General features: G+C 52.0%; 91 protein-coding genes and 9 pseudogenes (1 of these 100 running past the window's edge). 47 read left to right on the top strand and 53 right to left on the bottom strand.

Going from position 1 to position 115,343, the window contains the following annotated elements:
* From IPN95_05155 to IPN95_05175, 5 genes and pseudogenes are all read right to left on the bottom strand, one after another.
* A partial coding sequence (locus IPN95_05155; protein MBK9448797.1) for an SAM-dependent DNA methyltransferase occupies positions 1–1,051 on the bottom strand: 1,051 nt, incomplete at its 3' end.
* A gap of 91 nt (positions 1,052–1,142) precedes the next feature.
* A complete protein-coding gene (locus tag IPN95_05160) occupies positions 1,143–1,856 on the bottom strand; it encodes a hypothetical protein (protein ID MBK9448798.1) in 714 nt (237 codons plus the stop codon).
* 35 nt (positions 1,857–1,891) lie between these two features.
* Entirely contained in the window at positions 1,892–2,908 is a 1,017-nt protein-coding gene (locus IPN95_05165) for a hypothetical protein (protein MBK9448799.1), read from the bottom strand.
* A gap of 270 nt (positions 2,909–3,178) precedes the next feature.
* Positions 3,179–3,346: pseudogene (locus IPN95_05170) on the bottom strand (type I restriction-modification system subunit M N-terminal domain-containing protein).
* Positions 3,347–3,734: 388 nt separating this feature from the next.
* Complete coding sequence (locus IPN95_05175) at positions 3,735–4,541, bottom strand: T9SS type A sorting domain-containing protein (GenBank protein MBK9448800.1); 807 nt, start codon at positions 4,539–4,541, stop codon at positions 3,735–3,737.
* Between the two features lie 1,215 nt (positions 4,542–5,756).
* On the opposite strand from IPN95_05175, the gene IPN95_05180 reads away from it, so the two are divergent.
* Entirely contained in the window at positions 5,757–6,827 is a 1,071-nt protein-coding gene (locus IPN95_05180) for a hypothetical protein (GenBank protein MBK9448801.1), read from the top strand.
* A gap of 10 nt (positions 6,828–6,837) precedes the next feature.
* Here the strand turns inward: IPN95_05180 and IPN95_05185 are convergent, their stop codons facing one another.
* Positions 6,838–6,993 (bottom strand): hypothetical protein, encoded by a 156-nt coding sequence (locus tag IPN95_05185; GenBank protein ID MBK9448802.1) that lies wholly within the window; start codon positions 6,991–6,993, stop codon positions 6,838–6,840.
* A gap of 178 nt (positions 6,994–7,171) precedes the next feature.
* Here IPN95_05185 and IPN95_05190 point away from each other — a divergent pair, with 178 nt between their 5' ends.
* From IPN95_05190 to IPN95_05220, 7 genes are all read left to right on the top strand, one after another.
* Positions 7,172–8,233, top strand: a complete 1,062-nt coding sequence (locus IPN95_05190) for an endonuclease/exonuclease/phosphatase family protein (protein ID MBK9448803.1) — start codon at positions 7,172–7,174, stop codon at positions 8,231–8,233.
* An 81-nt stretch (positions 8,234–8,314) separates the two neighbouring features.
* Positions 8,315–9,196 carry a cation transporter gene (locus IPN95_05195; GenBank protein ID MBK9448804.1) on the top strand — a complete coding sequence of 294 codons (882 nt, stop codon included), beginning with the start codon at positions 8,315–8,317 and terminating at the stop codon, positions 9,194–9,196.
* A gap of 647 nt (positions 9,197–9,843) precedes the next feature.
* On the top strand, positions 9,844–10,533 hold the full coding sequence (locus tag IPN95_05200; GenBank protein ID MBK9448805.1) for a hypothetical protein: 690 nt from the start codon (positions 9,844–9,846) through the stop codon (positions 10,531–10,533).
* On the top strand, positions 10,530–11,603 hold the full coding sequence (locus IPN95_05205) for a cytochrome-c peroxidase (protein MBK9448806.1): 1,074 nt from the start codon (positions 10,530–10,532) through the stop codon (positions 11,601–11,603). Before IPN95_05200 ends, IPN95_05205 begins: the two co-directional genes overlap by 4 nt.
* Before the next feature lie 426 nt (positions 11,604–12,029).
* Entirely contained in the window at positions 12,030–13,409 is a 1,380-nt protein-coding gene (locus IPN95_05210) for a YHYH protein (protein ID MBK9448807.1), read from the top strand.
* 483 nt (positions 13,410–13,892) lie between these two features.
* Positions 13,893–14,309, top strand: a complete 417-nt coding sequence (locus IPN95_05215; protein MBK9448808.1) for a DUF3788 family protein — start codon at positions 13,893–13,895, stop codon at positions 14,307–14,309.
* A 142-nt stretch (positions 14,310–14,451) separates the two neighbouring features.
* On the top strand, positions 14,452–14,982 hold the full coding sequence (locus IPN95_05220; GenBank protein MBK9448809.1) for a YceI family protein: 531 nt from the start codon (positions 14,452–14,454) through the stop codon (positions 14,980–14,982).
* 58 nt (positions 14,983–15,040) lie between these two features.
* Here IPN95_05220 and IPN95_05225 read toward each other — a convergent pair whose 3' ends face one another.
* Positions 15,041–16,099: a fatty acid desaturase gene (locus IPN95_05225; GenBank protein ID MBK9448810.1), complete on the bottom strand. Its 1,059-nt coding sequence runs from the start codon at positions 16,097–16,099 to the stop codon at positions 15,041–15,043.
* Between the two features lie 383 nt (positions 16,100–16,482).
* Here IPN95_05225 and IPN95_05230 point away from each other — a divergent pair, with 383 nt between their 5' ends.
* Together IPN95_05230 and IPN95_05235 are read left to right on the top strand one after the other, a co-directional pair.
* The gene (locus IPN95_05230; GenBank protein ID MBK9448811.1) at positions 16,483–17,181 is read left to right on the top strand and encodes a hypothetical protein; all 699 of its coding nucleotides are present in this window, start codon (positions 16,483–16,485) and stop codon (positions 17,179–17,181) included.
* A gap of 248 nt (positions 17,182–17,429) precedes the next feature.
* Complete coding sequence (locus tag IPN95_05235; protein ID MBK9448812.1) at positions 17,430–19,421, top strand: hypothetical protein; 1,992 nt, start codon at positions 17,430–17,432, stop codon at positions 19,419–19,421.
* Positions 19,422–19,574: 153 nt separating this feature from the next.
* Here IPN95_05235 and IPN95_05240 read toward each other — a convergent pair whose 3' ends face one another.
* From IPN95_05240 to IPN95_05260, 5 genes are all read right to left on the bottom strand, one after another.
* Positions 19,575–21,986 (bottom strand): PKD domain-containing protein, encoded by a 2,412-nt coding sequence (locus tag IPN95_05240; GenBank protein ID MBK9448813.1) that lies wholly within the window; start codon positions 21,984–21,986, stop codon positions 19,575–19,577.
* Between the two features lie 445 nt (positions 21,987–22,431).
* Positions 22,432–23,499 (bottom strand): AI-2E family transporter, encoded by a 1,068-nt coding sequence (locus IPN95_05245; GenBank protein MBK9448814.1) that lies wholly within the window; start codon positions 23,497–23,499, stop codon positions 22,432–22,434.
* A 7-nt stretch (positions 23,500–23,506) separates the two neighbouring features.
* Positions 23,507–23,920, bottom strand: coding sequence for a hypothetical protein (locus IPN95_05250; protein MBK9448815.1), 414 nt, complete (start codon positions 23,918–23,920; stop codon positions 23,507–23,509).
* A 6-nt stretch (positions 23,921–23,926) separates the two neighbouring features.
* Complete coding sequence (locus IPN95_05255; protein MBK9448816.1) at positions 23,927–24,304, bottom strand: hypothetical protein; 378 nt, start codon at positions 24,302–24,304, stop codon at positions 23,927–23,929.
* A gap of 98 nt (positions 24,305–24,402) precedes the next feature.
* Positions 24,403–24,684: a YtxH domain-containing protein gene (locus IPN95_05260; protein MBK9448817.1), complete on the bottom strand. Its 282-nt coding sequence runs from the start codon at positions 24,682–24,684 to the stop codon at positions 24,403–24,405.
* Positions 24,685–24,910: 226 nt separating this feature from the next.
* On the opposite strand from IPN95_05260, the gene IPN95_05265 reads away from it, so the two are divergent.
* Positions 24,911–26,062 (top strand): serine hydrolase, encoded by a 1,152-nt coding sequence (locus IPN95_05265; protein ID MBK9448818.1) that lies wholly within the window; start codon positions 24,911–24,913, stop codon positions 26,060–26,062.
* 9 nt (positions 26,063–26,071) lie between these two features.
* On the opposite strand, the gene IPN95_05270 is transcribed toward IPN95_05265, so the two are convergent.
* Positions 26,072–26,731, bottom strand: coding sequence for a hypothetical protein (locus tag IPN95_05270; GenBank protein MBK9448819.1), 660 nt, complete (start codon positions 26,729–26,731; stop codon positions 26,072–26,074).
* 18 nt (positions 26,732–26,749) lie between these two features.
* Positions 26,750–27,325 carry a Uma2 family endonuclease gene (locus IPN95_05275; GenBank protein MBK9448820.1) on the bottom strand — a complete coding sequence of 192 codons (576 nt, stop codon included), beginning with the start codon at positions 27,323–27,325 and terminating at the stop codon, positions 26,750–26,752.
* 454 nt (positions 27,326–27,779) lie between these two features.
* Between IPN95_05275 and mraZ the strand changes: the two genes are divergently transcribed.
* The 20 genes and pseudogenes from mraZ to IPN95_05375 all read left to right on the top strand — a co-directional run bounded on the left by mraZ (position 27,780) and on the right by IPN95_05375 (position 51,764).
* Positions 27,780–28,247 (top strand): division/cell wall cluster transcriptional repressor MraZ, encoded by a 468-nt coding sequence (gene mraZ, locus IPN95_05280; protein ID MBK9448821.1) that lies wholly within the window; start codon positions 27,780–27,782, stop codon positions 28,245–28,247.
* The gene (gene rsmH / locus IPN95_05285; protein ID MBK9448822.1) at positions 28,237–29,148 is read left to right on the top strand and encodes a 16S rRNA (cytosine(1402)-N(4))-methyltransferase RsmH; all 912 of its coding nucleotides are present in this window, start codon (positions 28,237–28,239) and stop codon (positions 29,146–29,148) included. Before mraZ ends, rsmH begins: the two co-directional genes overlap by 11 nt.
* 57 nt (positions 29,149–29,205) lie before the next feature.
* Positions 29,206–29,559 (top strand): hypothetical protein, encoded by a 354-nt coding sequence (locus IPN95_05290; protein MBK9448823.1) that lies wholly within the window; start codon positions 29,206–29,208, stop codon positions 29,557–29,559.
* Positions 29,556–31,655 carry a transpeptidase family protein gene (locus tag IPN95_05295; GenBank protein MBK9448824.1) on the top strand — a complete coding sequence of 700 codons (2,100 nt, stop codon included), beginning with the start codon at positions 29,556–29,558 and terminating at the stop codon, positions 31,653–31,655. The genes IPN95_05290 and IPN95_05295 overlap by 4 nt, the downstream gene beginning before the upstream one ends.
* Before the next feature lie 3 nt (positions 31,656–31,658).
* Positions 31,659–33,122, top strand: coding sequence for a UDP-N-acetylmuramoyl-L-alanyl-D-glutamate--2,6-diaminopimelate ligase (locus IPN95_05300; GenBank protein ID MBK9448825.1), 1,464 nt, complete (start codon positions 31,659–31,661; stop codon positions 33,120–33,122).
* On the top strand, positions 33,122–34,549 hold the full coding sequence (locus IPN95_05305) for a phospho-N-acetylmuramoyl-pentapeptide-transferase (GenBank protein MBK9448826.1): 1,428 nt from the start codon (positions 33,122–33,124) through the stop codon (positions 34,547–34,549). Before IPN95_05300 ends, IPN95_05305 begins: the two co-directional genes overlap by 1 nt.
* Positions 34,550–34,556: 7 nt before the next feature.
* Positions 34,557–35,888 carry a UDP-N-acetylmuramoyl-L-alanine--D-glutamate ligase gene (gene murD, locus IPN95_05310; GenBank protein MBK9448827.1) on the top strand — a complete coding sequence of 444 codons (1,332 nt, stop codon included), beginning with the start codon at positions 34,557–34,559 and terminating at the stop codon, positions 35,886–35,888.
* A gap of 113 nt (positions 35,889–36,001) precedes the next feature.
* Positions 36,002–37,159 (top strand): FtsW/RodA/SpoVE family cell cycle protein, encoded by a 1,158-nt coding sequence (locus IPN95_05315; GenBank protein ID MBK9448828.1) that lies wholly within the window; start codon positions 36,002–36,004, stop codon positions 37,157–37,159.
* Entirely contained in the window at positions 37,156–38,271 is a 1,116-nt protein-coding gene (gene murG / locus IPN95_05320; protein ID MBK9448829.1) for an undecaprenyldiphospho-muramoylpentapeptide beta-N-acetylglucosaminyltransferase, read from the top strand. Before IPN95_05315 ends, murG begins: the two co-directional genes overlap by 4 nt.
* Position 38,272: 1 nt before the next feature.
* Entirely contained in the window at positions 38,273–39,628 is a 1,356-nt protein-coding gene (locus tag IPN95_05325; protein ID MBK9448830.1) for a UDP-N-acetylmuramate--L-alanine ligase, read from the top strand.
* A 1-nt stretch (position 39,629) separates the two neighbouring features.
* Complete coding sequence (locus IPN95_05330; protein MBK9448831.1) at positions 39,630–40,391, top strand: hypothetical protein; 762 nt, start codon at positions 39,630–39,632, stop codon at positions 40,389–40,391.
* A 164-nt stretch (positions 40,392–40,555) separates the two neighbouring features.
* Positions 40,556–41,896, top strand: coding sequence for a cell division protein FtsA (gene ftsA / locus IPN95_05335; GenBank protein MBK9448832.1), 1,341 nt, complete (start codon positions 40,556–40,558; stop codon positions 41,894–41,896).
* A 101-nt stretch (positions 41,897–41,997) separates the two neighbouring features.
* On the top strand, positions 41,998–43,470 hold the full coding sequence (gene ftsZ / locus IPN95_05340; protein MBK9448833.1) for a cell division protein FtsZ: 1,473 nt from the start codon (positions 41,998–42,000) through the stop codon (positions 43,468–43,470).
* Between the two features lie 486 nt (positions 43,471–43,956).
* The gene (locus tag IPN95_05345; GenBank protein ID MBK9448834.1) at positions 43,957–44,937 is read left to right on the top strand and encodes a DNA cytosine methyltransferase; all 981 of its coding nucleotides are present in this window, start codon (positions 43,957–43,959) and stop codon (positions 44,935–44,937) included.
* A pseudogene (locus IPN95_05350) lies at positions 44,891–45,522 on the top strand (HNH endonuclease). Before IPN95_05345 ends, IPN95_05350 begins: the two are co-directional and overlap by 47 nt.
* A gap of 85 nt (positions 45,523–45,607) precedes the next feature.
* Positions 45,608–46,156, top strand: coding sequence for a Crp/Fnr family transcriptional regulator (locus tag IPN95_05355; GenBank protein ID MBK9448835.1), 549 nt, complete (start codon positions 45,608–45,610; stop codon positions 46,154–46,156).
* 128 nt (positions 46,157–46,284) lie between these two features.
* Positions 46,285–46,740 carry an SRPBCC family protein gene (locus tag IPN95_05360; GenBank protein MBK9448836.1) on the top strand — a complete coding sequence of 152 codons (456 nt, stop codon included), beginning with the start codon at positions 46,285–46,287 and terminating at the stop codon, positions 46,738–46,740.
* 1,568 nt (positions 46,741–48,308) lie between these two features.
* Positions 48,309–49,826, top strand: a pseudogene (locus IPN95_05365) (HYR domain-containing protein).
* A gap of 144 nt (positions 49,827–49,970) precedes the next feature.
* Positions 49,971–50,318: pseudogene (locus tag IPN95_05370) on the top strand (HYR domain-containing protein).
* A 126-nt stretch (positions 50,319–50,444) separates the two neighbouring features.
* Entirely contained in the window at positions 50,445–51,764 is a 1,320-nt protein-coding gene (locus tag IPN95_05375) for a T9SS type A sorting domain-containing protein (GenBank protein ID MBK9448837.1), read from the top strand.
* A 907-nt stretch (positions 51,765–52,671) separates the two neighbouring features.
* Here the strand turns inward: IPN95_05375 and IPN95_05380 are convergent.
* A pseudogene (locus IPN95_05380) lies at positions 52,672–52,863 on the bottom strand (hypothetical protein).
* 61 nt (positions 52,864–52,924) lie between these two features.
* Here IPN95_05380 and IPN95_05385 point away from each other — a divergent pair.
* From IPN95_05385 to IPN95_05400, 4 genes and pseudogenes are all read left to right on the top strand, one after another.
* Positions 52,925–53,833: pseudogene (locus IPN95_05385) on the top strand (hypothetical protein).
* A 1,494-nt stretch (positions 53,834–55,327) separates the two neighbouring features.
* Positions 55,328–55,690, top strand: a pseudogene (locus IPN95_05390) (HYR domain-containing protein).
* Positions 55,691–55,819: 129 nt separating this feature from the next.
* Positions 55,820–56,182: pseudogene (locus IPN95_05395) on the top strand (HYR domain-containing protein).
* Between the two features lie 930 nt (positions 56,183–57,112).
* Positions 57,113–57,382 carry a T9SS type A sorting domain-containing protein gene (locus IPN95_05400; protein MBK9448838.1) on the top strand — a complete coding sequence of 90 codons (270 nt, stop codon included), beginning with the start codon at positions 57,113–57,115 and terminating at the stop codon, positions 57,380–57,382.
* A gap of 148 nt (positions 57,383–57,530) precedes the next feature.
* Here the strand turns inward: IPN95_05400 and trxA are convergent, their stop codons facing one another.
* From trxA to IPN95_05455, 11 genes and pseudogenes are all read right to left on the bottom strand, one after another.
* Positions 57,531–57,833 carry a thioredoxin gene (gene trxA / locus IPN95_05405; GenBank protein MBK9448839.1) on the bottom strand — a complete coding sequence of 101 codons (303 nt, stop codon included), beginning with the start codon at positions 57,831–57,833 and terminating at the stop codon, positions 57,531–57,533.
* 1 nt (position 57,834) lies between these two features.
* Entirely contained in the window at positions 57,835–58,098 is a 264-nt protein-coding gene (locus IPN95_05410; protein MBK9448840.1) for a hypothetical protein, read from the bottom strand.
* A 23-nt stretch (positions 58,099–58,121) separates the two neighbouring features.
* Positions 58,122–58,391: a rhodanese-like domain-containing protein gene (locus tag IPN95_05415; GenBank protein MBK9448841.1), complete on the bottom strand. Its 270-nt coding sequence runs from the start codon at positions 58,389–58,391 to the stop codon at positions 58,122–58,124.
* 23 nt (positions 58,392–58,414) lie between these two features.
* Positions 58,415–58,600 (bottom strand): hypothetical protein, encoded by a 186-nt coding sequence (locus IPN95_05420; GenBank protein ID MBK9448842.1) that lies wholly within the window; start codon positions 58,598–58,600, stop codon positions 58,415–58,417.
* Positions 58,601–58,866: 266 nt separating this feature from the next.
* Positions 58,867–60,780, bottom strand: coding sequence for an OmpA family protein (locus IPN95_05425; GenBank protein ID MBK9448843.1), 1,914 nt, complete (start codon positions 60,778–60,780; stop codon positions 58,867–58,869).
* Between the two features lie 46 nt (positions 60,781–60,826).
* The gene (locus IPN95_05430) at positions 60,827–61,759 is read right to left on the bottom strand and encodes a type IX secretion system membrane protein PorP/SprF (GenBank protein MBK9448844.1); all 933 of its coding nucleotides are present in this window, start codon (positions 61,757–61,759) and stop codon (positions 60,827–60,829) included.
* A gap of 23 nt (positions 61,760–61,782) precedes the next feature.
* Positions 61,783–65,634 carry a gliding motility-associated C-terminal domain-containing protein gene (locus tag IPN95_05435; protein ID MBK9448845.1) on the bottom strand — a complete coding sequence of 1,284 codons (3,852 nt, stop codon included), beginning with the start codon at positions 65,632–65,634 and terminating at the stop codon, positions 61,783–61,785.
* A gap of 142 nt (positions 65,635–65,776) precedes the next feature.
* Positions 65,777–74,161, bottom strand: coding sequence for a SprB repeat-containing protein (locus IPN95_05440; protein ID MBK9448846.1), 8,385 nt, complete (start codon positions 74,159–74,161; stop codon positions 65,777–65,779).
* Between the two features lie 441 nt (positions 74,162–74,602).
* Positions 74,603–75,016 carry an OsmC family protein gene (locus tag IPN95_05445; protein ID MBK9448847.1) on the bottom strand — a complete coding sequence of 138 codons (414 nt, stop codon included), beginning with the start codon at positions 75,014–75,016 and terminating at the stop codon, positions 74,603–74,605.
* A complete protein-coding gene (locus IPN95_05450) occupies positions 75,013–75,357 on the bottom strand; it encodes a DUF952 domain-containing protein (GenBank protein MBK9448848.1) in 345 nt (114 codons plus the stop codon). The genes IPN95_05445 and IPN95_05450 overlap by 4 nt, the downstream gene beginning before the upstream one ends.
* Before the next feature lie 28 nt (positions 75,358–75,385).
* Positions 75,386–76,358, bottom strand: a pseudogene (locus IPN95_05455) (nitronate monooxygenase).
* A 117-nt stretch (positions 76,359–76,475) separates the two neighbouring features.
* On the opposite strand from IPN95_05455, the gene IPN95_05460 reads away from it, so the two are divergent.
* Positions 76,476–79,388: a CHAT domain-containing protein gene (locus IPN95_05460; protein ID MBK9448849.1), complete on the top strand. Its 2,913-nt coding sequence runs from the start codon at positions 76,476–76,478 to the stop codon at positions 79,386–79,388.
* Positions 79,385–79,990, top strand: coding sequence for a hypothetical protein (locus IPN95_05465; GenBank protein MBK9448850.1), 606 nt, complete (start codon positions 79,385–79,387; stop codon positions 79,988–79,990). The genes IPN95_05460 and IPN95_05465 overlap by 4 nt, the downstream gene beginning before the upstream one ends.
* A gap of 40 nt (positions 79,991–80,030) precedes the next feature.
* On the opposite strand, the gene IPN95_05470 is transcribed toward IPN95_05465, so the two are convergent.
* The 8 genes from IPN95_05470 to IPN95_05505 all read right to left on the bottom strand — a co-directional run bounded on the left by IPN95_05470 (position 80,031) and on the right by IPN95_05505 (position 88,173).
* Positions 80,031–81,029: an NTP transferase domain-containing protein gene (locus IPN95_05470; GenBank protein MBK9448851.1), complete on the bottom strand. Its 999-nt coding sequence runs from the start codon at positions 81,027–81,029 to the stop codon at positions 80,031–80,033.
* Between the two features lie 133 nt (positions 81,030–81,162).
* Positions 81,163–81,504: a hypothetical protein gene (locus IPN95_05475; protein ID MBK9448852.1), complete on the bottom strand. Its 342-nt coding sequence runs from the start codon at positions 81,502–81,504 to the stop codon at positions 81,163–81,165.
* 100 nt (positions 81,505–81,604) lie between these two features.
* Entirely contained in the window at positions 81,605–82,924 is a 1,320-nt protein-coding gene (locus IPN95_05480; protein ID MBK9448853.1) for an AarF/ABC1/UbiB kinase family protein, read from the bottom strand.
* A gap of 180 nt (positions 82,925–83,104) precedes the next feature.
* A complete protein-coding gene (locus IPN95_05485; protein ID MBK9448854.1) occupies positions 83,105–84,250 on the bottom strand; it encodes a hypothetical protein in 1,146 nt (381 codons plus the stop codon).
* Positions 84,251–84,423: 173 nt separating this feature from the next.
* Positions 84,424–85,053: a TetR/AcrR family transcriptional regulator gene (locus IPN95_05490; protein ID MBK9448855.1), complete on the bottom strand. Its 630-nt coding sequence runs from the start codon at positions 85,051–85,053 to the stop codon at positions 84,424–84,426.
* A 207-nt stretch (positions 85,054–85,260) separates the two neighbouring features.
* Positions 85,261–86,550, bottom strand: coding sequence for an HlyC/CorC family transporter (locus IPN95_05495; GenBank protein MBK9448856.1), 1,290 nt, complete (start codon positions 86,548–86,550; stop codon positions 85,261–85,263).
* 159 nt (positions 86,551–86,709) lie between these two features.
* Positions 86,710–87,336 carry a hypothetical protein gene (locus tag IPN95_05500; GenBank protein MBK9448857.1) on the bottom strand — a complete coding sequence of 209 codons (627 nt, stop codon included), beginning with the start codon at positions 87,334–87,336 and terminating at the stop codon, positions 86,710–86,712.
* 444 nt (positions 87,337–87,780) lie between these two features.
* Positions 87,781–88,173: a group III truncated hemoglobin gene (locus IPN95_05505; GenBank protein ID MBK9448858.1), complete on the bottom strand. Its 393-nt coding sequence runs from the start codon at positions 88,171–88,173 to the stop codon at positions 87,781–87,783.
* 118 nt (positions 88,174–88,291) lie between these two features.
* Between IPN95_05505 and IPN95_05510 the strand changes: the two genes are divergently transcribed.
* Positions 88,292–88,543 carry a hypothetical protein gene (locus IPN95_05510; GenBank protein MBK9448859.1) on the top strand — a complete coding sequence of 84 codons (252 nt, stop codon included), beginning with the start codon at positions 88,292–88,294 and terminating at the stop codon, positions 88,541–88,543.
* Positions 88,533–89,375, top strand: coding sequence for a hypothetical protein (locus tag IPN95_05515; protein ID MBK9448860.1), 843 nt, complete (start codon positions 88,533–88,535; stop codon positions 89,373–89,375). The genes IPN95_05510 and IPN95_05515 overlap by 11 nt, the downstream gene beginning before the upstream one ends.
* Here the strand turns inward: IPN95_05515 and IPN95_05520 are convergent.
* The 9 genes from IPN95_05520 to IPN95_05560 all read right to left on the bottom strand — a co-directional run bounded on the left by IPN95_05520 (position 89,308) and on the right by IPN95_05560 (position 99,080).
* Positions 89,308–90,096 carry a sulfite exporter TauE/SafE family protein gene (locus tag IPN95_05520; protein ID MBK9448861.1) on the bottom strand — a complete coding sequence of 263 codons (789 nt, stop codon included), beginning with the start codon at positions 90,094–90,096 and terminating at the stop codon, positions 89,308–89,310. The two genes, IPN95_05515 and IPN95_05520, sit on opposite strands and share 68 nt — an antisense overlap.
* Before the next feature lies 1 nt (position 90,097).
* A complete protein-coding gene (locus IPN95_05525; GenBank protein MBK9448862.1) occupies positions 90,098–90,553 on the bottom strand; it encodes a FixH family protein in 456 nt (151 codons plus the stop codon).
* A gap of 4 nt (positions 90,554–90,557) precedes the next feature.
* Entirely contained in the window at positions 90,558–91,946 is a 1,389-nt protein-coding gene (gene ccoG, locus IPN95_05530) for a cytochrome c oxidase accessory protein CcoG (GenBank protein MBK9448863.1), read from the bottom strand.
* A 101-nt stretch (positions 91,947–92,047) separates the two neighbouring features.
* Complete coding sequence (locus IPN95_05535; protein MBK9448864.1) at positions 92,048–92,911, bottom strand: c-type cytochrome; 864 nt, start codon at positions 92,909–92,911, stop codon at positions 92,048–92,050.
* Between the two features lie 10 nt (positions 92,912–92,921).
* Positions 92,922–93,122 carry a CcoQ/FixQ family Cbb3-type cytochrome c oxidase assembly chaperone gene (locus IPN95_05540; GenBank protein ID MBK9448865.1) on the bottom strand — a complete coding sequence of 67 codons (201 nt, stop codon included), beginning with the start codon at positions 93,120–93,122 and terminating at the stop codon, positions 92,922–92,924.
* A 10-nt stretch (positions 93,123–93,132) separates the two neighbouring features.
* Positions 93,133–95,331: a cytochrome-c oxidase, cbb3-type subunit I gene (ccoN, locus tag IPN95_05545; protein ID MBK9448866.1), complete on the bottom strand. Its 2,199-nt coding sequence runs from the start codon at positions 95,329–95,331 to the stop codon at positions 93,133–93,135.
* A 62-nt stretch (positions 95,332–95,393) separates the two neighbouring features.
* Positions 95,394–95,615, bottom strand: coding sequence for a cbb3-type cytochrome oxidase assembly protein CcoS (gene ccoS / locus IPN95_05550; GenBank protein MBK9448867.1), 222 nt, complete (start codon positions 95,613–95,615; stop codon positions 95,394–95,396).
* Positions 95,616–95,704: 89 nt separating this feature from the next.
* On the bottom strand, positions 95,705–98,134 hold the full coding sequence (locus IPN95_05555; protein MBK9448868.1) for a heavy metal translocating P-type ATPase metal-binding domain-containing protein: 2,430 nt from the start codon (positions 98,132–98,134) through the stop codon (positions 95,705–95,707).
* A gap of 67 nt (positions 98,135–98,201) precedes the next feature.
* Positions 98,202–99,080 (bottom strand): universal stress protein, encoded by an 879-nt coding sequence (locus IPN95_05560; GenBank protein ID MBK9448869.1) that lies wholly within the window; start codon positions 99,078–99,080, stop codon positions 98,202–98,204.
* Positions 99,081–99,247: 167 nt separating this feature from the next.
* Here IPN95_05560 and IPN95_05565 point away from each other — a divergent pair, with 167 nt between their 5' ends.
* Positions 99,248–99,436: a hypothetical protein gene (locus tag IPN95_05565; protein MBK9448870.1), complete on the top strand. Its 189-nt coding sequence runs from the start codon at positions 99,248–99,250 to the stop codon at positions 99,434–99,436.
* Positions 99,437–99,462: 26 nt separating this feature from the next.
* Here IPN95_05565 and IPN95_05570 read toward each other — a convergent pair whose 3' ends face one another.
* The 3 genes from IPN95_05570 to mutY form a co-directional block, all read right to left on the bottom strand.
* Positions 99,463–100,065, bottom strand: a complete 603-nt coding sequence (locus IPN95_05570; protein ID MBK9448871.1) for a hypothetical protein — start codon at positions 100,063–100,065, stop codon at positions 99,463–99,465.
* Positions 100,062–101,423, bottom strand: a complete 1,362-nt coding sequence (gldE, locus tag IPN95_05575) for a gliding motility-associated protein GldE (protein MBK9448872.1) — start codon at positions 101,421–101,423, stop codon at positions 100,062–100,064. Before gldE ends, IPN95_05570 begins: the two co-directional genes overlap by 4 nt.
* A 194-nt stretch (positions 101,424–101,617) precedes the next feature.
* The gene (gene mutY, locus IPN95_05580; protein MBK9448873.1) at positions 101,618–102,688 is read right to left on the bottom strand and encodes an A/G-specific adenine glycosylase; all 1,071 of its coding nucleotides are present in this window, start codon (positions 102,686–102,688) and stop codon (positions 101,618–101,620) included.
* A 297-nt stretch (positions 102,689–102,985) separates the two neighbouring features.
* On the opposite strand from mutY, the gene IPN95_05585 reads away from it, so the two are divergent.
* The 4 genes from IPN95_05585 (at position 102,986) to IPN95_05600 (ending at position 107,488) form a co-directional block, all read left to right on the top strand.
* Positions 102,986–103,288 carry an integration host factor subunit beta gene (locus IPN95_05585; protein MBK9448874.1) on the top strand — a complete coding sequence of 101 codons (303 nt, stop codon included), beginning with the start codon at positions 102,986–102,988 and terminating at the stop codon, positions 103,286–103,288.
* An 81-nt stretch (positions 103,289–103,369) separates the two neighbouring features.
* Positions 103,370–104,200: a hypothetical protein gene (locus tag IPN95_05590; protein ID MBK9448875.1), complete on the top strand. Its 831-nt coding sequence runs from the start codon at positions 103,370–103,372 to the stop codon at positions 104,198–104,200.
* A 185-nt stretch (positions 104,201–104,385) separates the two neighbouring features.
* Positions 104,386–105,930 (top strand): Rne/Rng family ribonuclease, encoded by a 1,545-nt coding sequence (locus IPN95_05595; protein MBK9448876.1) that lies wholly within the window; start codon positions 104,386–104,388, stop codon positions 105,928–105,930.
* A 361-nt stretch (positions 105,931–106,291) separates the two neighbouring features.
* Positions 106,292–107,488 (top strand): T9SS type A sorting domain-containing protein, encoded by a 1,197-nt coding sequence (locus tag IPN95_05600; protein ID MBK9448877.1) that lies wholly within the window; start codon positions 106,292–106,294, stop codon positions 107,486–107,488.
* A gap of 208 nt (positions 107,489–107,696) precedes the next feature.
* Here the strand turns inward: IPN95_05600 and IPN95_05605 are convergent, their stop codons facing one another.
* The 4 genes from IPN95_05605 to IPN95_05620 all read right to left on the bottom strand — a co-directional run bounded on the left by IPN95_05605 (position 107,697) and on the right by IPN95_05620 (position 109,952).
* Positions 107,697–108,113, bottom strand: a complete 417-nt coding sequence (locus IPN95_05605) for a phage holin family protein (protein ID MBK9448878.1) — start codon at positions 108,111–108,113, stop codon at positions 107,697–107,699.
* A 70-nt stretch (positions 108,114–108,183) separates the two neighbouring features.
* The gene (locus IPN95_05610; protein ID MBK9448879.1) at positions 108,184–108,573 is read right to left on the bottom strand and encodes a hypothetical protein; all 390 of its coding nucleotides are present in this window, start codon (positions 108,571–108,573) and stop codon (positions 108,184–108,186) included.
* A gap of 63 nt (positions 108,574–108,636) precedes the next feature.
* The gene (locus tag IPN95_05615) at positions 108,637–109,029 is read right to left on the bottom strand and encodes a hypothetical protein (GenBank protein ID MBK9448880.1); all 393 of its coding nucleotides are present in this window, start codon (positions 109,027–109,029) and stop codon (positions 108,637–108,639) included.
* A 116-nt stretch (positions 109,030–109,145) separates the two neighbouring features.
* A complete protein-coding gene (locus IPN95_05620) occupies positions 109,146–109,952 on the bottom strand; it encodes a hypothetical protein (GenBank protein MBK9448881.1) in 807 nt (268 codons plus the stop codon).
* 280 nt (positions 109,953–110,232) lie between these two features.
* Here IPN95_05620 and IPN95_05625 point away from each other — a divergent pair, with 280 nt between their 5' ends.
* Positions 110,233–111,114, top strand: a complete 882-nt coding sequence (locus IPN95_05625) for a WG repeat-containing protein (protein MBK9448882.1) — start codon at positions 110,233–110,235, stop codon at positions 111,112–111,114.
* A 14-nt stretch (positions 111,115–111,128) separates the two neighbouring features.
* Here the strand turns inward: IPN95_05625 and IPN95_05630 are convergent, their stop codons facing one another.
* Entirely contained in the window at positions 111,129–111,755 is a 627-nt protein-coding gene (locus tag IPN95_05630; GenBank protein ID MBK9448883.1) for a hypothetical protein, read from the bottom strand.
* 58 nt (positions 111,756–111,813) lie between these two features.
* Between IPN95_05630 and IPN95_05635 the strand changes: the two genes are divergently transcribed.
* Positions 111,814–112,431, top strand: a complete 618-nt coding sequence (locus IPN95_05635; protein ID MBK9448884.1) for a hypothetical protein — start codon at positions 111,814–111,816, stop codon at positions 112,429–112,431.
* Positions 112,432–112,479: 48 nt separating this feature from the next.
* On the opposite strand, the gene IPN95_05640 is transcribed toward IPN95_05635, so the two are convergent.
* Both IPN95_05640 and IPN95_05645 read right to left on the bottom strand, forming a co-directional pair.
* The gene (locus IPN95_05640; protein MBK9448885.1) at positions 112,480–112,770 is read right to left on the bottom strand and encodes a hypothetical protein; all 291 of its coding nucleotides are present in this window, start codon (positions 112,768–112,770) and stop codon (positions 112,480–112,482) included.
* Positions 112,763–112,930: a hypothetical protein gene (locus IPN95_05645; GenBank protein ID MBK9448886.1), complete on the bottom strand. Its 168-nt coding sequence runs from the start codon at positions 112,928–112,930 to the stop codon at positions 112,763–112,765. The genes IPN95_05640 and IPN95_05645 overlap by 8 nt, the downstream gene beginning before the upstream one ends.
* 304 nt (positions 112,931–113,234) lie before the next feature.
* Here IPN95_05645 and IPN95_05650 point away from each other — a divergent pair, with 304 nt between their 5' ends.
* Positions 113,235–115,343, top strand: partial view of a T9SS type A sorting domain-containing protein gene (locus IPN95_05650; protein ID MBK9448887.1) — the 5' portion only. Its footprint extends 153 nt past the window's final position; 2,109 of the gene's 2,262 nt are visible here — the first part of the coding sequence; its start codon is at positions 113,235–113,237; its stop codon lies beyond the right edge, outside the window.

Here is a 115,343-nt window from a genome sequence, read left to right on the forward strand (position 1 = left end):
TTTCCACGAATTGTTTGCGCAATTCGCCCTCGCCGCTGCTCTGCGAAGACATCGACCCATTTGCCAAGACAAAACCTGCCGTGCCGTTTTCGCTGAGGTGGGCGAGCATGTGCATGATCCACGCATAGTTGGCGTTGGCGGTCGGCGGCACATTGTAGCCGCGCCATCTCGGATCGTCCACGAGTTCGTTTTCGGCCCGCCACTGCTTTTGGTTAAACGGCGGATTGGCCATGATGAAGTCGGCCTTCAGGTCGGGATGCTGATCCTTGAAGAAGGTATCGGCCGCGACATCGCCCAAATTGGCACTGATGCCCCGGATGGCGAGGTTCATCTTGGCAAGTTTGTAGGTCGTGCCCGTGTATTCCTGCCCATAAATCGAAATGTCCTTGGTATTGCCGTGGTGGCTTTCGACGAATTTGATGGACTGCACAAACATGCCGCCCGAACCGCAGCAGGGATCGTAAATCTTGCCCTTGAAGGGTTCGATCATCTCGGCGATCAGGTTCACGATGCATTTGGGGGTGTAGAATTCGCCGCCGCCCTTGCCCTCCGCCGCCGCGAAGCGTCCGAGGAAATATTCATAGATGCGCCCGACGATGTCTTGCTTCTTGTCGGCGACGGTGTCGATGTTGTTGACGGTATCGAGCAGGGCCGCGAGTTTGCTTTCGTCCAACCCCAACCGCGAAAAGTAATTGTCGGGCAAGGCACCGCGCAGGGCCGGATTGTTTTTCTCGATCGTATGCAGGGCGGTGTCGATCTTCAGGGCCACCCCGCCCTCCTTGCTGCGCCCGATGATGAGGTCCCAACGCGATTCCTCGGCGAGGTAAAAGACGTTCTTCATGTTGTAGAACTCCTTCATCTCCAAGTACTTTTCCTTTCCCTCAACGATCAGTTCCTTGCGGCGTTCCTCAAATTTGTCGCTCACAAACTTGAGGAAGATGAGCCCAAGGACAACGTGTTTGTATTCGGAGGATTCGACGGTCCCGCGGAGCTTGTTGGCGGAGTCCCAAAGGGTCTCCTCGATGGATTTGGTGGATTTTTCTTTGGCCATTATAAATAGGGATATCAATCTTGGCGACAAGGTTAGTGATTTCAACGGAGATTCCTTGGAATCGCCCCACTTCTTGCGATTTTGGGACAGCCTATCCTTCCTTTTGCCCTCGTTGGTAACCCAAATAGGCTCCAACGACCAAACCAAGGACTGCCATGAGATACCCCCCCCAACGTCTGGAGATAATGCGACCAGCGAGAAATCCCGCTAAGGCAAATGACAATCCGTAAGTAACTGACAGCTCTAGGGATTTCGCGTTGCGACGAGCATTTCGTTCACTATCAAACTCAGATTGGCGATTTCGATCTGCAATATCGATTCTCCCAATTGTTTCATTGATCTGCGATTGGATATTCGGAAGCTCTATCGCATATTGCTTTTCACGTCTTAGGAAATCCAGCAAAACAGCACGGACTTCATGAGGTCTTGCCTGATTTACCAATTCAAACGGCCGGCTCAAGTCGGTCACCTCAGGGAATTGCCATTGGGTTCTCTTGGACAACTCTTGAAATAGCTGTTTCACCTCGGGCAAGGCAGATTGTGGGGTCTTGAGGGAAAGGACACAGTCAGCAAACTGCTTTGGGAAGCCATCGAGACCGTGTTGCGGAGCGAAAATGCCTTTCCCAGACTTCCCAGAGATTTCCGAAAATGAACGTACTTTTGGCAATCTCATGAGATCCAACGCACGTTTGTTGTGAATGTACTTTTCTTTTGACACCAAAGCCTCAATTCGTTGAATTTCGTTGATCGCAACAGTGTCGGATAACATCGCAGATTTGCAATCATTAAGCATTTGCTTTGCCATTTCCGTGGACTTCAAGCGATATTCCTCCAGCAATCCTAACACTTCTCTTTCGGTCCCAGATCAAGGTCCGTGGCAGCCTTGATGGCATAGTCCCGATCACAATTGATTACGCGACTCAATGCAATCACCGCTTCTCTAATGCGGTTGTCAGCAGCAAGTGCCTTGGCCTCCATGAAACCCGCTTCTACTAGACTTGGCACCAATGCAAATCCTTTACCAGCAAGTTCCGCCGATTCAGAGAATTTGCCTTGTATATAACAACATCTACCCGCAAACAGAAATGCCTCAGCAGCCTGCAAACGAATGAAATCCGCGCCTGGCAGCTGAGTGAGAAGGTCTTTGTTCAGATCTCCTGACAGGATCTTAGGATTTCCTGTTGCATTCAGCCTTGCTTCTGCATGGGCAAATTTTGCAGCGTTTCGAAAATAAGTTTCAGCCTTGGGAATATCCAGGTGTTGGGGCGAAAACAAGTAGACGAGCCCAACCCGGTGCAGAACAAAGAAATCCTCTCGTTCTATTTTTTCCGCTTCCAGAAAATAGTCAACCGCATTTTGATAGAGGTCATGGTCAAACAACGCCTTGGTCATAAACCGCAGACCTTTTTCGATATACTCTTGTCGCACTTTCTGACTGTCCGAAATTCGTAGAAGTAGACCGATATTGTTCAGCAAGATGTTTGTTGTCTTTTGTTGTTCGATCAAAAGTGATAGATTCCAATCCAGCATCGCGCCCATATCATTCAGCTCCGACTTCACCTCTCCGATTCCATAGGAAATTTCTGACAGGCCCTCCGCCATTTGGGCAAATCCTTGGTTCAGCGTCCCACAAATTGCATCGGTGGACTGCTGTATAGCCCTTACTTGCTCAGCGGTGCCAGCCTGAATGCTGTGTTCGATATCCGATGTTTGTCGTTGGATCGCCCTGCTGACGTCTCTTCCATTTTGCCGAATGTCCTGAGAAATCTCTTGTACATAAGACTGATTCTGGAGGTTTTTTCTCCACTGTGATTCCCAGCTTTCGCCACTGTGACGATTGTAATAGAAGGTAGCCATATCTCTTTTTTAGATGGTGTTCTACTTGATTCAAAATCTGCACTAGTTTTGGGCAACCTTAGAAATTGGTTTGCATGAACTCGCAAATGTCTCCAAAAACACGCCCAAAAGTTCAGTAAGGTGGCAAGAGGCCAATTGAAAGGAAGCAATATGGAAATTTTTCTTCGATCTTGCAACGGATAAAGCGGTAGCATGCAGCGCAGTGTCGATTTTGAGGACCACGCCTGCCTCCTGGGTGCACCCGATATTGAGGTCCCACCGCGACTCCTATGCGATCAGTTCCTTGCGGCGTTCCTCAAATTTGTCGCTCACAAACTTGAGGAAGATGAGCCCAAGGACGACGTGTTTGTATTCGGAGGATTCCACGGTGCCGCGGAGCTTGTTGGCGGAGTCCCAAAGGGTTTCCTCGATGGATTTGGTGGATTTTTCTTTGGCCATGGGTCAAGCGGATAAGGTGAGTACGACGTCTTTCATTGCGGGTAAAGATAAGTGTATCCGTTTGTGGATTGCCATCGGGATGGAAATTTATCGGAGTTAATTGGCCGCTTGGGCCGCTAGCGCGGCGTATGAGGGCAGCGCCGATAGCTATCGGCTGCGCGTGTGCGTTTCAGTGTAGATGAGTTTGTGCGTGGGCGTGAGGGCGAGATGTGCGTGGGCGTTTAAAGCCGAAAACTACTTTACAACGAAGGGGCAATCACCTATCCATGCAGACGGGCGAGCGTTTTCAGAACGGTAGCATCGCACCATAGGCAAGGCAAGGCGCTTGAATTCCATAATAGATGAATCGCCGTTTGCGGACGCACTTACCTCCCGCTGGTTCAAGACCTCAATCCCTGGTCAGTACAAACTTTTTCGTGACGCTTGGCTGCCCGGTATTTCTGGAGGACGTGAGGCGCAGCAAGTAAATGCCTTCGGACAAGGAACCCGTTGCGAGGTTGCACAATGCACCCTGAAAGTCATGGTTCATCAATACCCTTCCCTGTAGATCGCAAACCTCAACAGTTGCGGCCACTGGGCGTTCGAAGTCCAGACGCATCATGTCTTGGAATTGGGCCATGGAAAATGAAGGAATCGTTGGCGCAGGCGTCGCGACGATCGACGTTTCGGAATTGGCCAGGATGCCGAGGCCGGGGGTGGTTTCATAGCCGATGCGGAAGATGTTGTAGGAAATGAATCCCATACTTTGCGGATCGTCTGTCAAATAACCATTGATATAGCCATAGTGATAGTTTGCGCCGACAGAATAGCGGAATGCCATATTGGAGTATGTCAATGACGGATAGGGATAAGGACTTCCATCATAACGTTTGACCCAAGCACTGTCGGCCCAAAGGTTGGATGGCACTTGGCCCGAAATCAAAACTCCGTAATTAAGACCGCTTACTTTGCCAGTCCCATCCGTAAGGATCTTGGTACCGGCAGTCAGGCTTTTGATCTTGAACCAACTCGTATCCCAGCCTGTTTTGGGCTCGGCGGTCATCAAAAAATCATTGAAACCATCATTGTTCGCATCGATGTACAAATAGCCCCCCTGCCAATCAAATTGGTAATTGCTGGGGATAAAGGTAATGACGGTCGCTTTGGAAAGCCCAAAGAACAGCAAGAGAAAGCAGAAAAGTAAAGTGTTCTTCATAACAATGGCAGTAAAATGAGGCAATTCTTGGACAGCAGCCATCTCATGATCGCTTGCAGGCTCAAAAGTAATCAATTTTGTGAAGTGATTGTTTGGCAACGCAGAATTTGTGATCCTTTACGAAAATGGCAATCCTTGGAGCAGAGGCAATTAACACCTGACTTGTCAATGGGGCAAGATTACGCTTCATTGAGGGGAATGCTATGACGGCTTCAATGTCGTTATGGAAAGCCATTATGGACGCCGTGGCGGGGTGAACGATGATAGAAGGATCACGATTTCGCGAGATTTTTGCCGTCCGGCGGCTCGCCTTGGGCCGCAAGCGCGGCGTGTGAGGGCGGAGTGTGCGTGTGCGTGAATGCAGACCTCGGCTTGGAAAATTCGGTTTTGGAGGAATGTTTTCATCCTGTCTCTAGGTTCACATCCGACGCGAACACAAAACCCAACCAGAAGGCAAAGCCGACCGAATTCCCCTCTCCAAAAGCGCAGCGATGGGGAGGGGCCAGGGGAGAGGCCAACGAAATGGCGGCAAGCCGCCACCAAAATTCCCCCACGCAGCAAAGCCGCCCGAATTCCCCTCCCCAAAAGCGCAGCGATGGGGAGGGGCCAGGGGAGAGGCCAACGAAATGGCGGCAAGCCGCCAACAAAATTCCCCCACGCAGCAAAGCCGCCCGAATTCCCCTCCCCAAAAGCGCAGCGATGGGGAGGGGCCAGGGGAGAGGCCAACGAAATGGCGGCAAGCCGCCAACAAAATTCCCCCACGCAGCAAAGCCGCAAACCCCCGCTTTGCCGCCGACCGCAAGCGGTCGCCGCCAAAGCGAATAATGGTAGGGCCCACCCAACCTCGGGCGCTACCGCTTCGCGGCACACAGCCGCCCGAGGCTACCCACAGACGGCACCTTCGGCGCGAATAACAACGCATACAACCAACAATGACTCAATTTCAGAACCAACCCGATCACAAAACGGCTAATGGATCAATTTCCGGTTGCCTTCAGCTGCCGGCACCCCAAAGGCAAAGCCAACCCCTCGTCCCCAAAACCACAAATCCCCAATTCAGAAAATTAGCTTCGCTGATCTAAAGATTCTGCAAACCCTGCCAATCCTGATCCCGAAAAAAGTCGTATATTCAACAATCAAATTCAACAATCAGAATCCACCAACAATTCTGAAATTCCGTAAATTCTGCATTCTGCAAAAGCACACGGCCCCATCTTGCTCTCCGGTAAACTCCAAAACCTCATTTTCCGCGTCCGCGACAACAAAAACATTGTCCACCTCGCACCCGACAAAATCCAGGTCAAAAACGCCACCCAGCGTTACCACGACAACCGGATGGAATTCGGAGGCGCAGCCAAAATGGCCGGACAAATCTACGCCGGCCTCCAAGCCAGCGGCCCCGATGACCCGCTAGGCCCCATTTTTCGGGCCTATCCCCAAAACCTGCTCACCAGCCGCATTCGCCGCGCACCCAACAGAAACAAAGTCCACATCGTCGGCGAACAGCTGCCCTACGTCGACAAATTCCAATTCTGCGACGTCGCCCCGGCCCTCAAAGGCCTCGACCTCAGCGGACCAGAAGCCCCATCCGCCAAAGTCCACATGACCCCGATGGGCCCGCAGCACAACCCAACGGCCATAAAAATCACCGGCCTCACCGCCGCCGCCAATGCCATCCCCGTCCACGGAAACGCAAGACTCGAATTCCGCCTGCACATCCGCCAGACCGAGATCAAAGACATCTTTTACAACGCCATCCTCAAACAATGGCAACGCCAAGACGTCAAAACAAGAAACAGCAGCAGCATCCAAACCAAATGGTCCGACCCCAGCGATTGGATCCCCATCGAATTTTTCCCAAAAGAAGGCATCACCCTCCCCATTCCAGCAGTCGATGAAACCCGCAACCACCTAACCGCCATCCTGATCGAATGGCGCGAAATCCGCAAAGTAGGCCGCCGCACCATCCAACACCACCAACACGGCATCGTCAGAATCGCAGCGCTTCATGCCCCATGCGAAGCCTATCGTCATTCAGAGCGCAGCCACGTTTGTCATTCAGAGCGCAGCGAAGAATCTACCACCAACCCCAAATCAGAGCGAAGCGGAAATCCCTGCCCAAACTGTCACTCGAACTCAAACTTCAACACAGTCCATCACGCTGTCCCCAATCCCAAAACCCTGTCCGACAGCAGAATGCGTCACCAAGACCCAAAGCAGTTCCTCCAAGCCGCCCTAGCCAAGCTATTCCCCAAAAAGGAATCCCCACCCCTCCGCAAGCAATAAGCCCAAAACCTCAATTTTCACCAAAGGCCTGAACGGCCGAAATCTCACAGCCAGGTCCACCGCCCTCGGCCATGATACCCATTTCCCAACGCCAACCGAACACCCATCCCCTGTCATCCGCCGCAGGCAGACCTTTAGGCAACCAACCGATCAAGCCATCCCACATTGCAATCCTAGTGCTTGGAAACGCCAACCACTCCGCTACCAGAGTGCTCCAACACACGCCTCCCATCCGCCAATCACCCGCTAAATATGCGCTCTTACGATAAACTCAAACTTCCCCCCTTCTCGAGATTGTTCCTAACTTGCGGGCCAATTTTCGTATCGCCCCCAATATGCAAAGCATGTCTCCGCTACGTCGTACATTTCAGTCCTTGCTGCCAACGCTGTTCCTGAGCTGCGTTTTTTTGCTGCCGGTCTTGGGGAGCGCATTGCTTGCAAAAGCACCCCGCCCCTATACCGTCGCCTTTTACAACGTCGAGAACCTCTTTGACACCATTGACGATCCAGCAATCAACGATGCCGATTTCTTGCCCAACGGCAAATACAAGTGGAATTCGGAGCGGCTCACCATCAAGCTGCAAAACATGGCGAAGGTCATCTCCCGATTGGGTGACGCCGACGGCCCCGAAATCCTGGGTTTGTCCGAAGTCGAAAATCGGAGCGTGCTGGAAATGCTTGCTGCGCATCCTTTGATCCGCTCCGGCAAATATGCCATGGCCCATATCGATTCGCCCGACGAGCGCGGCATTGACGTGGCGCTCTTCTTCAAAAAAAAGGCCTTTACGTTGACCGCGATGAAAGCCTACCCTGTGAAACTCGAAGGCCAAGACCATACCCGCGACATTTTGCTCGTCAAGGGGAATGTGATGGGCAAGTACCCGCTCCATCTGATGGTCAACCATTGGCCGTCGCGCAGAGGTGGTGCCGCCAAATCGGAACCTGCAAGGTTTGCAGCGGCGCGGGTGGTGAGAGCGGTTACGGATTCGATTCGCAAGGCAGACCCCACCGCCGCCATCGTGATCATGGGCGACCTCAACGACGATCCCGATTCGCCGAGTTTGCTCAAAGAATTGCGGGCAACAACCGACTTGAAAGGTTCCGCCGAAAGTTTCCTGTGGAATGCCACGGCCGCCCTGCACCATCGGGACAGTTACGGCAGCTTGATGTACGACGGAAAATGGAACCTTTTTGACCAAATCATCCTCTCCCATCCGCTGGCTGCGGGCCAAAACAAGTTGCGGTATGTCCAGGGTTCGGCGATGGTGTACAAACCCGAATTTCTCACCCAGAAGGAAGGCGAAGATAAAGGAAGCCCATTGCGCACCTTCGAAGGAAACCGCTTTCAAAATCCCGGTTACAGTGACCATTTCCCAACCTGTATCCAGCTCAGTTTTGCAAAATGATGCCATGGAAATGAGGGAGCCATTCAGACGAATGCTTGTTGTACCCGTTGTCGGCCCTAAAGCTGCCTGTACAAGAAAACCATGACCAAGGAAGAAACCGCCGTCAGGACCACCTATTTCAGCATCGCAGGAAATATTTCCTTGGCGATCATCAAGGGACTTGCAGGCATTTTTGGCAATTCCTACGCCCTCATTGCCGACGCCATCGAATCCACCACCGACATCTTCTCCTCGTTTTTGGTGCTCTTCGGATTGAAATATGCCAACAGGCCACCCGACAAAAATCACCCCTATGGCCACGGGCGGGCCGAACCCTTGATCACATTTCTGGTTGTCGGCTTCCTCATTACCTCCGCAACCCTCATCGCCTACGAAAGCATCCTGAACATTGGAACGCCGCATGACCTGCCCAAGTCCTGGACCTTGCTCGTGTTGGCCCCCTTGATTCTCTGGAAAGAAATCTCTTACCGCATTGTCATGCACAATGCCCGCAAGACCAACAGTTCCTCCCTCAAGGCAGATGCATGGCACCACCGCAGCGACGCGATTACTTCCGTCGCGGCCTTCATCGGCATCGCCATCGCATTGATCTTTGGCAAAGGCTACGAAACCGCAGACGATTGGGCCGCCCTGTTTGCCGCCGGATTCATCCTCTACAACAGTTACCGCATCTTCAGACCTGCCCTTGCCGAGATCATGGACGAACACGTCTACGACGAACTCATTCAGGAAATCAGGCGGGTGTCGCTCACGGTCGCAGGAGTGGTGGAGACGGAAAAATGCTTTATTCGCAAGGCCGGAATGAAATACCATGTGGACCTGCATGCCGTGGTGGATGCCGAGATTACGGTACGGGAAGGGCATGACATCGCCCACCAACTCAAAGACACATTGCGCAGCGAAATGCCCCAACTGGGCCATGTTTTGATTCATATTGAGCCCAGCGCCAATCCCGCAGAATAATCTTTGGACCCTTTTGGATAGGCATAAAGGTATGTCAGCTTGATCGCGCACGCGGATGGGCGACACTGTTTGCGGATCTGGAAATCGTGATGCTCGGATTTTGCTAGGCCGGCCGGCGAGACGTTTCAGCCGGAGGCTCCCGCAGGTGGGACCGGTGGGTGCAGCATCTGTTTTTCAGCCAGAGGCCCCCGCAGGCGGGACGCGGTGGCTGCAGCGTCGGCGTTTCGGCGGGACGCCGACGCCTCACAGTCGGCAATGCCGACCAATTCCCCTCTCCAAAAGCCAGCTGCCTACCCCTCCCCAAAAGCGCAGCGATGGGGAGGGGCCAGGGGAGAGGCGATCAAAAAGGCGGCAAGCCGCCAATTCAAAACCTCCGCGCCAAGGCGCGGATTCGGGGGGGGGGATCCTCATAACCCGAGGCTGCCGCCTCGGGCTACCGACAGTCGGCCCATTCTGGGCGAACAAAAAAACCACCAGGAAGGCAATGCCGACCAATTCCCCTCCCCAAAAGCGCAGCGATGGGGAGGGGCCAGGGGAGAGGCCACAAAATGGCGGCAAGCCGCCAACAAGAATCCCTACCAAAAACGAATTCCACCCACATCCCTTATCTTTGAGCCATCCCAGGACCCAAAATCCCCAATGTCTTCATGCCCCGCATAATCCTCCTTCCGATCCTGCTCCTCCTCACCAATGCCCTTTTTGCGCAGCGGGACGCGGTGACCATCCGGTTTGAGCCGACGTTTGGGGGCCTGCCCGTCGAATTGGACAAGGCCTACGGCTTGGCAAATGGCGATTCGGTGGTCTTGGAGCGCTTGCGGTTTTACGTCTCAGGAATGGAGCTGCTGCGTGGCGGCAAGGTCGTGGGCGAATGTCTGCCGGCTTACCGCTTGGTGGATGTTGCCGATCCTGCCTCCCTTATCCTGAAAAATCATTCGAAGAAAGCCCTTCAGTCCGACCGCATCCGCTTCCAATTGGGCATCGACAGCCTGACCAATGTCTCCGGCGCCTTGGCGGGGGACCTCGACCCGACCAAGGGCATGTACTGGGCCTGGCAAAGCGGCTACATCAATTTCAAACTCGAAGGAAATTCCCCCGCTTGCCCCGCGCGGAACCACTTTTTCCAGTTCCACTTGGGCGGGTATCTGCCTCCGTTTTTGGCCGTTCAGACCGTCGAATTGCCCTTGGCGCAAGTTCGGAAGGAAATTGTCATCCAATGGGCGGTGGACGAATGGCTGAATCGCATCGACTTGGGCAGAACTTACGAGGTGATGAGCCCGGGGGAAAATGCCGTCCAATTGGCGAGAATGGTTTCCAAAGGTTTTAAGGTCGTCGAATGAAAAGAGGCGGATTGTACGTGGTTCTGATGCTGGCTTTCTTCGGATTGGCCTTTCAAGCCCGTCGAATGCGGTTGTTTGAGCAGCCCAAGCATTTTCCAGCGCCTGTTTATGACTTTGCAGCGAATCCACTTTCGGCAGAGAAGATTGCCTTGGGAAGAGTCTTGTTTTACGATCCCATTCTCTCCGCCGACAGCACCATTTCTTGCGCAAGCTGCCATTCGCCCTACAATGCCTTCGCCCATACCGACCACGACCTGAGCCACGGCATCCGCGACCAAATCGGCACCCGCAATGCGCCGGCGCTCTTCAACCTCGCTTGGCATCCCGTGTACATGTGGGACGGCGCAGCCAATCATCTCGATATGCAAGCGCTCGCCCCGATCAGCCACCCCAAGGAAATGGCCGAATCGATTGAAAACGTGGTCGCAAAGCTCGAACGGCAGCCGATGTACAGCGGCCTTTTTGCACAGGCATTCGGCTACAAGGCCATCACCGGCGAATCTATCTTAAAAGCCTTGGCGCAGTTTCAGCTCACCCTCGTTTCCGCCCACGCGCGGTACGACAGCGTGCAGGCAGGCAAGGCGAAGTTCACCCCGCAAGAGCAAAATGGCTACCGTTTATTCCGCGAGAATTGCAATGCCTGCCACCAGGAACCGCTGTTTTCGACCTACGGCTTCGCCAACAATGGCCTGCCCATCGACACGACCTTGCAAGACTTTGGCCGGTCAAAAATCAGCCAAAATCCGCAAGACAGCCTGCAATTCAAGATTCCTTCGCTGCGCAACCTCACCTATTCATTCCCCTACATGCACGACGGCCGCTTCAAAAAGCTCGGGCAGGTGATCAACCATTATACCTCCGGCATTCAAAACAGTCCGAGCCTCTCCCCCATCCTGCGCAAACCCATTGTCCTGTCCTCCACCGAAAAAGTCGACCTGATTGCCTTCCTCCTGACCCTCAATGACCGGCAGTTTGTATTTGATCCGAAACATCAGTTTCCGCGGAATCCCGGACGTGGAAATCAAAGGTTAAGCGGGAGGACTCCAGAGGAGTCGAAGGTTGAACATTGATTGCTCCAGAGGTCAACCGTGAAATCGAAGGTTGATTGTCGACTCCAGAGGAGTCCTTTATAGAAGGTTGAACATTGATTCCGACTCCAGAGGGGTCCAACCTTTATAGAAATCGAAGGGACATGATTCCGACTCCGGAGGTCCAACAGTGAAGGTTCATTGATGCCAAAAAATCAAGGTTGAACATTGATTTCCGGCCAGCCTTTATAGAAATCGAAGGCTGAAGGCACCGACAGTCAACCTTATAGAAACGTTGTGGGAACCGACTCCGATGCCAACCTAGAAGGTTGAACATTGATTCCGACTCCGAAGTCAAAACAAACCACCAACGCAAATCAATTCCCCGAAAAAAAATCCTTCCTCCCCCGCAAGTTATCCCGAGAAACGACATCCAAACACCCAATCAACACAAAAAGGAAGATTCCAATGAGAATGAAAAAAGCAATTCTAACACTTTGCTTGATGGCGGGCGCCACCGCAAGCCAAGCGCAACTCAGTCCTGCGGTCACCGCATGGTTGCGCAATACCACCACAACCGGCAGTTATTACGCAAGCGGCAACAGCACCGCGATTCCCAACAACATCTTGGTGAATTGCCAGCGCGTAGAATATTCGGCGAGCAACGTGTACATTACCACGGCGGGCGTACCAGCCTATCCGACGGGACCATTTTTGGACGGGAACCCTTCGAATGCCACGAATCAGAATGCGATTTTCAAATTTCCGTTGAATCCGACCCAGAACACGGGCAATCCGACCGCGACGACGGGGGGCAATATCGGCGTCTTCATCAATGGTGTGGCGCTGTTTGACTACCGCGACGGTGTCGCTTGGAATACAACCACCAACGCGCTTTGCGGCGGACCGGGCAATCCGCCTTGCGCGGGCGGACCGCAGGCTACACAGTCTTGGAACCGTGATGCCGTCCCAGCCGAAAAGCCCGGCTTCGACTGCTCCAAAGGCCACCCTGCGATGGGTAACTATCACCATCACCAGAATCCATCCGCCTTCAAGCTGGATTTGGACGTCATTTCCACGATTTGCAATCTCTACGATGCCGACGGATTGTACGCCATCGACAGCACGGTCCACAGCCCCCTGATCGGCTACGCCTACGACGGCTTCCCGATTTACGGTGCCTACGGCTTCGCCAATGCGAATGGCACAGGTGGCATCACCCGCATCAAATCGAGCTATCAACTCCGCAACATCACCGTGCGTACCCATCATGCAGACGGCACCGATGTTCCCGACGGACCAGCTGTGGGCACAACCTATTACCTCGGTTATTGGCGCGAAGACTACGAATACATCAGCCATGCAGGTCAAGAAGACTACCTTGACGAGCACAATGGCCGCTTTTGCGTGACGCCCGAGTACCCCAACGGAACCTATGCCTATTTCGCGACGGTCGATGCAGACTGGAATTCGGCCTATCCTTATGTCGTCGGCCCCACTTTCTACGGCACTTACGCCAACCGCAAGGTGACCTCCGTAACCGAACCGACGACGGAATACACAGGCGCCGTTTCGATCTCCGAATCCGATTTCGACAACATGGCCATCTCCGTGTACCCCAATCCAGCGTCTGACTTGGTCGCCATCCAAATCGGCGGCTTGGTGCAGGAGGACCTGACCGTCGAATTGATCGATGTCACCGGCCGATTGATCCAGCAATCCAAAATCAATGCTGGCCAGACGATTGCCTACTTCGATGTGCAGACGGTCTATGACGGCATTTACCTGATCAAAGTCTCCAATGATCAGTACAGCACCACCAAAAAGGTGGTGGTGACAAAGCAGTAATCACCCATTGCCATCGTTGCGCTTGCAGTATTGGCATATTGGGAAATGAAAATTCAGGTCTTATTACAGAAAGGGGTTCAGCGGTCTGAACCCCTTTCTGTTCTAGGATCGAACCGGTTTGAAATCAAAATCAGGCATAACGGGTAATGTCGTTGAGTTTAGTGCTTCTGCCCCGTAGGGGGTAGTATGGTAGACCGATCACGTTGTCATAGCTCGTTTGACGGCATGCGAAAAACCGACATGATCGGTGTTGGAATCAATTCCGTGTAGAGACGGCGGCACGCCCCGTCTCTACACAGAGGAACCAACCAACTATTTTCCAATACCCGCAACCTTAATGACAAATTAGAACCCGAAATGGCGTACCTTTGCATTGTTGCAGCATGTCACTCTGACAATGGAGGGACAAGATGGTTGATGCAGCGGGTTGGATTTCAGGGAGCAAATGGCTGTTCCTCCTCAAAAATTAGTTGCTGTAGAACGATGAAGAACATTTTCATGGAAAAGAGTACCAAGCCCGCATCGCAGGACTTGCAACAGGCATTGGGAGATACTTTTGAAATTTGGCGCACGCTTGCAGCCTTTGCCTACAAATCTTCCCCGGGCGCGATTGAGGCTTGGACCTACGGCAATACCAAAACCGGCTGGGGATTCCGCATCAGCCAGAATCGCAAGGTGTTGGTTCACTTGCTCCCAAGGGACAAGTTCTTCCAAGTCGCCTTCGTTTTCGAACAAAAAGCAACTGATGCCATCTTGGCAAGTGATATTTCTGACGAGTTGAAAGCCGAACTCAAAGCCGCGAAAGTAGGCCTTGAGGGTCGTGCCATCAAAATCGAAGCACGCGACAAAGCTGGTCTCGACGACCTCAAGAAGCTGATCGCAATGCAGGCCGCCAACTAAGGCCTGCAGATTCCGGATTTTGCGCCACCTTCCAATCTCCATTCAGCTTCGAATGGATGAATTGTCATGTCCCGATAGCCGGAGGAAGTTCCATCCACAAACAAATTCACAGGCGGAGTGTTACGTTTCCAAAACCAGGGTGATGAAAAGCAAGTGGATCATTGGAATGTTGGGAATCGTGTTATTCCTGACTGCCGTTGCGGCGCACCGTGTAATCACCTGGAAAATCGGCGAATGTTATGCTATTCGTTTCGAGACCGAAAAGGTTTCCGGAGCATTTACGCAACTCAGCGGCAGGATCGAATTTAACGAAACCGACTTGTCGGCCTCCCTGTTTGATGTAGCCGTAGCGACGGCATCGATCGAGACCGGCATTGGCCTTAAAAACAAACATGCCCGCAGCGAAAATTGGTTTGATGCCGAGAAATACCCCGAGATCCGGTTCCGCAGCAGCAGCATCGTGAAGGTGACCAATGGCTATGAAACCCGAGGAACGCTCGATATGCACGGCGTGCAAAAGGAAATTGCAATTCCCTTCACGTTTGTGCAGGATACGTTCAAAGGAACCTTTTCCCTGAACCGACTGGATTACAACCTCGGTGCAACAGAAGGCATGCAAGGCAGCGTGGGCAAGGAGTTGAAGATCGACTTGGCGGTGCCGGTTTCAAAATAAAGCCTTCAACAGGAACAAATGAACTTCATTCAGTGCTGATGCTGCGAATGCAACGTGTCTAAGCCGTCTTTTTCGCTTCCTCTTTATTACTGACAGCCAACTTATTGGGACGGTAATAATCATCCAAAAACTGCTGTTTGGAGTCGCGATAGGATTCGATGCCGCCGATTTTGTGCAGGAGCCAGATATAGGCCCAGGCATTGTCCCATTGATAAGGCAGAAATCCGGAGCGGGCGCTGTTGGGGTACAAATGGTGATTGTTGTGCCATTCGCCGCCGAGCAAACCCGGCCGTGTTTGGTTGATCGACATGTCGCGCCGGTTAAAGTCAATTCCGTCCTGCCGCTTGTCCTCACCACCGCCATGGCCTTGGTAGTTAAATGTCCGCACCGCCAAGACCCAGAGCATGGCCCCGAAAAACATGGCACAAGCCAGTCCATGACCGCCAATCAGGTAGAAGGTGCCGTACCAAAATGCCCAATTGAGCACCCAATGGAGCATCGTCGGCAAGGGATGCGTCACCGAACCCCATTTTTGGTATTGTTTGTAGCTGTTGATGTAGATCCCGGTATGCGTCAGGAACTTCGTCGTGCGGATGTAGTCCTCCTCACTCATGTCCTTGGCGATCGGCTGATGATTGGTGTCCGCCAAGAAGCAATACAAGAACCCTCCAGAGGCATTGTAAGGATCGCCCGGCTTGTCTGATTTCATATGGTGGACGTGGTGCGAGACAACATAAATCTCCTCCGGAATCAGCCGCACAACCAAGTTTTGGGTCAAAATTCGCCAAAAGGCATTCTTGAATTTGTAGGCCCTGTGCGTGGAATAGCGGTGGTACCAAATCGTGCCATGGGTGCTCATAAATACCATTCCGTACAGCACCCCGATGAGGAGGTAAGGCCACCAGAAAAAGTACGTAAAAAACAGGACGACCAAGGGAATCAAGCACATCACCCAGAACCATCCGACCAAAGCAGACCAATTTTTCTTGGTTTTGAAAATATTCACACGAGAAAGGAGCTCTTTCACGAGTTGAGTTTTCGAAGGTTTGATCAGTTCGCCGTTTTCATCTTCCCAACCGTAGGAAGGTTGCTGCAAAACTTGGTCGATAAAAGCCATACAAAAACAAAGATTAACATCAAAAAAGGCCAAAGAGGCAAGCGCAACGACGTGTTGCGTACCGCCAAGAATCCTGTTTTAGAGGGAATCGTTGTCACTGAAGCGCAGTCAATCCGATCAACGAACACGTGGGGAAGGTTGAATTCTTAACAATCAGGGCATAAGAACGGCAGGAATTCGCAGAATGCCAAACTGACGATGGTGATTGTTGCCGGAAAGCGGAAAACGTCCCCGATTCTCCCCTTCACGCTTCTCTTCCAGGACAACATATTCAGGATGCTATTCCGGAAAATACAACTGATTATTTCGTCGCATGGGATCCTGCCGCGCAGAACATCTGGAAGCTTGAATTTCGCACGGAGGAAGGTTTCAGGTGAATACAAATGCGGATCACGGCAATGGAAACCCGATTTTCGGTCGCCTTGGCGACATTCGTGTTTTCCACGTACCTTTCCTTCATGACAGAAGTTTCGTGCGCGACATGCAGGGCAGTGATGGCCCTCGGGGCCAAAACCGCACCTTTGGAAGGTGAAATGTGGCCCAATTCGGTGCCCGCGGAAGCTGATGCCCTTGAGGTATTCGCACCCGGAAGCGGTCATTCGCAAACCGTGCAGATCCGTCGCTGCCGCGACTGCGGCACACTTTATCGCTACCGCTACCATTCCGAATACGATGTCTCCGGCAGCTGGGACGACTATTTCTTCTGGAGGATGAGCGATGCGGCGCAGGAAAAGATCGGCCGGATTTTGCAGATGCCAAAAGGAAGCCGCGCGCCGGCGCATACCGCCGCCTTGAAGCACCCACAGGCAGACGTGCGCGAAGATGCCGCCTTGCTCCTGTGGATTCTGATGGACGACGGCGAGCCCATGTCCGCCGAATTGCTGGAAGCCGCCTGTTTTGCCTTGGCAGACAGCACCTACCTGGTGGGCAACTATTGCTACCGTGGCCTGCTGAGCTTTGCATTCCGTGGCAAGGCCGAGGCCGGCTTGCTACAGGTCGCTGTGAACCAAGCAAAACAAACAGCCACAGAGGACCGGTTTGGATGGATTTTGCTGAAGGAATGTGCCGAAATCATGAAGTAAGCCTGAGCCCAATGCCAGGAAATCGTGAGATTTGATTTACAGGAGGCAAATTGTATATTTGAAAGGTAATGCATGTAGGCAAGACTGGGCTAAAAGATTCAATCACCTCTAAATTAATCCATTAGTTGACCACAATTCTTTTCTGACTGGACAAATTCAACCATTGAAAAGCATCTTTTCAATGCAAGTGATTTCAATGTTCATCCCTCGGCGCTACGTATATACCATCACGGATTCTACCAAGAGCAATGCAACTGACGACAAATCCAACCACAGCAAGGCAAACAAAAATCTGGGCTGATTTCGTTGTCTACACCTTGCAGCGTTATTGGTGGGTGTTGATCGTCTGTATGGTCCTTGGCGGAATTCAAGGTTATCAACTGACCCTTGCCATGCCGAGGATCTACGAAGTGCGTGCGAGTTTTTTGGTCCCCGCCGAAGCTGCCCCTTTGGAATACGAAAGCTTGCTTTCCCGCAGCCTCATTACGAAGGCCATCGGCAATGACGGTAGGTTTGAAGTCACAAACTATGTTAAAGGCAATCGGGGACAACAAGTTGAAATGTATGACGAATCCCCCTTTCAAATCCGCCTCATTGCATTTCCGGAACATTTGAAAAACATCCCTCACCGGATCAAAATTTTTGAAGACCGGAGCTACGAAGTCACCTTCGAAGCTTTGAAAAAAAAGGCCACACAACGCGGCCAAGCGGGTATTCCGTTAGCAATCGGGTCCGTTCAAATTTCAGTGACCGCCACAGAATTTTGGAATGCTGACATGTTGAACAAGGAATATACTTTTGCGGTCCAAAGCAAGGAGGCCTTGACCACAAGGGTACTGCAAAACCTGAAGCTGATGTATGAGCCGAGTCACCCCAACCGCATCAATCTGTATTACAAAGACGCCCATCCAAAGCTGGCTTTTGATTTATTGGATGCATTCATAGGTGCCTATTTGGAGCAATGCAAATCGAGACGAAAAGATCTGCTCAATGAGCTCAAGCTACAATTAGAGGGAGAAATGAGGGTGCTTGAATCAAAACTCATCACCGCCGACGACTTCGATTTCTTCTCACAACTCTCCAAAAGTAGTTTGCTTATCCAGGACTCTTCCGTGGTGGAAATGCTCCGGTTGCAAGGGGAGGTGTTGGGAATGGAAAACCGGCTCAAGGTTCTGGACGAATTCAAGCGCGGAGCGATCACGGCTGTGGCTTTGCTGGATTATCTCAAACAAGACATGAATCCAATCGATGACAGCTTGAGGTACCTGCTCACCCAAAATGCCTTTGCTGCGGGCGCAGCAAAAGATACACAAGGTGAGAAGATCGTATCCTTGGTCGACAGCTTGCTGGAATTGAGCCGCCTTTCCATTGCCAATATGGATTCAAAGATCAAGCGCGTCAATGCTGAGTACTTGGGCTCAGTGGGGATTTGGACAGACTGGAGAAGGCAAATGCCATCAAAGGAAGAATCCAATCCCAACCTGAATGCGATCCTGTTGCAACGCTACCTGCAAGCAATGGCCGAGTTGGCAAAGATCGAATTGGAAACAAGAAAGCAATTTGCTTTGCCAAATCTCATTGACCCGCCCTACCATTCGCCAAGTCAAAACAGAACCAACAAGGTTCGGATGCTGGCCGCGTGGATCGTCGGAATGAGTATGCTCGGAGCGTTCTTGGCCTTTTTGATCGCCTATTACAAACGTCGGATTGGCTCCATTGCCCATTTACAAATTATCAGCGACCAATCGGAACTGATTCAATGGAGCGTAAGCGGGAATAGGGACATCCTACGCAAGCAGGCGACCAAATTGGAGCTATCCTTGAAGCCGGAAGTCAAGCTGATTGCCTTGATTGGCAATGCTTCCCAAACCCAACCCTTGGCGGAATCCTTGGCTGCCTTGGCTTTCGAATTCGGAAAGCAAGTATTGATCATCAATACGACGGTCAAGGGCGAGGAATTGGGTTGGGAGCGCCTGGCACTTCCCGCCGACACCAAGCCCGGTTGGTGGTTTTCGCGGGAAGCTGCTGTATTCCTTGAGGAGAAAGCGGCCACTTATGATCGCGTGTTGTTGTGTTTGGAGTCCCCCATGGTGGTACCGGAAGTTTCGGCGGCAGTGAGGCAAACGCATTTGTCTTACTTCATCATCGAAAAAAACACCACAAAAGTCAGCGATTGGCACAACTGGGAATCCTATTGCAAAGATTTGGGAATCGTTGCCAAGGCAATGTTCCTGTCCTAGGTCTCCCCCCCCATTGGCAACACTTCAAGCAGGTTCGCGAGCCGCAGATCCGGGTGAATTTGAAGAACGTACTTCGGTGACAATTGGTACTTGAACAAAATGCCAAGGCCGACCCCCATGAGAGGTCGGCCTTGGCGATATCTGTAGGAATACCTATTGCTTCTGCATTCTCAAGCTATGCACCAACCCGTCACGCTCCAATTGGATCAAGTACAATCCAGAGGAATGGGTTGACAAGTCGAGGTGCTCCTGGATTTCGCCCAAACCTACTTGCACCGTTTTTTGGAGTACGCAAGTGCCCTTGGCGTCAAAAATCATAATTCCCAAGTCGCCGACGGTTTCAGCGTTGACTTCCAAGACAAACAAACCTGCACTTGGGTTGGGGTACAACTGCACTGTCATGCCGAGCGCGTCTTCCAATCCGACAGCAAGGGCAATCGAGTCGCAGGTCGTGCCCGTTGCGCAACCGCTCGAAACGGTGAGGCAGACGTTGTAGGCACCCAAGCTGGCATATACGTGGTTGGGGTTTTGGACGGTGGAAGTGCCGCCATCACCAAAATCCCAAGCCCAAGTTGTCGCCGAGGCATCGGAAAGGTCTTGGAAGTCCACAGAAAGGGCACTCACGACAGTGGAAGTAAAGGCCTCATTCAATAGCGCGCAAACCGTGACAGTATGGCAAACCGTCTCGGTGCTGCAGCTATTTGTTGCCGTGAGGCAAACGTTATAGGTGCCATTGGCTGCGTAGGTATGACTGGGGTTTTGCAGGTTGGAGGTGCCGCCATCCCCAAAGTCCCAAGCCCATGTCGTGACTGTCGGATGGCTTTGGTCAGTGAATGCGACCTGTAATCCGCTTGGATTGGAGGTAAATGCGGCAACGGGCACCTGACAGGTGGTTACGGTATCGCAAAAGGTTTCTGTGCGACAACCGTTTCCAATGGTGAGGCAGACGATGAAGCTGCCGTTGGAAGCGTAGGTATGCGTCGGGTTTTGAGCAGTAGACGTACCGCCATCACCAAAGTCCCATTGCCAGGAGGTGGCCGCGCCGGTGCTGGCATTGGTAAAGGAATAATTCAGGCCGGTGTTGGTATGCGAATAGCCGGCGGTCAGGAGCGCACAGAGTGTGGTACTCGTCGTATTCGTGGGAACCGGCGGCATAAAGTCGAAATAATTGCCCGCGCGATTGGTGATGGTCGTACCTACAGGCACACCAGCGTTCAGATTGATCTCGTAGGCGATATAGCCATGGCTCAGCGGCTCATTGGCAAAGCTGTCCAGCAACAAGATGTTAGGAAATGTAAACTGCACATTGCGCTGCCCGGTGAGCGAAACTTGATAATTGTGGCTTGCGCCCGTCACACGCAAGGATCCCGCATCCAAGTACTGACTCAATGTATCTCGTACGACGATGTTGAACGCAGTATCGGTACCTGTATTTTGGAACCGAATCATGTATCTGAGCAAGTTGGTGCTTGGGTCCACCGGACCTTCGGCAATGTTGCCATTCGCATCCCAAACCCGCTTGTCGTTGGGGTCAGATGAGCCAACGACCAATTGCGTACGAGTACGCGAATTGTTGCCCGGGAGAGGGTCGTTTCCGACCACGGGAATATTGCTCACAAAGGTTAAAGGCGTACTAAGTGGCGTTAGACTGGATGTACTGGTAACCACCAAAAACGATTGGTTATACCCCCCGGGCATTGATGGAATCAGCCAACTTACCACATTTCCTACGACCGAAGTCGGGGCAGGAGTGGCTGAAACAAAGGTGACCAAGGGGTCGAGTATATAGGTGGCAGTTACATTCGTGGCTGCAACGGTTCCCGCGTTGAAAAAGCGAACGTAGTTATTGGTAGAGAACCCGGGGCGATAGGCAAGCGAATAGTTGGAGGTACCCAGATCCGTGCAGAGCCCATCATGCCAATAGAAGTCGTTTCCGTTGTCTTGGCTCATGGATGTAGGGATGCTGGCTGTTTGAGAACCCGTGCCTGGACAAACCCAATTGCCGCAGCTCGTACTTATCGCAGGCACAGAAAGGGTATAATTGCCCAATGGAATCCATCCGCCATAATCACCTTGCGGACCTGTCGTGAGGTAGTATGGGCCCGGTGTCAGCGTGATGATGGTATTTGCAAAAGCGGCCTCCCCAACGTTTTCGATGCAATTGCTGTTGGCATCACTGATCACCTTTCCGCTGATATAACCGTAGTTGGAGCCAGGCCCGACCCCCACATTCAACGCATTGAAAAAGTTGAAAAAGCCTCCGATAGTTTCCAAACGGTAGTTTCCAAGCGGTGCATTGGGCGGGATATTGAAATTCACCGTGGCATTGGTGGCATTGTTTGGGGTAAAATTCAGCCCGTGATACATTGTCCCGGTCTGGACCTGATGCCGCAGCCAAGCGCCGGTCACCGTCGTGAAGTTGGTGTTGTTGCCAGTGATGATCATCGTGATGCTCTGTCCAGCAGTCGTCGTCGAAGGGTTTACATTTTGGATGGTTTGTCCAAATGTGGAAGAAACCAAAACAAGGCAAGCAATGAAGAATACCAATGTTGTTTGCTTCTTCATCAAGAGAAGGGGAAGTTCAAATTTTGTTTTCATAAGCCAATGGTGAATAAGTCAAAACAGGAAAAGATCGTGAGCGGCCCGAAGTCCCATTCACGAAATCCAAAACAACCGATACCTGTAAAATGTACTTTTGAAGGCCATGGAAATGGTTCGCATGCCACTGCGAACCAAACTCTAAGCTAAAATTAATCACCTCTTTTTAGAAATCCAAATTGGCTACAAGCATTTGCTAGAGGTCGATGATGGCCAGACCTTCAAGGCTTTGCACAACCTTCCATGCATTCGTTCATGAAAGAAACAGCTGAATGACAAGTGCAAGTAATTAGGCGGCTTTATAGGATTCGTTCAGCATTTGGATTTTTGGCAGGATGTAGAGAATCAACCCTGCAAAAAAATCACCCATAAGGCAGACCGAGGTTCCATCTCCAACCATCGAAAACCTGGATCAAACGGTTTTCTTGCGACCAGCAGGTTCTCCCTCCCCTAGCAGTCCCCCATACGGTTTCAGCGAAGGTGACTCATCCATGATTACCTTGATCATGCCGAGAATCGGGATGAACAGGATCATGCCTGAGACGCCCCAGACCATTCCACCCAAGACCACGACCAAAATGATCGCCAGAGGATTCAGCTTGATTTGTTGTCCCACGACAAACGGCACGACAAAATTGTTGTCAATGATTTGAATGACCCACAAAAAGACAAAAACCAATACCGGCGTGAGCAGGCTGTCGGTCGTAACGAATGCGTAGGCGACGGAAATCGTGGACCCGATCAATACTCCCAGATAAGGGATGATGTTGAGCAAGGCGACCAAAACAGCAAAAAAGAGCGCATGTTTGATGCCCAGAATCAAAAACAGGATCAGCACCAATACTGAAACGATCACAACTTCAATCCCGACGCCGCGGAGGTACCGCTGCACCGTATGAGACACATCGCCCAGCGTTTGGAAAATATGTTTCTTGTTTTTGCTCAAGGTCATGGTAGACACAAACCGGTGAAACAGCGCACGGTAGGTCAGCAGAAAAAACATGTAAATCGGCACCACCAGCATCAAGGCAACCGATGTAAGTGTACTTTGAACGGTACTCGCAACGGTTCCAGCAATTCCGGATGTTGCATCGGCAAATTGCACCCTGAACTGTTCAGGCTGCTCGTCAAATGGAAGGCCCAGCTGAGCGTCTGCAAAATGTCGCAGCGTCTCGATGGTCGTAGCCAATTTAAGTGCAATTTCAGGGGCGTCCTTGGCCAAGCCGAATGCCTGCGATGCCAACAGAACCAAAACCCCACCGATCCCGATCATCAGCGTCAGCACTGTCAATACCGAAGCCAAGGCCCGGATTTTGACCCTTCTCTCCCACCATTCTGCAAGCGGCAATACCATCAGCGTGAGCAAAATAGCCCAGGCAAGTGGCACCAACAGAAACTGCCCGAGGACCATCGCGACAAGCACCAAGGTAATCCCAAGTGCAATCATCGTGAAACGTACATAGCCAGGTAGTTCATTCATAGGTGATTCATTCAGATTGGTTGTCTTCATCGGTTTGTCTGGGCTTACGTCTGCCAAAAATGAAACGCCAGGCAACTTTCCCGGCATATTTGATGCTGTCCTGATTTTGGATCACCAAGTTGGTGACCCCGACTTGAAGAGCTGCCCCAACGGCTTGCCGGGTTTCATTCTCCGACTTTCCCGTCACCAGTCTTTTTGTGAGATGTCCTGCGGCAAGACCCAGCAGCGGTCCGATCAGGTCATCCATCGATGTCGACGAACTTGTCAAATCCTTGACGGTACTTTTGATCAAGTTGATCGGTTTGAGGCTGTCATAACCTTCCCGAAAGCGTTCGCTGAGTAGTTCGCGCTTGGTTGCTTGCTCCCCTTCGAGCCATTCGATGGTGGAGTCCAGTGCGGAGGAATATTCCTTGTTTTTCATACAAGACTATTGAAGGACCTTGAAAATGATGAAGTTGGAGATCATGCGTTTCAGGCGTCTATGCAAAAACACCGCGACAAACATCCCGATAAGCGCATAGGCACCGGCGACGACAAAGGAGCCATAATAGGGCTTGCCCAGCACTTCGCCGAGCCAATCTGCCAAACCCAAACTGGCAAACAGCAAAAAGGCCATCACCAGCACTCCCACCAACATCCGCGGCAGCAACGTCGAAATGGCATCCGAAGTCTTGGAAAGCACCTTTAGCCGGATGAGCTGATAGCTTGTCTTGCCATAATCCGTGGCACGCTCGATCAGAAGCTCAACCAAGGCGGTTTTTTCTTCGATATGATCGGCCAAAATGGAGTTTTGCGGAGATTCCATGCCCTTGTTTTTGGGGTTGTTGATTGGAAATGCCGAGTTACAGGGTTTCGGGACGGTCAAAAAAGATTGGCCGCCCCGGTATCCTGAATCGTTAAGGCTTAGGCCCTGACTGATTTAGCTTCGCGTTCAGCATGCTCCAATTTGGCTTTGCCATTGGAAATCATTTCCGAGCCTTCTTCTTTGGCTTTCTCAAAGCGATCGGTGATGCCTTCGAGGAAATCCGAGAATTTTTCCTTGATGGAATCTACATAGTCCTCACCCTTTTTGGTGATTTTTTTGCGGGTGTCTGTTCCTTTGTTTGGGGCAAACAATACGCCTAACATGGTGCCGACAGCGAGGCCAGCCAATACGCCCAAAATTACTTTTACAGTAGAATTCATGATCTTTTTCGTAAGTGTGGAACCATTTCCACATTGCAAAGGTGGGACAGCAACAACTGCGATCACTTACATGCAGTCCGGGAATTGTTGCATCCATCACGGATGTGCCCATATTTCGCTAACAAACTTGCCGACAACATCAAAACGAGGCAATCGGATTCCTTCGAATGGAAATTTTGGGAGAATCGGCCTTCCTTTTGCACCGGGATTCCTTGTAAATTACAGCATGAAAAGTTCCTCAACCCTGAAGTATGGCCTTTGGTCGGCACTTCTGTTTTTTGTTTGCCTCTCCGCTACAAGCTGCAACAAAGACAAAAGCATCGACCCGGAGGATGCTGCAGACTTTGAAGCCTATTTGGCTGATGAAATGGATGCGCAGCATATTTCGGCTGCCTCCGTGGTGCTTTTCCGGGGCAATTCAGTTCTCTATGAAAAATATGAAGGCCTGGCGGACCGGGAAAACGGAACTGCATTGAATGCCGATCAGGTCTTTTTGTTGGCTTCCGTTTCCAAGACCATTACAGCTGTCGCCTTGATGCAATTGTTTGACCAAGGCCGCTTTACCTTGGAAACACCGATCAACGATCACCTTGACTTCGACGTCATTCACCCGGACTTCAGCACGCCGATCACCTTCCGGCATTTGCTCACGCATACCTCGGGCATCATCGACGGCCCCTCTACGGACGATCAATACTATTATGGCCAAGACAGCCCCGTTCCGCTTGCGACTTACATGCGCGACTACCTCACACCTTCCGGCCAATTCTATGATGCGCAACAAAATTTTGACAGCTTTGAGCCTGGCGAAGGCTACGAATACAGCAACATCGGATCAGCTTTGATGGGCGTGTTGGTAGAGCAGATCAGCGGAATCGGCTTCAATGATTATTGCAAGCAAAATATTTTCCAACCTCTGGGCCTGACGCGCACTTTTTGGCGCCTCAGCGAAATCGACACGACCACCATCGTGCGCCCTTACACCTACGACCGCCGCGAATTCCAGCCTTTGCAGCACTATACATTCACCGATTACCCCAACGGCGGCTTGCGCTCCAATGGGCTGGACATGATGAAGTTTTGTGCAGCCATCGCCAATGGCGGCGAATTCAACGGCACCCGCATACTTCAAGCATCCACCGTTGCTGAAATGCTGAAATTGCAGATTTCAGACCTCGATGAGACCCAAGGTTTGAGCTTTTACATCCAACATGCATCGGAGAATCTTTGGGGCCACGAAGGCGGAGAAAGTGGCGTGAGCACGGTCGTCGCCTTCAATCCCGACAACCAAACCGGTGCCATTGTCCTCACCAATGCCGACGACGCCGACCTTCTTGGGGTTGTGGTGTCGGCTTACCGCTTGGCAATGAAGTTGTAAGAGTGGGTCTTACCACATGCGGTCAAGAATCAACGCGTCAACGTCCTTCGGGTCAATTACGGCTTCGACACGCACATCCAATGGGCCATCGACCACCGTTTTCGTTTCCGCATCGAAATATTTTGCCCAAACGCGTATTTGACTTAATCTTCGTTGGGTGGAGCCAATGGATTGGATATGATTTAAGCGGCTTGTTGAATCAGAACCATCGGGAAAGGAAAAAATTTCATCCCTGGCAAATCCGCATTTGCACTTGAAATAAAGTGTTCCTTGAATGAGGTAGATCGGAAAACCATCATTTCGGATAGAAACATTTCGAATTTCTGCCTCCGGCTGCCAATTTTCGCATGGGACATGGCCTGCCACTTCCCATTCCAGCCAACCAATTTCCTTGTCGAGCGTGTCTACCTGCAGGCGCATGAAAACATCAGAAAGGGGAATGGAATCCGTGCAACCCACATCGCTCTTGAAAAGCACGTAGCTCTGCCCGTATGCCAAACCGGCAAGCAAGACGAAGAGGGGCAAAACAACAACGGACTTTGGATTCCAGCGCATGGGCTGAATTTCGTCAGAAATCGTGGATGGAGCAAGCTGTAGGTAGGGTGGTAAAAAGTGGCAGGCGCTTTTGTAGTCAGAAGGCGATGCTGTGAAGCCTCCCAATTGTTGCATCGAATTACATCGAGCCGATCATCCAAACACAACATCCAGATAAATCTCAGTCAGCGGAATTTGAATGCCCAAGGAATGCAAAACCACGAAATCGGTCATGTCCTGATAGGTCGCAAACCGCCATCCACCGTCTTCAGTGAGCGTCATCACATCCACCTGCGGAATCAACTGTTCAATGATCACGTATTCTTTCAGGCTTGGAATGGTCATGTATTTCCGCAACTTTCCACCTCGGTCGTAACGCCAATTGCTTGCGGATAGCACTTCCACGATCAAGGTGGGATTGGTGAAAATGTCGTTTCGGTCTTGGGTCGCCTGCAGGTCACCACAAATCACTGAAGCATCAGGAAAGACAATCGCGCCATCAGCTTCGATCTCATAGGTAAGGTCACTGTTGTAAGCCCGGCAGCCCGAACCTTTCAAATGACCGCGCAGTTCGCTGGTAATATTCGTTGCAATCAAGCTATGGGCAGCCGTTCCGCCTGCCATGTCATAGATTTCGCCGTCCAGAAATTCCGCCTTCCCCTCTATGGAGTCCAAGTAAGCCAGAAACTCAGCTCTGGTTGTCAACAATTTTTTTGCTGCATCTCCCATAAGCCAAAGTTAATCATGAATCCCAAATCGAGCAACCCAATGCCTTGACAGCATTGCCAATTGGTCATCTCGTGCCACAATCGCCTGCCCGTCTCCAATTCCCATCTCCAAATCCAAATTAACGTCATCGGCCCTCACACCGCACTTCGGGTAGCACCAGCGACGCAAATGCCCCACTTTCCTCCACTCACTGACCCATTTTCAGGCCAATGCCCAAAATATCCTCAAAAACATTACCACATTCTTCAAAACTGATGCATCTTTGCCCCGCATCCCACCCCTTTTGGGGACGGCTGCCACTGCGGTGAATGCCTCAAAAACGCTTTAAATCAATGGTTTTGAGGCCTGTTACCTAAAAGTTTTCCACAAACGGTGGGAAATAGTGGCAGACAGTGGGAGAGTTTCTTGAAAGTGATTTAACTTTGGGCCTATCATTGCTGAAGGTCGTGGCCTTATGAGACCCATTTACGGGGAATATGAATGTCGATTGGACTCCAAGGGAAGGTTTGCCTTTCCCTCGGGGCTTAAGAGACAATTGCCTGACGATCAGCAAAAAGAGTTCGTTCTCAACCGTGGTTTGGACGACTGCCTCGTGCTTTATCCAGTGAAAGTCTGGGAAGCTGAGTTGCGGAAAATCCACTCCAAAAATCAGTACGTCGCCAAGAACAGGGCTTTTGCCCGGATGTTCCAAAGTGGCGCCCTCCCCGTGGAGCTCGATGCGAGCAACCGGGTACTGATCCCAAAGCGGTTGGCGGCACATGCGAAGATCAACCAGGACTTGATTGTCGTGGCTTCGTTTGACCGCATTGAAATCTGGGACAAGGCCACTTATGAAGAATGGCTCGGCAGCGGGCAATTTGACATGGAAACCTTGTCGGAAGAGGTGATGGGCAATCTCCCCGACACGCAAGATGAAGGCTGAGTACCACCGGCCGGCCCTCTTGCAGGAAACGGTTGATTTGCTCAGCGTAAGACCCGACGGCACATACGTCGATGTCACCTTTGGAGGTGGAGGCCATAGCGCCGAAATCCTCAGAAGGCTGGGCCCAAACGGCAAGTTGTTTGCCTTTGACAAGGACCCTGACGCGCAACAAAACCTCCTCCAAGACCCCCGGTTCCAATTGATCGATCAGGATTTCAGGTTCATTGAAAAGGCTTTGAATTCCAAGGGCATCACGCAAGTCGATGGCATTCTGGGCGATTTGGGGGTTTCCAGCCACCAATTCGACGAAGGTAGCCGCGGTTTCAGCTTCCGGTTTGATGCACGCCTCGACATGCGCATGGATCCGTCAGCGGCCTTTGACGCGGTCGACCTGCTCAACTCCTACTCCGAAGCCGATTTGCGGCAGATTTTGAAGGAGTGGGGCGATGTGCAGCAAGCGGGTAAGATCGCCGCCGCTATCGTCACGGCACGCAAAAACCGCCGCATCGAAACGACAGGCGACATGGAGCGGGTTGTAGGCAGCGTCATCGCCGCCCAAAACCTCACCAAGATCCTGACCCTGGTTTACCAGGCCATCCGGATCGAAGTGAACGGCGAGTTGGATGCTTTGGAAGCGTTGTTGGAGTCCGGTCTGCGGCTCTTGCGTCCCGGTGGACGCATGGCCATCATCAGTTACCACTCCCTTGAAGACAGGCTCACCAAGCAATTCTTCAAGACAGGCAACCTCAAAGGCGAAGACCAGCGCGACTTCTTCGGACGTTCGCTCTGCCCCTGGAAACTGGTCACAAAAAAGGCGGTCGTACCCTCGGCCCAGGAAGAAAGAGAAAACCCAAGGTCACGTAGCGCAAAGCTGCGGGCCGCGGAGAAAATAGAATTGTAGTCAAAAATCGCCGTCCCCTTGCGGGACCTTGCTGCTCAAATGGAAAATGAAAATCGTGTGAAAGAAACACAAGCGACAGTGGAAGCTGAAGCGCCTGTGGAGAAGGCACGCCCATTTTCTTGGTTGAAAAGGGGTGCACTCCGGTCCAAAGATGCCGGACGATACATCCGCTACATCCTGTTTGTGGTCTTTGTGGGCATGGTTTACATCTGGAACTCCCACATCGCCGAGAAGCAGGTCAAGGAGGAAGCCAGGCTCCGCAAGGAGATTGCCGATGCCAAGGCCGAATACAAAACCATGCATGCACGCCTGAGCTCAGGCACACGCAGGCAGGTCATTTTTTCAAAAGTCGATTCGCTGGGCCTACGCTCCACCAATACCAACGTTTTTAAGCTCACAAAATCAAAATGAACAAGGTTTCGGACAATATCCTCAAACGCGTTTACCTCCTCTTCGGGGCGGTGGCGTTGTTTGCTGTCCTGACCTTGGGCAGGGTGGCGCAAATTCAATTTTTCCAGGCCGACAAGTGGATCAATGCCGTGGAAAAGGAGCGAGTGTACGAAAAGCACATCCCTGCAGCACGTGGAAACATCCTTGCCGACGGTGGCGAAGTGCTTGCCACAAGCCAGCCTTTTTACATGTTGCCCATCGACCCTTCGCGCGTCGACACCACGCAATTGACCTTTCCAGCCCAGTTTGACTCCCTTTGCAAATTGCTCGGCCAACATTTCGGGGACGAATTGCACGACGAAAACTACTACCACGACTTCCTCATGGGCCATATCCGGTTCCGGGATGAGCGTGGCAGGCCTGACCGCCACGTTTATGTCTTGCGCCAAAAAGTGGACTTCGAAGATTACCGCATGGTGCGTGAATGGCCGATCCTGCGCAATAGCAAGTTTGAAGGTGGGTTGATGGTCGAGAAGCTCAACAATACCCGCTTTTATCCTTATGACAGCCTTGCCCGCATCACGCTCGGCGTGATTGCGCATGACTCATTGCCGCTCAAGGGATTGGAATTCGCATTCCACAAATATTTGAAAGGCGAGGAAGGCATTTCGCTCGTGCAACGCATCGCAGGTGGCCATGAATTGCCGTTGCAAGTCTATCAAGAAGACGAAGACGGCGACGACATCGAGACCACCATCAATGTCGGTATCCAAGACATTGTCGAAACCGAATTGCGCAAAGGCGTCCTGCGCACCAACGCAAAATATGGCGTTGCAGTCCTCATGGAAGTCGGCACCGGCGAAATCAAGGCCGTTGCCAATTATCCTGAGACACAAAACCACGCATTGGCAACCCGGAGCGAACCCGGTTCGACCTTCAAATTGGCATCCTTTATGGCCTTGTTGGAAGACAACCGCATTAACCTGGACGACAGCATCGACGCGCAGCGTGGCATCTGGAAATTCTATGATGCAACGATGAAGGACCACTTGGAATACCATAAGATTTCGTTTCGCGATGCATTCGAAGAGTCTGTGAATACCGTCACTGCACGCATGGTGGATTCCATTTACGGCCGCAATTCGGCAGCATGGTTTGCGCATTTGGAAAAATTTGGTTTGACCAAACCGGTCATGCGGCAGGAACACATTGTTGGTGAGCCCGCACCCACCTATGTAAGGCCTGACGACAACGACTGGACAAAAATCACGATGCCATGGATGGCGATCGGATACAACTCGCAATTGACGCCGTTGCAAATCCTGACATTTTACAATGCCGTTGCCAACGATGGCCGCATGATGGAGCCGATCTTGGTAAAACGCATCCGTCATGGTGCAAAGATTCTGGTCGAATACGAATCGAAACTTTTGAATGCTTCCATTGCAAGCAAGCGCACCATTGCCGAGGCTCGGAAACTCCTCGAAGGCGTTGTTTTGCGCGGTACTGCCAAACATGTGCAAATCGGCGACTGCAAAATCGCGGGCAAAACGGGTACAGCTAAAAAGATCAACAAGATCACCAAAGCCTACGAATCCCGTTATCAGGCATCGTTTTGCGGGTATTTCCCTGCCGACAAACCACGTTACTCATTGTACATCATGGTCGATGAGCCAAGTGGCGACGAATATTATGGCGCTTCCGTTGCCGGGCCGATTTTCGCGGAGATTGCGCAGCAGGTGTATACGAGTGACATGGACCTCGTGCCCGAGTTTTCCGCGCCTGCCTTTGCAAGCAGCACCCCGATGACGCGCATCATGCATCAAGGCAATGCACAGGCTGTCTACAAGCAGCTTGAACGCAAAGGCCCAACTGAAGCCGAAGGCACTTGGATCAAAAGCACCGAAGTTGAGGGCAAACTTCAATTTTCCAAACTCGAAATCAAGCAAGGCCGCGTGCCGAATGTCTATGGCATGAGCGCCAAAGACGCCATTGTCTTGCTGGAAGGCCTGGGCATGAAGGTTCTCCTCAATGGCCACGGCAAAGTCAGGTCACAATCCGTCGGCGTCGGCGAACCCATCAGCGGCAATACATCCATTATTCTAGGACTCAATTAAATGATCACGCTTCAAGACATATTGTACAAATGCCCGCTCGTAGAAGTGAGAGGCGATCTCCAAACGGGGATCGTGGACTTTCACTTTGATTCGCGCGCAGTTGTGCAAGGGGGCCTTTTTGTGGCTACCCGCGGCGTGAATGTCGATGGACACAATTTCATCGCTGCGAGCGTGGTCAAAGGTGTTGCTGCCGTCGTCTGTGAGGAATTTCCTGCGGAGATGGCTGCGAATGTCATCTGGGTCAAGGTGGCCGATGCTTCCCTTTCTCTGGCGCATATCGCCGCCAATTTCTACGGAAATCCAGCCGATCAGCTCAAAATTGTCGGCATCACCGGCACCAACGGCAAGACGACCACGGCAACATTGCTCTACAAGCTGTTTACAGCGATGGGCGAACGTAGCGGTTTGCTTTCGACGGTGGTCGTGATGATCGGCGAAGACGAAATGCCTGCAACACATACCACGCCGGATGCCAAGCAATTGCATCAGACCTTCCGCAAGATGGTCGATGCGGGCTGCCAATTCTGCTTCATGGAAGTGAGCAGTCACGCCTTGGTTCAGAAGCGCGTCGCCGGAATCAAATTTGCCGGGGCGGTGTTCACCAACATCACCCACGATCACCTCGACTACCATGTCACTTTCAGAAATTATCTGGAAGCCAAGAAATTGCTCTTTGACGACTTGGGTGCAAACGCCTTCGGTCTTGTCAATTCCGACGACAAAAACGGTCTGGTGATGTTGCAAAACTGCAAGGGTCGCCGCCTCAGCTACAGCCTCCAACGCATGGCCGAATACAAAGGCCGCATCGTGGAAAACACCTTCGAAGGGCTTTGCATGGAATTGAACGGCCGCGAGGCTTGGTTCAGGCTCATCGGCAGCTTCAACGCCTACAACTTGCTCGCCGTCTATGGCGTGGCCAAGGAAATGGGACTCGACGAAGAAGGCTTTCTCCAGGAATTGAGCGACATCGACGGGGTGAATGGCCGTTTTCAGACGATCACTTCACCACAGCGCGCACGCACTGCGATCGTGGATTATGCGCATACGCCCGATGCCTTGAAAAATGTATTGGAGACGATTCGCGACATCCGCCATGGCGGGGGCAAGATCATCACAGTGGTCGGCTGCGGCGGCAACCGCGACGCCGCCAAACGTCCGGTGATGGCAGAGATTGCCACGCGCCTGAGCGACCAAGTCGTGCTCACCAGCGACAATCCCCGCGACGAGGATCCGGCAGAAATCCTCGCCCAAATGGTCGCCGGTGTGCCCATCAATGGCCGCCGCAAGGTCATGACCGTCGAAAACAGGAAGGAAGCCATCGGCGTCGCTTGCCGCTTGGCCCAACCGCAAGATATCATCCTCGTGGCCGGCAAAGGCCACGAAACCTATCAGGAAATCAAAGGTGTCAAACACCCCTTTGACGACCGGCAGGTATTGGCAGAAACCTTTATTACCCTCGAAAGCTGATGTTGTACGCATTTTTGGAATGGTTGAACGCAAAGGTAAGTGGTGGCATCCCGGGCTTCGGGGTGTTCAAGTACTTGTCTTTCCGCTCAGCCCTTGCCATCATCACCTCGCTGGTGGTTGCGATCGTCTTCGGGAAGCGCATCATTACCTATTTGAAAGCGCGTCTGATTGGCGAGACCATCCGCAAAGACGGACCTGAGAGCCACAAGCTCAAGGCCGGAACCCCCACCATGGGCGGCATCATCATCTTTGCAGCGGTCATGATCCCGACCCTGCTCTGGGCCAACCTGACCAATGCCTATGTTTTGTTGATCCTCCTGGCAACAGCCTGGATGTTTGTCATCGGATTCGCAGACGACTACATCAAGGTCTTCAAAAAGAACAAAGCGGGCCTTGCCGGACGCTTCAAAATCATGGGTCAAGTCGGCTTGGGCCTGATTGTCGGCTTGACGATGGTCTTCCACAGCGACTTCAAAGGTCCACAAGGCCGCATCAATGACAATGGCACGCTCGTCGTCAACGACGATCTCGCAGGCAAAGGCTTTCTGAAGGGTGACCGCTTGCTCACCATTGACGGCCAACGCTTTGATACGACCGCTTCGACGGCAGGCCATACCTATATCATCGAGCGCATGGTCACCGAAAACGGCTTTTCGCGCACCGAGCAAAAGGCGATCACGGTCGCGGATTTGGAAGTGATCGATGTTTGGAATGCTTTGCATGGGAAACGTGAAAGTTCGTTTGAGACCAAAACGAATGTCCCGTTCCTCAAAAACTACGTCTTCAACTACTCCAAGATTGCATTCTGGGAAAAGGCCGAAGGCGGCATGGCTGGGAAGCTGCTGTATGTCCTTATATGCATTTTCATCGTGACAGCGGTCTCCAACGGAGTCAATCTGACAGATGGATTGGACGGATTGGCGGCCGGCACGACGGCGATCGCGGCGGTGGCCTTGGCGATCTTCGCCTACGTCTCCGGCAACGTGATCTTCGCCGAATACCTGAACATCAGCTACATCCCCAAGGCCGCGGAACTCACGATTTATTGCGGGGCGCTCATTGGGGCCTGCGTGGGCTTCCTTTGGTACAATACCTATCCGGCCCAGGTCTTCATGGGTGATACCGGCAGCTTGATGCTCGGTGGCGCCGTGGGTGTCTTGGCCATGATGGTCAAAAAGGAATTGCTGATTCCGATCTTCTGCGGGGTCTTTTTGGTCGAATCGCTTTCGGTCATCGTGCAGGTCGGCTACTTCAAATACACCAAACGGCGCTCGGCAACAGGCGAAGGCAAACGTTTGCTGCTCATGGCGCCGATCCACCACCACTTCGAGAAAAAAGGCCTCCATGAGACCAAGATCGTCGTGCGCTTCTGGATCGTGAGCATCATGCTCCTCATCATGGCATTTGTAACCCTGAAACTACGTTAATCCGAAAATGAAAATCACAATCCTTGGCGGAAAAGAAAGTGGTGTTGGCGCGGCAATCCTCGCTCAACAGCTCGGCTTTGCCGTCTGGGTAAGTGAGTTTGGCGCGATTCCGGACAAATACAAGGCCGAGATGAACGCCCACGGAATTGCATTCGAAGAGGGCGGCCATACCGAGGAAAAAGTGTTGGACGCGGATCTTGTGGTCAAAAGCCCGGGTATCCCCGAGAAGGCGCCCATCATCAAGGCCATTCGCGCAAAAGGCATTGAAATCGCCTCCGAAATCGAATTTGCCTCCCGTCATACCGACAGCACCATTGTCGCCATCACAGGCAGCAATGGCAAGACGACCACTACCCTGCTCATCCACCACATGCTGGTGAAGGCAGGGCTCGATGCAGGATGCGCAGGAAATGTCGGCGACAGTTTCGCCCGCATGGTGGCCCTCGATCCAAAACCCTACTACGTGCTGGAAGTGAGCAGTTTTCAACTCGACGATATCCGGACTTTCAAGCCCCATATCGCAGTGCTCACCAACATCACGCCCGATCATTTGGATCGCTACAACTACGAATTGCGCAACTACGCCGACGCCAAATTTCGCGTCGCCGAAAATCAGACTGCAGCAGATCATTTTATCTGGTGCATGGATGACCCGATCTCCGCGGAGATCCTTCCTCAAAAGAATATCAAAGCCCAGGTCCACGGTTTCAGCTACGACAAGCTGCCGGGAACTGTGGCATGGGTGGAAAACAATACAATAAGGCTTGAGATGCAGCTTGATCACTCTACTTTCTCGATTGATGCCATGACCATTCAAGGTCGGCACAATGTTTACAACACAATGGCAGCCGCAGTGGTAGGATCCGTCCTCGAATTGCGCAAGGACAAGATCCGGGATGCGTTCTCAGACTTTAGAAATGCAGAGCACCGCCTCGAAAAGGTCGCGGTCGTGCGCGGCGTCGAATTCATCAACGATTCCAAGGCCACCAATGTCAATTCGACATGGTACGCCCTTGAAAGCGTGGATCGCCCCGTGATTTGGATTGCCGGCGGTGTCGACAAAGGCAATGACTATGCTTCTTTGATCCCGCTCGTCGAAAAGAAGGTGAAATGCATCATCGCCCTCGGAAACGACGTGCTCAAGATTCACAAAGCCTTCAGCCAGAAGGTCGACATGATCGTGAACACCAACAGCATGGAAGAGTGTGTCAAAATGGCCTACCACATGAGCAACAAAGGCGACTGCGTTTTGCTTTCTCCGGCTTGCGCATCGTTTGACCTCTTTGAAGACTACCAAGATCGTGGACGCCAATTCAAAAATGCAGTCAAAGAATTGTGAATTGAGAATTGAGAATTGAGAATGAAAGTGATAATTCAAATTGGATTGATAAAGATGGAGACAATCAATGTCCTCAATTCTCAATTCTCAATTCTCAATAATACACAGCAAATATGATCGATTACATCCTACATAGACTCAAAGGCGACAAGTGGATTTGGCTGGTGGTGTTTCTCATCAGCATGGTCAGCTTGTTGGCTGTCTATACGGGTGCCGGGTCGCCGACCTTGGCCGACAAGAGCAGTACGACGTTTGTTTTGCTCAAGCATAGCCTTATGCTCGGCGTTGGCTTCACGATCATGTTTTTCGTGAGCAAATTCGATTACCGCACATTCGCGCGCATCAGTGACTACCTTCTCTACCTGTCGATCCCCGTCCTCCTGTATGTATTGATTTGGGGAAGGGACATCAATGGTGCGTCGCGATGGATTTATATTTTCGGCTTCAGCTTTCAGCCGTCTGACCTTGGAAAAGTGGCGCTTTTGATCCATTTGGCCAAGATGCTCACGCAAAAGCAGGAGGTGATCAAAGACTTCAAGGAAGGCTTTTTGCCGACCATCACTTGGGTCGTGATCATCTGCGGCCTGATCGCCCCCGCGAACTTGAGCACGGCCATGCTCCTATTCGCGACGAGCATCATCCTCCTGTTCATCGCAGGGGTACACCTTAAGTATATCGGTTCGCTGTTTTTGATCGGTTTGGTCTGCGGATTCATCCTCTTCAAGACCGCCAAACGCGCCGAAACCTGGGAACACCGTTTCGAGACTTACACCAAGGCTTGGACCGACAGCGATTACGATCCAGGTTATCAAGTGACGCAGTCGTACGGTGCCATCGCCACGGGTGGATTTTTCGGAAAAGGCCCCGGCAAGAGTACGCAGCGCAACTATGTGCCCAATGCGACGAGCGACATGGTATACGCGATCATTCTCGAAGAATTCGGCTTTGTCGGCGGATTTATCGTGATGAGCCTGTACTTGGTGTTGCTTTTCCGGACGGTCGGCATCGTGACGATGAGCAAGACCTTCGGGGCATTGTTGGCGGCGGGATTGTCGTTCCTGCTGGTCGTGCAAGCGATGGCCAACATGGCCGTCGCCGTCGGGGTGATGCCCGTGACCGGGCAACCCTTGCCCATGCTCAGCATGGGTGGCACGTCCATCCTGTTTACCTCGTTTTCGCTGGGTGTCATCTTGAGCGTGAGCGCAACGGCATTGGAAGACAAGAAGTCCGCTGGCAAAACCAAAATGAAAGGAGGGTTCGCAACGGCATGAGCAAGCGCGTAATCATCACAGGTGGCGGCACGGGCGGACATATCTTCCCAGCGATCTCCATTGCCAACGAACTCAAGAAGATCGACAGCACCATCGAAATCCTGTTTGTCGGGGCAGATGGCGGCATGGAAATGCGTGTCGTACCACAATACGGCTACAAAATCCTGAGCGTGAAGATCAGCGGCATCATGCGCAGCTTTTCGCCCAAGAATATTTTGAAAAACCTGATGCTGCCCTTCAAGCTGATCGGCAGCCTCATGACCTCGCGCAGCATCATCCGGGACTTCAAGCCCGACGTGGTGGTGGGTGTAGGTGGATACGCGAGCGGTCCCGTCGGACGCGCAGCGGCAAGCAAAGGTATTCCGGTCGTGTTGTGCGAGCAGAATGCCTATCCCGGCATCACCAACAAGTTGTTGGCGCAAAAGGCGGCCCGCATCCTGCTCGGCAACGAGGCGGCGCAGCAGTACTTTGACAAGTCTAAAAGCAAGGTTACCGGCAACCCGGTGCGTGAAACGCTGCTCAGCGGCGACCGCAACAAAGGCTTGGCAGCTTTCAACCTCGATGGCAGCCGCCCTGTCGTGCTGTCCCTCGGAGGCAGCCTCGGCGCAGGCACCCTCAACGCAGCATGGGAAGCAGGTTGGAAACAACTCGCCGACCAAGGCATCCAACTCGTATGGCAATGCGGCAAGCGCTTCCACGACGAATTGAACGCCCGACTCCCCAAGCATCCGAATTTGCACTTGGCGGCCTTCATCGAAGACATGTCGAGCACCTACGCGGCTGCCGACCTTGTCGTGACCCGCGCCGGTGGCAGCACGATCTCTGAATTGATCCTGCTCAACAAGCCGGCCATCCTGATCCCTTCGCCCAACGTTGCCGAAGACCATCAGACCAAAAACGCCCGTTCGCTCACCGACCGTGGCGCGGCGATCTTGGTCAAGGATGTCGAAGCCAAGGAAACACTTGCAGGTGTCGTTCTGGACATTTTGCAGCACCCTGAAAAATTGAAGGCGCTCCAAGCGGGCATCGAGGCGGTTGAAAAACACGACTCTGCCCACGAAATCGCCACTGAAATACTGAGTCTGATCAAAAACAACGGTCATGGCAGCTAATATGGAACTCGATAAGGTACATCATGTGCACATGCTGGGCATTGGCGGCATCGGCATGAGCGCCCTTGCGCGGTTCCTGCACCGCCGTGGCAAGATCGTCTCGGGTTACGACAAGACGCGCACCCCTTTGACCGAGGCTTTGGAGGCCGAAGGGATCGAGGTGTACTATGAAGCGCGTCCGGAAATGGTGAATGGTGCGGATTTGGTCGTGTACACACCGGCCGTCCCCAAGGGTTTCCCTGAATTTGCCCGCGTCGCGGAATTGCAGAAGCCGATCATGAAACGTGCCGAATTGCTGGGCATGATTTCAAGGGCTTACAAAACGATTGCCGTTGCGGGAACGCATGGCAAAACCAGCACAACCGGACTGATTGCGCACCTGCTGCGCAGTTGTGGCATTGATTGCACCGCCTTCATCGGCGGCATTACCAACAATTACCAGACCAACTTCCTCGATGGCGGTTCGGAATGGGTGGTGGTCGAGGCCGACGAATTTGACCGTTCTTTCTTGCAATTGAGCCCCGATATCGCGGTGATCACAAGCATGGATGCCGATCATTTGGACATCTACGGCGAGGAAGCAGCGGTACAGGAATCCTTCCGGGCATTCGCAGAATGCCTGAAACCGGGAGGAACGCTGTTTTTGCACCATACGTTGAGCGTCGACGAACTCGATCAAAACCGCAAGGTGTACACCTACGGGGTCGAAATCGGGCGGTTCCGTTCGGTCGAATTGAATCACAGGGGTTTGGGAGTCACGTTTGACTACCAATCGCCGGTGGCCAAATTCGAGCGCCTGCGCATGAATTTGCCGGGCACTTATAATGTCGAAAATGCAACCGCAGCCATCTCGGTGGCGGTGGCTTTGGGTGGCAGCGAAGATGCGATTCGGAAGGGATTGGAGAGTTTCACGGGCATCAAGCGGCGGTTTGACATCCGTCATCGCACGGACGATGTGGTGTACATCGACGACTACGCCCACCATCCGACGGAGATTGAAGCCCTGTTGAGTGCGGTACGGGACATGTTGCCAAGGCACAAGGTTGTCGCTGCATTTCAGCCGCATCTTTTCAGCCGCACACGCGACTTCCATGTCGGATTCGCAGCTGCGTTGTCCAAAGCCGATGCCGTGGTCTTGTTGGACATCTATCCGGCCCGCGAGGAGCCTATGCCCGGTGTCACGAGTCAAATGATTCTGGACCTGGTCACACAGCCGGAAAAGGAGCTCTCGACCCTCGAAGGGTTGGGTGCAGCCCTGAAAAAACATGAATCGAAGCCTGTGGTGGTCTTGACCATCGGGGCCGGAAATATTGATACACAAGTGGAAGCAACACGGCAAATGGTAGCCCGCTGGTGAAATGAAGAAGTTGAAGTTCCAAATATTGCTCTATACCCTGCTCACGGTCTTCTCCTGGATGATCGTCGGGCTCGGCGCAGCGCGCTCCAAAAGGGAATTGGTGACGACGCTTCAACCGCGCATTCTGAACGAGGAAAACAATCATTTCCTTGGAATGGATGACGTGAAAAAGTTGGTTAGGGAAATCCAGGAACGACCCATCGAGGAATGCCGCCTTGGCGAGGTCAAAACGGATGAAATTGAAAGTTCTTTGAAGGCGAATCCCTACGTAAAAACCGCCGAAGCCTATACAGATATCGCGGGTAGCGTCGTCGTCGAATTGGAATTGCGCAAGCCGCTTGCGCGGATCATGTACGATGACGGCAGCGGGTTTTACCTCGACAAGGACTTTCGCAAAGTCGATCTCTCGCATACCTACAGCGCCAATACCCTGCTGTTGCGCGGGGTGGAGCGCGAAACGTTGGAGCCACGGGACACCGTCAAAAGTGAACAACTCAATGGCCTCCGCGAATTCTTGGACTTCGTGGATCACTCTGAGTTTTTGCGTTCACAAATCTCCGAAGTCGTGCTGCGCAAAAACGGCGACTTGGTGATCTACCCCGAGGTAGGCGACGTCGTGATCGAATTCGGGAAGCCGGATGAAGTCGCTGACAAATTCGGCAACATGGAACTGTTTTACCACAAGGTCTTGAACCGCGTGGGATGGCGAAAATACAAAAGCATCAGCCTGAAATATAAAAATCAGGTGGTGGCGCGGAGGTGAATTGAGAATGGAGAATGGAGAATGGCTGGCAGTTGAGAGTTGAAAGTGGAGAGTTGAGAGTTGGCATTTTTGGAACTCTCCACTTTCAACTCTCACTCTCCACCTCAGCGGCGAAGGTGAACGAAGCATAGAATTGAATTGAATTAAGTTACTATATAAAAGAAATGAGCACAGAAAAGATCGTAGTCGGGCTCGACATTGGCACCACAAAGGTTTGTGCCATTGTGGGCAAGAAAAATGAATTTGGCAAGATCAACATCTTGGGCTTTGGCAAGGCGGAGTCTGATGGTGTGAGCCGCGGCGTGGTGGTGAACATCGACAAGACCGTCGAGGCGATCCGCAAGGCTGTGGCCGAGGCCGAAAAACAAAGCGGCGTGGACATCAACGTGGTGTACGTCGGCATCGCCGGCGAACACATCCGTTCGATGCAGCACAAAGGCATCATCACCCTGAGCAATCCAGACATGGAAATCAGTGCGATGGATGTCAAGCGTCTCCACGACGATATGTTCAAGATTGCCACCCCTCCCGGCATGGAAATCTTGCATGTATTGCCACAGGAATACACCGTAGACAACCAAGTGGGCATCAAAGACCCCGTGGGCATGAGCGGCGTGCGCCTCGAAGGCAATTTCCACGTGGTAACCGGACAGACAACGGCTGCCAACAACATCTACAAATGCGTGCGCAAGGCAGGCTTGGAAGCCCGTGAGCTCATTTTGGAGCCATTGGCATCGAGCGCGGCTGTGCTTACCGACGAAGAACGCGAGGCAGGCGTGTGCCTCGTGGACATCGGCGGTGGTACGACCGACTTGGCCATCTTTGAAGACAACATCATCCGCCACACGGCTGTGATTCCCTTTGGCGGCAATATTGTCACCGAAGACATCAAGCAGGGTTGCTCGGTGATGCGTCGCCAAGCCGAACTCCTCAAACTGCGTTTCGGCAGCGCCCTCGCCACCGAAATGAAAGACGACGAAATCATCACCATCACCGGTTTGCAAGGTCGTCCACCCAAGGAAATTCGCCGTCGCACACTCAGCAACATCATCCAAAGCCGGATGGAGGAAATTGTGGAGTTTGTGGCTGCTGAAATCAAACACAGCGGATACGAGAAGAAATTGGTAGGCGGCATTGTGGTCACGGGCGGTGGCTCCATGTTGGCACATACCAAGCAACTCATCGAATTCGTGACGGGCATTGACACCCGCATCGGCATGCCGGGCGAGCACCTTGCCAGCGGATTGGTCGACGAAGTGAACAGCCCGATGTATGCCACGAGCACCGGTTTGGTCATCGAAGGCCTGCACTCCGGCGAAGTTCCTGCCCGCGAGCACGAACACCGTCAGCCTGCCGTTGAAGAGCGTCCATCCGCCAAAAAGGAAAAAACGCCTCCAACCACTCCCCCACGCACCCCGAGCGAGCGCCCCAATGTGAGCTTCATCGGCCGTGTCAAAGACTGGTTTGAAAACACCATGACCAACACAGGGGACTTTATTGAATAGTGAGCAGTTAGAAGTTAGCGGTTAGCAGTATCCATTCTGCCACTGCTAACTGCTCATTGCTAACTGCTAACTCAAATTAAGACTATTAAAAAAAGAGAGATATGTCATCCATTGAATTTCAAATGCCCAAGAATCGCAACTCGATCATCAAGGTGATCGGCGTGGGCGGTGGGGGCGGCAATGCGGTCAACAATATGTTCCGCAAAGGCATCAAAGGCGTGGACTTCATCGTGTGCAATACCGATGTACAAGCCCTCGACATGAGCCCCGTTCCAAATAAGATTCGCCTCGGAGCCAATCAAACAGAAGGACTTGGCGCGGGTGCCAATCCAGAACTCGGTCGCCTTTCCGCCATCGAGAGCCTGGAGCAAATCCGCGAAGTCCTGAAAACGAATACCAAAATGGTCTTTGTCACTGCCGGTATGGGTGGTGGCACGGGCACGGGTGCAGCGCCTGTGATCGCAGGCCTCGCAAAGGAAATGGGCATTTTGACGGTTGCGATCGTCACGACCCCGTTCCGATTCGAAGGCAAAAAGCGCATGGGTCAAGCCTACGCCGGCATCAAAGCCCTTGAGGCTGCCGTCGATACCATTGTGACCATCAACAACGACAACCTCACAGAGGTTTTCGGGAAGAATGTCACGATGAAACAGGCATTCGAAGAAGCTGATACCGTGCTTTGTGACGCCGCCAAAGGCATCGCCGAGATCATCACCAACGAAGGCTACATCAACGTGGACTTTGCCGACGTGAACACGATCATGAAAGACGGCGGCACGGCCCTTATGGGTACTGCAACCTACTCCGGCGAAGACCGGGCCATTCGCGCAGCCGAAGACGCCATTTCTTCCCCGATGCTTGACAACGTCAACATCCATGGTTCACGCGGTATCCTCGTCAACATCACGGCTGCAGCCGAAAGCCTGCGCCTCGATGAGACCACGACCATCGTCGAATACATCCAAGAAGCCGCAGGCGACAATGCCGACATCATCTTCGGTACGGTGTACGACGACAACATGGGCGACCTGTTGAGCGTCACGGTCATCGCAACCGGATTTGACAATGAGAAGCGCAGCTTTACTGGTGCCAACCAAGGTCAACCCAATAAGCAAGTGCTCGACATCAATGCCCCGGTGCAGCCGAAGCCCCAACCCAAGCCTGAGGAGCGCAAGCCCGTCAACAACTTGGAAGACTTCAGCATCACGAGCAGTCCGGCATTCACCTTCGAATTGGAAAACACGAAGCCGCCGGTCACCCCGGTGACACCGGTGCAAGCCAATTTGTTTGAAGAACGCCTGCCGCCGGTTCACCGCGAGGAACCACCGAGGTCGTTGAAAGAAACCGAGTTGGAAGAACGTATGCGCAAGTTGCGCAGCACCGACTACAACTACCACAACCCTGAGTCACTCAAGGGAATGGAAGACATGCCCGCCTACCTTCGCAAAAGCGTGAACCTCCAAGAGGAGCAGCGCGGCGAACCAAAGCTCAGCAAGCTGAGCTTGGAAGACGTGGACGAAACCCGTTTCACCCTCAGCGACAACAACACGTACTTGCACGACAACGTCGACTGAGAGCAGAATTGTCTGAATCAGAATTCTCCAAATTTTCAGAATTTCCGGAATCGAACTTCTATTCTGGACCATTCTGATCATTCTGGAAATTCTGAGAATTCTGTGAATTCTGATCCGATTTTAGCAGCTCTTTTTTAATAGTAATCTTAATTCAGCGAGACACCACTCCCACCGCCTGGGGGTGGTTGTCTTTTTTGGGGCAGAATTTGCAGATCAGCGAAGCTAATTTACAGAATCGGGGTTGGTGTTGGTGCTGAATTGGTGGTAAGAAGCATCCAAATCAGAAACGAATTCTGCAATGAATAGCGTATCCCAGATCGCTCTTATATTGAAAAACACTCCCGGGATGCCAACTTATTTAGCAGCATGAAATCAATTTTGCGAATTTTATCCACATCAAGTATTGATCTTCTGGAGATTGTAGGATTTTTTCACTTATTTTACACCAAAGGCAGGTATTTGGTCGAAAATGAGGGAATGGGTCATATGAAATACACGTCAATTGAAATATGTGCTGGAGCTGGCGGGCAAGCCTTGGGACTAGAGCATGCAGGATTTTCACATTTAGCACTTGTAGAAATAGAATCGTTGGCTTGCAGAACTTTGCTCGAAAACCGTCCTGAATGGAATGTACTCCAAGGGGACGTAAGGAAGTTTTCTTCAAAACGCTACCACGGGTCTGTGGACTTGTTTGCTGGTGGTGTTCCTTGTCCTCCATTTTCGATTGCAGGTAAGCAGCTCGGCAGTAACGATGAGCGGGATCTTTTTCCGGAGGCCTTAAGATTAATCGAAGAATGTGATCCTAAAGCCATTCTATTGGAGAATGTTCGTGGAATTCTAGACTCGAAGTTTCTTGCGTACCGGAGTGAAATATTGAACACTCTTACTTCTCTTGGCTACAAGGGGGATTGGAAACTTGTGAATGCTTCAGACTTCGGGGTATCCCAATTGCGGCCTAGGGCTATTCTGGTTGCAATGAAAACCGAATACTTTGAATATTTTGGGTGGCCAAAACGTAATCAGGTGGTCCCAAAATCGATTGGAGATTTGTTATTTGAAGAGATGAGTTCCTCAGGGTGGGAAAAGGCAACAGAGTGGAAGCTGCAGGCCGATGGAATTGCCCCAACTATTGTCGGAGGATCAAAGAAACATGGTGGGGCAGATTTAGGTCCTACGCGAGCGAGAAAGGCTTGGGCTAATTTGGGTATTGATGGGAAAGGTCTTGCCAATTTAGCGCCACAGCCAGGTGATCATGGAATGCCAAGGCTAACATTGGCAATGGCAGCATTGGTGCAAGGATTTCCAAAGGAGTGGAAGTTTGTAGGAAAAAAGACGCCTGCCTATCGCCAAGTCGGAAATGCTTTTCCTCCACCAGTTGCACAGGCAATCGGAGAGTCTATCATTCGTGCATTAAGGTCATATGAAAATGAAAGCAAAAAGAATCGGATCAAGGGCAAAGTTGCGTAGCTTTTTTTTAGAGAATTGCGGTAAAACGGTCAATCAGGAGACTCTTCGACAGGTAGCAGGAACTAGTGAATGGGCACGGCGTGTGAGAGAATTACGCAATGAAGAAGGAATGAACATCGTTACACACAACGACAGGAGCGATCTCAAGCCTGGCGAATATTGTTTGATGGACTTGAAGATAAAACCGTCATTTGAGCGAGGAGTTTCCAAAGAAACTAGAGCTTTCGTTCTAGACAGAAACGGATTTACATGTCAAATGTGTGGGGCTGCAGCTGGGGAGCCACATCCTTATGACGCCGGAAGGAAGACAAGACTTCATTTGGGACACATCGTTGATAAATCCATGGGTGGTGGCGATGATGCCTCCAATTTGAGAGCAATTTGTTCGGTTGTAATGAAGGTGCCTCCAACTTCACGCTCAATCGCCCGGATGCCATAAAGCTTCTTGCACAATTAAGGAGAGCACCAAGTAAAGATCAGCTGGATACATTGACTTGGCTCATCGGTAAATTTCGAGGCAAGCAAAAGAAATTATTGAAAATCAAACGTAACCTGTCAGGAGATTTCGGCTCTCAGTATCTTTAGAAACGCCTTCTCGCTTAGGATACCCCAACCTTTGTCTGCTTGAAACCTTCTCCCATGCCCCCACCTCACAGAACTCCAGAAATACATCCAAGCGCACTTTGGTGTGACGCAGGAGGATCTTGCGGCGATTTCGGGCTTTTTTCAGCCGGTGAGTTTGAAAAAAGGGGATCATTTCCTGCGTTCTGGGCAGCGCTCGGACCGATTGGGATTCTTGCAGGCGGGAATTTTGCGTGAGTATTTGAATCTCGGTGATCGGGAAGTGACCAAATGGATATCTACGAAAGGGTATTTTGTGGTCGATTTGGCAAGTTTTCTCTTTGATCGGCCGGCAAGGATGAATTTGCAGGCCTTGACAGACTGTGAGATCTCGGTGATCTCCCTCCAAGACTATCGAAAAATCAGCCAAGTCGTCCCCAAGTGGCCCGAACTCGAAAAATTGTTCATTGCCAAATGCTTTACCACCCTTGAGGATCGGATTGTGAGCCACCTTTCCATGACCGCTGAGGAACGGTATCAGCAACTTTTCCAGTTTAACAAAGAGCTCTTCAACACCGTCCCCCTGCAATACCTCGCCTCCATGCTGGGCATGACTCCCGAGACGCTCAGCCGATTGCGGAAAAAATCCGCTGGGTAGGCTAAGCCGACGAATTTTGCTGTTCTCAACCAACCACACTTCTTGATTTATGTCAAGTGGAAGGCCTCAATTCGCCTTGAACTTTGTTCCATCAAAATGCAACAGCGTTCAAAAAACACGAATTGAAAATGAAAAACATCAACGTACTCGCACCAGTAAAATGCAGCAAATCCATTCGTATTCAAGCAAATCCAGGAGAGGTTTGGATGACATTGACCGATATCGCTCAATGGGCGACATGGCAAACAGACATCAGCAAGGTCAAGCTCCAAGGACCGTTGGAAGTCGGAACAGCATTTGTCTGGAAAACCGGGGGTGCAAAGATTCATTCCACGTTGCACACGGTCCAACCGCATTGTGCATTTGGCTGGACAGGCAAAGCCTTGGGTACATTTGCAATCCATAACTGGACGTTGACTGAAAACGGCAATGAAACGGAAGTCACCGTTACCGAAAGTATGGAAGGCTGGCTCGTGACGTTGTTGCGGAGGATGTTTCAGAAAAATCTAGAAGCTGGAATGGCAAAATGGCTCCGATTTCTCCAAGCGGAGTCGGAAGCAAGGGCAGGAAGAAGAACAACCTGAAACAGTTTGTCCGAAAAAAGTCCGCATTCATCGGTTGCAAGAGGAATTTCCATCGAACCGAATCCTGAATTTTGTGAAAACAGGTTGGAATTCTCATCCATTCTTGCATTTTTTACGACAGGGCTGGGAAAAGCAACGTTGCAGGTCGGCAAAGGCTGGAAATCGCTTTCACCTCCCGGAATATGGATTTAATGGGTCGTTGAGTTTACAATCAGTTAGGTATGAATAGGTTTACCCGCATTTGCCTTGTCTCTGCAATGCTGTTTTTGGTGATCTGCCAAGGGAAAGTGGCAGCCCAAACCACAACTTTCAATTATTCTGGCGGCGTTCAGACGTACACCGTTCCACTTGGTGTCACGACCTTGATCGTGGATGTCTACGGTGGCCAAGGGCGTCTCAATACTTCGGGGCAGGGTTCTGGCGGCTTGGGCGGCCGGGTTTCCGCAACCATTTCCGTGGTCGGAGGCGAAGTGCTTCAAGTCAACGTGGGCGGTGGTGGCAGTTCTGGAACGGGCGGCGGTTTTAACGGCGGCGGCAATGCTGGCGTTGCAGACTGCGGTTCGGCTGCTGGTGGTGGCGGAGGCGGTATGAGTAGCATCATGCGTTCGCCTTATACATTTAATGGTACGAACGCTCTGATCGTCGCTGGCGGCGGCGGCGGTGCCGGCGGCACACGTATTGTTGGTTGCGGTCCTGGTGGCGGCGGCGGCGGCGGCGGCGGCTGGTTTGGCGGCGGCGGCGGCGGATCCTACAATGGAACCGGCGGCGGCGGTGGTACAGCTGGTGGCGGTGGTGCAGGCGGCGCCTTCGGGTTTGCCGGGGGCAATAATGGCGGGGCTGGCTCGGCTGGCACAGGCGGTGCTGGCGGTGCAGTGGTTGCCAATAATCAATTTGGAACGAACGTCGGAATTGCCGGTGGCAATGGGGGCGGTATCAACGGAGCCGGCGGCGGTTCCGCTACTGGCAACTGGGAAGGCGGCGGCGGCGGCGGCGGCAGCAACTATGCTTTCGCAGGTGCTTCGGGCGTTGCCCATTCACAAGGCGTACGCGCAGGAAACGGTGTGATCATCATCACCGTTGGCAACTGTGCGCAGCCTTCAAGCCTGACTGCAACCCCTTCTACCGTCTGCGTAGGAACCTCCGTGAACCTGAATGCCACCTCAGCCGGCAACACCATCACATGGTATACGGTTCCCTCTGGCGGTGCACCACTCGGATCGACAGCTAGCGGAGCCAATTTCACCGTAACACCCTCTTCGACAACGACCTACTATGCCGAGGCATCGGGAGGCTGCGCTACCTCCTCGCGTACCTCCGTAACCGTATCCGTAACACAAAACCCAACTGCTGCAAACGCTGGAGCCAATCAAGTGCTTTGCGCATCATCCACCACATTGGCAGCCAATGCCCCTGCAATTGGTTCAGGTTCTTGGAGCATCGTCTCGGGTGCAGGCGGAAGCTTGGGAAATGCGTCAAGCCCGACTTCAAGCTTTTCTGGAGTACAGGGTGTAACCTATACGCTGCGGTGGACGACGTCCAATCCACCATGCGCATCCACATCCGATGACATGACGGTCACCTTCACACCGACAACGACCCCGGCCAACGCCGGTCCCAACCAAACGTTGTGTGGTACATCGACCAATCTGGCAGCCAACGTCCCGATCCATGGGACTGGCAGTTGGTCGATCATTGCTGGTGCAGGTGGATCAATTGGAAATGCTGCAAGCGAAACTTCATCCTTTTCTGGAAGTGCAAATACCACTTATACCCTGCGTTGGACCATTGCCAATGCGCCATGTCCTTCGACGACTGATGATGTATTGATCACCTTGGTGGGTCCACCCACCACAGCCAATGCTGGTCCTGACCAAGTATTGTGCGCGACCTCTACGACATTGGCAGCGAATTCGCCCGGTGTTGGAACTGGGTCTTGGAGCATTGTGTCGGGTGCAGGTGGCACCATTGGAACACCTTCGAGTGCTACTTCCAGCTTCTCCGGAAGCCAAGGAGTGTTGTATGTCTTGCGCTGGACCACTTCCAATCCACCCTGCGCGGTTTCATCAGATGATGTCCAAATCTATTTCACGCCCAGCACAACGCCTGCCAATGCAGGTCCAAACCAAACGCTCTGCGGAACTTTGACAACATTGGCGGCAAATCAGCCTACCAATGGATCCGGCTCGTGGTCGATCATTTCGGGCGCTGGAGGCACCGTGAGCAACCCAACCAGTGAAACTTCACCCTTCACTGGAAATCAAAATACGACTTATACCCTGCGATGGACGATTGCCAATTCGCCATGTCCATCAACGATTGACGATGTTGTGATCACCTTAACAGGGGCACCCACAATTGCGAACGCTGGTCCAGATCAAATTGTTTGTGGGTCCACCACAAGCTTGGCAGGAAATACACCTTCGTCAGGTGCAGGTACTTGGACAATTGTAACTGGAACAGGCGGTTCGATCACCACGCCGGGCAGTGCTTCTTCAGGATTTTCTGGTGTATCGGGCAACACATACACCCTGCGTTGGACGGTTGCGAATCCACCCTGCACAGAGACTGCTGATGATGTTGTGATTACTTTTACGGCACCTTCGACAATGGCCAATGCCGGCCCCAACCAGATGCTTTGCGCCACGACCACCACCCTTGCCGCCAACGCGCCAAGTGTCGGAACGGGATCTTGGAGCATCGTATCGGGAACTGGCGGCACCATCGTAAACCCGTCCAGCCCGACTTCGACGTTTAACTTGACGGCTGGTGTCACGTACAACCTTCGTTGGACGATTACCAATCCTCCATGCGCCGTTTCCACGGATGATGTATTGATCTTCACCGACAACTTGGTCCCGACCATCAGTTGCCCCGCTAACATCAATGCGAGTGGCAATGTTGGACAATGCTCAGGTACAGTCAATTACACAGCTCCAGTCGGCACAGACAACTGCGCAGGCCCAACGACGGCCCAAACGGCTGGGTTGGCGAGTGGAGCGTTGTTTCCATCGGGAACGACCACAAATACCTTTACGACTACGGATGCCTTTGGGAACTCGGCAAGCTGTTCATTTACTGTCACGATTGCCGACAACCAAATTCCGACCATTACTTGCCCTTCCAACATTGTCACAACGGTGAATCCCGGGCTTTGCAATGCCACGGTCACATTCGCTACACCTGTCGGCGCCGACAATTGTGCAGGCGCAACGACCACACAAACCTCAGGATTGAACAGCGGCTCAGCCTTCCCGAGAGGAAACGTCTTGAATACCTTCCGTGTCACCGATGCTGCAGGAAACACAGCAACCTGCTCATTTACGGTCACCGTGAATGACAACGAGGCCCCTGTGATTGTTTGTCCATCCAATTTGACGGCCACCGCAACCTTGGGAAGCTGCAATGCCATCGTCACCTACACAACGCCAACCGGCACAGACAATTGCACTGGCTCAACGACGGTAAGGATCACCGGACAAAGCAGCGGCACCTCCTTCCCCATTGGCGTGACCAGCAACGTCTTCCGTGTCACCGATGGCGCTGGCAATTCGACGACATGCAGCTTCACGGTAACGGTCAATGACGGTGAGGCTCCTACAGTCACATGTCCTGCCAACATTTCTGTGCCCAACAGTCCAGGCATGTGCGCAGCAAACGTAAGTTATGCAACCCCGGTCGGTGTCGACAATTGTTCGGCGACCACGATGAGTTTGCTTACCGGTTTGCCCAGCGGCGGTGCATTCCCTGTCGGAACCACGACCAATACCTTTGCTGCAACCGATGTATCGTCCAATTCCACGACGTGCAGCTTCACGATCACGGTCTCCGACAATGAAGGCCCCACGGCGATTTGCCAAAACATCACGTTGCAATTGGATAGTACAGGTACCGCGACCGTTACGACAACGGCCGTTGACAACAACTCCGTTGACAACTGTACTTCCCTTTCTGCATCCGTGACTCCTACGACATTCAATTGCGGCAACCTCGGACCAAACACGGTCGTCCTGAGCCTGTCTGACTTGAATGGAAACTCCAGTTCATGCTCCTCCGTCGTCACGGTTGTTTCCTCGGCGGTATCCGTTGCGATTGTGGCTGACACCACTTCTTGTGGATACAACGTCTCCTGCTTCGCAGGAAGCGATGGTGTCGCAACTGCAAGTGGCCTGGGTGGATGCCCCGGTTATACCTACGCTTGGAGCAACGGCCAAAATAGTGCTTCGGCAACGGGATTGGGCGCAGGAACGCATACCGTGACGGTAACGGACATCAACGGTGCTTCGATTGTCAGCACCATCGTACTCACCACTCCTCCACCCTTTGCAGTCACAACGACCTCGACCAACAGCTGCGAAGGGTCGGGAACCGGCACCATTACCGCAATTGCATCAGGCGGCAATGATTGTGTGAGTCCGACATACCAATGGAGCAATGGTGGAACAACTGCAACGCAAACTGGGCTTACCCCGGGTATCTACAACTTGACAGTAACAGATGCTGGCGGATGCACGGTTTCAAGATCCATTTCGATTGCTACTTTGCCGACACCTGTGCCAAGCTTCACGCAGTCGGGCAACACCCTGACGTCGACGCAGACATGGACATCTTACCAATGGCTACTCGGAGGAAATGCAATTTCGGGAGCGACCAGCAGCAGCTTTACTGCCGCGCAATCCGGAAGTTATTCCTTGTCAGTCACAGACAGCAATGGCTGTACAGGGTTGTCTAGCGCAGACACCCTGACATTTGTAGGAATTGCCGATCCGACGGGACAATGGACCGGACTCACGGTCTATCCCAACCCTACGCGTGACGAATTCAAATTGCGTACGGAGATGCCAATTGGTCATGCCCTCGCAGTGACCCTTCGTGACTTGTATGGCAGGGAACTTTTCACACGAAATCTCACCCATTTGGCTTTTGAAGAATCATTTGACATCAAGAACTTGGCGGCAAGCACCTACTTGGTCGAGGTGACTTCCAAAAAGGGACAACGCAAAGTGTTCCGATTGGTCGTGGAGTAAAAGGAGCTGTGCTCAAGGGAAAATGGCGGCAATCTCATGATTGCCGCCATTTTTCATTTTCTCCAGAATGCCGGATTCTCAATACTGCTTCAAGGCCTCCACACGACAAATCATGGATAATAACAGCTTGCACCGTCACGAACTTGCCCCACCCCACGGTGATCCATTATTGTGGTTCAGGTGCTTCCATCTGGCTCTGGAATCTGTTGCCTAGGAATTTCGCTTTGCCTTAGAAGAAATTCAAAATGAATATGCTATCTTACGGAAGGAAACTAAGAGAGCATTAGAGATTCATCTATTCTAGAATTATGAGGAATTATCACCTGAGGAAAGCCTATGCCAAACGGACATTGGCGCGCTATTGCAGTCGCGCCATATTTGTTTGGGCCCTACTACTGTCTGTCGTTGCATTGAAGGGCCAAACGACATTCAATTTCACCGGCACTGTGCAGAGTTACACGGTTCCTGTCGGAGCGACTTCCGTCACGATTGATGCGCGCGGCGCACAAGGCGGTGGCAGTTTCGGTGGTGCTGGCGGATTGGGGGCACGTATGACGGGCACATTTGCAACAACCCCTGGCGAAGTTCTATCGGTGGTGGTGGGTCAACAAGGTCTGCTGCAAGTCGGCGGTCAAGTCCAGAATAGTTCTGGTGGCGGTGGCGGAACCTTTGTCTTCCGTGCCGGTCCTTCGCTCTTGGTAGCGGCTGGCGGCGGCGGCGGAAAATGCAATTACACGAGTTCAGCTCCATTACACCCCGCAGCAGCTGGCCAAATCGGCACTGCTGGGGGCGCAAGTTCTGACGGAAATCCTGGCGGCGTTGGCGGAGCTGGCGGACCTGCCGGCCTATGGTCAAGCGTACCCTGTGCTGGCGGCGGAACTGGCTGGAATTCCAATGGCGGTGGCCCTTACGGCGGCCTCGGATACAATACTTGGACAGGTGGTCCTGGCTTTTGCGGCGGTGGCGGCGGCGGCTGTGGCGGCGTAGGAGGATATGGCGGCGGCGGCGGTGGCGGCAACCACTACGGTGGCGGCGGCGGCGGCGGCGGATATTCCGGCGGCGGCGGCGGTACCGACCCTACCCACGGCGGCGGTGGTGGATCCTATAACAGTGGAACCTCACAGGCCAATACAGCGGGATTTCAACCTGGAAATGGTCAAGTGATCATCACGCCGATTATCACAGCAAGTCCATGCGCTACGCCCACGGGCGTTTTGGCCAGTCCATCAACCATTTGTACCGGATCTACTGCGAATCTCAATGCAACCTCGACGGGCAACTCCATCAGTTGGTACACCGTCCCCTCGGGTGGTGCACCCATCGGCACAAGTTTGAGCGGTGCCAACTTTGGTGTTACGCCTGGTTCGACGACCACTTACTATGCTGAAGCCAACGGCATTAGTGTCGGTCCCGGAAGCCAAACATTCAATTTCACGGGCGGTGCCCAGACGTTTACGGTTCCCACAGGAGTGAATTCTGTGACAATTGTCGCAAGAGGTGCACGCGGAGGCACATGTACAAATGACAGCACAAGTTGTGGACTGATCGGCGGCTTGGGCGGATCTGCAACAGGAAATCTTGCGGTTGTACCCGGACAAGTACTTACAGTCTACGTCGGCGGACGCGGTTTGCCCGGCTCCGCGGGCGGCTTCAATGGTGGCGGCGCAGGTTGCTCCAATACATCGACTTGTTCATCAGGTGGCGGCGCCTCTGACGTGAGAGCTGGCGGAACAGGTTTGGCCAATAGGGTCATCGTAGGCGCCGGAGGCGGCGGAACGGAATATTCTGCGTGCAATGGTACCGGTGGCATCGGCGGCGGCCTTACAGGCGGAACTGGAAGCGAAAGCGGCGTAAATCCTCGTAATGGTGGAGGAGCGTCTCAAGTTGGTGGCGGTGCCGGCGGCGTCGGAGGCTACAATGGCGGTACAGGTACACTTGGCCAAGGTGGAATTGCAGGCAATCACCCTGCAGGTCACGCTGGCGGCGGTGGCGGCGGCTACTACGGTGGCGGAGGATCGGCGGAGGATGGTCACGCTGGCGGCGGATCTTCTTACATCGGAGGCGTTACAGCCGGCTCCACGACGGCTGGTGTACAGTCTGGCAATGGTCAGGTGGTGATCAGTTGGACGGGGGTTTCTTGCACCACATCTCCACGTACTGCCGTGACGGTCAACGTCACACAAAACCCTACAGCGTCTAATGCTGGACCGAATCAAACGCTTTGCGGTACCTCCACGACATTGGCCGCAAACTCGCCCGCAAGTGGCACAGGATCTTGGTCGATCATCTCCGGTGCAGGTGGCTCCATTGCCACCCCTGGAAGCGCATCCTCGGGATTTTCGGGTTTAGCCAATACCACTTACACTTTGCGCTGGACGGTTGCCAATCCGCCTTGTGCTTCATCCACCGATGATGTACTCGTCACTTTTGTGGGTGCGCCGACTACGGCCAATGCTGGTCCTGACCAAGTGCTTTGCGCAACTTCCACAACCTTGGCCGCGAATGCACCGGCAGTCGGAACAGGGCTTTGGAGCATCGTCTCCGGCGCTGGCGGCAGCATTGGGACGCCAGGAAGTGCATCTTCAGGATTCTCGGGTACACCCGGTGTATTGTATGTGGTGCGATGGACGATCTCCAATCCACCCTGCGCAGCATCCACCGACGATGTGCAGATTTACTTCACTCCGGCAACCACAGTGTCCAATGCGGGTCCAAACCAAACCATTTGCGGAACCTCCGCTTTCCTGGCAGGAAACGCACCAAGCAACGGAACCGGTACTTGGTCGATCATTGCAGGATCAGGGGGAAATGTAACCAATCCGGCCAATGAGAACTCTCAATTTACTGGAAACGCGAATACCACTTATACCTTGCGTTGGACAATTGCCAATTCGCCCTGTCCAACATCCATCGACGATGTTGTGATTACGTTGACAGGTGCCCCAACGGTTGCCAACGCTGGTCCTGACCAAAATGTATGCGGTGTCTCCGCAACCTTGGCAGGTAACCCAGCAACGTCAGGATCTGGTACATGGACGATTGTCGCGGGCGTTGGAGGATCGATTGCTACACCTGGCAGCCCAACATCCGGGTTTTCTGGCATCCAAGGCAATACCTACACACTGCGCTGGACAATTGCCAATCCACCGTGCACGGAAACGGCCGATGACGTTTTGATCGTCTTGAATGGCGCATCAACCATCGCCAATGCCGGTCCGAATCAGATTCTCTGCGCCACCACGACCACCTTGGCAGCCAATACGCCGGCCTTGGGCAGTGGATTGTGGACCATCGTCTCAGGTGCCGGAGGCTCCATCGCCAATCCATCCAGCCCGACATCCCCATTCACTTTGACCGCTGGGGTTACCTACAACTTGCGTTGGACGGTCACCAATCCTCCGTGCAATCCTTCCTTTGATGATGTCCTGATTTTCACGGACAACTTGGCCCCAACGGTCAATTGCCCGGCCAATATGACCGCAACCGGAATTCCCGGTCAATGCGCAGGTATTGCCAATTACACTACGCCGGTAGGCACCGATAACTGCCCAAGTCCGACAACAGTGCAGACGGCTGGACTCGCAAGCGGTGCCTCATTCCCTGCGGGTATCACCACGAATACGTTTACCACAACGGACGTATTTGGCAACACTGCCAGCTGCTCGTTTACCGTCAACGTGGTCGACAATCAGTTCCCAACGATCAATTGTCCGTCCAACATTGTCACAACAGTGAATCCAGGCCTTTGCAATGCCACGGTCACATTCCCGACCCCTACGGGTATCGACAACTGTGGTGGTGCGACGACCACACAAATCGCTGGACTCGGTAGTGGAGCATCGTTCCCGAGAGGAAACGTCCTCAACACGTTCAGAGTGACGGATGGAGCAGGAAACGCTTCAACCTGCTCATTCACCGTTACCGTCAATGACAATGAGGCCCCTGTGATCAATTGTCCCGCCAATATCACTGCCAATGCAGTGCTCGGCACCTGCAATGCAACTGTCACTTATACCGTGCCGACTGGCACCGACAACTGTACAGGTGCCACGACGCTGCGCATCTCAGGTCAAAACAGCGGCACCGTATTCCCGATTGGTGTGACCAACAACATTTTCAGAGTCACAGACGGCAGTGGCAATTCGACGACGTGCAGCTTTACAGTTACCGTGAATGACAGCGAAGCACCGACTGCCACCTGCCCAGCCAACATTGCAGTGCCCAACAGCCCCGGAATGTGTGCCGCAAACGTGAGTTTCACTGCGCCAACCGGGATTGACAATTGCTCTGCAACGACGACGAGTTTGGTATCCGGATTGCCAAGTGGCGGTGCATTCCCTGTTGGAACGACGACCAATATCTTCGCAGTTTCCGACGTCTCCTCCAACTCTACGACCTGTAGCTTCACCGTGACCGTCTCGGACAATGAAGGGCCGACGGCGATTTGTCAGAACATTATCCTGCCACTCGACAGCACGGGGACGGCTACGGTGACCACTGCGGCAGTTGACAACAATTCGGTTGACAATTGTACCTCGCTGAATTATGCGGTAACGCCGACGACCTTCAACTGCGGGAACTTGGGTGCAAACACCGTCGTGCTGACATTGTCAGACCAAAACGGCAATTCAAGCACCTGTTCGGCAGTGGTGACCGTCACTTCGTCGCCGGTTGCCGTAGCGATCCTTGCAGATACAACTTCTTGCGGATTCAACGTTTCCTGCTTTGCAGGGAGTGATGGCGTTGCAACAGCAAGCGGTGTGGGTGGTTGCCCCACTTACTCATACCTTTGGAGCAACGGGCAATCGGGTGCAACCGCGACCGGACTTGGCGCAGGTACGCATACCGTAACGGTCACAGACGTGAACGGCGGCACAATCGTGAGCACGATTACCCTGACGACGCCTCCCCCTTTCAACGTCACGACAGCATCCACCAATAGCTGCGAAGGTTCTGGAACGGGTACGATTACCGCAGTTGCAACGGGTGGCAACGATTGCCAAAGCCCAACCTATCAATGGAGCAACGGCGCGACAACAGCATCCGTTGCCGGTCTTACCCCTGGCATTTACAACCTTACAGTGACCGATGCCGGCGGATGCACGGTTTCCAGGTCCATCACGATCGCTACGTTGCCAACGCCTTTGCCGACCTTCAGCCAATCTGGCAACACGCTCACATCTACGCAGACGTGGTCGAGTTATCAATGGTTGTTGGGTGGAAACGCCATTCCTGGAGCAACCAATAGCAGCTTTACGGTGGCGCAATCGGGAACCTATGCTTTGTCAGTGACCGACACCAACGGATGCGCGGGAACTTCAAATGCCGATACCCTGGTGTTTGTGGGAATGGCAGATCCAACCGGTCAATGGACGGGTTTGAGCATCTATCCGAATCCGACCCGCGATGAGTTCAAATTGCGTACGGAAATGCCGATTGGCCATGCGCTGACGGTCACTGTGCGCGACCTCTATGGTAGGGAACTCTTCGCAAGAACCCTTTCCCACTTGGCCCAAGAAGAGATTTTTGAAATCAGAAACTTGGCTGCGAGCACCTATTTGGTGGAAGTGACCTCCAAAAAGGGGCAACGCAAGGTGTTTCGCTTGGTGGTAGAGTAACGAATTCACGCGCTCAGTTTACTGAATAAGGAAACTGGTGAACGCTTTGGGTCAAGCACCCAAGGGGTTCACCAGTTTGATTTTGGGGTCAATCGCGCAAAAGGCACAGTATTGCCCCAACCAATGTCCGATTTGAAGCAGGGCTTATTTACTGCGGCAAAGCCTGAATCAAGGAAGCGAGTTTCGCAGTAGGTACTACACCCGATTCGCGCCAATGGACTTTCCCGCTTTGGAAGATCATCAGCGTAGGCACGCTTTGAATTTGATAGGCACTTGCCGCCTGCGGATTTTTGTCGACGTCGATTTTGATGATGCGCACCTGTTCGCCGAGCTGTGACTTGAGATCTTTGAGGATCGGGGCCATCATTTTGCAGGGACCGCACCATTCGGCTGAGAAGTCCACGAGGGTTGGAATGTCGCTTTTGATGATTTCTGAGAATGAATCTGCCATCTTATTTTGATTTAATTTCTTCGAATTCAATTTCAATCGTGCTGGGGTCTACGTCAACGGCCTGCTGCTTGTTGCTGCCAAAGTTGCCGGTTCCGCAACCGCCAGCCGCACAACCGAATGCAAACAAGCCCATTGAGGCAAAATAGGCGCCCAAAATCGCCCCCACCCATTGCTGCGCCATCGCCGCGGAGATGAGCAGGTAGGCTCCAACGCCTAGGAATACCAAGCGTTGAAGCGTCCACCCTGTCAAAATTCTTTCTTTCATCGTTGTTGTCTTTGCAGAATGGCTTAGGCGCTCAGGCGGTTGACATTCAGCCATGAACCACCATTGTAGCATTCGATGCCTTGGCTGGAAAGGTAACCTTGGGCCTGCCCACTCCTATTTCCGGATGCGCAGCAAAGAATCAAAGGTTGCTTGATTTGCTTGAGCTCGTCCATCCGCTGCATCAATTCTTGCAGGGGAATGTTGATCGAACCCGCAACATGGCCACCCATGAATTCGCCTGGCGTACGTACATCCACCACTGTTCCCTTTTTCTCTTTGATCAAGTTTTCCATTTTCTTCTTGTTTAATCTGCTCTTTAATTCTTGGTCCTGAAAATGTTCAAAAGCAATCCGCCCATCACCGCGCCATACAGCGTGCTGTTGACCGGGCTTGAGGTAATGGCGCAGCTTCCGCTCGCACAGCCCACGAAATGGTAATAGAGATACCCGCCGACAGCGCCGAGTGCGACACCGACAAGGATCAACCCATATCGTTTGAGGATGTTCCCCGCTGCTGCTACCCAATCTTGCTTCTGATTCATGGTACAAAGTACGGGAGCCTGCGTTTTAGGATGGGCTACTTGGGTTACATAACAAATGGGCGAGGGTCCTTTTGAATCGCTGAGCGGATTGTGAAGGTAAAAAGGCGATTGGCCAAGCAAAAATTCCAGCGGGAGAATGAACGCATCGGTATGGCTTTCGCAGAAAAAAAACTCCGTGAGCCAAAACCAATTGCCTCACGGAGTTGCATTTCCATTGGAAGGAATTCCTATTCTTCCACCGGTAAGACCTTCACGACCTTGAATTCGGTGCGGCGGTTTTCCTGATGTTCAGGTTCCTCGCATTTGACACCATCGATACAGGAGTTGACAGGCACCTTCTCACCGTAACCTTTGGCATAAATACGTTCCTTGGCGATGCCATGGGCGACGATGAAGTCCACCGCGCTTTGGGCACGTTTTTGTGAGAGCTTCGCGTTGTATTTATCACTGCCCCGGCAGTCAGTATGCGAACCCAACTCAACATAGATTCCGGGATTGTCCATCATGACCGAGATGAGATGGTTGAGATCAGGCTCAGCATCGGGGCGGATGTCCCATTTGTCGAAGTCATAATAAATGTTTTTGAGCACAATCGGCTTCCCGATTTCCAGGCTGTCCAATTGGAGCAAGACATAATATGTGCGAGAGCGGCGCTGACCAAAGGTGGAGAGCGTATCGCTCTTGCCGAACATGTTTTCGCGGGCAGCGTGAATGCTGTACCCCATCGACTGCTCGAGCGGGAAGGAAAAATGGCCGTTTCCGTCGGTTTTGACCGCAATGATGGCCTGTCCGGACTTGAAGCGCAATTCGACAAGGGCATCCCTGACCGGGCGCTGCCCTTTGACTGTGACGACATCTCCCTCCAATTGAAGGACGACGGGGACTGTGGCAAAGTAGAAAATATCGTCAATTCCTTCGATGCGGTTGCGGTTGCTGGAAAAATAGCCTGTCTTATTTTCTGCATCCGCAATATATCCAAAGTCATCGCGCGGCGAATTCAATGGATATTTCATATTCACGGGCTCTTGAACGGAGATGGGGGTATGTCCTCCGGACTCAGGTTGATTCATTGCCGCCTGCATCGAGAATCGGAATACATCCAATCCCCCAAGTCCAGGCCAACCGTCGGATGCGAAATACAGCACCTCGCCGTCTCCCATCCATGGAAACATTTCATTTCCAGCAGTATTGATCGATTTTCCAAGATTTTCGGGACTTCCCCATCCGGTTGCTGTCTTTCTTGCCTTCCAGATATCCGTGCCGCCAAAACCTCCTGGACGGTCGGAGACGAAATAGAGCTCCTGCTCATCCTTGCTCAATGCCGGGTGACCACAAGAAAAATCGTCGCTATTGAACGGCAACTCGGTGATATCCATCCACATTCCGCTCCTGTTTTCGGCTTGGAATAGCTTCAGGTTGTTGACATAATCATCGCTCTTGCCGCGCTTGCGCTTGACATAATTGCTTCGAGTGAAATAGACAATTTTTTGATCTTGCGTGAATACCACAGGGCCTTCATGGTACAAACCGTCAATTGTGCCATTCAATTGCTTCGGGGCGACGCGCACACTGTCGCCATCCAGCACTGCCTCATAAAGATCGGTGTAGGGATGGTGTGTCCATTCGGCAATTTTGGGCTTAGGATCGGAGGTACGTTCCGAAGTAAAAACAACGCCGTCCCCATACCACGCCGGGCTGTAATTGCTCACTTCGTTATTGAGAGGGCCCGCTACTTTGGACACCGCATAAAGAAAACTGTCCTGCTGAAACGCCGTGACACTATCGCAAGAGATGATGCGATGCGTTGCCAAATGGTCGTTGGGCGCAAGTTGAAGGTAGCGGCCAAAAGCCACCTTTGCATCATCATATTTTTTGACCTGCATCAAGGCAAGTCCCAAATTGTACAAATCTGAATGGGCATGCTGCGGATAGGAAACAGCCTTTTTCCACATAATTTCAGCCATCTTCTTGTCCCCGGTGCGCGTATAGCAATCTGCCAACCTTTGCGTTACGCCATAATCACTTTTCTTCTCCAAGACCTTCGAATAGGAGATAATGGCATCTTGGTAGTAGAGATTGGTGTAGTGAATGTCACCTTGCATCCGGCGGAGCATGGTACAACCGCTGAGGATTGCAACCAACGATATTGTTAAAAATAGTTTTGATTTCATTGTTTTGTCCTCCGGATTAGAAATAACGTGGTGATTTCATCTTCAGCACTTTGTAGCCAAAGTCGTACCCGAGCATAATCTCGTGGGACCCATTGGAATAGCGACTAATGTCGGTGAGTGTGTAGTCATAGGAATACCCCACCCGCAGACGTTTCGTGGCCTGGAATTCCAGCATGCCCACAAAGGAGTCGCCAGTGCGCCAGGATGCCCCGATCCAGAACATGTTGTTCAGCAACACGTTCATATTCAGGTCTGCCTGAATCGGTGCGCCATGTACATACCGCACCAGAACACTGGGTTTTAATGCCACGGAGGGGCTCAATTCGATGACATACCCGACATTGAGGTAATAATGCCTGCGCACATGCGGCAGGGTCGCAATGTTCTCCCCGATATGAAACATCTCCCTCGGATCATAGCTCAACAACTGCGGGACGGAAAGCCCAGCATAGAACTTGTTGGTATAAAAATAGGCCCCGACGCCGGCATTGGGAACGAGATTGCGGATGACTCCTTGGTTGAATACCTGATCGTCGGTATCCCAATAAATCAGTTCGTTCAATTTTGCCTTGTAATTCGAGACACCACCTTTGAGACCGAATGCGAGTTTTGCGTTTTCACCTAACGGGATATGGTAGGCATAATGACCGCTGATTTCAGTGCGGTTGGTCACCCCGATATGATCGTTGGAAACCGTAAGCCCTACGCCAGAAACCTTGTCACGCAACAAGCTGTGAAAGGTGAAAATCTGTGTAGAGGGGGCACCTTTCCAGCCGGTCCACTGACTGCGGTGCAGCAAGGTGGTGCTGAAATATTCCTTGCTGCCGGCATACGCCGGATTCAGCAGCAGGCCGTTGAACATGTACTGGCTCACAAGGGCGTCTTGCTGCGCAAACGCGCTGGCAAAGAGGGCAAATTGGAGCGTGAAAATGATGAATATGCGTTTCATAATAGTATTCTCCTTGTGAATGATTAGCGCCTCAAGTCTACGTATCCGTGCAATTCGATTTCGCCATCGTTGACCCTGAGGATCACGAAGTAGGTACCGTCGGGAACCCGGTCACCCGATCGTGTCTGCCCGTTCCATTCGTTGTGATAGGAATCCTTGGTGTAAATCAGGTTCCCCCAACGGTTGAAGACCGTGAAGACGTTGTCGGGATAATATTCAATGCCCTTGATCACGAAGAAATCGTTTCTGTCGTCGCCGTTGGGTGAATATGCAGTCGGCATTTCCAAAGGTATCGGCTCACAATCCACTGGTGCTCTCAGAGTTACCGTGACGGTATCAACGCCTTGGCAAGCCCCTTCGGTGATCGTCCATTGGAATTGATTGCTACCCGTGCCGATGCCAGTGACCGTACAAGTGGAATCGAATGGTTCGTTCAGCGTTCCGAAACCTGAAACATTGCTCCACAACCCCGTCTGTCCAGCAGCGAGTGCATTTCCATGCAGCACCACATCCAGTTCGCAGGTGGAGAAATCTGGGCCGGCATTGGCAATGATCGCTTGCGGTTCGGTGACCGTTCCGCTCAACGTGTCGGTGCAACTGTTGGCATCGACAACAATCACCGTATAGGTTCCGGCAAGAAGCCCCACGAGATCCTCAGTATTGGCCGCGTTAGACCAATTGTACTGATAAGGTGTCGAACCACCCAGAACGGTCAGGTCGATAGCCCCGTCCTGGAATCCGAAACAAGTCGCAGGAGTGACGGCCATGCTGAGCGAAATTGGGCTAATGACGTAGATGGTTTCAGTCAACGTGGTGGAACACCCATTCGCATCGGTGACGGTTACTGTGTAGGATCCTACGGTCAAGGAGGTCAAATCCTCCGTGATCTCACCGTTGGACCATAGGTAGGTATAAGGTGGTACGCTTCCCGATACCGTGAGGTCGATCGAACCGGTAGCACCGCCAGCACAGGAGGTCGGCGAGACAACGGTATTGGTGACCCATGGTTGCGGCTCCGTGAGGCTGATCGTGTCTGCCATCGTACAGGCATTCGCATCCGTCACAAGAACCAGGTAAGTGCCCGCTGCGACATTGACGAGGTCTTCATTGAAGCTCAAGTTGGACCAAGCATAAACATATCCCGGGGTACCACCGCTCACGGTAAGGTCCACGGCCCCGTCGGATGCGCCGTAGCAACTGATATTAAAGCCTCCGCCATAGACTGTTGGCACCAAGACCAAGGTAATGGGCTCCGGCTCAGTCAACAATATTGAATCCACAAGGAGACAGCCGTTTGCATCCGTGATCGTGACGATGTACGTACCTGCTGCCACTAACTGAATGTCCTGATTCGTGCTTCCGTTTGACCATGCATAGGAATATGTTCCCGATCCTCCATTGACCTCCAAGTTCACAAATCCGTCGGATAGCCCGTTGCAGCTGATGTTCCATCCGCCATTGAAGACAAATGGGGTCATTGTTGAATTCAGGGTATCCGGAGCAATGAGCAATACAGAATCGATTGCAGCGCAGCCATTGGCATCGGTCACGGTGACCATTTGCCAGCCAGCGGCAAGTCCAGAAGGATCTTCCACTACATCACCGCTCGACCAAAGGTAGGTGTAAGGTGCACAGCCACCGGATGGGGTCAAATCGATACTTCCATCATTCGCCCCATTGCAGGAGAGGTTAAATCCACCTGCAAAAACCGTGGGTACCAAAACCGTTGTCACCGTTGTCGGTTCGGTGAGCGTGAAGCTGTTGGTCGAAGTACAGCCGTTGGCATCCGTCACGGTGACACCGTAGGTGCCTGCCCCCAAGCCACTTGGATCCTCGGTGGTGGCACCGTTGGACCAGAGATAAGCGTAAGGTGCGCAGCCGCCGGTCACACTCAGGTTGATGCTGCCATTCGTCGCGCCGTTGCAGGTCACGTTGTAACCGCAGCTGAATGTCGCTGGAATGCCGGATGTAGCCAGCAATGCAGGTTCGGTGAGCGTGAAGCTATTCGTCGAAGTACAGCCATTTGCATCCGTCACGGTGACACCGTAGGTGCCTGCACCCAAGCTGCTCGGATCCTCGGTGGTGGCACCGTTGGACCAGAGATAAGCGTAAGGTGCGCAGCCGCCGGTCACACTCAGGTTGATGCTGCCGTTGGTGGCACCATTGCAGGTGACATTGTAACCGCAGCTGAAGGTCGCTGGAATGCCGGATGTAGCCAGCAATGCAGGTTCGGTGAGCGTGAAGCTGTTGGTTGTCGTGCAACCGTTCGCGTCGGTGACCGTCACTCCATAAGTGCCTGCTCCCAAGGCCGAAACGTCCTCGGTGGTCGCACCCGTGCTCCAGAGGAAGGCGTAAGGTGCGCAGCCGCCCGTGGCTGTAAAGTTGATGCTGCCGTTGGTGGCACCGTTGCAGGTCACATTGTAACCGCAGCTGAAGGTGGCAGGGACGCCGCTGCTGGCCAGAATCACCGGCTCAGTCAACGTGAAGCTGTTGGTTGTCGTGCAACCGTTCGCGTCGGTGACCGTCACGCCGTAAGTGCCTGCTCCCAAGGCCGAAACGTCCTCGGTCGTCGCACCCGTGCTCCAGAGGAAGGCATAAGGTGCGCAGCCGCCCGTGGCTGTGAAGTTGATGCTGCCGTTGGTGGCACCGTTGCAGGTCACATTGTAACCGCAGCTGAAGGTGGCAGGGACACCGCTGCTGGCCAGAATCACCGGCTCAGTCAACGTGAAGCTGTTGGTTGTCGTGCAGCCGTTCGCGTCGGTGACCGTCACGCCGTAAGTGCCTGCTCCCAAGGCCGAAACGTCCTCGGTCGTCGCACCCGTGCTCCAAATGAAGGCATAAGGTGCGCAGCCGCCCGTGGCTGTGAAGTTGATGCTGCCGTTGGTGGCACCGTTGCAAGTGACATTGTAACCGCAGCTGAAGGTGGCAGGGACACCGCTGCTGGCCAGAATCACCGGCTCAGTCAACGTGAAGCTGTTGGTTGTCGTGCAACCGTTGGCGTCGGTGACCGTCACGCCGTAAGTGCCTGCTCCCAAGGCCGAAACGTCCTCGGTCGTCGCACCCGTGCTCCAAATGAAGGCATAAGGTGCGCAGCCGCCCGTGGCTGTGAAGTTGATGCTGCCGTTGGTGGCACCGTTGCAGGTGACATTGTAACCGCAGCTGAAGGTGGCAGGGACACCGCTGCTGGCCAGGATCACCGGCTCAGTCAACGTGAAGCTGTTGGTCGTCGTGCAACCGTTCGCGTCGGTGACCGTCACGCCGTAAGTGCCTGCTCCCAAGGCCGAAACGTCCTCGGTGGTCGCACCCGTGCTCCAAATGAACGCATAAGGTGCGCAGCCTCCCGTGGCTGTGAAGTTGATGCTGCCGTTGGTGGCACCGTTGCAAGTGACATTGTAACCGCAGCTGAAGGTGGCAGGGACACCGCTGCTGGCCAGGATCACCGGCTCAGTCAACGTGAAGCTGTTGGTTGTCGTGCAACCGTTCGCATCCGTCACCGTCACGCCGTAAGTACCTGCTCCCAAGGCCGAAACGTCCTCGGTCGTTGCACCCGTGCTCCAGAGGAAGGCATAAGGCGCGCAGCCGCCCGTGGCTGTGAAGTTGATGCTGCCGTTGGTGGCACCGTTGCAAGACACGTTGAAACCGCAGCTGAAGGTTGCAGGGACACCGCTGCTGGCCAGGATCACCGGCTCAGTCAACGTGAAGCTGTTGGTGGTCGTGCAACCGTTCGCGTCGGTCACCGTCACGCCGTAAGTGCCTGCACCCAGGGCCGAAACGTCCTCGGTCGTCGCACCCGTGCTCCAGAGGAAGGCATAAGGCGCGCAGCCGCCCGTGGCTGTGAAGTTGATGCTGCCGTTGGTGGCACCGTTGCAGGTCACGTTGAAACCGCAGCTGAAAGTTGCAGGAATGCCGCTGCTGGCAAGAACCGCCGCTGTGTCAGCGAAGCTGTTGGTGGTCGTGATCCGTTGGCTGGTGACCGTCGCCGGTGCCTGCGCCCAGGACGTCCTCGGGGTGCCCGTGCTAAGGGCGCGCCCGTGGCTGTAGTTGTCTGCCTTGGTGGCGGCGGGGAAGGTGCAGGGCAGCGCAGGCTGCGGTGCGGGGCGCCCGTCCCCGGGCGGCGCCGGTGGCGCCGCGGGCTCGCCGCTTGTAGCCCTTTGGTGCAGGCCCTGCTGGAAAGGATCCGGTTGGGTAGGTGAAGCTGTTGGTTGTCGTGCAACCGTTCGCGTCGGTGACCGTCACGCCGTAAGTGCCTGCTCCCAAGGCCGAAACGTCCTCGGTCGTCGCACCCGTGCTCCAGAGGAAGGCATAAGGTGCGCAGCCGCCCGTGGCTGTGAAGTTGATGCTGCCGTTGGTGGCACCGTTGCAGGTCACATTGTAACCGCAGCTGAAGGTGGCAGGGACACCGCTGCTGGCCAGGATCACCGGCTCAGTCAACGTGAAGCTGTTGGTTGTCGTGCAACCGTTCGCGTCGGTGACCGTCACGCCGTAAGTGCCTGCTCCCAAGGCCGAAACGTCCTCGGTCGTCGCACCCGTGCTCCAAATGAAGGCATAAGGTGCGCAGCCGCCCGTGGCTGTAAAGTTGATGCTGCCGTTGGTGGCACCGTTGCAGGTGACATTGTAACCGCAGCTGAAGGTGGCAGGGACGCCGCTGCTGGCCAGAATCACCGGCTCGGTCAACGTGAAGCTGTTGGTTGTCGTGCAACCGTTCGCGTCGGTGACCGTCACGCCGTAAGTGCCTGCTCCCAAGGCCGAAACGTCCTCGGTGGTGGCACCCGTGCTCCAGAGGAAGGCGTACGGTGCGCAGCCGCCCGTGGCTGTGAAGTTGATGCTGCCGTTGGTGGCACCGTTGCAGGTGACATTGTAACCGCAGCTGAAGGTGGCAGGGACACCGCTGCTGGCCAGGATCACCGGCTCGGTCAACGTGAAGCTGTTGGTTGTCGTGCAACCGTTGGCATCCGTCACCGTCACGCCGTAAGTACCTGCACCCAGGGCCGAAACGTCCTCGGTCGTTGCACCCTTGGTCCAGAGGAAGGCGTAAGGTGCACAGCCGCCCGTGGCTGTGAAGTTGATGCTGCCGTTGGTGGCACCGTTGCAGGTGACATTGTAACCGCAGCTGAAGGTGGCAGGGACACCGCTGCTGGCCAGAATCACCGGCTCAGTCAACGTGAAGCTGTTGGTTGTCGTGCAACCGTTCGCATCCGTCACCGTCACGCCGTAAGTGCCTGCTCCCAAGGCCGAAACGTCCTCGGTGGTGGCACCCGTGCTCCAAATGAAGGCATAAGGCGCGCAGCCGCCCGTGGCTGTGAAGTTGATGCTGCCGTTGGTGGCACCGTTGCAGGTCACATTGTAACCGCAGCTGAAAGTGGCAGGAATGCCGCTGCTGGCAAGAACCGCCGGCTGTGTCAGCGTGAAGCTGTTGGTGGTCGTGATTCCGTTGGCATCGGTGACCGTCACGCCATAGGTGCCTGCGCCCAGTGCCGAAACGTCCTCGGTGGTGGCACCCGTGCTCCAGAGGAAAGCGTACGGTGCGCAGCCGCCCGTGGCTGTAAAGTTGATGCTGCCGTTGGTGGCACCGTTGCAGGTGACATTGTAGCCGCAATTGAAGGTTGCAGGGACGCCGCTCGATGCCAGGATCGCAGGCTCGGTCAGCGTGAAGCTGCTGGTCGAAGTGCAGCCATTGGCATCGGTGACGGTCACTCCGTAAGTACCTGCACCCAGGGCCGAAACGTCCTCGGTCGTTGCACCCGTGCTCCAGAGGAAGGCATAAGGCGCGCATCCACCCACCGCTGTGAGGTTGATGCTGCCGTCCGTGGCTCCAGCCGCGCTGACATTGTAGCCGCAATTGTAGGTGGCAGGGACACCGCTGCTGGAAAGGATCACAGGTTGGGTGAGGGTGAAGCTGTTGGTTGTCGTGCAACCGTTGGCATCGGTCACAGTTACGCCGTACGTGCCTGCTCCCAAGGCCGAAACGTCCTCGGTCGTCGCACCCGTGCTCCAAATGAACGCATAAGGTGCGCAGCCGCCCGTGGCTGTGAAGTTGATGCTGCCGTTGGTGGCACCGTTGCAGGTGACATTGTAACCGCAGCTGAAGGTGGCAGGGACACCGCTGCTGGCCAGAATCACCGGCTCAGTCAACGTGAAGCTGTTGGTTGTCGTGCAACCGTTCGCGTCGGTCACGGTGACGCCATAAGTGCCAGCTCCCAAGGCCGAAACATCCTCGGTCGTCGCACCCGTGCTCCAAATGAACGCATAAGGTGCGCAGCCGCCCGTGGCTGTAAAGTTGATGCTGCCGTTGGTGGCACCGTTGCAAGTGACATTGTAACCGCAGCTGAAGGTGGCAGGGATACCGCTGCTGGCCAGGATCACCGGCTCGGTCAACGTGAAGCTGTTGGTTGTCGTGCAACCGTTCGCATCCGTCACCGTCACGCCGTAAGTGCCTGCTCCCAAGGCCGAAACGTCCTCGGTCGTCGCACCCGTGCTCCAGAGGAAGGCATAAGGTGCGCAGCCGCCCGTGGCTGTGAAGTTGATGCTGCCGTTGGTGGCACCGTTGCAGGTCACATTGTAACCGCAGCTGAAGGTTGCAGGGACACCGCTGCTGGCCAGAATCACCGGCTCGGTCAACGTGAAGCTGTTGGTTGTCGTGCAACCGTTGGCATCGGTCACGGTTACGCCGTACGTGCCTGCTCCCAAGGCCGAAACGTCCTCGGTCGTCGCACCAGTGCTCCAGAGGAACGAATAAGGTGCGCAGCCTCCCGTGGCTATGAAGTTGATGCTGCCGTTGCTGGCACCGTTGCAGGTGACATTGTAACCGCAGCTGAAGGTGGCAGGGACACCGCTGCTGGCCAGGATCACCGGCTCGGTCAACGTGAAGCTGTTGGTTGTCGTGCAACCGTTCGCGTCGGTGACCGTCACGCCGTAAGTGCCGGCACCCAGCCGAAACGTCGGTGGGGGGGGGGCGCCCGGGGAGGGGGGTGGCGGAGCGTGGTGGTGCCCGTTGGCTCGGTCACGTACCCGGTCCGCTCCCAAGGCCGAAACGTCCTCGGTCGTCGCACCCGTGCTCCAGAGGAACGCATAAGGTGGGCAGCCTCCCGTGGCTGTGAAGTTGATGCTGCCGTTCGTCGCGCCGTTGCAAGACACGTTGAAACCGCAGCTGAAGGTGGCAGGGACACCGCTGCTGGCCAGAATCACCGGCTCAGTCAACGTGAAGCTGTTGGTTGTCGTGCAACCGTTGGCGTCGGTGACCGTCACGCCGTAAGTGCCGGCTCCCAAGGCCGAAACGTCCTCGGTGGTTGCACCTGTGCTCCAAATGAAGGCATAAGGTGCGCAGCCGCCCGTGGCTGTGAAGTTGATGCTGCCGTTGGTGGCACCGTTGCAAGTCACATTGCAACCGCAGCTGAAGGTGGCAGGGACACCGCTGCTGGCCAGGATCACCGGCTCAGTCAACGTGAAGCTGTTGGTTGTCGTGCAACCGTTCGCGTCGGTCACCGTCACGCCGTAAGTACCTGCACCCAAGGCCGAAACGTCCTCGGTCGTTGCACCCGTGCTCCAAATGAAGGCATAAGGTGCGCAGCCGCCCGTGGCTGTGAAGTTGATGCTGCCGTTGGTGGCACCGTTGCAGGTCACATTGTAACCGCAGCTGAAGGTTGCAGGGACGCCGCTGCTGGCCAGAATCACCGGCTCAGTCAACGTGAAGCTGTTGGTTGTGGTGCAACCGTTCGCGTCGGTCACGGTGACGCCGTAAGTACCTGCACCCAAGGCCGAAACGTCCTCGGTGGTCGCACCCGTGCTCCAAAGGAACGCATAAGGTGCGCAGCCGCCCGTGGCTGTGAAGTTGATGCTGCCGTTGGTGGCACCGTTGCAGGTGACATTGTAACCGCAGCTGAAGGTCGCAGGGATGCCGCTGCTGGCCAGAATCACCGGCTCAGTCAACGTGAAGCTGTTGGTCGTCGTGCAACCGTTGGCGTCGGTGACCGTCACGCCGTAAGTACCTGCACCCAGGGCCGAAACGTCCTCGGTCGTTGCACCCGTGCTCCAGAGGAAGGCGTAAGGTGCGCAGCCGCCCGTGGCTGTGAAGTTGATGCTGCCGTTGGTGGCACCGTTGCAGGTCACATTGTAACCGCAGCTGAAGGTGGCAGGGACGCCGCTGCTGGCAAACCATGGCTGTGTCAGCGTGAAGCTGTTGGTGGTCGTGATTCCGTTGGCATCGGTGACCGTCACGCCGTAAGTGCCTGCGCCCAGGGCTGAAACGTCCTCGGTGGTGGCACCCGTGCTCCAGAGGAAGGCGTAAGGTGCGCAGCCGCCCGTGGCTGTAAAGTTGATGCTGCCGTTGGTGGCACCGTTGCAGGTGACATTGTAGCCGCAATTGAAGGTTGCAGGGACGCCGCTCGATGCCAGGATCGCAGGCTCGGTCAGCGTGAAGCTGCTGGTCGAAGTGCAGCCATTGGCATCGGTGACGGTCACTCCGTAGGTGCCTGCACCCAAGGCCGAAACGTCCTCCGAAGTGGAACCATTCGACCAGAGATAGGTATACGGAGCGCATCCACCCACCGCTGTGAGGTTGATGCTGCCGTCCGTGGCTCCAGCCGCACTGACATTGTAGCCGCAATTGTAGGTGGCAGGGACACCGCTGCTGGAAAGGATCACAGGTTGCGTGAGGGTGAAGCTGTTGGTTGTCGTGCAACCGTTCGCGTCGGTGACCGTCACGCCGTAAGTGCCTGCTCCCAAGGCCGAAACGTCCTCGGTCGTCGCACCCGTGCTCCAGAGGAACGCATAAGGTGCGCAGCCGCCCGTCGCTGTGAAGTTGATGCTGCCATTCGTCGCGCCGTTACAAGACACGTTGAAACCGCAACTGAAGGTGGCAGGGATGCCGCTGCTGGCCAGCAAAACGGGTTCGGTCAGCGTAATCGTATTTGTATTGGTACAGCCGTTGCCGTCGGTGACTGTGTAGGAATAACTTCCGGCAACAAGTCCCAAAATGTCATCGGTCACCGCACCATTGCTCCAAAGATAAGTATAGGGTGCCGTGCCTCCCGTTGTTGAAATTTGAATGGATCCATCCGATGCTCCGTTGCAGGAAATGTTGAATCCGCAGTTGAATGAGGAAACTGCATCCGTAACCGTGATCATTGGGCCGGGAACGGTCACCACCGTCGTCGCGCTCAAACAACCACGTGCATCGCGTACAATCACTGAAATCGGCGTGGCAACATTGACCGTAGCGTCGTAATCTCCTGCTACGCCCCAAGTGGCGCCGTTGTCAAAGCTGACTTGGTAGGGACCCCCGTCTCCGCCGGCCGGAAATGCAGTAGCTGTCACAGTTGTAGTTCCGATTGCCGAACACAGCGGAAATGTGACGCTGTCGATCACGACCGCAGGAAGGATGGTCAGCGAAAAGGTTGCCGAAAAACATGCAATACCATCCCTGACAATCACTAAATACGTGCTGTCCACAGGCAATGATTCGGTCAAATCACCCGCAGTTCCCCAGGTCGTACCGTTGTCATAAGAAACTTGGTAGGCAGTGCCATTTCCGCCGGAGACAAATACAGTCACATTCGCAGTCGATCCGCCAGGCAAGGGACAATCCGCTATGATTGAATCGACGATCATGGAATCTGGCTCACTGACGCTGAACACGTCCGTGGCAATACACCCGTTGCCATCGGTAAGCGTGACGGCATAACCGCCAGCATGCAATGCGGAAATATCTTGTGTGGTGGCAGTATTGCTCCAGAGGTAGGCGTACAAAACCTGCCCGCCGGTGACGCTTAGGTCAATCGCGCCATCAGCCCCGCCGTGGCAGGTGACACTGTCAGACAAGGCCGAGAGCACCAGCAATGCAGGCTGGGTCACGGTGCGCGATCCAGTTACCGTACAATTGTTGGCATCAGTGACTGTAACACTGTAGACCCCGGCCAGCAAGAGGCTCAAATCCTCCGAAACCGAACCGTTGGACCATTGGAATTGATACGGCGGGACACCGCCCGAAACAGTGATGTCGATCGAACCCTCGTTGCCGTCATAGCAGCGTACATTCGTCAGGACCATGCCCATCGACAACAAGGTCGGCTCGGTCAAGGTATGCGAGGCAAAGTTGGTGCAGTTGAGACTGTCAGTCACGGTCACCGAATAGTTACCTGCAGGCAAACCCACAATCGAGGAGGTTGTCGCGCCAGTATTCCATAAGTAAGTAACAGGCGGCGTTGCACCCGTTACCGAGGCTGTAACAACGCCATCACTCCCACCTCTGCAGCTGACATCCGTATGCAAAATGATAACATTCAGACTATTGCAAGGCGGCTCAGCAATCAACACGCTGTCGGTCATTTTGCATCCCCGAGAATCCGTGAGTGTCAAATAATATAAGCCGGCTGCAAGTCCTGTTGCGGTCTGTGTCGTTTGCCCATCACTCCAAACGTAGGTGAAGAGCGGCGAACCGCCGCCAGGGTTGGAAGTCGCGGTTCCGCTGGTTCCCCCGATGACCGCATTGTTGGTTTGTGTCATCAGGTTGGTGATTTGCGGCGGCTCGGTGACGGTTGCGCTGGTCATGTGCGAACATCCAATCCCGTCGCGAACGATCACGATATATGTACCCGCACCGAGGCCAAAAGCAGTGTCATTGGACTGAACTGGACTGGTCTGCCATTGAAACGAATAAGGAAGAACCCCGCCAGTTACATTGTCTACGAATGCAATTTGATTCTTTTCACCAAAACAATTCAAATCCGAACCCGTTGCTGATGCCGAAAATCCGAGGCAGCGCGGGTCGTTGACGATCGTCGAGGTCACAATACTACATCCGTTATTGTCCGTGACGGTAACGGTGTAGACGCCCATGGAAAGACCCGAAATGCCCGGAGTTGTGGCGCCGGTGCTCCAGAGGTAAGTATAGGGCCCTGTTCCACCTGCGGCCACAACGTTGGCAGTCCCGTCGCTGCCGGCAGGCGTACTGGCGTCGGTGGCGGAGGCTGCTGCCGTGAGTACCGGTGGGGTCAACAGGTTGAAGCAGGCGTTGTCTGTACAATTCAAAGCATCGGTGACGGTGACACACCAAGCACCGGAAGGCATATTGATGGATGGCGTCGTGGCTCCTGTATTCCACAAATAGGTGTAGCCCCCGTTTCCGGTTCCCACGGTCGCCGTCATGGTCGCACTGTCGCCGAAACACAATATTGTTTGCGGAGGGATGCTCACGTTGAGCGTATCTCCAAAGAAAATCGTCACATTATCGGCGACATCCAGACAGGCTCCTCCGGAGGATGAGGTGAGGGTAAGTGTCACAGACCCCGCCGCAATTTCCAAGGGTGTCGGGGTGTAGGTCGGATCAATGGCATTCGGACTCGGAGAAAATATCCCGGCCCCACCCGACCATACACCTGCAGGTGCATTGGTGATTGTTCCATTCAACACCGCAACTGGAGCAACCGGGCACAAGGTTTGGTCGGGCCCCGCATTCACGACCGGATTGGAAGTGATCGACACGTTGACGGTCACATTCACCCCCGCACAGCTCGCGTCGCTCATTCCGTCATTAACCTCCAAACTGTAGTTCCCGGCCAAAGTGGCCACGATGGATACCCCCGTTCCGACGACAGCACCAAGCGGATTTTTCCATTCGTAGGTATAATTGCCATCACCACCCGATGGGAAGGCGGTTAGCGTGACCCCTGACCCTGAAGCGCAAAAATTAGCAGGATTGGGCGAAACGGTTACACCCAAGGCTGCTTTGACGTACATGCGCACCGTGTCGCAGGTGTAAAGGATATACCCGCATTCGTCGGCACTTGGCTGTCCACAGATTTGATAGTCGATGAAGGCCGGCGCACCTGCAGTGGGTGAAAAATTGACCGCAGTTGCATTGGAAGTCGCACTCAAGTAACTGTTGAAAGCACCGGGTGCACCGGGAAATACAGAGTTCCACGTGACGGATGACTGAACCAAACCGTAGGTGGTGATCTTCTTGGTGCAACCAATCCGGGTCGAATCATCGGCTGGAAAGGTTGGCTTTCCTACGGATGCGATCTGGTAAATATTGGTGTTGCCGCCAGGTTTACAGAAGGTGATGTAGTGCGGACCGACCCCGGTCAAACAAATCACTGAATCCAGATAATGCGTAGGCCCGCAACCGATTTGGTAGAAATACGAACCGGGAGGCAAAGCCCCCTCGCTGGAACTCATCACAATTCCCGCTGCATTCGGATCGAGAATGATCTCGTAGGAAACGCAGCGAATCGGATTTGACACCCCGCAACACTGCCCTTGTCGCACAGTAGGATCAGAAATCCAAATGGAGTCAGGATTGCCAGTCAGATTCACCAATTCGTAGGGAACTGAGGCACCGCAACCCGGAACTTGAGCCCGAAGCCCACCTGAAAACAGCGCGAGCAAGAGCAATAACGCCCCCATCGCCCTCAATCCTTTAACCGGAATTCGTACATGCATAGTATATCATTTATTCAGAATGTTGCAAAATTCACTTGGCCCAACATCTGAAAACATGACACCACATCAGCAAAGCACTGATTCACATCAGAATTAAAAACCGACCAAAATCAGTTTCCATCGGCAAATAGGCCTCAACACTGAATTGAATGCGATTCTAGACAAACCTGCCTTCCGATCGCTGCGCGGCGAACGATCGTTTGTAACAATTATTACATAGTTAATTCTTTGAAGAATCAACACCTGACGCGATTGACCTCTAAAAGCAGATTTGTATGGATGCACCCCAAAACTTCACACGTGTCCACCATGCCCTCCTTCTTTTTCAAGAGAATGGCAACAAAAATGGCTTCACAGATAACGAGACCGGCGTCGCAGCTTTCAGGTTTGCAGCAAAAAAGGGATTTATTCCGCGATCAGCACAACTTCGTGCGTGACCTCAGCGGCTTTGCCGAGCATGGCTGAAACGGAGCAATACTTGGTGAGTGACAATTCGACGGCCTTGTGGGCCTTTTCGGGGTCAATCGGGCCTGTGATGATGTAGCGCACATGAATTTTTTCCCAGATGCGCGGAAATTCGCCATCGCCTTTGATGCCTTCGACCTCGATTTTGAGGCCCTTGAGCGGTTGGCGCATCTTCTCCAGCAGGGAGATCACATCCAAACCGGAACAACCTGCCTCGGCATGCAAGAGCAATACCATCGGGCTTGTCCCTTTGGTTTTATCGCTGTCCATGACCACTGTGGGACCATCAGGATTGTGGCCAATCAGTTCGGTTGCGTTGCCGGTCCATTCTACAAAGATGTTGTGCGTACTCATTCTTCTAACATTTCAAATTGTCCTTGCGCATTTCGGACGAGCATTCGTGTAGTTTCGACAGCCGCAAATGGAAATTCGCCATAAAGATGCGGGAAGTCCTGCTCGTTCCTGCCCTTTTCCCAAACCAAGTTCTTCTTCACGTGCTTTTCTATGATATAGGTCACAACCAATTGATCTTCTTCCTTGAAATGCAGATTGGCACTTTCCAAAAGTTGATCCCAGGTCGAGCAGTGAATGAAGCCTTCTGTTTTGAGCGAATCGGGACGATAACGGCCTTCGATCAAGGCCTTTTCCCAACGCTTGGGGGTTACGAGATGAAATATTTTCCCTTTGTGCATCATATTCTGGCGAATGAACGGCCAAAACTACTCAGAAGCGTCCAAAACCTTGTGCAATTTCCGCCTTCAATTGTTGGTACTCTGTAACAATGGTTGCTACAATGTCGGCTGCCGGTAAAATTTCGTGAATGGCACCGCTAATTTGGCCGATTTCCAATTCGCCAGCGTCCAGATCGCCTTCAAACATGCCCCTGCGGGCACGCCCGCGACCGAGATGCGCCAACAATTCCTCCTTGGAGGCGCCGTTTTCCTCCAATGGCATGAATTTCCTCATAGAATTGGTTTTTGATCAGGCGCACCGGGGTGACAGCCTTCATCGCGAGCATGGTGCCGTCGCTTGGCGTATGGATGACCTTTTCCTTGAATTGCTGATGTGCGCTCGATTCGACAGAAGCAACAAAACGCGTCCCGATTTGCACGCCATCGGCCCCAAGCGCCATGCAGGCCAACATGGAGCCTCCAGTCGCGATGCCGCCTGCGGCGATCAGGGGTAGGTTGGTCACCGCCCGCACCTGCGGAATGAGGCAAAGCGTCGTGATTTCGTCGCGTCCATTGTGGCCTCCGGCTTCAAAACCCTCGGCAACCAAGGCATCCACCCCGGCTTCCGTGGCCTTTTCTGCAAAACGTACATTGGCGACGACATGCACGACTTGAATGCCCTTGGATTGCAGCAAAGCTGTCCAAGTTTTGGGATTTCCCGCGGAAGTAAAGACGATCGGCACCTTTTCCTCGACAATGACTTCCATCAAGGATTCGATGTGACGATAGAGCAAAGGCGTATTGACTCCGAATGGTTTGGAAGTCGCGGCCTTGCACTTGCGAATGTGCGTGCGCAAGGTCTCGGCATCCATGCTACCGGCCCCGATCAGGCCCAATCCACCGGCATTGGAGACGGCTGCGGCGAGTTCCCAGCCTGAACACCATACCATTCCCGCTTGGATGATCGGGTAGTCGATGCCAAAAAGCCGGGTGATACGATTGTGGGGGAAGGACTGATTTTCCATCCGGCAAAAATACCTGAATCCGCTGTGAACCGACGCAAGACAAAATTTTCTTCGAATCCTCAGTTCAAGGCTCTAAATTGGGACGTGTACAATTCAGAGGGTGTCAAGAACGGCAGTTTGAAGGCAAAATGGACAGCTTTGTTGGCCGGCCTGACGCTGCTTTTGAGCGCGCATTCGGGATTTGGGCAATTGCATGTTGACAGTTTGTATTGTCAGTTGCAGACGCGGTTGGAGGTGGGGGCTACACTGAATTCCAAAAAGCAGCATGAAGCCGCAAGCGATACGCTTCAGGCCTTGCTCCCCACGATCCGGCTCCACAAAGGACTCGAATTTCGACGTTTGCTGGCCGAATTTCATTTCCAGATCGGCTATGCGGCCTACTACGAAGGGGATACCGCCCTTGCACAATCGTCATTGTACACTGCCGATTCAATGCTGGAAACGATTGACCGTCAAGGCTCCGAATTGCGTGCCCGCATTTTACGGCAACGTGGCATGGTGGCCTATTTTATGGCGGAGGATGGTTTTGCAGCAAAGGAGCTTTACGAAAGTGCCTACCGCGAATGGCTGCTGATTCCGGAAAAGGACAGTGTCGAGTTGGCGATCGTATTGCAATGCATGGGGCAAGCCGCGACACGTCTCGGCGAATACAGCAGTGCAATTGATCTCTATCAGCAATCCTTGTCCATGCGGGAGCGGATATTCGGGAAGCTTCATCCACGTGTCGGCTTTGCCTATTGGAATCTTGGCAATGCGTATGCCTACTCTGATGAATACGAAAATGCTTCCCAAGCCTACCAAGAGGCCTTGGAAATCATGCGGACTTCGGCCCCGGAGGACCAATTGACCATTGCAGACATTATCAGGAATCTTGCAGCTACTTATGGCGAGCTTGGAAGATATCATGAGGCAATTGCCTACCACCTTGAAGCGATTACTATTCAAAAACAACTGAATGGCCCATTCGCATTGAGTTTGGTTGACTACTTGTCAAGCTTGGCACTGGATTATTCCTACGATGGCCAATTCGCCTTGGCAGAAAGTGCGCTCAAGGAAATGGAGCGGATCTATCAGCATCATGGAATCAAAAATGGCGAAAGGATCGCATCTTTTAGGTTTATCCAAGCCATGGTACTTGACAATTCAGGTGCAAGACAACAATTGGTGCTTCAAGAATTCGAAGCCTCGATAGGTGCGATTTCCACGGTGAACGCAAAAGTTTTGGATTGGACTTTCTACCCTGAATGCAATTCCACTAAACACCCTTTGCTGATGCAACAAATCATCCTTGGCAAGTCTCGCTATTTGGGTAAAACAGCTCGGAAAAATGGTTTGAAGCTACCATTGCTTCGGGCCAGTCTTAAGGGGTACGAAAGGGCTGCAGAGTTGACCAATCGATTACGTTTGGAATACCAAGACCAAGATGACAAGTTGTTCCTTAGCGGTAGAGGCTCCACTTTCTTGCAAGATGCATTGTCTATTGCTTTTGTACTTTGGGATACGACTGGTGAATCGTTGCACGTTTCCACCGCCTTCAAACTAATGGAAAATTGCAAATTCCAGCTTCTATTGGAGTTTTTCAGACGATCCAAAGTAGAAATTTCGGATGAAATCAGCAAGTCAACAGTCGAACGATTGGATGCCTTCCGACAGAGGTGTGCTGAGCTTGACTACAGCCTGTCGAACGAGAGCCTCATAAAGGACTCTATTGAGCAATATAAAGCTGAATTGCTCGAAAAAAGGTTGTTAATGCATGCTCTAGAGGATTCACTTTCTACTCAGTCACAAATTTTCAAAACTGCCAATCCGGATCAGACTACTGTGCCACTGAATTCTTTCCGAAATCAACTGCCAGATCATGCTGCAGCCGTATCGTATGCGCTTTCGGATTCCAGCATCTTTGTTATTCTTGCCACAAAAAAAGACATCAACTTCCGGCAGACAGCACTTGCAAAGGGATTTATCGACAGTCTGGAGCAGTGGATTGGATTATGCCGAAAACCGCTGGAAAAAGAGGAAGAAGTTATAGAATTTGCAAGGCTGGGGCACTCAATTTATAAGGTTTTGTTAGCGCCAGAAATGGCCCTGCTTGATCACTATACACAACTGCTGATCATTCCAGATGGCGTTTTAGGAAATCTTCCCTTTGAAGCACTTTTGACACAATCCCCAAAGCCAACGGCCCGAAACTTATCCAAATTCCCCTTTTTGATGCGGGATTTCAGATGTTCTTATGCAGCCTCTGCTACATTGTGGATGGATCAACAAAAGGATCTACTATCGACCAAGCCGCTGGAATGTCTTGGATTAGGCTGGGGAAAAAGAACCACCAGCTCGTTACCGGGTATTCCACAGCCGTTGAATGGTATAGCAGGTACAGAAACTGAACTCAAAATGCTCGAGAAAATCGTGGCTGGAGAATATTTCCTGGCAGATGCGGCTTCAGAGGCAAACTTCAAATCCAATGCACCGCGCTATGGGATACTACACTTGGCACTTCATGCCCGTGCATCGGAATCAGATCCACAAATCCTGTTTCCCAGCCCAGGAGATGATAAAGAGGACGGTGTGCTTCACTTTCATGAGCTTTTTCAATTAAAATTAAAGGCACGTTTGGCCGTGTTGAGTGCCTGCGAAACTGGAAGGGGGAAATTGATTCAGGGGGAAGGAATTCAAAGTATTTCAAGTGGCTTTGCTGCAATCGGTGTCCCTTCAGTCCTTATGAGCCTTTGGGAGGTAGACGACAATTCAGGTCAGCAATTGATGGAAGGGTTCTACCATGGGGTTCAGTCGGGATTGTCGCTCGACCACGCTTTGCAGCAAGCCAAATTAGACTTCCTTTCGCAAACGACTGGAGACAAAGGTGCTCCCTTCTATTGGGCTGCATTTGTTCCAATGGGAAATATGAAACCGATCGATCTGGCAACGCCCTACCACTCTAACACATGGCTGTTTGGCCTTTTGGCACTGGTTTCAGTGTGCATTTTTATAGCTTATTGCATCTACAATAAAAAACGTAAATCAACATGAAGACACCCGATTCCAACAAGAAAGAAAAAAAAGACAAGGACGGAAAAAAAGAGACAACTGCAGCATTGCCGAGAGATGCTTCCTCCAATCCTGGTTTCTCAATGGCCGCAGTGGCCAAAAAGACGGGTTCCAGCCTCAACGTTGCCATCAAGTGCATCAATGGCGACCCCAATCGTGCCGCGAACAATACGATCCGAGGGGATTTGAACTATTACAATTCGAGGGAAATCGTTCCAGTTCCGTCAAGCATTGCTGTTTATTTGCCTGATGGGTCCAACATCGATGTCAACTATATTTTCCCATGGGCACCCAACCAATCTGATCCGCTGCGGCTTGGGGGAGGAATCGTAAAAGGCACACTATCTGAAGGATCCCAGCGGGTCATGGGAACCAAGGACCCCCTCCAAGCACCTTTCGTCAAAACCGAATGGATCAATGGAACCGCCTGGGTGGAAAGCGTATTCCTCGATGTTCCCGCAGGCGCGACCTACTACGAAGGAGATGTCATCTTTGGCTTGGGCATTGTTGATCCTGCCACGGGCCGTTTGGCTGTGACGCCCTTCACCTTGCGTGAAGGGGATTGCCTCGACGTCATCGCTTGATTTTGAAACGCTTGATTCCTGAGAAGTTCGGACGAAGTTCTCAGGAATTGAAGTCAATCTCGGTGTTGTCGCCGATGTTCACGCTGTTGCTTTTGCCACGGAGGGAGGCATCGTTGCCGATCACAGAGCCGTTCAGCACGATCGAATCCAACTGCGAATAAGCGCCCAAAATGGAGTTCTTCACAATGGAATTCCGAATGACTGCATTTTCAGCGATCGCGACATTGGGACCGATGATGCTGCCTTCGATCGTGCAATTCTCCGAGATATGCACCGGATGCAAGATCACACAATCTGGAAAATTGTAATCCGGCAGGTGTTGGATGCGTTCGAGGAGGATGCGATTCGTCTCCAGCAAACTTTCTTTTTGGCCGCAGTCAAACCAATTGTCGACCATGTGCGTGCGAATGCGCACCCCGGCGGCAATCAACTTCATGATCGCATCGGTCAGGTGATATTCGTTGCGGTCACCCCGCTCCTTGTTGGTGATCAAGTTTTGAAGGGCATCCACGAGCGCCGTCACCTCCTTGATGCGGTACAATCCTACCAATGCAAGGTTGCTTTTGGGAATGCGCGGCTTCTCCACGACGCTTGTGACATAGCCGTTTTCATCCAGCATCGCCACGCCAAACTTCCTCGGATCGTCGACCACCTGAACCCCGACGGTGCTGTCCAATGACCGCAAAACAGCTTCCAAATCCACATCGAAGATGGTATCGCCCAGTACGATCAGGATTTCGTCGGCTTCGATGAACGAATTGCGTGCCACCCAGATGGCATGGCCGGTCCCCTCACGCGGAGATTGAACGACAAACTCCATGTTGATTTGGCCAGCGTAACGTGCACGCACGAACTCCTCGATTTTTTCCCCGAGGTAGCCGATCACAAAGACAAAATCCTTGATGCCTACCGACATCAGGTTTTCGATGATATGCCCCAAAATGGGTTTACCCGCCACCGGTATGAGCGGTTTCGGCTGCGTATGCGTATGTGGCCGGAGTGTGGTACCCACACCCGCGACCGGGATGACGGCTTTGATCATTCGCACAGGGCGTTGCTTTCAGAGAAGAATTGAACGGCCAAAGTTAAAGTGGATTGCCCAGAGCAGCAATAAAAAAAGGCATCCGAATCAAGCGGATGCCTTTCTATTGGCCTCCTGCGGAGGCGCCCAATTACTTGGTCTCTTCAGGTTTTGCAGCGGCAGCGGAACTGCCTGTGGTGCTGACTTTGGTGGCAGCATGGCTGCAGCTGGTTTTCGCAGCGGCGCCTTGGCAGCTCGTTTTGGAAGCAGCAGCGGCGTTGGCACAGCTGGTTTTGGCAACGGAGCCACCATTGGTGGTTGTTGTCGTGGTGCTACCACTTGCAGCGGTTTTGCTTGCACAGCAGCCATGACCGGCAGCGGCAGATTTTGCACCTGTACAATGCGAAGGCGCCTGTGCAGATGCCTGTGAGGAAATCATCAATCCGCCGATCATCAGACCGCAGACCATCAACAATTTGGATACCATTTTCATCTTTTATTCGATTTTGAGGTGGAAACACGATTCTTGGAACCGAAACCTAGACCAAGATACGGATTTTTCAGGTCTTCGGATCAATTCATCGCAACTTCAATCAGTCGATGTCCATTTTAAGGATATAGTGGTCATGCGCATTGATGGTGACATCGAGGTCATTCAACAAACTCATCAAACCAAAAAATGTACGGTTCACATAGATGGCGTGCGCGCTACCTCGCCCGCCATGTTTTTGCTGCACATCGCTGATTCTGCCGACTTCCATCCCGAATTTATACAACTCATCGAGGTAGGAATCGTCGCCAAAATTGAAAGTTTCCGAGAAGAATGGCTTTTCGACCAAGGAAAGAAAGGTATTCAGAATCCCTAACACAAAATCCCTGTCAGATTCCGTGTCCTCCTCATTCAGCAACTCCAAGGCGTAGCAAACCTGCAGCAACCGCTCGGGATTGTTGCGCACTTTGGGGTGAATCACGGAAAAATAGGCCTTGTAGAAGTCCGGGGGCACAACTTTCACACAACCAAAATCCAGAACCCCCAACTTTCCGTCGGGCGTAAGCAGGAAGTTGCCCGGATGCGGGTCGGCATGCACCTTTCCCAAAACGTGCAGTTGAAAGGTCGTAAAGTCCCAGAGTGCTTGCCCGATTTGATTCCGAATTTCAGCTGAAGGATTCGTCTCCATGAACTCGCGCATGTGCATTCCTTCCAGCCATTCCATGGTCAAGATGCGCTCTCCGCTGAGTTCGGGGTAGTATTTTGGGAAATGCAAATTGGGGATATGGGCGCAAGCTGCCCCGATTTCCATGGCATTTTTAAGTTCGAGGCGGTAATCGGTTTCTTCGATAAGTCTTGCCTGTACCTCATCAAAAAACTTACCGATATCTGCATCTGAAATTTTGGCAACACGTCTTGCGATGGGCCTGACCATGCGCAGGTCTGAGACGATGGAGTCTGCGACGCCAGGATATTGAATCTTGACAGCCAGCGTTTTGCCATTCAATTTGGCCTTGTGTACCTGACCAATCGAGGCGGCATGGGTGGCATGCAAATCGAATTCGTCAAAAATCTCATTGGGCGACTTGCCAAACTGCTCCCTGAAAGTCTTCACGACCAAGGGTGCGGATAGCGGTGGCGCACTGTATTGGGCATTGGCAAACTTGCGGGTGTATTCGCGCGGAAGCATTCCTTTGTCCATGCTGAGCATTTGGGCAATTTTTAATGCCCCACCCTTGAGTTGGCTGAGTTCCCCGTAAATGTCTTCGGCATTTTTGGCATCCAGTTCGGAGCGATCGAGGTCTTTGTCAAAAATCTTTTTGGTGTAGTGGACCGCATAGTTACGTCCTACTTTGGCTCCTGTGCGAATGAAACGTGTTGCACGTTGCACTTTTGAGGACGGAATTTTGTCTTGTTCTTTCATTCAAGGGTCAAAAGACGATGTTAGTTGTCTTTCGCCAAATGATTAACGGAGTGCGGGTCATTTAGTTTGATGACCTTGATCATCGACAATTTGCTGGAGCACCATGGAGGTAGAAAAAAGAAAGATCGGACGACAATTTTGACATCCGATCCCTATTTTATCTAAGAAATTGCCTTACAATCAAGGCTGCTTGGCCTTCTGATAGGCTGCACGCATTTCTTTATATCGTTCCTCGAATCTCCAAGTTGAAAAACCGGGATCCAATTTTTTGATTTCAACAATGGAAAGCTGCATTTCGTTGAGTGCATACTCCACCGCACGAACGGTATGTTCGCGCTCCAAACCTTCCCAATTTGAGTATTTAAACAACTGCTCAAGTGTTTCAATGTCAAATTCGGCTTTTTCCAAGGCAATTCTTGCCGGGCTAAGGCTATAATCTGGCTTGGGACGCTTGGTTCCTTCACCAGCGACGGGGGTTAATGCCACATACTTTCCTTCCTGCTCGCTCGTTGCCGATGCCGCAGAAGCAGCCTCATTGGCTCCCGCAGCACCTGCCGAATTGCCCATCGCCGCGCCATCGCCAACGGAGGGATCCGCTGTTTTGGTACTCGGAGGAACAGAAACGGAAGTGTATTCGGCAGCAGGATTCGTGATAATCGTACTCGAAGTACCTGAATCTACCGTGGCCTCCCCTGCTACGGAATTGGCACCCTTGTTGTCACTTGCTTCTGGGTCAGAAGTCCTTATGTCATTGGGTTCGAGATCAACCTTGGGTGCGACACCTTGGTCAGGATCTTTTTTCTCGACAATTGCAGTTTCAGCTGGCATCGGCCCGCTGGGGGTCTTGTTGTCGCGACTTCCCGGTGGCACAGGACGGGGCACATCTCTTGGATCGAAACCGGAAACCTTTGTGGCGGTAGTCGGAGTGGCCTTCTTTTCTGGCACATAATCAGGCGGGACAAATTTGGCATCAGCTTCTTGGGCCTTGCCATCGGATGCTGATTTTCCATCCACGGAATTGGCATCGGCCGTCTTGGCTGCGGTGCTGTCTTTTTCGGATTCCTTTTTGTTATCGCCTGTACCTGTGACTTTTTCCAGATCGCTCTTTGCTCTATCCACCTCATTGCCTGCACTTTCGAATGCCTTCTTCGTCTGATCCACCTCACGTGTTATCTCCTTTGGTGCATTCGTGATGGTCTTGACGTCAGTACGAACATCCTTGATGGGCTGCACAACCTCCTTTGTCACCTGCTGCGTGGTGTTCATTGGAGCTGTTACCGTATTGGTCACATTTTTGATGGCATTCGGGACCCCCTGTCCTTTCACAACAAAAGATGACAGGATAAATGTCAGAAACAAAACTCCAAGCCCCAATCGATGAAAATGTGTTGATTTTCGCATCATGCCGTCAAATTCCGTATTCAAAGGAAGAAAATTAAGGATATTCTGTGTAAAAACACAATTTAAAAGCGACAAATCTTTCGTTAGGGACCGTTGCATCAATGGCCTGTGACCATGAATTTCGCAAAATCAAACGCCGAATCCACGACATTCCTGCCCATGATATCGAAGCCCAGATTTACAGCCTTTTCGACTGCTTGATCACTGACCGTATGGTTGGCACTTTCATCTGTGATCCATTTGTTGAGCAAAAAAAGCATCTGCGGCCAATGCCAGCCTGCGTATTCGTCACCGATCATCATCCGTTCTGCAATTTCTCCAGATTCAATGCCCTCCTTCAACAATTCGTTCACGAAAATCAGGAAGGAATGCTTGAATCCCCCTAAAAACGTGGGATTGTAGTTCCAGATCCCCAACTTTGGGGCAAACATTTTGACGAATTCGTCTTCTTTTCCCAGGTTTTCAAAAAAGGTATAATAGTATGCGAGCATCTTCTCGCGCACGCTGTACTGGGCATATTCTTCAGAGGTCTCAAGAGTTTCGAGTGTTGTACGCAGGTACTGAACCCAAACGGCCTCTTGCAATGCCTCCAAGGTTGAAAATGTTGTCTCAAAATCAACGATGTCGAGGGAGGCAGCGCTAGCTATTTCCATCCTCGAAACCGGCAACGTTCCTTTTTCAAATGCAAGCCGCTTATAGGCTTCAATCAACGCAGATGTATGTTCCATGTTGCAAAGTTAGGGTGAATGAACCGATTGCGCCAACGGCAAAGGGTGATTTTGAACTATAAAGCAATGATTTTCCTCCTTATGGAAGATCGGTTGCCGTCCTGGATCATCGATCAAACGGCACTCATGGCCGCTTTACCGCATAGATTGTGTTCCACCTAAAAAGTACCCGATTCCAAAGCTGCTCAATGGGCAAATCGACCTGAATCAAGCCAAATCGACCAATTGAACCAAGGTTACCACATTTTTGTCCCGTTTCAATACGGTGAACTCATACCCATCAAATTCGATCTTGTCGTTCACCGCAGGAATTGACCCAAACCGCAAGCTGAGCAGACCGGCAAGCGTTTCATAATGCTCGTCCTTCTTGATCGCGTGCGGCAGCATGTCATTGATATCATCGAGGGCCGTTCCTGCAAGGACATGGTAGGTGCCTTCTTTGATCATTTCAACAAACGGTGCCTCGTCATCAAATTCATCCTGAATCTCGCCTACAAGCTCTTCCAAGATGTCTTCCATCGTGATAATGCCGCTTGTGCCTCCGTACTCGTTAACGACCACGGCGATCTGCTCATGCTTTTGTTGAAACTCCTTGAGCAGCGGACCGATTTTTTTGGTTTCCGGTACTGCCGGCATTGGGCGCATGACATCACGAATTTCAAATTTTTCCCCTCGGCGGATTTTCAAGAGGAGGTCCTTGAGGTAAACGACACCGACAATATTGTCAAGCCCGCCCGCGTGGCAGGGAATCCGCGAAAAACGTGCCTCAAGGATTTCCTCCAACTTCTGATCGTCAAAGTCCTCCAAATCGATTGCCAGCAACTGCGTGCGCGGAACCATCACCTGTCTTGCTGTACGCTCCGAGAAATTGAAGGCATTTTTGATGATGTCGTAGTCCGTCGCTTCAATGGCACCCGTCTTTTGCCCTTGCTGCATCAAAAATTTCAATTCGTCGTTGCTATGGACCTCTACTTCGTGTGACGGAGCAATTCCTGCCACCCTCAAGAGCACGTTGGAAATCCCGTTGAGTGCCCAAATGAAAGGCTTAAAAACAAGGTAAAAAACCCGCAACGGGAAAGAAACAATGAGTGTCACCTTCTCAGCACGCTGAATCGCCACTGACTTGGGGGCGAGCTCGCCAAAGATGATGTGCAACATCGTCATCAGGGTGAAGGCAAAAACGAAAGCAATGTTCTCCGCCAAGTGCTCATCCATCTCTATCCCAAGCGCATGGGTGATCGACAAAAACACCTTGGAAAAGACAGGTTCGCCAATCCAACCCAAACCAAGACTTGCCAAAGTAACCCCGAGCTGCGTTGCAGCGAGATAACCATCCAAGTGATTGACGATGTGTGACGCTAGATTAGCTGCACGATGCCCTTCTGCGACACGTACTTCAAGTTGAGAAGCGCGCACCTTGACGATTGCGAATTCCGACGCGACAAAAAAGCCATTCAGGAAAACCAAAAAAAACGTAAAAAGTAACTCCAGGGCCATTGGCTGTGCTCATGTAAAGGCTGCAATTTAGGCATTTGCGTCATCCATTTCACATTCTTGCTTCATTTCTGAGCGGCATCCCTGTTAAAGCGGTGATTTGGGAAGGACAAACGCCGGTAATTCTCCCTAACGCTCAGGATCAGAGGGCAGTTGGCTGAGCTAAACCATGACCGCCATGACGGAACAGAAGGAATGCGCTTGCCCCCTTTTACGACTTCCCTGCAAGACAATATGGTGCTGTGGCTTCCGGTCCAGAATCTCTGGATCTGCCTGAACCACCTCCAAAAACCAAGGGTCGTCAATTCGAAACCTGTAACCTATTCCACCAAATTGGAATTTCAATTCGAGGTCTACCCGCTTGCTCCGAGGGTGCTCCTTCCCGACCTCGATACTGCAAGATTGGGCGTCGAGCAGCATGAAACCTTCAAAGCTGGCAACGTTCCCCGCCACATCCCGAAGGCTGCTGCTTCTTTTGGCGCAATAATTTACAATGAGCGACTCATCCATAACACCACGGAAGCGCAGGCTGTAGGGATCAAAAACCACTGTGCCCTTGCAGTCATGGAAATCCTGTGCCGACAATGCCTCAAACTCCAGGATATCGCGCGGCACGATGTCAACGACAAGGCCGGCCGGAATCGAAGGTCTTTTTGGCGCCATCACGAGCCTGATCCATCTCGGCCCCATTGAATCGACCAAGGGAATTCCATCTTGGAGCAAAATTCCGACTAAAATCCGGCCTCCTTCCACAGTGGAATTGGCCAAACAAACCATTTGAATTTTCATAGCATCAGCGTGTACGTATTAATTGAATTGAAAAAATTTGGTCCATTCTCTGCCACCCAAGTCCGTGTTCCCTCGAAGTGAAGCTCGGTCCTTCGCCCCTCTTTTTACTAACCACGCGGTACTTCGCGCCTTTTCCAGCTTGATTGGAATCACCATTCCCGCATCAATCCCGAAATCCAAAGACGACAGCAATGCTGAAGCACGCCGCAGGCTCTTCTCCATCTTGTCGCCCCTCCTTGGCACCAAATGGAAAACCTTCGACACACGCACGTATTAGATCCGCTGGACCCAAAAACCACCACTTATTCAGGAAATAGCATCATCAAATTTGCCGCGCAAATTCCTCCCCACTTGTCGACGTCCTCCATTGATGATGCTACAAATATACAACACGATTCCGGAATTGCAAGCAATTTGCTAATTAAATTATTTCACGCTAAGCGATCAAGCGTCGCGTTGGATTTTGATTTGCATCAAGGTTGCGATCGACCTTGCCCTCTGCTTGGCACGTTCTGCGTTTTCGCCTTCAAACAATTCATCCACGGCTGCATCAAAATGACCGAGCCAAACCTCAAAATCTTCGCGATCCAGCTTCGAAAGGCGGTTGAGATGGATATGTACCGCCATTGGATCTCCCTGATAATCCCCGGTTTGGAAAAGCAGGGATTCCCAAAAGCTCGCAATTTTCGGGATATGGTGTGCTAAATCCAACGGAACAACTTGTGTGAAAAACCTACCGATTTGGGGGTCGACCATCAATCTTTCGTACAATGCCAAAATCAATTCGTCAAGATCCGCACGGGATAAAAGTTCTCTTTTTGCATTGTGTGCTGCCATTTTCAAAGCTATCGAATCTTGTGGCGCCAATCTGCTTCGCAAGGAAGATTTTTCTGCAAAATCCGCTGTAGAATTCGTGCAGGAATACATTTTCCTATCTTTGTCCAAATTCATGGGTATGGCATCGACGACCAAGATCAATCTACAATTGCGGCATTGGCCCATCATCAGATGGGTAAAATTGGCCATGGGATTGATGTTTGTTGCTGCTGGAATGGATGGCAATGAGCCTGTAATCGCAGTTTTTGGTGGCTTGTTGGCCGCTTCCTCCATTTTCGGAATCAGCCGTTGCGACAACGGTTGTGCCATGCCATTCAGCTCTGAGGATCTCGATTCACACGACAAACAAGGCGTCAAAGATGGCAATTGATTATATTCTCACACACCAATGCCCTGTAAAACAGGAGCTTGATGAGCAGGCGATCATTCATCTTGTAAAATCCAAGAGTCGCGCAGAAGCACTCCTTCAGCGGTTTATGGACCAAGGTATGCGCCGCGAAGAAGCCATGAACGCGAAGTTTGGCATCTCTACCGTCAAGCCCTCCGGCGAATCCGGCGTCGAAACCGTCACGGTCGGTTCACTGTTCAAACAAGCAGAACTGCTCGACGACCATCGCGATGCCTGTAGCGGCTGCCCTGCGAGTGGTGGCAGGCCTTTTGGCTGCTATGATTCGATCAATTATCCGATTTCAGAGGCTGCCGAAGAATGGATCGCCCGGATGGCAGCAAAGGCGATTTCGGCAGGGATGCCCAACAGCATTCTTGTACAATTTATTCTCGATCAGAACGTTACGGGCGAGCCGTTTGCCAAAATGCGTTCCAGCGAGAACACGAAATACCTAGAAGCGGAGTTTCCGATCGAGGTTGAGGTGGAAACCGACGAAAACACCCCGTTGCTGATCGATACCAACCAATTGTTGGAAATGTTTTTTGCTGTCGGCGAAATGGGCGACGTCCACCAGCAATTCCTGCTGTTCTTCACAGGGGGACTCACGATCCAAGACCAAGCTCCGGACATGTCCAAAAGCGGCATCGAATATCAAGTTGCCGAACTGCGGAATGCGGAAGGACCGACCCGTTTTTGGGTCTTCCGAATGACCGACCAACTGAACGATGATCGCTCCATCCGTCAGATCAAGGCGTTTTTTCGGTCGGTGTTTCTGGCGCAGTGTAGTCAGTCGACGATTTTGCTCGACTACTAGCCTTACCACCTTCGATTTTTTCACAACAGGACATTTTCACCTTTCCAGGTTCGGAGCCGGCTTCCATTTTGGGGCTGAGGTAGGGAATTCCCAGTGCCATCCCGCGCAACAGAAAGAGGGTGCCCATGAAGGTCATCACGACCGGCATGACAAAGCGTGACTTGTTGCGCAACCAACCCGTGAGCCATTTTCCCGACCAAGACAGGCTGAGCATCAGCGGCAAAGTTCCGAGACCGAAAAGGGCCATTTTTGCCATTCCTTCCCAGGCATACGTCGAATTGGCTGCGAGGAAAAGCCCTGCATAGACAAGACCGCAAGGCAAGATGCCGTTCATCAAACCTAAAGCAAAAAGACCTCCCAATCCACGGATTTGCATGATCTTCCCCATTCCGCGCCGCCAAGCACGGTTCAGGAAATTGTCACTGGACTGGGCTCTTTTACCAAATACCCCATAATGCTTGAGGGCAATCAGGATCAAAATGGCTCCCAATGCCAATGAAAACCAACGTTGCATTTCAAACATGGCTGCAGCGACACCGAGCAAAGCCACGATGCCACCGAGCATGCTGTAGGTGAGCAACCTACCGACATTGTACAGCAATCGCCCCAACAGGTAGCGCCACCCTTGTCTTTCCGTTCCCGGCAAAGCCAAGGCGATCGGTCCGCACATGCCCAAGCAGTGCAGGCTACCAACCAAACCGGTGAGAAAGGCTGCGAGCATATCAGATTAGAATTTGTTCCTCATAATAGTACTCCGTTGCCTGCTCCGACCACTCGATTTGAATCTGCCAGAGCCCTTGGGCGCGCTCACGCATGCTCACCCATTGCATTCCCGACTCGTCGGTGAGCAAATCAATGCTGAAGTCCTTGGTTGGATCCGAGGGACGGAAAAAAGTCACTTTCCCTTTCAAGTTACCCTTGGAAAAATTGGGGAATGAAATTTCGAGGGCCTTGGTTGCCGCAAGCACCTTGATGACAGGCTTTTGCGCTGGTGAAATACCCCGAATAGACTTATCAATCTGTTCTTGATAAGCAATCTCCTTGGCGTAGTAATCGTCGGATATCAACGGCACATCATTGTTGATCATAATGGTCACGGCCGTGATGATTCCACCGATGAAGATTGCAAAGGCAGCGACAATTCCAATCGGCCACCATTCTCTTTTTTTCTTGCTCATGATCTTAAAACATTGGTCCACTAAAAGAAGTACTCAAGGTACGGATCACCTCACCCTTTTCAACAACATCGATTTCGAGATCGAAGCTCATTCCTTTGATTTCCTCTTTGGGAAGTTCCACCAAAACGTCACCTGTGGCGGCTTTTCCGCCTTCAAGTTCCAAATGCGGCGCTCCCAAAACCGTAATCTTGCCCTTTGAATCGTGCAAACGGAAGTCCAGATGGCGGTCCTCCTTGGATTTATTCACGACAGAGAGGCTGTAGAGATTGGTGATATTGCCTGAATTGGTTGTGGCATAAGTCTGACCGGGCGCTCTGAGAAGGGTCATTTTCAGGTTTCCAGAGGTCACCAAGAGTCCGATGAAGGATCCGATGAGAACTGTCAGGACACCCATATAAAGATAGGTGCGTGGTGTAAGCCTGAATTTGGTGTTGTTGACAATCTGATTGTGGGATGCGTATCTCACGAGCCCCTTGGGCTTGCCAATTTTGTCCATGACTTCGTCACAGGCATCGATACAGGCGGTACAGGCCACGCATTCCAATTGATTGCCATTGCGAATATCAATGCCGGTCGGGCAAACGGCAACGCAAAGTTTGCAGTCGATGCAATCTCCGGTCGTCGAAACTTCGCTATTTTTCTTTAGTTTCCCTCTCGGCTCGCCGCGTACATTGTCGTAGCTTACGGCCAAGGTATTTTGGTCAATCATGACACCTTGAAGACGACCGTAAGGGCACATGTAGATGCAGGCCTGCTCTCTGAAATAAGAGAATACAAAATAGAACACGCCGGTATTGATGAGCACAAATCCGAAAAGGAGAGGATGCTCCATCGGGGAATCACGAACATAACCCAAAACCGTATCCATCCCCAAAAAGAAGGCGATCACTGTATGGCTGACCCAAAATGCGATCAGAAGGAAAATGGTGTGTTTCAGAAGCCGCTTCCGAATCTTTTCCCCGTTCCAATCCTGGGCTTTCAGCTTCCGCTGCTTGGTATAATCACCTTCAATCCAATATTCGATGCGGCGATAGACCATTTCCAGGAATATGGTTTGTGGGCATGCCCATCCGCACCATATTCTTCCCAAGATGGCGGTAAAAAGGAAAATGAAAATGATAAAGGTGACGGCAAAGATGGCAAACAAAACAAAGTCTTGCGGCCAGAATGCAAAGCCAAAAATGATGAACTTGCGCTGAAGTACATCCAGCAAGAAGAAGGGTTCACCGTTGACTTTGATCCACGGAATGCCAAAAAAGATGATCAGTAATACAAAGCTGACGATCCGTCTAGCATTAAAAAACCGTCCACTCGGACGTTTGGGGAAGAACCCGACACGACGACCAGAGTTGTTTACATTGTAGAGCTGATCGCGAAATTCTGCAGATTCCATATAGACTAGATTTTTTCAAGAACGCTTCGATCAAATAAAATATTCGGAAGCAAAGGCGGCGATAAACTTCCCACCTTATGCTTCCGAAATTACGTGGCTTATTATTGCGGTTGTGTAACCGCGGTATCATTGGCAGCAGAATCTACTGCTACTTGAGCTGGTTCGGCACCTGCCACAACACCCTCAGGTGCACGTGGATTGGCGGGTTTGGAACCTTGCTTTGACAGAATATAGCTCGCAATTGCGAGACGCTCTTGGGAAGGGATCCGATCCTTCCAAGAAATCATCGATTTGCCCGGGACACCATTGGTGATTGTGGCATAAAGATTCTTGATTTCACCACCATGAAGCCAGAATTCGTCAGTGAGATTGGGGCCCGATTCTCCACCCATATCCTTACGGTGACAGGTCGCGCAATTCTCAACAAACACGGCCTCGGCGGCGGTCAATCGACCTGGATCTGTAACCAGAATCAACTGATCATCTGGCAATTCCACGCTCTTGTAAGTTTCAGCAGCAGTTGCCATTTCGAGCTCATATTCCTCTTTACTGGTCGGTCCCGTGCCAAGGAATTCATAGTGCACCATATAAACCACTGCGAAAATAATGGATCCGATAAAGATGAACCGCAACCATGCCGGCATGGGATTGTCCAACTCGCGAATACCATCGTATTCATGGTCGGTTTCAGGGTCAGGCGCATTTCGACCGACGATTCCGTCCCAAATATATTTGATGGACAGGTGGCTCGAATCTTTCACCGTCAAGACGGTGGCGATATAGCCGATGAGCAAGGCAATAATCACCAAGATGTAAATCAGAATCCTGATTTCACCCAAGAAACTCTCCTCCAGTCTCACCGGAGGTTTTTCGGCTGCGAAGAGCGAAACGGAAGCCAGCATGAAGAAGGCACCGCTCAATATTGCCCTGAAATGCCGCGAAAGAAATTGAACTATCGTTTTCATAATAGAGCTATCAAGGTTGAGTGGTGGCAGATGAATCATTGTCTTCCAGGTCAAGCGGCACTGCGGCCATATAGTTGGCATGCTGCTTGCGCATCAGGAGTACGTAGACGCCTAAACCGAGGAAGAAGATGAAGAAAATCAGCAAGGAGATCATCGGATAAATCTCTATCCCTGCAATACCTTCGAAAAAATGCTTGATGTAACGCATAATATCCTCCTGATTATTGTGGGTTTACTGCGGATGAATCAGCTGGTGCAGGCACTGCTGCGGGGGCGGCAGGAGCAGTTTCGGCAACCGGCGCAAGCACCACAGGTTTTACCTTGATGTCTTTGCCCAATCTTTGCAGGTAGGCAATCATGGCAATGATTTCCTTGGTCTCCGAGGTTTTGATCTTGGATTTCTCCAAGCTAGCCTGGATTTCCAGTGCCTGATTGTGCAGGACCGCGTCTGCATTGGCAATGAGGCTATCGCTGTAAGGCACTCCCATGGCCTGCATGGCTTTGAGCTTTGTAGCTGTCAAGCTGATGTCAAGCTCTTTTTCGCCCATATGTGCATAAGCCGGCATGATAGAACCCGGAGATACCGAACGCGGGTCAATCATGTGGCGATAATGCCAGTCATCTCCCCAACGGCCACCGACGCGGTGCAAATCCGGACCGGTACGCTTGGATCCCCATTGGAAAGGATGGTCATAAACATATTCGCCAGCCTTGGAATATTCGCCTTGGTAGCGCAACTCCTCGTTTCTGAAGGGACGTACCATTTGTGAGTGACAGAGGTAACAACCTTCACGGATGTAAAGGTCACGACCCTCCAATTCGAGCGGTGTATAAGGCTTTACACTCGCAATGGTCGGAACATTGCTCTTGACCAAGAATGTCGGGATCAATTCAATAAAAGTCCCCACGAGGAGCAAAAGCAAGGTCAAAACAAGCATCTGAACTGGCTTGCGCTCGATCCAGCGGTGCCAATAGGTATCGGAATGCGCTCCCTTGTCCAAGGCTGGCGCTTCAGCTTTCTCTTCTTTCAAGAATGTGCCAGACTTGATGGTTTTGATCAAGTTATAGACCATTAGCAATGCCCCGATGAGGTAGAGCAAACCTCCTAACGAACGCAGCATGTACATCGGTACAATTTGGGTCACGGTTTCCAAGAAATTGGGATGCTCCAAAAAGCCGTTGCCGTCAAATTGCTTCCACATCAAACCCTGCACGATACCTGCGATGTACATCGGCACGGCATAGACGACGATACCCATGGTTCCGATCCAGAAGTGGGCGGTGGCAAGTTTGGTGCTATGGAGTTTGGTATTCCAGAGTCTTGGTACGAGCCAATAGAGAATACCGAAGGTCATGAAGCCGTTCCAACCCAAGCCACCGACGTGCACGTGGGCAACAATCCAGTCGGTAAAGTGGGCAATGGCAGTGACGTTTTTCAAGGAGAGCATCGGCCCTTCGAATGTCGCCATGCCGTAGCAGGTCACTGCGACCACAAAAAACTTCAACACGGGCTCTTGACGCACTTTGTCCCAAGAACCGCGCAAGGTGAGCAAACCGTTGATCATACCACCCCAGCTTGGTGCGATAAGCATGATCGAAAATACGGTTCCCAGAGACTGGGCCCAGTCTGGAAGGGAGGTATAGAGCAAGTGGTGAGGACCCGCCCAGATATAAAGGAAAACCAATGACCAAAAGTGTACGATCGAAAGTTTATAGGAATAGACAGGACGACCCGCAGCCTTGGGCAAAAAGTAGTACATCAAACCCAAAATCGGTGTGGTAAGGAAGAATGCCACAGCATTGTGACCATACCACCATTGCACCAAGGCATCTTGAACGCCGGCATACATGGAGTAGCTTTTGGTCAGCGACACAGGGTACTCCATGGAGTTGACAATGTGCAATACTGCGATTGCAACCCAAGTTGCGACGTAGAACCAGATGGCCACATACAGGTGGCGCTCACGGCGCTTGATCATCGTCCCAAACATGTTGATGCCAAACACCACCCAGACCAAAGTGATCATGATGTCGATCGGCCACTCCAATTCAGCATATTCCTTTCCAGTCGTAAAACCGAGCGGCAAGGAAATCGCTGCACATAGAATGATGAATTGCCAACCCCAGAAGTGAATGTTGCTCAGCAAATCACTGAACATCCTCGCCTTGAGGAGGCGTTGGAGAGAATAATAAACACCCATGAACATCCCGTTGCCCACAAATGCAAAAATGATCGCATTGGTGTGCAAAGGCCGTAAACGGCCAAAAGAGGTGTACTCGATGCCCATATTCAGAGCAGGAAAGGCCAATTGTAAGGCCACTAGGAGTCCGACCAGCATCCCCACGATCCCAAAAATGACCGTGGCCATGCCGAATTTTCGGACAATCCCGTTGTCGTAATAAAATGTTTCTACCGCCATATTATTTGCGTTGAATTCAGGGTAAAATTCTCGTTGTCGCTCATCGAAATGGATGATGAATATCAGGCTTGCGGCTGACTTGGCTCAAGGTTTGTAGGTGCGGCATCTGTCAGAGTTGGCGTCTTTTGGTCTTTTTGTTGCAATTCGCCAGGCTCAAACAACATTCTCACCGATGGGGTGTAGGTATCGTCGTACTGACCGGAGCGGATGGACCAAAGGAAACCCACCAAGAAAACCAATGCCATCGCGATGCTGCAGCCGATTAATAAATAGAAGATGGTCATAATGGGGAATTGAGAATTGAGAATTGAGAATGGAAAATGGAAAATGGAGAAACGAAGTTCGGCGAAGCCAATTAGCAGCATTGCAATTGCTACTTGTTACTTGTGAGCTTCTTCCTTGCCAACAAGGAAACGCCTGCGGTGGTGAATAGCACCACACTCACGGAACTCAGCGGCATCAAGATGGCTGCCACGAGCGGGGAGAGATGGCCCGAGACTGCAAATGCAATTCCGACCGCATTGTAGGAGAAGGAGACCAAGAAGCTGTATTTCACCAGTTTCAATGCGCCTTTTGCGACCTCCAGAAAGGCTGGGAGGTTGTGGATCGACTTCGCAGCCAAAATTGCATCGCTTGCAGGTGTGAATGCAGCCAAGTCGTCGGTGATGGCAATGCCGACATCTGCCTGTTTCAAGGCGCCTGCATCATTCAAACCGTCTCCGACCATGGCCACCTTTTGGCCTTCTGCTTGCATTGACCTGATAAACTCCAGTTTCGCAGCAGGATCCTGCCTAAACATGAGCGTAGCGCCATCGGGCATGATCCCGCGCATCTGCGCCTCAGCACCGGGATGATCCCCTGAAAGGAGCCCCAACCGCATCCCAGCACCCAATTCCTTCAAAACTTCCGAGATTCCAGGTCTCAAATCATTCGAAAGTTCAAACCTACCCTTGAGATCTCCGCCAATTTCAACAAATACACCGCCGTTGCGTTCGTCTGAAATTTGAAGAAAGCTTGCCGATCCCACGCGAATCTCAGTGCCCATTGCTGTGCCGGAGATTCCTTTGCCCTTTTCCTCTTCAAAATCCTCCACTTCCAACAGCTGATCCTCTGGAAAATGGGCATACAATCTTCGACTGAGCGGATGTATCGATCCTGCCAAAACAGAACGCACCATGTTCTGCTCGACGGTCGTCAAGGTTTTCCCGGTATAACTTACGACAGCTTCCCCGACGGAGGTCAATGTTCCTGTTTTGTCAAAAATCATCGCCTCGGCCTCTGCAAGCGATTCTACAACTGCCGGCCCTTTCAAATAAAAACCCCTTCGACCAAAAACACGCAAGACGTGTCCCAATGTAAAAGGTGTTGACAAGGCCAAGGCGCATGGACAGGCAACAATCAGCACGGAGCTGACCACGGTCCAAATCATGCTGCTGTCGACGATGGCCCAGAAAATAGCTGCCACGGCCGCGATCACCAACACTACCGGGGTAAATCGTTGTCCAATCCGGTCACTTTGCTGCGTGATCTCGGCCGTCCGCTTTTTCCGGAATGCCTCGTGGTTCCAGAGTTTGGTGAGGTAACCTTGAGACACTTCCCGTTCGAGCACCAGTTTAATCGGCCCTGCCGTCTGTCTTCCTCCCGCGTAGATGCGCTCACCTGATCGCACGGGCACAGGTTCACTTTCGCCCGTGACGAAACTATAGTCGATTTCGCCCTCTCCGTGCAGCAAAAAGCCATCCGCAGGAATCAATTCGCCATTACGAATCGTGATTTGGTCGCCCTGCTTCAATTCAGAAACGGGAACCATCACGTCCTTGGTACCCATCAACTTATTTACCGAAATGGGAAAATAGCTGCGGTAATCGCGCTCGAAGCTGAGCATATGGTAGGTCTGCCGTTGATAAGCCTTCCCTATCAGCAGGAAAAAAAGCAATCCGGCGAGTGAGTCAAAGTATCCTGACCCAGTGTTCAGGATTACATCGAGCGAGGATCGAACGAAAAGCATGACAATCCCGATGGCTATCGGGACGTCCATGTTGATCATGCGGTGCTTGAGGCCCGACCATGCTGATTTGAAATAACTTCTTGCACTGAATGTCACCACCGGAATGGACAAACCCATGCTGAGCCATCGAAACAAATTGCTCAAGGTTGGATCGTCCAGGCTCAGGTATTCGGGAAAACTCAAAAGCATGATATTGCCAAAACAAAATCCTGCGACGCCCAACTCATACCAAAGCACCCTTCCACTGCGATCCTTCTTTCCTGATTTCCCTTCTTCTGCATCTGCCAGAGAAAGTGCAGGAGGATACCCCAATGCATCCAACAATGTGGCCACCTTTTCAAGTGTCACCTGATTGGGATCGTAGCTGAGGGAAACCTCTCTCCTGGGAAAATCGACTTCGGAGCGCAAAATTCCGGGTTGAATCTTGTACAACTGTTCCAGCAGCCAAATGCAGGCTGCACAGTGCATTGTGGGTAATTTGAGGGTCGCTTTCGCAACCTTCGCGTCTTGATACTCCAGCAATTTTGAAGCTTGAACAGGATCTGCGAGCCAGGCATATTTACCTTCATTTCCCTCCGGGCGTTGGCCAGGATGACTTTGAAGCTGATAATAGTCGGCCAAATGATGGCTGCTCAGGAGGCCATACACCGTATAGCACCCTGAGCAACAAAATGATTTTTCGCCATCATTGATTGGACTTCTACCTACATCAGCACCACAGTGGAAACAATTTTCCATTTTGGGCGCTGAAGGGCTCGCGCTGCTTTTTTCCGCTTTGATTTGGGCAATACTCATGCCTGTGCCACATTGCGTGGACGATTGTAAACAAACCTTGGACTTGACAAAAGGCCTTCCCCCCTACTCAGAAGGGAGCATTCGCATGATAGAAGTAAGACGCCTTGGACTCACGCTCGGGGTGCAAACTCAAAACAGGAACTGGACTGTACTGCAGCACTTCTTCGGTGATGCTTCCCAAAATCCAACCCGAAATGCCTTGACGACCATGGGTTTCCATCCAAATCATGTCATGATTGCCTTCCTTGGCATAAGCGAGGATGGCATCGCTGATGATCCCGCCGACGCGCACTGCCGATTGGACATTCTTGATTCCTTGTTCGTGCAAGGCAGCCGTTTGTTTGTTGAGATAAGCTTTGAGGCCCTCAACATCCTTCTCGGAGGCCGCAATCGTCACGAGCTCGACGACAGGGTTGTAGGCATCATGGTACACCTGCAACAGGTGGCGCAATTCCTTGATACCAAATTCTGGATCGACAGCGATCAGCAGTTTGCCAAATGAATCGTCCGCAGGTTGGCGCGTCACGGTCACGACAGGAATCCGTGCGCTACGCACAACCTTGTTTACATTGGAACCGATCATGCCGGTTTCGATGGCATGGCTACCCCATGTACCCATCACAATCATTTCAGCATCAATCTCTTCGCTAGCACGAAGGATTTCCTTGTAAGGCTTGCCTTCCATCACCATTCGTGAAACAGGAACGGCATCGGTATGATGTTGCGCGACCAACTTGTCGAGCATTTTCATGCTGTAAGTCCGCTTTTTTTCAGCCAAATCACCATCTGCAAAAAACTCGGCGATGGGTGCTATCGCTTCGATGACATGCAACAAAACCATCTCTGCCTTGTGCATCTTGGCGAATTTCAATGCCACCTCAATGGCTGCTTCGCTGCTAGGAGTGAAATCCACCGAAACCAGTATCTTTTTTTGTCTCTTTTCCATTGTGCTTTGATATAAACCGATGTACAACATTCGCAATTGATTTCCGCGGCATGAGTGACTTCTGCCATGATAAATACTGACTTTTATCATGCTATCGGTGGCGGGCGCCACAAAAGTGCTCTAGAACGGCAAAATCAACTGATCTACATTCTGAACCTGTAAGCCCAATGTACAAATTTTTCAGACTTGATTTTGAAAACGCTCCCTGGGAAATTGAATGTTCCAAACACCCCTCTGAAAACGGTGAAGCAGCAAATCTTTCGTTGAGAATATGCCTCGCTGTGCTGTTTCATCAACAAGATAAAAATGCAGGGTGTCTCAAGGGACATCAATCCATGAAAGAAGGTAAACACTGAAGTAGAGGCAATTTGTCAGGAATGGACTATTTCCAAACGATGGATTCAGCCATATGCTTCAAATCCTCCTTCATGAAATCGATGACTGGTGCGAGCGAATCGTTGCGCACCGCAGTATCAAAATAGAACGACGCCATGACAAGGTGCACGGAGTCGCTGTAAAACACTTGTGCCGGAACGCCGACGGTTCCAAACAATTCGTACATCACCCCGCTGCCGTTCTTTCCTTGCAAAGGGTTTTCCTTGATCTGTTGCACCTTTTGTATGTGCTTGAATACGAGCTTGCGGTATTCTTCAAAATGGTCCACGACCGTCTTTCCTGATCCCGGAACGTAGCGATAGGTTACGTGCCAGCGACATTCGAAGTCCTTGAAATACAGGTCCATCCAGCAACTGTCGGCCTTCTGCCGCTCGATTTGGCCGATTTGGGGGTATTCAAAAGTGAATGGACAGACTTGGTTTTCAAATTTCTGGTAGGAATGTTCCGGCAAATCGATGCGCGGCCAGCCTTTGGGTCGTGGAAACGGGTCATTGGCTTGGCTACATGCTCCCAAAATCAATACCATGATTGCCGTAGCAAAGCCGATTCCCATCCAGACACGGATGCGCTTGATTCCCAAATTGCTCATTCTACTTCGTTTTCAATATCATCACCATCAGAAAGCGGGACCAGAACCAGACGGAGACGCTTGATGCGGTTTTGCTCCACGGACTCAACGGTAAAATGGAACTGCGCATGCTCAATTTCGTCTCCCTGATCCGGAATCTTACGGTGAAGTTCCAAGATCAAGCCTGCGAGCGTATCCGCTGTTCCCCTGACATCGTCTAGCACGTTTTCAGGAAGCTCCAACGTTGCGATCAAATCATCCAGCGGGATCTTCCCATCCAGAATGTATTCCGTTTCACTCACCTTGGACAAAACCACCTCTACATCATCAAATTCGTCGGCAATGTCTCCGAAGATCTCCTCTACTATATCCTCCAAGGTAACAAGTCCAGAAGTCCCTCCAAATTCATCGACGACAATCGCGATATGCAATCGCCTGGTTTTGAAGTCATCGAGCAATGAATCGATCTTTTTGGTCTCCGGGATAAAATAGGCAGGCCTTATCAAAGTTTTCCAGTCAACCGTTGGGCGATCTTCTTTGAGCAGCGGAATCAAATCCTTGACATACAGCGTCCCCGTAACGTTGTCAAGATTCCCTTCAAACACCGGCATTCGCGAATACCCTTGCAGATTGACGAGTTCCAAGAGCTCCTCCAAACTGCTCGTCTCCTCGATGGCGACCATGTCGACCCTGGAACGCATGATTGATTTCACCATCGTATTCCCGAAATCGACGATTCCTTTCAGAATCTCCTTTTCTTCATCGGGAGATTCCTCCTCACTTGTGAGATCGATGGCATGTTTGATATCCTCAAAAGATGCCGCTCCGCCATGCGTTTTGATCCTGCGTTCCCAAAAATTGGTCGTGGAAACAAGCAAGGTGGCAACAGGACTCAGGATAAAGCGGAAGAAGGCAATCGGGTACGCCAACAGATTCACCAATTGTACCCGACGTTGGCTTGCATAGATTTTTGGGGTGATTTCGCCAAAAAGCAGGATCATGAACGAAATGAAAACCACATCCAGCGGATAGACCACCCACGGCAACCAAGGCTTGTCTGCCCATGCCGTATGGTCAAACAGGTCTTGAATTTCCATCACCGCCACGAAAATGAATCCGACATTGACCAGGTTGCCAAAAACCAAGATCGTTGCGAGCAACCGTCGCGGCTTTTGCAACAAGCGCCAAACCAATCCATTGGCTTCTTTATAGTCGCCGAGTTCATTTTGCGGAAGGGAGAAAAAAGCAACTTCAGCCATCGCGGCCAAACCAGAAAGCACCATGAGGAGCAACATCAGCACCAGCATCGGCCACTCATTGCTGAAATAGAGCGATAAGTTGGAAACGACAGGGACTGTACTATTGGGGTCAGTATCCACGTTGGCACTCGGTTGGTTGGGCGGAATCGTTCATCTTAGGTCACCTTGAAAATGTGCACATATATAAGGTGTCCTTCTCGCTTGGATTCTCAGCCTCAAAAGGTAGTTGCTGCACACCAAAGGCTGGACTCGCGGGCGACTTCCAACATAAGGTGACCTGAACAAACTGATTTCGAGCATCTAAATCCAATTGACTATCCTTTGGGAAAATAAACATTCCGGCTCAAATATCGCTCGAAAATTTTTAATACTGCCCTTGAAAAGGCATAATCCCCGATCTCTGCCAATGGGATCTCCCTTAGCCCTCCTTCGGTTGACGCATCAAACACGTCAGGAAGCGCATCTCCGGCAAAAACGGTAATCATCATATCGAGGTGCGTAAAAACATGCTTGAAGGTGCCCAACGTATGGTACCCTTCGGATTGAGCCTTCCCTGCATCGGCCTCGGCAACCTCTAGATTTGGAATCTCCCAGAGGTTGGGCCATAGACCATGGGGCGGCCTTCGTTGCACAAAAAGGCACCCGCGGTCGACGCCGACCAAATAAAAATGTTGCCAAACGGTCTTGCGTTGGAGCTTTTTGGACTTTACCGGCAGTTCTGAAACGATTCCGCGGGCCTTGGCCTCGCAGTGCAATGACAGCGGACAAAGATCACATGCTGGATTTCGGGGTGTGCAAACCGTCGCGCCAAGATCCATCATGCCCTGATTGAATTTCCCGGGCAACTGCGGATCTGCCTGTTGCAGGGTGGCCTCTTCGATCCAAGCATCCAAACGGGCTTGAAACGCATTTCGCGTTGCAGGGAGGTCAATCGGAGAATAGTCAGCAAGATACCTGCTCAAAACCCTGAAAACATTTCCGTCCAATACGCCCGTGACATTGTCAAAGGCAAGTGAACCGATGGCTCGAGCGGTGTAGGGTCCGATTCCTTTCAATTTGAGCAAGTCCCGAAAATCACCCGGGAAAACGCCTGCATGGTCGTTTACAATGATTTTGGCCGTATGGTGCAAGTTCCTTGCACGCGAATAGTAGCCGAGCCCCTCCCAATACTTCATCAAAGTATCGGTATCGGCGGCAGCAAGATCCTCGACGGTTGGAAACCGCTCGACAAACCTCAAATAATAACCAAGCCCTTGATCGACGCGGGTTTGTTGGAGGATCACCTCGCTCAGCCATATTTTATAAGGATCTCGGGTACGCCTCCAGGGCAAATCTCGGGCCTCACGCGCATACCATTGTAGTAGGGAAATCGAAGGATTTAGCATCAGGCCACGAAGTTCTAGAAATTCTGCCGATCGTCGTGCTCCAATTGCGTGAACATGACTTAATTTCAATCCGGGAGGTGGAGGAGAGGCGAGAATCGGTCCTGAATTCAACAAAATCTCAAATTATCTTTGAGAAAGGCTGAAATCAGGGTCTTAAATCGAAAAAAATATTTTCTACTTTCTCCAAAACCACTAACTTTGCAGTCCAATCTTTTTCCCATAGCCTAAAGGCTGTAAACGAGGGACTTAGATGGAGTAATTGGTAATGTTGGTTCAAAAATTTAAATTGTAGAGACAGTGACGAAAGCCGAAGTTATCACAGAGATCGCCAATAAGACAGGTGTTGACAAAGGAGACGTGTCCACCACTATTGAAGCATTCTTCAAGGTCGTAAAGGGTTCGCTTGCCGAAAACGAAAACGTCTATTTCAGGAACTTTGGTTCGTTTGTGGTGAAGAGACGCGCACAAAAAGTCGCACGTATCATCTCCAAAAACAAGTCCATGGTGATTCCGGAGCACAACATTCCGGCATTTAAGCCTGCGAAGACTTTTGTTTCCAAAGTGAAGGATTCCAGCGCCAAGAAAGCTGTTAAAGCCTAAGGGGCGATGTCTTGAATGGTTAATACCAGCAAATCAATCAATAGATTCACTTGGCAACATGGTGCAGTGCTATTGATGGGTTTGCTGGTTTTCGTTCTTTTGCTTGTTGCGGACAAGACCAATCTAGACGACGAGACAGGCTCTGCCTTGGGCGGTCGTGCTGGAGATGGAGGGAAAACCGAAGTTGCTGACGGAAGTGGCAAAGTTGATGTGAAGGGTGATTTGTTGGCAATATTGCCCGCAGATGACAGCCCCAACGAAATTGCCCAACTCCGGACCGCACTTCAGGATGAGCAGGTCGCAGCCGAACGCGAGAAAATCTACCAGCAAATCGTTGAAGGTTATCGCGAAGGCGGCCGTACCGATCTCGCTGCTGTATACGCGTCGGCACTGGCTCAAGAGGCCCCGACGACGCGAAACTTCATCGTAGCGGGTGCTCTTTTTCGCAATGCCACTTCGTTGGAGTTTGCCCAAGCAGACAGCAATGTCTTCAGAAGGCTCTCGGATGAAGCCATCCAACACGATGAATCGGCTTTGGAACTCTCGCCGGAAGACGAGGATGCCAAGCTCGAACTCGGACTTGCGATGGTGGAATCACGAATTCCAGCCAACAGCATGAATGGCATTTTCAAAATCAGGGAGGTAGCCGAAAAGAATCCGAAGAATACAGAAGCACTGTACCATCTCGGGAAGTTTTCACTCGATACCAACCAGGATGAAAAAGCTGCGCAACGCTTCAAGCAGATTTTGGAGGTCAATCCTGAAGATGTGCGTGCCAAGTACTATCTTGGCGTCACGGAGCAGCGACTAGGCCATTCCGCAGAATTCAATCGACTCATGTCAGAAGTCGCCATCCAGACCCAAGATCAAAATCTTGCGGCCTTGGCCAAGGAGGCTTTGAATAAACACTAAAATACTTCAGAAGATGCCAAGCGGTAAAAAACGTAAAAGACATAAAATTGCAACGCACAAGCGTAAAAAAGCGCCTCCGCAAGAACCGTCACAAGAAGAAGAAGTAAGCGGTCTGTAATGCATTCCAATCGCGCCTTCGCGATCTTGCTTTCTCGTTCGATTGTAACACATGTAATATGTAACTCGTGAACGAATTAATAGTAAGCGCAAGTGAGGAGGGGTTGAGAATTGGAATCCTTGAGGACAAGCGCATTGTAGAACTCCATCATGAAAAGACCAATTCGCTCTTTTCTGTTGGAGATCTCTTGTTAGGCAAGGTCACCAAGATCGTCCCTGGTCTCAATGCTGCGTTTGTGGAGATTGGGCATCCCAAAGATGCCTTCCTGCATTATTTGGATTTAGGACCACAAGTCATGAGCCTTCAACGGTATGTCAAGGCTGTGCAGTCCTCTGCCCAAAATATCAGGCCACTTGGCCAAATCACTCCGCTTCCCGACATCAGCAAAGATGGTCGTATGGCCACTGTGCTCAAGGCTGGGCAGCCCATTTTGGTGCAAGTTGAGAAAGAAGCGATCTCTACCAAGGGACCGCGTCTTACTTGTGAGATTTCGTTGCCGGGGCAGTACCTCATCTTGGTTCCGTTTTCTGAAGACATTTCGGTGTCACGGAAAATCGCGACCAATGACGAGAAGCGCAGGCTCAAGTCTATCGTGGAGGCCGTAAAACCCAAAGGTTTTGGCCTGATCATCCGCACGGCCGCAGAAGGAAGGGAAGCAGCGGCAATCGAAAAGGACATGAACGACCTGCTGGATAAGTGGGACAAAATGATCCGATCGATTGCAGAAGCGCGCCCCCCCAAACGCGTGCTTGCGGAGGAAGATCGTGCTGCAAGTATCCTGCGAGACATGCTCTCCATTGGATTCGACTCCATTGTGACCGATCAAGAAAGTGCGTTTGAAGAGATTAGCGAATATCTCAAACGCACGAGCCCCGAGCAGCTCAAAAATCTGAAAATGCACCAAGGCAAGGTCTCATTGTTTGAGTCCCGAGGTGTTGAAAAGCAGATTAAGGCAGCCTTTGGGAAAACGGTGACCATGCGGAATGGTTCCTACCTTGTGATCGAGCATACGGAGGCGATGCACGTCATCGACGTCAACAGCGGCAGCAAAAACCTGCGTGGTGACACGTTGGAAGAGAATGCCCTGAAGACCAACATGGTCGCGGCCGAGGAGATAGCGCGACAGCTCCGTCTGCGCGACATGGGCGGCATCATCGTGATCGACTTCATCGATCTTAAGAAGGTCGAAAACAAGAAACGGCTCCATCAACATCTTAAGGATGCGATGGCGAGCGACTTGGCCAAGCACACAATCCTGCCGATGAGTCGCTTCGGTCTGATTCAGATCACGCGGCAACGCGTGCGTCCGCAGATCGACATTGTGACGACCGAGGCTTGCCCAAGTTGCAACGGCACCGGAACGATCCAGCCAGCGATCCTGCTAATCGACGAGATCAAAAACAACGTCGATTTCCTCATGCGTCAAAACAAGGATCGCCTGACGGTGACGGTTCACCCTCTTGTAGAAGCCTACTTTAAACGCGGCTTCTGGAATCAGGTGCGCAAATGGTGGTGGGAATACAAAAAGCCGGTCAAGGTTGTTCCCGATACCGCATTGAGCTTCACAGAGGTGCGGTACCATGATGCCAAAGGCGTGGAAATCAAGTTCTAAGCCTTCCCATTCGACAAAAAATCCAGCGTTTCATTCACGAGATGAAAGCTCCGAAAACGGTGGCGACAATGCCATTGTAGCAATGGGCTATTCTCAAAGCCGTGCACTGAAGAATTTTGCCGGGTGGTTCAGCCCTTCGGTGCGTTGAATGAGATGGCTCTTGCAATTCGCACTTTCAGAGAAATCTGAGCCTTGACATAAGGCATCCAAGCCTCAACGTCGTTGGCACATTTGCAAACCTGAATAAGTATTCACGCCTCGTCGACGTTGGCTTGTCTTGGAAAGGGGCAACATTAGTTGGCATGGCTTCAAACTTTGAATTAAATTTGGCCTTCGAATAATATTGATAATCATGTTAGTTATGAGAAAAAAGCTACTTCTACTTTCACTTTTTGCTTCAATGATTGGCGGTGGCCTCATTGCCCAGTCAGGTCGTATTGCAAAGGCAAACATTGGGATGAATGGATCTTCTGTCGGTTCTGTGGCAGAAACCCCTGAAGGCATCGTCTGCGATACGGTTGCCTTTGGCTACCCCGTTGACGATACCTTATTGATTTATACTTCCAGCGGTTGGGGCTACGTTGGTGGCCACAATGACTATGGGGATATGAGTAAAGCAGAGCGTGTTGTGAACGTGCAGGGCTACACTGAGGTCTATGGCGCTCGCTTCTCCTTTGGAGCTGCAACTGCTGCGGACAGTAACAGCAAGATCATTGCCCATATTTGGCCAGAGGTCTCTGGTCAACCAGGTGCCCCTCTCAACTCTTTGGATATCAGAATTCAGGACATCATTGCGCAGCAAGGTGAAATTGAGGTGAGGTTTCCAAGCCCAGTTTCTGTGAGTGGACCATTTTATGTAGGGTTCTCGATCACGTATGTGACAGGTGATACCGTGGGTCTCCTATCCAATGAAGATGGAAAGACCATTCCAGGCACTGCTTGGGAACAATGGAGTGACAGTAGCTGGCACCCTTACAGCGAGGTCGGCACAGGTTGGGGCGTGAACCTGACCACTACAATTTATCCATTGGTTTACTCAGGTGTATTTCCCGTTACAATCACACCTTCGTCCAGCGTCGTACCCTCAGGAACACCAGTTCAGCTAACGGCAACTGGCGGTACCACCTACACATGGTATCCTGCAACAGGTTTGAGCTGCAACAATTGCCCTAACCCCACCGCAACCGTCACGGATACCACCACTTATACCGCAGTTGCAACGCTTACCGGCTTCAATTGCGTTTCTTCGGCTTATGCAACGATTTACACCACTGTTGTGGTATCTGTTGATGACAACCTTTTTGAAGGTGCAGTAAGCGTATTCCCCAATCCAAATGCTGGCCGCTTTGCTGTGGTTTTCAATCAAGCAGTAGCGACCGACCTGGAAATTGGATTGTACAATCAACTTGGACAGCGTGTGTATTTTGAGTCGCTCACCGATTTTGCGGGCGAATACAACAAGACTTTTGACTGGACTGATGTCGCGAAAGGCCTGTACACACTTCGGATCTCTGATGCACAGAACAATCAGTTTGTTTCCAAGCTGATCGTGGAATAAGGTCATTTTTCCCGAATTCAATTGCAAAGGTCATTCCGATAGACGGAATGACCTTTGTTTTTGTCTCAATCGCGGGAAGAAATCACCGTGGAGAGAATATTTCGAATCGTACTGGGTTCCGATGTTCAGGATTCAATCCCAAAATTCACTTTGCAACACTCATTTTCATGAGGTCTTGCCAGAAGTGAACATTGTGTAATGGTCGAAATTACCTCCGCTCGATCCGGATGTTGACGCCGCCATTGCCGCCACCTTCGCCGTCCTTTTTCCGGTCTTTGGGTTCGAGCAGGCCGCTGACAATCGAAATGATGATGGATCCCCAGACTGCGGGCCAGAATCCCTCGACGATGAAATGTTGATCGGGCACAATGTCACCTGCAAACATGAGCAGGATCGCGTTGATCACGACCAAAAACAAGCCGAAGGTGACCAAAATGAAAGGGATTGAGATCAAAGCGAGCAAGGGCTTGATAAATGTGTTTAACAAGCCTAGGATAAATGAGACCACGATGGCCCAGCCGATGCTGTCGACTTTGATGCCGGGAAGGATCCAAGCAGCGAGATAAACGGCAATTGCAGTTCCGAAAAGCTTGACAATGTACCGTGCGATTCTTTTTGAGTCCATGATATGCAAAGTTACAGCAAGTCACCGAATGTTGTAAATCGCTGAGCAGGATCAGCTTTGCAGTTCTGATTCAACGATTTCCTTCCACCCGAAACCAAATTTGATCTCCGCTAAAATTGGTGAATGTCGATTCGAAATAAAGTGAGTCCGTGCCCGTGAACGCCCCGACAAAGGTTGCTCCATTTTGCAATCCATTGACCGTCAAAGTTCCTGACTCCGACAATGAGGGCGCCAAGGAATCATCGACCAGAAAACGAATCAAAACTTGATCCTTGCCAAATTCGCGGATGATCCCGTTGTAGCTGACGTTGGATGTATCCGGAAATCCCGCATTGCGGACCGTGCGACGCGTCAAAAAAGAGAAATTGCCGGCGTAGTCTTCGCGGTAGCTGAATTGACTGCAGGCAGTAAACATCAGGAGCAAAAGCAGCAAAATCGCATGGATCGGGTGGGACTTCATTTGGCAAAGATAATGGCACGCATTAAAATTTTGATGTCCGCAAGTTAAACCCGCCTACAAAGTTCATTTTCTTATCCCATGAAACGAACACGAAATGGGAGCACTGCCGATAAAGGAATGCGTATAGATCACTGCAACATCAAAACTATTTTTGGAATAGAAGCTACCTTCGACTTCGCCATAGTCATCCTTATGACGCATGGTTCCATCGCGATCAATGTTGACGTCCAACACAATTCCCCATTCGGCGATCTCGATGCGAATCGATTCGCGCTCTTCTGCAAAATCCACCGTTGCGGGAGACAATACGGTAAACGTTTCATCTTGGGTTACGATGGTGCCGACGACCTCAAAGGTGCCGACATATCGATGCCGGTAGTCAAATTTTCCGCCTTCGCAGGCTTGGAACATCGGAAGGAGAGCAAGGAGGGCGATAAGGAGATGCTTATTTTTCATTCGGATTCATTTTGAGATTGTAAATACGATTGAAGTTATTCAATGAATCGGAAAGAACCGTCGCGGAGGACGAACCAAATTGTCTTGGTAATTACACAGTTAGCCAGTAGGCAAACCTAGATATCCGATGCCCTCCCTCCGCGCGCTTGCGGCAATCGGACGTCGCAGTCGCCGGTTTCATGCAGCCACAACAACGACTGCTTGAACATCTTTCGGGGAATTTTGTCCAATTGATCGGCCCATTCGGGGTCTTTGCGGCCTTGGAGGTAGGCTTGCACTGCCAAGGCATAGACGATCATTTGCTGCGGCAGATAGCCTTGTTTCCCGATCGCCCAGCCGCTGTAGCCTTTGTTGTCGCTCCAAGTTTCCCTTGTGTTACAGGTATTGGCCATGAAAATACCGAAGCCAAAATAAATGGCGGTCAAATCGGTGTAATACTCGTGGTTGTCGTTGTCTTCGGTGACGCGGTATTCACCCAGCAATTTGATGTGGCCGACTTCGTGTGCCATGGTCGCAAACAAGGCCTGCGGATTCCCGATCACCTTGCGGTTGATATGGATGTCGAATTTGCCGGTCAAGTTATTGCGATGGTGATATTCTCCTTGGCTGTAGCCGCCCTCGAACCGCACCATCACCGGACCATCAAACCCCGAATCGTCGCCTGCCGTGTACAAATGCAGGTCCACGTTGTCGGAATCGACATCCATCCGTTCGCAGACGTTGTCCATGAAATAGGTGAGCTTTTTCTCGATCCGATCTGAAAACTGTGCAAACGGTCCTTTATGCGCCGTAATCGGTGGCAACAACAGCGGACGCACTCCATATTGGCCCATCATCCATTCCAAATTGGCTTCAATCCAAAGTTTATCGTCTTCGGTGACGATGAGTTTCGGGCGGGGCGTACGGTTGAAGAAGGAGAACATGATTGGTTTTGGAATTGAATGAAAACTGCCTTGAATTTACTGCGAATTTTCAATCGAAGATGACGTGGAGCTCAAAATTTCATTTTCAAGCTATTAGACTATAAAATGTTGGTGCCATTCAAGACAAATGTAGATTCGACAAGGCATGATGGAAGCAGTGTCAAAATTAATGCACCCTTCATTTTCCACACCCTTGGCATGCGGATTGAAGCCAATTCCTTAGGCACTCTCAATGTTCATCATCATGTTAAGAAAACATCTTCTGCTTCCTTTTCTTGCAATGCTTTCCGTCCTTTTCGTCAGTTGCGAACGGTTGGAGGATGCGCCGCCCACCTTGGCGACTGCGGTCGATCTTGACACCGCAGGAAGGTCCACTTTCATCCTCGTGGACCGCAGTACCAAGGGCGCGCATCGCTTTGTGGATCCGAGCGGCAACGTCCTTTTCGGTGGCGAAACCTACCATCAGGCGTTTCCATTCAGGTTTGGCTACGCTGTCGTTTCCAGAATTGTAGAAGGTGAAATTCGGTATGGCGTGCTCGATCAGTCGGGCAAAACGATCATTCCCATTCAACACCGCGACCCGATATTCAGCTATGAAGGTGGCTTGTTCAAGACAGGAATGGACCGAATCGGATACTTGGATACGATGGGGAAGACCGTCATTCCGATGGATTACATTGCCACAAAAGGGGTGCAGGATGGTTTCGTCACGGTGAAAAATGCTGCTGGCAAATGGGGTATTCTCAATATCAAAGGAGAGGCCATTGCTCCCTTCGAATTTCTCGAAATCGGAAGCTGGTCGGATGGTTTGGCGGCTGTATCGATTGTCAGCGGCAATTCTGCGAAATGGGGATTCCTCAACCAAAACGGGGAAATCGTCATTCCTTGCATTTATGACTATGCCACCGATTTTGAGCAAGGCGTAGCAATGGTGAAGCAAGGCAAAAAATTCGGATTGATTGACGCCGTAGGCCAAGCCGTAACGCCATTCGAATTTGACGATTTCCAAATGGCCGCAACCGTTGAAGCGAATTCTGGAAATGGAAATCATCAGCCAAGAACGCAGCTGCATCTTTTTTCCCCATCAGGTCAGATCAGCGTTTCCAAGGGTGGCCAATGGATGACTGTCGGGGAGGATGGGAAAATCAGTGCGGCCGAATAATCGTCTCCTCGCGCTTATTCCAAGGCAAGATTGACAAAAATTCCGGTGTCGATGTAGCTGAATCCGATCGTTGCATCAGGGCTTCCCATGAAATGGGTCCGGAAATCGAATCCAAATGAAATGAGATTCCCATAGTTGACCATCAACCCGGCACAAGGTCCAACGCCGATCATTCCCCCAATGAAGGTTTCTCCGTTCTGGCCTACGGGACTGCTTGACCTTTCTTCGTAAAACGTAAAGTAATAGCCCAAATTGAACCCGAGGTAGGGATTGAATTTGGCATCCCGGATCAGACCTTGCCTGAAGCCGACCATCAAGGGGATCATCGGCACCTTGCCATAGGAAAATGAGGCTTGTGCACCAAAGTTGTCTGTGCCATAATGCGGCCCTGGCTTGGGTGTGAAAAAGGTAAACCCTATCCCGTAATAGAAATGTGTACCGCTTTCGGAAAGAATTTGGTCAAATTCAAATTCTAGCCCTGCCGAGCCGCCATAAGCTTGCCCCTTGCGACCAATAATCGGATTGGTATAACTTACCCTGCCCGTAAGGCCAATTTGTGTCAAAGCCTCGCTGCAGGCTGCCGTCAATAACAGCAACATCAAAAAATACTTGTTCCAATTATACAGATTGCGCTTGATCATGCCGATTCTATAAGTTAATTTGCCCAATAATACCTTGTGATTCCTTAACTTCCAAATGATGAGCTTCAAAAACGCATGGTTCATTCTGCTGTTTTCCACTGCCGTTGCCGCTTGCAATCTTGGCGCGCCCGAACCCATTGAAACCTGTTCAGATGGCATCCTGAATCAAACGGAAGAGGGTGTGGACTGCGGCGGCACTTGTACGCCATGCCCGTCTTGCACGGACGGCATCCTGAATCAAAATGAGACGGAAATTGATTGTGGGGGTCCTTGTTTGCCCTGTTTGCCGCCACCGCCGTGCACCCCCGATACAAGCTCGTGGACGATCAACGGATTCACGCAAATGGATTTTACTACATTCTCACATCAACTTGACTTTCAGGGCAATCACGTTTATCGGCTCGGAGGAACGAATGGGTCGGCCAAGATTACAGTAGCCAGCAACTACAATTTCGCTACAAGCACCATGTTCACCCTGGATCAATCCATCGAAGGGTCCTACTCGCTCGTGATTCGAATAGAAACGACCTATTCGGCTTACCTGGTCGGGCCAGGCGAAGCCTTTGTGCGTATTGCTGACGGCATGTTGTCGATTATTGTTTGCAACGCAAACACGACCAACCAAATGTTCACCACCACTTCTTCAGGGCACGTTTTCTTCCCGGCGGTACATTGATGGATTTTGAGGCAACCCGTTGGTCGAAGCCTTGAAAAATGCAACACGTCATTGCCGCTTCCCATCCACGGTATAACTAAACGTATGTGGCACCTGATCCATGTGGATGTAGAGATGGAAACTGTCCAATCCGATGAAATTGCCCTCATGGATTTGGTAGGGATTCGCCAGAAAATCAGTGTAAAATCTGCCACTGGAATCGACAAAAGGATAGGCAGGTGACCCCGGCGTCCTTGGAACGGCCAATTTCAAAGAATCGAATAACATCACGGAATCACTGAACTGATAATAGGTATCGGGCCAGCCGGCTTCGCGGTAGGTACAGGTGACGTCAAACATCCCCGTGAAGGGCAACCGGGAAATCCAATCCGACAGTATCCGGATTTTCGAGGGTATCTCCACCATCGATGAGCGGGGGTCCAGGATCCAATTCGCGACACGAAACAACCGTCAAAACAAGCAACAGCAATGCAATGGGGGTGACAATTCTTCTCTTCATTGTACTCATTTCCTCGAATATAACCGATTTACCAACCTTTCGCAATTCGGCGCGGTGGTGCCTGGCAAACATTCAGGAATGATCGCCAGAGAATATGGATTCGCTAATGACCTGAAATTCAATCCATTTAGAATTTTCCCCGATTGCTGCACGAAACCCTCCCCTGAAATTCATGGCAGGAACGAGACATTGTCTTTTTTTCCTGCCAAGGAATCATGACATTGCTTCTGGGTACGGGTAATGCCTCAAAATGCGCTGAATTTTATTCTCTCTCAAAAGATACTTTAAACACAATATTGGTACTATGAAGAAATTACTACAAAAAATGATCGGCAAGATCGGCAAGTTGCCTGCGACACAACGATGTCTTGCGGCAGGTTTGTTGTTGCTTGCTGGCGGACAATTGATGGCGCAAACGACCTTCAATTACACAGGCGCGGTCCAAACGTATACAGTGCCGGTTGGTTGCACATCGATCACGGTTGATGCTTACGGAGGCGCCGGATTTGGCTTACAAGGTTATGGCGGAAGCGTTCAAGCAACACATCCTGTGACACCGGGCGAGGTCTTGAACGTCTACGTGGGCGGAACAGGTTCGGAAACTGCCGGCGGCTTCAACGGCGGAGGCAATCCAGGTTCCAATACCGGCTATGCCGGTGGTGGTGGTGCATCTGACATTCGCCGTGGAGGCAACACGCTGAATGACAGGATCATTGTTGCCGGTGGCGGTGGCGGATCGGGTAGCAACTGCGGTACTTGGACTGCCGAAGGCGGCCATGGTGGTGGTTTGACCGGTGGTTCAGGATGCTTATTCTCCTGTTCGGATTGTCAATACACTGGCTCCGGAGGCACGCAAGCTGCCGGTGGAATTGCCGGACCTACTTCGCATACCTATTGCACTGGCAATACCAACGGTAGCTTCGGAATCGGTGGCTCCAATACGGTTCAGGGATACGGCAGCGGCGGTGGAGGCGGCTACTACGGTGGCGGTTCAGGTTGCTTCGAAGGTGCAGGTGGTGGCAGCAGCTATACTTCTCCCCTCGCAACGTCCGTTACCCATACCCAAGGCGTGCGCCAAGGTAACGGCATGATTGTCATTACCCCCGTCATTTCTGCTCCTTGCACCTCCCCTTCGAACGTCACGGCTTCGCCGCCGATGATTTGCTTGGGCAGTACCGCTGACATGAATGCAACTTCTGCCGGAAATACCATCCATTGGTACACTGTTCCTGTGGGCGGCGTTTCCATCGGCTCCAGCCTCAGTGGTGCAAATTTTGCAGTGAGTCCGAGCGTGACAACGATCTACTACGCCGAAGCTGTCGGCACGGTCTGCTCCCCTTCTACCAGGACCGCCGTGACTGTGACCGTAGACAACGTCGCTCCCGTGGCCAACTGCCAAGCGATTACGGTCACCCTCGACGCCAACGGCAATGCCAGCACCACCGCATCTGCCGTCAACAATGGCAGCACCGACAACTGCACGATCGCTTCGTCGGCATTGAGCCAGACCAGCTTCACATGCAACAATGCCGGCACCAACTCCGTCACGCTGACGGTCACTGACAACAATGGCAACACAGCCACTTGCGCCACAACCATCTTCGTGATGGGCGCCAACCCTACCGCATCGGTCGCTGCTGATACAACGGTTTGCGGATTCAACGTTGGCTGCAACGGTGGCTCAGACGGCGTCGCCACGGCAACTGCCGCTGGCGGATGCGGTACGTACACCTATATGTGGAACAATGGTGGCAACACGGCCACTGTCACCGGACTTGTGGCAGGCACCTATACGGTTACCGTCACCGACATCGGTGGTGGCAGCACCGTGCAGACGGTTACCGTCACCGAACCCTCCGCGCTTCAAGGGAGCTCCACAACCACACAAAGTTGCGCCGGCGATTCGACAGGTTCCATTGACCTGACCTACACAGGTGGCAACAATTGCCAAGCACTGACTTATGCCTGGAGCAATGGCGCATCCACCGAAGATTTGCAAAATCTAGCTCCCGGTAGCTACACGGTCACCGTGAGCGATGTCGCAGGATGCACGAGCACCACCACGGTTGTCGTCGCAGCATTCGCAGTTCAAACACCGACATTTACCCAAAACGGCAACGATTTGACCTGCAACGGCGGATTTACGGGCTTCCAATGGCTCTTGAACGGGAACAATATCTCGGGCGCGACTTCGAATACCTATTCGGTGACGCAATCGGGAACATACTCCGTGATGGCCGTGGACAGCAATGGCTGCTCAGCCGTCAGCGACACGCTGTTTGTGACTTTTGTCGGCATCGGCAATGCCATGGGCGAATGGAGCGATCTGAGCATCTATCCCAACCCTGCCAAGGATCAGTTCAAGCTTCGCACCGCCGCACCGATCGGTTATGCGATCAAAGTGACGGTCACC

The sequence above is a fragment of the Bacteroidota bacterium genome, assembly GCA_016718825.1.
GTDB lineage: Bacteria > Bacteroidota > Bacteroidia > J057 > JADKCL01 > JADKCL01.

Bases quoted from the DNA above. Each gene is read 5' to 3' on its own strand.
- ccoS (MBK9448867.1), bottom strand. From the start codon at position 95,615: ATGACCATCTTCTATTTATTAATCGGCTGCAGCATCGCGATGGCATTG.
- IPN95_05160 (MBK9448798.1), bottom strand. From the start codon at position 1,856: ATGGCAAAGCAAATGCTTAATGATTGCAAATCTGCGATGTTATCCGAC.
- IPN95_05230 (MBK9448811.1), top strand. From the start codon at position 16,483: ATGCGGATCACGGCAATGGAAACCCGATTTTCGGTCGCCTTGGCGACA.
- IPN95_05195 (MBK9448804.1), top strand. From the start codon at position 8,315: ATGACCAAGGAAGAAACCGCCGTCAGGACCACCTATTTCAGCATCGCA.
- murG (MBK9448829.1), top strand. From the start codon at position 37,156: ATGAGCAAGCGCGTAATCATCACAGGTGGCGGCACGGGCGGACATATC.
- IPN95_05305 (MBK9448826.1), top strand. From the start codon at position 33,122: ATGTTGTACGCATTTTTGGAATGGTTGAACGCAAAGGTAAGTGGTGGC.
- IPN95_05445 (MBK9448847.1), bottom strand. From the start codon at position 75,016: ATGAGTACGCACAACATCTTTGTAGAATGGACCGGCAACGCAACCGAA.
- IPN95_05450 (MBK9448848.1), bottom strand. From the start codon at position 75,357: ATGATGCACAAAGGGAAAATATTTCATCTCGTAACCCCCAAGCGTTGG.
- IPN95_05615 (MBK9448880.1), bottom strand. From the start codon at position 109,029: ATGAAAAATAAGCATCTCCTTATCGCCCTCCTTGCTCTCCTTCCGATG.
- IPN95_05265 (MBK9448818.1), top strand. From the start codon at position 24,911: ATGAAAAGTTCCTCAACCCTGAAGTATGGCCTTTGGTCGGCACTTCTG.
- IPN95_05635 (MBK9448884.1), top strand. From the start codon at position 111,814: ATGAGCTTCAAAAACGCATGGTTCATTCTGCTGTTTTCCACTGCCGTT.
- murD (MBK9448827.1), top strand. From the start codon at position 34,557: ATGAAAATCACAATCCTTGGCGGAAAAGAAAGTGGTGTTGGCGCGGCA.
- ftsA (MBK9448832.1), top strand. From the start codon at position 40,556: ATGAGCACAGAAAAGATCGTAGTCGGGCTCGACATTGGCACCACAAAG.
- IPN95_05275 (MBK9448820.1), bottom strand. From the start codon at position 27,325: ATGGGAGATGCAGCAAAAAAATTGTTGACAACCAGAGCTGAGTTTCTG.
- ftsZ (MBK9448833.1), top strand. From the start codon at position 41,998: ATGTCATCCATTGAATTTCAAATGCCCAAGAATCGCAACTCGATCATC.
- IPN95_05210 (MBK9448807.1), top strand. From the start codon at position 12,030: ATGAGAATGAAAAAAGCAATTCTAACACTTTGCTTGATGGCGGGCGCC.
- IPN95_05165 (MBK9448799.1), bottom strand. From the start codon at position 2,908: ATGGCTACCTTCTATTACAATCGTCACAGTGGCGAAAGCTGGGAATCA.
- IPN95_05605 (MBK9448878.1), bottom strand. From the start codon at position 108,113: ATGGACTCAAAAAGAATCGCACGGTACATTGTCAAGCTTTTCGGAACT.
- IPN95_05255 (MBK9448816.1), bottom strand. From the start codon at position 24,304: ATGGAATCTCCGCAAAACTCCATTTTGGCCGATCATATCGAAGAAAAA.
- IPN95_05400 (MBK9448838.1), top strand. From the start codon at position 57,113: ATGGCAGATCCAACCGGTCAATGGACGGGTTTGAGCATCTATCCGAAT.
- IPN95_05520 (MBK9448861.1), bottom strand. From the start codon at position 90,096: ATGCTCGCAGCCTTTCTCACCGGTTTGGTTGGTAGCCTGCACTGCTTG.
- IPN95_05620 (MBK9448881.1), bottom strand. From the start codon at position 109,952: ATGTTCTCCTTCTTCAACCGTACGCCCCGCCCGAAACTCATCGTCACC.
- IPN95_05330 (MBK9448831.1), top strand. From the start codon at position 39,630: ATGAAGAAGTTGAAGTTCCAAATATTGCTCTATACCCTGCTCACGGTC.
- IPN95_05215 (MBK9448808.1), top strand. From the start codon at position 13,893: ATGAAGAACATTTTCATGGAAAAGAGTACCAAGCCCGCATCGCAGGAC.
- ccoG (MBK9448863.1), bottom strand. From the start codon at position 91,946: ATGGAATCTGCAGAATTTCGCGATCAGCTCTACAATGTAAACAACTCT.
- IPN95_05315 (MBK9448828.1), top strand. From the start codon at position 36,002: ATGATCGATTACATCCTACATAGACTCAAAGGCGACAAGTGGATTTGG.
- IPN95_05500 (MBK9448857.1), bottom strand. From the start codon at position 87,336: ATGAAAATTCAAATGGTTTGTTTGGCCAATTCCACTGTGGAAGGAGGC.
- IPN95_05645 (MBK9448886.1), bottom strand. From the start codon at position 112,930: ATGAAGAGAAGAATTGTCACCCCCATTGCATTGCTGTTGCTTGTTTTG.
- IPN95_05440 (MBK9448846.1), bottom strand. From the start codon at position 74,161: ATGGGGGCGTTATTGCTCTTGCTCGCGCTGTTTTCAGGTGGGCTTCGG.
- IPN95_05240 (MBK9448813.1), bottom strand. From the start codon at position 21,986: ATGAAGAAGCAAACAACATTGGTATTCTTCATTGCTTGCCTTGTTTTG.
- IPN95_05250 (MBK9448815.1), bottom strand. From the start codon at position 23,920: ATGAAAAACAAGGAATATTCCTCCGCACTGGACTCCACCATCGAATGG.
- rsmH (MBK9448822.1), top strand. From the start codon at position 28,237: ATGAAGGCTGAGTACCACCGGCCGGCCCTCTTGCAGGAAACGGTTGAT.
- IPN95_05495 (MBK9448856.1), bottom strand. From the start codon at position 86,550: ATGGCCCTGGAGTTACTTTTTACGTTTTTTTTGGTTTTCCTGAATGGC.
- IPN95_05225 (MBK9448810.1), bottom strand. From the start codon at position 16,099: ATGGCTTTTATCGACCAAGTTTTGCAGCAACCTTCCTACGGTTGGGAA.
- IPN95_05185 (MBK9448802.1), bottom strand. From the start codon at position 6,993: ATGTGGGATGGCTTGATCGGTTGGTTGCCTAAAGGTCTGCCTGCGGCG.
- IPN95_05600 (MBK9448877.1), top strand. From the start codon at position 106,292: ATGAGAAAAAAGCTACTTCTACTTTCACTTTTTGCTTCAATGATTGGC.
- trxA (MBK9448839.1), bottom strand. From the start codon at position 57,833: ATGGCAGATTCATTCTCAGAAATCATCAAAAGCGACATTCCAACCCTC.
- IPN95_05565 (MBK9448870.1), top strand. From the start codon at position 99,248: ATGTACAAATTTTTCAGACTTGATTTTGAAAACGCTCCCTGGGAAATT.
- IPN95_05375 (MBK9448837.1), top strand. From the start codon at position 50,445: ATGAGTTTGCTTACCGGTTTGCCCAGCGGCGGTGCATTCCCTGTCGGA.
- IPN95_05640 (MBK9448885.1), bottom strand. From the start codon at position 112,770: ATGTTTGACGTCACCTGTACCTACCGCGAAGCCGGCTGGCCCGATACC.
- IPN95_05525 (MBK9448862.1), bottom strand. From the start codon at position 90,553: ATGAGCAAGAAAAAAAGAGAATGGTGGCCGATTGGAATTGTCGCTGCC.
- IPN95_05430 (MBK9448844.1), bottom strand. From the start codon at position 61,759: ATGAAACGCATATTCATCATTTTCACGCTCCAATTTGCCCTCTTTGCC.
- IPN95_05490 (MBK9448855.1), bottom strand. From the start codon at position 85,053: ATGGAACATACATCTGCGTTGATTGAAGCCTATAAGCGGCTTGCATTT.
- IPN95_05325 (MBK9448830.1), top strand. From the start codon at position 38,273: ATGGAACTCGATAAGGTACATCATGTGCACATGCTGGGCATTGGCGGC.
- IPN95_05510 (MBK9448859.1), top strand. From the start codon at position 88,292: ATGGCATCGACGACCAAGATCAATCTACAATTGCGGCATTGGCCCATC.
- IPN95_05260 (MBK9448817.1), bottom strand. From the start codon at position 24,684: ATGAATTCTACTGTAAAAGTAATTTTGGGCGTATTGGCTGGCCTCGCT.
- IPN95_05295 (MBK9448824.1), top strand. From the start codon at position 29,556: ATGAACAAGGTTTCGGACAATATCCTCAAACGCGTTTACCTCCTCTTC.
- IPN95_05235 (MBK9448812.1), top strand. From the start codon at position 17,430: ATGCAACTGACGACAAATCCAACCACAGCAAGGCAAACAAAAATCTGG.
- IPN95_05360 (MBK9448836.1), top strand. From the start codon at position 46,285: ATGAAAAACATCAACGTACTCGCACCAGTAAAATGCAGCAAATCCATT.
- IPN95_05505 (MBK9448858.1), bottom strand. From the start codon at position 88,173: ATGGCAGCACACAATGCAAAAAGAGAACTTTTATCCCGTGCGGATCTT.
- mutY (MBK9448873.1), bottom strand. From the start codon at position 102,688: ATGCTAAATCCTTCGATTTCCCTACTACAATGGTATGCGCGTGAGGCC.
- IPN95_05245 (MBK9448814.1), bottom strand. From the start codon at position 23,499: ATGAATGAACTACCTGGCTATGTACGTTTCACGATGATTGCACTTGGG.
- IPN95_05345 (MBK9448834.1), top strand. From the start codon at position 43,957: ATGAAATACACGTCAATTGAAATATGTGCTGGAGCTGGCGGGCAAGCC.
- IPN95_05630 (MBK9448883.1), bottom strand. From the start codon at position 111,755: ATGATCAAGCGCAATCTGTATAATTGGAACAAGTATTTTTTGATGTTG.
- IPN95_05475 (MBK9448852.1), bottom strand. From the start codon at position 81,504: ATGAAAATGGTATCCAAATTGTTGATGGTCTGCGGTCTGATGATCGGC.
- IPN95_05465 (MBK9448850.1), top strand. From the start codon at position 79,385: ATGAAGACACCCGATTCCAACAAGAAAGAAAAAAAAGACAAGGACGGA.
- IPN95_05480 (MBK9448853.1), bottom strand. From the start codon at position 82,924: ATGAAAGAACAAGACAAAATTCCGTCCTCAAAAGTGCAACGTGCAACA.
- IPN95_05410 (MBK9448840.1), bottom strand. From the start codon at position 58,098: ATGAAAGAAAGAATTTTGACAGGGTGGACGCTTCAACGCTTGGTATTC.
- IPN95_05570 (MBK9448871.1), bottom strand. From the start codon at position 100,065: ATGAGCAATTTGGGAATCAAGCGCATCCGTGTCTGGATGGGAATCGGC.
- IPN95_05610 (MBK9448879.1), bottom strand. From the start codon at position 108,573: ATGAAGTCCCACCCGATCCATGCGATTTTGCTGCTTTTGCTCCTGATG.
- IPN95_05625 (MBK9448882.1), top strand. From the start codon at position 110,233: ATGCTTTCCGTCCTTTTCGTCAGTTGCGAACGGTTGGAGGATGCGCCG.
- ccoN (MBK9448866.1), bottom strand. From the start codon at position 95,331: ATGGCGGTAGAAACATTTTATTACGACAACGGGATTGTCCGAAAATTC.
- IPN95_05560 (MBK9448869.1), bottom strand. From the start codon at position 99,080: ATGGAAAAGAGACAAAAAAAGATACTGGTTTCGGTGGATTTCACTCCT.
- IPN95_05220 (MBK9448809.1), top strand. From the start codon at position 14,452: ATGAAAAGCAAGTGGATCATTGGAATGTTGGGAATCGTGTTATTCCTG.
- mraZ (MBK9448821.1), top strand. From the start codon at position 27,780: ATGAGACCCATTTACGGGGAATATGAATGTCGATTGGACTCCAAGGGA.
- IPN95_05415 (MBK9448841.1), bottom strand. From the start codon at position 58,391: ATGGAAAACTTGATCAAAGAGAAAAAGGGAACAGTGGTGGATGTACGT.
- IPN95_05555 (MBK9448868.1), bottom strand. From the start codon at position 98,134: ATGAGTATTGCCCAAATCAAAGCGGAAAAAAGCAGCGCGAGCCCTTCA.
- IPN95_05515 (MBK9448860.1), top strand. From the start codon at position 88,533: ATGGCAATTGATTATATTCTCACACACCAATGCCCTGTAAAACAGGAG.
- IPN95_05175 (MBK9448800.1), bottom strand. From the start codon at position 4,541: ATGAAGAACACTTTACTTTTCTGCTTTCTCTTGCTGTTCTTTGGGCTT.
- IPN95_05205 (MBK9448806.1), top strand. From the start codon at position 10,530: ATGAAAAGAGGCGGATTGTACGTGGTTCTGATGCTGGCTTTCTTCGGA.
- IPN95_05190 (MBK9448803.1), top strand. From the start codon at position 7,172: ATGTCTCCGCTACGTCGTACATTTCAGTCCTTGCTGCCAACGCTGTTC.
- IPN95_05200 (MBK9448805.1), top strand. From the start codon at position 9,844: ATGCCCCGCATAATCCTCCTTCCGATCCTGCTCCTCCTCACCAATGCC.
- IPN95_05270 (MBK9448819.1), bottom strand. From the start codon at position 26,731: ATGCAACAATTGGGAGGCTTCACAGCATCGCCTTCTGACTACAAAAGC.
- IPN95_05535 (MBK9448864.1), bottom strand. From the start codon at position 92,911: ATGAAAACGATAGTTCAATTTCTTTCGCGGCATTTCAGGGCAATATTG.